This is a genomic window from Pinirhizobacter soli (assembly GCF_015905305.1).
Lineage (GTDB): Bacteria > Pseudomonadota > Gammaproteobacteria > Xanthomonadales > Rhodanobacteraceae > Pinirhizobacter > Pinirhizobacter soli.
In genome coordinates this window covers 171941-287283 of the sequence record NZ_JADZLQ010000001.1, presented here as the reverse complement: position 1 = coordinate 287283, position 115343 = coordinate 171941, and the positions used below count along the sequence as shown (strand labels likewise).

Annotated in this window: 59 protein-coding genes (2 of these 59 running past the window's edge); 35 read left to right on the top strand and 24 right to left on the bottom strand. The window is 62.9% G+C overall.

Annotated elements, in window-relative coordinates; translation table 11 throughout:
• Positions 1 to 1417, top strand: the 3' portion of a protein-coding gene (locus tag NDK18_RS00910; protein WP_250626819.1) for an MBL fold metallo-hydrolase. The gene continues 188 nt to the left of window position 1, outside the view; the window shows 1417 of its 1605 coding nt (coding positions 189-1605); the start codon falls outside the window, past its left edge; it ends in the stop codon at positions 1415 to 1417.
• Complete coding sequence (locus tag NDK18_RS00905) at positions 1407 to 2549, top strand: WD40/YVTN/BNR-like repeat-containing protein (protein ID WP_250626818.1); 1143 nt, start codon at positions 1407 to 1409, stop codon at positions 2547 to 2549. Before NDK18_RS00910 ends, NDK18_RS00905 begins: the two co-directional genes overlap by 11 nt.
• Before the next feature lie 25 nt (positions 2550 to 2574).
• Here the strand turns inward: NDK18_RS00905 and NDK18_RS00900 are convergent, their stop codons facing one another.
• Positions 2575 to 3051: a lipocalin family protein gene (locus NDK18_RS00900; protein ID WP_250626817.1), complete on the bottom strand. Its 477-nt coding sequence runs from the start codon at positions 3049 to 3051 to the stop codon at positions 2575 to 2577.
• A gap of 163 nt (positions 3052 to 3214) precedes the next feature.
• Here NDK18_RS00900 and NDK18_RS00895 point away from each other — a divergent pair, with 163 nt between their 5' ends.
• Positions 3215 to 3820, top strand: coding sequence for a flavodoxin family protein (locus tag NDK18_RS00895; protein ID WP_250622949.1), 606 nt, complete (start codon positions 3215 to 3217; stop codon positions 3818 to 3820).
• Positions 3821 to 3836: 16 nt separating this feature from the next.
• On the opposite strand, the gene NDK18_RS00890 is transcribed toward NDK18_RS00895, so the two are convergent.
• Positions 3837 to 4727 carry a LysR family transcriptional regulator gene (locus NDK18_RS00890; protein WP_250626816.1) on the bottom strand — a complete coding sequence of 297 codons (891 nt, stop codon included), beginning with the start codon at positions 4725 to 4727 and terminating at the stop codon, positions 3837 to 3839.
• Between the two features lie 158 nt (positions 4728 to 4885).
• On the opposite strand from NDK18_RS00890, the gene NDK18_RS00885 reads away from it, so the two are divergent.
• The gene (locus NDK18_RS00885; protein WP_250622951.1) at positions 4886 to 5185 is read left to right on the top strand and encodes an antibiotic biosynthesis monooxygenase family protein; all 300 of its coding nucleotides are present in this window, start codon (positions 4886 to 4888) and stop codon (positions 5183 to 5185) included.
• Between the two features lie 6 nt (positions 5186 to 5191).
• Here the strand turns inward: NDK18_RS00885 and NDK18_RS00880 are convergent, their stop codons facing one another.
• From NDK18_RS00880 to NDK18_RS00830, 11 genes are all read right to left on the bottom strand, one after another.
• A complete protein-coding gene (locus tag NDK18_RS00880; protein WP_250626815.1) occupies positions 5192 to 5734 on the bottom strand; it encodes a lipocalin family protein in 543 nt (180 codons plus the stop codon).
• On the bottom strand, positions 5722 to 6828 hold the full coding sequence (locus tag NDK18_RS00875) for an SAM-dependent methyltransferase (RefSeq protein WP_250626814.1): 1107 nt from the start codon (positions 6826 to 6828) through the stop codon (positions 5722 to 5724). Before NDK18_RS00875 ends, NDK18_RS00880 begins: the two co-directional genes overlap by 13 nt.
• Positions 6825 to 7607 (bottom strand): DUF1295 domain-containing protein, encoded by a 783-nt coding sequence (locus tag NDK18_RS00870; protein WP_250626813.1) that lies wholly within the window; start codon positions 7605 to 7607, stop codon positions 6825 to 6827. The genes NDK18_RS00875 and NDK18_RS00870 overlap by 4 nt, the downstream gene beginning before the upstream one ends.
• Positions 7604 to 8158 (bottom strand): DUF2878 domain-containing protein, encoded by a 555-nt coding sequence (locus NDK18_RS00865; RefSeq protein ID WP_250626812.1) that lies wholly within the window; start codon positions 8156 to 8158, stop codon positions 7604 to 7606. The genes NDK18_RS00870 and NDK18_RS00865 overlap by 4 nt, the downstream gene beginning before the upstream one ends.
• Positions 8155 to 9408, bottom strand: a complete 1254-nt coding sequence (locus NDK18_RS00860) for an SAM-dependent methyltransferase (protein WP_250622956.1) — start codon at positions 9406 to 9408, stop codon at positions 8155 to 8157. Before NDK18_RS00860 ends, NDK18_RS00865 begins: the two co-directional genes overlap by 4 nt.
• A 17-nt stretch (positions 9409 to 9425) precedes the next feature.
• Positions 9426 to 10202, bottom strand: coding sequence for a DUF1365 domain-containing protein (locus tag NDK18_RS00855; protein ID WP_250626811.1), 777 nt, complete (start codon positions 10200 to 10202; stop codon positions 9426 to 9428).
• Entirely contained in the window at positions 10199 to 11497 is a 1299-nt protein-coding gene (locus NDK18_RS00850; protein ID WP_250626810.1) for an NAD(P)/FAD-dependent oxidoreductase, read from the bottom strand. Before NDK18_RS00850 ends, NDK18_RS00855 begins: the two co-directional genes overlap by 4 nt.
• Before the next feature lie 3 nt (positions 11498 to 11500).
• Positions 11501 to 12484: an acyl-CoA desaturase gene (locus tag NDK18_RS00845; RefSeq protein WP_425600622.1), complete on the bottom strand. Its 984-nt coding sequence runs from the start codon at positions 12482 to 12484 to the stop codon at positions 11501 to 11503.
• 79 nt (positions 12485 to 12563) lie between these two features.
• Positions 12564 to 13343 carry an anti-sigma factor gene (locus NDK18_RS00840; protein ID WP_250622959.1) on the bottom strand — a complete coding sequence of 260 codons (780 nt, stop codon included), beginning with the start codon at positions 13341 to 13343 and terminating at the stop codon, positions 12564 to 12566.
• Complete coding sequence (locus tag NDK18_RS00835) at positions 13340 to 13900, bottom strand: sigma-70 family RNA polymerase sigma factor (protein ID WP_250622960.1); 561 nt, start codon at positions 13898 to 13900, stop codon at positions 13340 to 13342. The genes NDK18_RS00840 and NDK18_RS00835 overlap by 4 nt, the downstream gene beginning before the upstream one ends.
• A 258-nt stretch (positions 13901 to 14158) precedes the next feature.
• Positions 14159 to 15181, bottom strand: coding sequence for a zinc-dependent alcohol dehydrogenase family protein (locus NDK18_RS00830; RefSeq protein WP_250626809.1), 1023 nt, complete (start codon positions 15179 to 15181; stop codon positions 14159 to 14161).
• Between the two features lie 140 nt (positions 15182 to 15321).
• Between NDK18_RS00830 and NDK18_RS00825 the strand changes: the two genes are divergently transcribed.
• Complete coding sequence (locus NDK18_RS00825; protein ID WP_250626808.1) at positions 15322 to 16239, top strand: AraC family transcriptional regulator; 918 nt, start codon at positions 15322 to 15324, stop codon at positions 16237 to 16239.
• Positions 16240 to 16241: 2 nt separating this feature from the next.
• Here NDK18_RS00825 and NDK18_RS00820 read toward each other — a convergent pair whose 3' ends face one another.
• Complete coding sequence (locus NDK18_RS00820; RefSeq protein WP_250626807.1) at positions 16242 to 17147, bottom strand: LysR family transcriptional regulator; 906 nt, start codon at positions 17145 to 17147, stop codon at positions 16242 to 16244.
• Positions 17148 to 17149: 2 nt separating this feature from the next.
• On the opposite strand from NDK18_RS00820, the gene NDK18_RS00815 reads away from it, so the two are divergent.
• From NDK18_RS00815 to NDK18_RS00805, 3 genes are all read left to right on the top strand, one after another.
• Positions 17150 to 17821, top strand: a complete 672-nt coding sequence (locus NDK18_RS00815) for a carboxymuconolactone decarboxylase family protein (RefSeq protein ID WP_250626806.1) — start codon at positions 17150 to 17152, stop codon at positions 17819 to 17821.
• 249 nt (positions 17822 to 18070) lie between these two features.
• Positions 18071 to 18505, top strand: a complete 435-nt coding sequence (locus tag NDK18_RS00810; protein WP_250626805.1) for a DUF4288 domain-containing protein — start codon at positions 18071 to 18073, stop codon at positions 18503 to 18505.
• A gap of 132 nt (positions 18506 to 18637) precedes the next feature.
• Positions 18638 to 19033, top strand: a complete 396-nt coding sequence (locus tag NDK18_RS00805) for a hypothetical protein (protein ID WP_250626804.1) — start codon at positions 18638 to 18640, stop codon at positions 19031 to 19033.
• A 117-nt stretch (positions 19034 to 19150) separates the two neighbouring features.
• On the opposite strand, the gene NDK18_RS00800 is transcribed toward NDK18_RS00805, so the two are convergent.
• A complete protein-coding gene (locus NDK18_RS00800; RefSeq protein WP_250626803.1) occupies positions 19151 to 19681 on the bottom strand; it encodes a hypothetical protein in 531 nt (176 codons plus the stop codon).
• Positions 19682 to 19746: 65 nt separating this feature from the next.
• Between NDK18_RS00800 and NDK18_RS00795 the strand changes: the two genes are divergently transcribed.
• From NDK18_RS00795 to NDK18_RS00755, 9 genes are all read left to right on the top strand, one after another.
• Positions 19747 to 20802: a GlxA family transcriptional regulator gene (locus NDK18_RS00795; protein WP_250626802.1), complete on the top strand. Its 1056-nt coding sequence runs from the start codon at positions 19747 to 19749 to the stop codon at positions 20800 to 20802.
• Between the two features lie 245 nt (positions 20803 to 21047).
• Positions 21048 to 21251, top strand: coding sequence for an MbtH family protein (locus tag NDK18_RS00790; protein WP_284691316.1), 204 nt, complete (start codon positions 21048 to 21050; stop codon positions 21249 to 21251).
• A 243-nt stretch (positions 21252 to 21494) separates the two neighbouring features.
• Positions 21495 to 47582: a non-ribosomal peptide synthetase gene (locus NDK18_RS00785; RefSeq protein WP_250626801.1), complete on the top strand. Its 26088-nt coding sequence runs from the start codon at positions 21495 to 21497 to the stop codon at positions 47580 to 47582.
• 69 nt (positions 47583 to 47651) lie between these two features.
• Positions 47652 to 49088: a cytochrome P450 gene (locus tag NDK18_RS00780; RefSeq protein ID WP_250626800.1), complete on the top strand. Its 1437-nt coding sequence runs from the start codon at positions 47652 to 47654 to the stop codon at positions 49086 to 49088.
• A gap of 61 nt (positions 49089 to 49149) precedes the next feature.
• Positions 49150 to 50475: an MATE family efflux transporter gene (locus tag NDK18_RS00775; protein ID WP_284691796.1), complete on the top strand. Its 1326-nt coding sequence runs from the start codon at positions 49150 to 49152 to the stop codon at positions 50473 to 50475.
• 91 nt (positions 50476 to 50566) lie between these two features.
• A complete protein-coding gene (locus NDK18_RS00770) occupies positions 50567 to 51160 on the top strand; it encodes a cysteine hydrolase family protein (RefSeq protein WP_250626798.1) in 594 nt (197 codons plus the stop codon).
• A gap of 102 nt (positions 51161 to 51262) precedes the next feature.
• A complete protein-coding gene (locus tag NDK18_RS00765) occupies positions 51263 to 52258 on the top strand; it encodes an alpha/beta hydrolase (protein WP_250626797.1) in 996 nt (331 codons plus the stop codon).
• Positions 52255 to 52845, top strand: coding sequence for an antibiotic biosynthesis monooxygenase family protein (locus NDK18_RS00760; RefSeq protein WP_250626796.1), 591 nt, complete (start codon positions 52255 to 52257; stop codon positions 52843 to 52845). Before NDK18_RS00765 ends, NDK18_RS00760 begins: the two co-directional genes overlap by 4 nt.
• A gap of 18 nt (positions 52846 to 52863) precedes the next feature.
• Entirely contained in the window at positions 52864 to 53568 is a 705-nt protein-coding gene (locus NDK18_RS00755; RefSeq protein ID WP_250626795.1) for an ArsR/SmtB family transcription factor, read from the top strand.
• Here the strand turns inward: NDK18_RS00755 and NDK18_RS00750 are convergent.
• On the bottom strand, positions 53563 to 54048 hold the full coding sequence (locus NDK18_RS00750; RefSeq protein ID WP_250622972.1) for a GNAT family N-acetyltransferase: 486 nt from the start codon (positions 54046 to 54048) through the stop codon (positions 53563 to 53565). The two genes, NDK18_RS00755 and NDK18_RS00750, sit on opposite strands and share 6 nt — an antisense overlap.
• A complete protein-coding gene (locus NDK18_RS00745; protein WP_250626794.1) occupies positions 54048 to 54455 on the bottom strand; it encodes a rhodanese-like domain-containing protein in 408 nt (135 codons plus the stop codon). Before NDK18_RS00745 ends, NDK18_RS00750 begins: the two co-directional genes overlap by 1 nt.
• A gap of 88 nt (positions 54456 to 54543) precedes the next feature.
• Here NDK18_RS00745 and ftrA point away from each other — a divergent pair, with 88 nt between their 5' ends.
• The 6 genes from ftrA to NDK18_RS00715 all read left to right on the top strand — a co-directional run bounded on the left by ftrA (position 54544) and on the right by NDK18_RS00715 (position 61509).
• The gene (gene ftrA, locus NDK18_RS00740) at positions 54544 to 55518 is read left to right on the top strand and encodes a transcriptional regulator FtrA (RefSeq protein WP_250622974.1); all 975 of its coding nucleotides are present in this window, start codon (positions 54544 to 54546) and stop codon (positions 55516 to 55518) included.
• 12 nt (positions 55519 to 55530) lie between these two features.
• Positions 55531 to 56394 carry a DUF72 domain-containing protein gene (locus tag NDK18_RS00735; RefSeq protein WP_250622975.1) on the top strand — a complete coding sequence of 288 codons (864 nt, stop codon included), beginning with the start codon at positions 55531 to 55533 and terminating at the stop codon, positions 56392 to 56394.
• Positions 56381 to 56662 (top strand): hypothetical protein, encoded by a 282-nt coding sequence (locus tag NDK18_RS00730; RefSeq protein WP_250622976.1) that lies wholly within the window; start codon positions 56381 to 56383, stop codon positions 56660 to 56662. Before NDK18_RS00735 ends, NDK18_RS00730 begins: the two co-directional genes overlap by 14 nt.
• A 549-nt stretch (positions 56663 to 57211) precedes the next feature.
• Entirely contained in the window at positions 57212 to 59110 is a 1899-nt protein-coding gene (locus tag NDK18_RS00725; RefSeq protein WP_250626793.1) for a S53 family peptidase, read from the top strand.
• 467 nt (positions 59111 to 59577) lie between these two features.
• The gene (locus NDK18_RS00720) at positions 59578 to 60000 is read left to right on the top strand and encodes an SRPBCC family protein (RefSeq protein WP_250626792.1); all 423 of its coding nucleotides are present in this window, start codon (positions 59578 to 59580) and stop codon (positions 59998 to 60000) included.
• Between the two features lie 132 nt (positions 60001 to 60132).
• Complete coding sequence (locus NDK18_RS00715) at positions 60133 to 61509, top strand: serine hydrolase domain-containing protein (RefSeq protein WP_250622979.1); 1377 nt, start codon at positions 60133 to 60135, stop codon at positions 61507 to 61509.
• On the opposite strand, the gene NDK18_RS00710 is transcribed toward NDK18_RS00715, so the two are convergent.
• Both NDK18_RS00710 and NDK18_RS00705 read right to left on the bottom strand, forming a co-directional pair.
• The gene (locus tag NDK18_RS00710) at positions 61457 to 62335 is read right to left on the bottom strand and encodes an alpha/beta fold hydrolase (RefSeq protein WP_250622980.1); all 879 of its coding nucleotides are present in this window, start codon (positions 62333 to 62335) and stop codon (positions 61457 to 61459) included. The genes NDK18_RS00715 and NDK18_RS00710 overlap by 53 nt on opposite strands.
• A 90-nt stretch (positions 62336 to 62425) precedes the next feature.
• On the bottom strand, positions 62426 to 63061 hold the full coding sequence (locus NDK18_RS00705) for a 4'-phosphopantetheinyl transferase family protein (protein WP_250626791.1): 636 nt from the start codon (positions 63059 to 63061) through the stop codon (positions 62426 to 62428).
• A gap of 560 nt (positions 63062 to 63621) precedes the next feature.
• Here NDK18_RS00705 and fabD point away from each other — a divergent pair.
• The 10 genes from fabD to NDK18_RS00655 all read left to right on the top strand — a co-directional run bounded on the left by fabD (position 63622) and on the right by NDK18_RS00655 (position 109094).
• Positions 63622 to 66945 (top strand): ACP S-malonyltransferase, encoded by a 3324-nt coding sequence (fabD, locus tag NDK18_RS00700; RefSeq protein ID WP_250626790.1) that lies wholly within the window; start codon positions 63622 to 63624, stop codon positions 66943 to 66945.
• 31 nt (positions 66946 to 66976) lie between these two features.
• Positions 66977 to 98992 (top strand): non-ribosomal peptide synthetase, encoded by a 32016-nt coding sequence (locus NDK18_RS00695; protein ID WP_250626789.1) that lies wholly within the window; start codon positions 66977 to 66979, stop codon positions 98990 to 98992.
• Complete coding sequence (locus tag NDK18_RS00690) at positions 98989 to 100476, top strand: cytochrome P450 (RefSeq protein WP_250626788.1); 1488 nt, start codon at positions 98989 to 98991, stop codon at positions 100474 to 100476. The genes NDK18_RS00695 and NDK18_RS00690 overlap by 4 nt, the downstream gene beginning before the upstream one ends.
• Positions 100473 to 101864, top strand: a complete 1392-nt coding sequence (locus tag NDK18_RS00685; RefSeq protein ID WP_250626787.1) for an MATE family efflux transporter — start codon at positions 100473 to 100475, stop codon at positions 101862 to 101864. Before NDK18_RS00690 ends, NDK18_RS00685 begins: the two co-directional genes overlap by 4 nt.
• Before the next feature lie 218 nt (positions 101865 to 102082).
• Entirely contained in the window at positions 102083 to 106000 is a 3918-nt protein-coding gene (locus NDK18_RS00680) for an autotransporter domain-containing protein (protein ID WP_345777063.1), read from the top strand.
• Between the two features lie 220 nt (positions 106001 to 106220).
• A complete protein-coding gene (locus NDK18_RS00675; RefSeq protein WP_250626786.1) occupies positions 106221 to 106628 on the top strand; it encodes a GlcG/HbpS family heme-binding protein in 408 nt (135 codons plus the stop codon).
• Positions 106629 to 106651: 23 nt separating this feature from the next.
• The gene (locus NDK18_RS00670; protein WP_250626785.1) at positions 106652 to 107458 is read left to right on the top strand and encodes an SDR family oxidoreductase; all 807 of its coding nucleotides are present in this window, start codon (positions 106652 to 106654) and stop codon (positions 107456 to 107458) included.
• A gap of 117 nt (positions 107459 to 107575) precedes the next feature.
• Positions 107576 to 108337: a YkgJ family cysteine cluster protein gene (locus tag NDK18_RS00665; RefSeq protein ID WP_250626784.1), complete on the top strand. Its 762-nt coding sequence runs from the start codon at positions 107576 to 107578 to the stop codon at positions 108335 to 108337.
• A complete protein-coding gene (locus tag NDK18_RS00660) occupies positions 108337 to 108657 on the top strand; it encodes a hypothetical protein (RefSeq protein ID WP_250626783.1) in 321 nt (106 codons plus the stop codon). The genes NDK18_RS00665 and NDK18_RS00660 overlap by 1 nt, the downstream gene beginning before the upstream one ends.
• A 14-nt stretch (positions 108658 to 108671) precedes the next feature.
• Positions 108672 to 109094 carry a hypothetical protein gene (locus NDK18_RS00655; RefSeq protein ID WP_250626782.1) on the top strand — a complete coding sequence of 141 codons (423 nt, stop codon included), beginning with the start codon at positions 108672 to 108674 and terminating at the stop codon, positions 109092 to 109094.
• Between the two features lie 11 nt (positions 109095 to 109105).
• On the opposite strand, the gene yghU is transcribed toward NDK18_RS00655, so the two are convergent.
• The 4 genes from yghU to NDK18_RS00635 all read right to left on the bottom strand — a co-directional run bounded on the left by yghU (position 109106) and on the right by NDK18_RS00635 (position 113729).
• The gene (gene yghU, locus NDK18_RS00650) at positions 109106 to 109975 is read right to left on the bottom strand and encodes a glutathione-dependent disulfide-bond oxidoreductase (protein WP_250626781.1); all 870 of its coding nucleotides are present in this window, start codon (positions 109973 to 109975) and stop codon (positions 109106 to 109108) included.
• Between the two features lie 45 nt (positions 109976 to 110020).
• On the bottom strand, positions 110021 to 110497 hold the full coding sequence (locus NDK18_RS00645) for a DUF2269 family protein (RefSeq protein WP_250622990.1): 477 nt from the start codon (positions 110495 to 110497) through the stop codon (positions 110021 to 110023).
• Entirely contained in the window at positions 110494 to 111786 is a 1293-nt protein-coding gene (locus tag NDK18_RS00640; protein ID WP_250626780.1) for a complex I NDUFA9 subunit family protein, read from the bottom strand. The genes NDK18_RS00645 and NDK18_RS00640 overlap by 4 nt, the downstream gene beginning before the upstream one ends.
• A 62-nt stretch (positions 111787 to 111848) precedes the next feature.
• Positions 111849 to 113729, bottom strand: a complete 1881-nt coding sequence (locus NDK18_RS00635; protein WP_250626779.1) for an aspartyl protease family protein — start codon at positions 113727 to 113729, stop codon at positions 111849 to 111851.
• 85 nt (positions 113730 to 113814) lie between these two features.
• Between NDK18_RS00635 and NDK18_RS00630 the strand changes: the two genes are divergently transcribed.
• Complete coding sequence (locus NDK18_RS00630) at positions 113815 to 114342, top strand: DUF2975 domain-containing protein (RefSeq protein ID WP_250622993.1); 528 nt, start codon at positions 113815 to 113817, stop codon at positions 114340 to 114342.
• Positions 114343 to 114344: 2 nt separating this feature from the next.
• The gene (locus NDK18_RS00625; RefSeq protein WP_250622994.1) at positions 114345 to 114572 is read left to right on the top strand and encodes a helix-turn-helix domain-containing protein; all 228 of its coding nucleotides are present in this window, start codon (positions 114345 to 114347) and stop codon (positions 114570 to 114572) included.
• Between the two features lie 9 nt (positions 114573 to 114581).
• Here the strand turns inward: NDK18_RS00625 and NDK18_RS00620 are convergent, their stop codons facing one another.
• Positions 114582 to 115343, bottom strand: partial view of a glycosyltransferase family 2 protein gene (locus NDK18_RS00620; RefSeq protein WP_250626778.1) — the 3' portion only. Its footprint extends 702 nt past the window's final position; the window shows 762 of its 1464 coding nt (coding positions 703-1464); its start codon lies off the right edge, out of view; it ends in the stop codon at positions 114582 to 114584.

Sequence of the window (115343 nt, the reverse complement as noted above, 5' to 3'; positions counted from 1 at the left end):
CGGAGAGCAACGACTTCGGGGCATCCATAGCGAGAGTTATGAAACCATTGGGCACACCGTCCTGTCCGAGCAGTCGTATCGACAACAGCCGTTCATCACATCTTATGAGCGCGACAAGGTCAGCGTGGATTTGGACCAGCAGCGCGAACTGCGCGATGCCCATGTGACGTGGCCGGAGTCGGATCCCCATGGATCGGATATCGACGTCACCCTGGTTGCGACGGCACAAGGCGGCGTCTATCGCAGCAAGCAGGGCCAATCACCGGTTTCCCTTGCCGACCTCGACGATGCGAAGGACGTCTTTGGCCTGGGGCCGGAGCGGCTTCTGCTAAACGCCCTGGCCGCACGGGATCTGCAGTATGCGCCATCGAAATGGCTGCGCTCGACGCCTCATGCCGTGGTGCAATTTACCTATCTTGGCACGCAGGTAAGCGTGCTGCTCAACGCGCACAACCACCTGCCGGATGCACTTGAACGTACACGCACCTTCAACGACTTCTGGTATGCCTTCGGTGACATCAGGCAGCGCATCTACTTCGATAACTGGAACGTGGTGCAGGGCGTGGTTTTCCCGACCAATCGCATCGATTGGCGCAACGGTATCTGGTACTCCTCCACCCAGATCCTGAACCCGGCATTCAACGGCGCCGTGGATCCGGCGCAGTTCGCGATGGACCCCGCAGTGGCGGCCAAGAGCCTCGAATCGAAGGGCTGGAAGCGTGAATTCAGCGACAAGAAGCGCGTGGAGCTGGCGCCGGGCATCGAGCTTTTCCAGGGATCCTGGAACACCACGCTGATCAAGCAAGACGACGGCGTTCTCGTCCTGGAGGCGCCCATTTCCAGTAGCTACGTCCATGGCATCCTGGACAAGGTGCGCAGCGAATATCCGGGCGTGCCGATCAAGGGTGTCCTGAGCACTTCCGATTCATGGCCGCATATGGCGGGCGTGAGGCAGGCTGTTGCCGAAGGCGTTCCCGTGTACATCCTCGATCTGAACAAGCCGTTGCTCGATCGCCTTGTCAGTTCACCGCATAGCCTGAAACCCGATGACTTGCAGTCCCATCCCAAGAAGCCGCAGTGGACTGTGGTGGCGGGCCGCCTGGAGATAGGCCACGGTGCCAATCAGGTGGTGGTGTATCCGCTGCGCGGTGCGGCTACGGAGCGGCAGTACATGGTGTACTTCCCGAAGCAGAAGCTGCTTTATGCCAGCGACACGCTGGTCTTGAACGCCGACAACACGCTCTACGATCCGGAATTGATGGTTGAGGTCTCGCAGGCGGTGACGCGCGAGCATCTGGATGTCAACTCCGTGTACGCCATGCATCAGGGGCCAACGCCGTGGGCTCAGGTACGCCAACTTGTTGAACAGGCGATGTCGCCAGCCGCTGCGCACAAGGATGCTTCCCATGCTTCATGATCTTCGTCGCGCCGTACTGGCGAGCGCGCTTTTGTTGGCCGGTAGCCAGGCCATGGCCGCCGATGTGGTGCTGTCGCCTAGCCCCGGAAGCCATTGGCAGAAGTTATCGGCGGAGCCTTATAAGGGAAAGCAGGACGACATCTATTTCGTCGACGACAACCTTGGGTTCTATGTCAACGGCAAGGGCAACATCTTCCGTAGCGCCGATGGCGGAAAAACCTGGCAGAACATGCTCAAGCAGCCTGGCACGTACTTTCGCGCGATCGGCATGGTGGACTCGCAGAACGGCATTGCCGGCAATATCGGCACCGATTATTTCCCCGGGGTCACCGACAGCACGCCACTGTATGAGACCCACGACGGCGGCGATCACTGGAAGGCCGTGGCCAATCTGCCCGGTCCGCCGGTAAAAGGCATTTGCGCCATCGATGTGTTGCACGAAGGCCGTGATCTCTCCGGGACGATTATCGATGCCGCCGGACGCGTGGGTGGCCCGGCGCGCTTGCTGCGCTCGACCGATGGCGGCAAGACATGGAAGAACATCGACATGACACCCTGGCTGGCCATGATCACGGACGTCAAGTTCTTCGACGCCAAGCATGGTTTCATCTTTGGCGGCACGGACGCCGATACGGACAAGTCGCACGGCGTGATCGTAGCCACGCAGGATGGCGGTGCGCATTGGACCCGGGTGTACGAGTCGTCGCGCGGGTCGGAACTCATCTGGAAAGGCTTCTTCGGCTCCCGCCTTGTGGGCTACGCCACCCTTCAGAACTACGACACCAACCCCAAGGTGACGCAACGCCTGGTGATCAAGACCACGGACGGCGGGAAAACCTGGAAGGAAATTCCCCTGGTCGACGACAAGGAAGTGATGGAATTCGGCGCGGGCTTCGCCAACGCCGATGTCGGCTGGATCGGTACCAACAAGGGTGGCTTCGAAACCCATGATGGCGGTGCGCACTGGGAGCCGGTGGACATTGGCCGCTACGTGAACAAGTTCCGTATCCTGCCCGACAATCGACAGCACTTTGTCGCTTTCGCCATTGGATCTGACGTATACAAATACACCAGCGAAGCGATGCCTGCTTCGCCGGCTTCCTCGGGCGCCGTACACATTGACAAGCCTTGAGGCGCAGCAACAAGGGCAGCGCCGCTCAGTCGAGTGGCGCTGCCATCACCAGCTTATGTACGGGGTAACCTCGCTGGGCGGCGCGTTCGCGGATGGCCCCGAATAGGTCCTTCGACATCGTTGGTGCCCGGGAAAGGACCCATAGATACTTGCGGAAGGGGCTGCCCGCCACGGCCCATTGGTAGTCTGGGTCGACCTCCAACACCCAATAGTCCGCCCATACCCAAGGCAGCCAACCCAGCCAGCCTGGAGCGAAGCGCACCTTCAGTGCTCCAGCTGTCCCGCTGCTGGCGGGGCGCGCTACACCTTCGGCTGATTCCACGTTGCCATCGTGCATGCGACAGGCATTGACCACGCGGATTTGTCCGTTCGCCAGGCGACTATAGGTGGCGGTGATGTGATCCTTGCATTTGCGCTGGAAGAACATCGGCAAGTGCGCAATCTCGTGCCAATGTCCTAAATAGCGCTCGAGGTCGAGTTCGGCCACAGGAAGGTTGGGCATGGACGTTGCGCTCATAGTGAGCAGCAGGATTTCACGAAGGTCGTGAAGCTGGGGTCCGTGGCAACGCTGCCGTTCCGTTCACACCGACGGCGGGAGATATTCACTTGGGCATGGCGAGCGCGCATGCAAACTGCGCCTTGCTGCCACGCATGAGGCTTTATTGATGTCCCTGAAAGCCGTCGGATTGAACTGCACGCTCAAGGCGTCTCCTTCACCTTCGTCCACCCAGAAGCTGCTCGACGAAGTGCTTGATGCCTTAAAAGGCCGTGGCGTAGAGACCACATCCATACGGCTGGCCGATCATGACATCAAGCCCGGTGTGACCGCCGACGAAGGGGAGGGCGATGCATGGCCCGACATTCGTCGGCAGATCTATGATGCGCATATCCTGATTGTCGGTACGCCGATATGGATGGGCCAGCCCAGCAGCGTGGTCAAGCGCGCGATGGAGCGCCTGGATGCGGTGTTCGATGAAGCGCAGGACGATGGCCGCTATCCGACCTATGGCAAGGTGGCAGGGGTGGTCGTCGTGGGCAACGAAGACGGCGCACATCATGTCAGCGCCGAGCTTTACCAGGCCCTGGCCGATGTGGGTTTCACCATTCCCGCCGGGAGCTCCGCGTACTGGGTGGGCGAGGCGATGGGCAGCAAGAACTATATCGACCTGCCGAAGACGCCTGAGAAGGTGAACGAGACCGTGCAGACACTGGCACGGCACTGCTTCCATTTGGCGGGCTTATTGGATCGGCATCCCTATCCGGCCCCATAGCGCAAGTTAGACGGCATCATCGGGATTTGGCAGCTCGTGAGCCCTGCACCGCGGTCTCGACGATTTCACGGAAGACCCGCATCAGCGGGTCGTGCTCCGTGCGTTCGTGCCACGCGAGCTTGATGGCAATGTTCAATTGCGGAGCTGAGACTGTGAGCTTTGCAATGCCGAAGGCTTTACTGAAGCGTGCAACGAACCTTTCCGGTAGCGTGGCGACGAAGTCTGTTTCAGCGACGATGGCGGCAGCGGCGGTAAAGCTTGGCACGATCAGTGCCACATCACGGTCGATTCCCCGCTGGGCGTAGGCGGACGCCAACCCGCGGTAACCACGGCCAGGCGCAACCTGGACATCGACATGGCGCAGTTCGCCGAGCGACCGCTTGGAGATGGTGGTGCCGGCAAGTGGATGCCCAAGGCGTGCGACGAGCGTCGCGCGCTCCTTGTAGAGCGCCTTCATCTGGATGCCCGGCGTGTTGTCGTCGAGCGCCGCGATCGCCAGATCGATCTCTGTGCCTGAAAGGCCGCCGGAGGATAATAACGTGTCGATCCCGACCACCTGCAGGCGCGCCAGCGGCATCTTGCTGGCGAAATCCGATGCCAGGCGCGGACCCTGGACGAGTTGGCCAGCATCCGCAATAGCCAGTGTGAACTGTCGCGTGGTGGAAGACGGATCCGGGGTTTCGCCCTGGATCGCATGGCCGAGGTCTTCCAGGATGCGATGAAGCTCTGCCGCCAGGGCCGCGGCACGTGGCGTTGGGACGATTCCCCTTCCGCTTCGGACGACCAGCGGATCGTTCAGGGTGACGCGCAGCCGCGCCAGCGCGTTGCTGACGGCAGATGGTGTCACGTGAAGCCGGCGCGCGGCTTTCGCCACGCTGCGCTCGGCAAGCACCGTTTCCAGCACCACGAGCAGGTTCAGATCGAGCTTCGATAACCTCATGATTGGTGAGTATACAGGTCACGAATCATCACTTGTGAAGATGAAACGGTCACCCTACGATCCGGTGCACGAACCTGATGCAGGTTCCACCCCGTACGACGTGACATCAAACCAGGAGTCAAGCAATGAAGCCCGTGACCGTGATCAACCACCTTGCGATCAAACCCGGAAATATGGACGAATTCATCGACGCACAGCAGAGGTTTGTCACGGCGTTACCGTCGTGTGGGCTTATCGGGGGTCGCATGTACAGGAGTGTCGACGGGCAGTCTGCCGTATTGGTCAGCACGTTTGAGTCGAAGGAGGCGCAGGAAGAGCTTTTGCAGCGCGCCGAGTTCAAGGAGCACATCCGGAACCTGCAGGCTTTTGTCGAGTCGTCGAGCCCGGTTTTCTACGACGAGGCTTATACGACTGGAGCTTTCTAAGCCCGCTTACGTTTCCGGCCCCTGCTGCGGAACCTTGCGTACGTCCTTGAGCGAGTAACCCAGCTGTTTCACACGCTCCATCAGTGCGTCGTAGTCGGCCTGGGAAATCGTCGGCGTGCGCGCCATGATCCAGGTGTAATCACGGGCGTCGCGGGCGACGATGACCTGGCTGTAGTCTTCCTTAAGGTAGGCCACGACGTACTGTGCCTTGACGGGCCAGAAGACTTGCACGCCCCACACGGCATTGCCGCTGCCCGTTTTTACGAAGGCCGTGGAATGGATAGCCTTCACGGGGCTGTTGAACGAACCATTGTTGAAGCGGAACGCGGTGTAGATGTTGCCGTCCGGCTGCATCGTGTAGGTTTCTACCGCGTTATAGGCATTCTTCTCGAAGCGGGTAGGGATGGTGGCGATCACATACCAGGCGCCCATGAAGCGCGGCAGGTCCACATGCGCGACCGGCTTGATCGGCGGCAGGCTGCCGGCGTGGACGCAAGCACTGACGATGATCAGGCCGCAAGTCATCAGTAATTTCTTTAGCGAGTGCATGCGATAGCTCCCTCGGGCCGCACGAACCGGTAGTGCGCAACCAGCCATTCCTGGCCGTCGGCGTACCCGAAGAGTTCCGCGCAGGACATCCAGAACATGCGCCAGCGCTGGAACCATAGTGGTGCGGCTTTGTTGCCGTAGGCCTCGGTGAGCGCTGCCATCACCTGATCTTTGTGCTTGTCCTGGTTGGCCAGCCAGTGATTGGCGCTGCGCTGGTAATGCGTGCCGTCGACTTGCCAGCGCTGCTCGATCTTCAGCCCGCGCTGGAACCACAGCAGGGTGTCCGACGCAGGCATCAGGCCGCCGGTGAAGAAATGCCGGCCCATCCAGTTGTCTTCACCGGTAGTCTCGAACGGATACATCAAGGTTTTGTGGGCGAAGATGTGCACGAACAACTTGCCGCCCGGCCGCAGCCAGGTGGCGATACGGCCCATCAGGATATCGTAGTTGCGCATGTGCTCGAACATCTCGATCGAGACGCAGCGATCGAACTGCGCAGCATCCATCTCAAGCTGGTTGACGTCCTGGGTGATTACGCACACGTTGGACAGGCCACGCCGGCGGCATTGCGCTTCAATATGCTGGCGTTGCTGGTTGGAGTTGGAAACGGCGACGATCTTCGCACCGGGATACCGTTCGGCCATCCACAGCGTAAGCGATCCCCAGCCACAGCCAAGTTCAAGGATCTTCTGCCCATTGGCAAGTTCCGCGCGTTCGCCATACAAGGCCAGCATGGCCTCTTCGGCCTGATCAAGTGATTCATCGCCGCGGGGATAGTAGCAACCGGAGTACTTCAAGCGCTTGCCCAGGCACAGCTCGAAGAACGCCGGCGGCAGCTCATAGTGCTGCGCGTTGGCAGCATCGGTGTGGATCGCCACGGGGCTACGCCGCAGCATCTCGATGCGGTCGGCATAGCGCGCCGCCTGCTGATCCAGGCCGCCGGCCGCCTCGTCGCGCAGACGCTGCGCGCACAGGCGGCGAATGCCTTGCCGCAACAACGCATCGGGCAGATGGCCTCGCTCGGCCAGGCCCAGCAGGCCGGTGGCGGGGTGCTCCTGCGGCCGTTCGTCGAAAGCCGTAGCGGCGATGTTCATGGCGAGCTCCTTTTCGGAAACCAGGGAATAAGCATGGATGTGCTTCGTTGATAGGCGCGGTAGTCGTCTCCACGGCTGCGCAGCGCCTGCGCCTCGGTATACGGGATGCCGCTGATCCAGCGCAGGAAGACGTACATCACCAGCGGCCCGGCCCAGGCCAGCCACGCGATAGGGGAGCCGATCGCGATGCAGATGTAAGCAAACCAGTGGACCCATTCGAAGAAATAGTTGGGGTGACGCGAATAGCGCCACAGGCCGTCCCGGCACGTGCGGCCGCGGTTTGCCGGATCGGCCCGGAAACGGGCCAGCTGCCGGTCGGCGATCGATTCACCGATCACGCTGACCAGCCAGATCGCCACGCCCGCCAGCAGCCATGGACCGAACCCGCGTGGGTTGCGTGCCACCGCCAGGAACGGCAGCGCAAACAATACGATCAGCAAGGCCTGGAACTGGAAGAACGCGAAGAACTTCAGCTGGCTGCCATGCCAGTGCGCACGCAGGCTCTGGTAGCGGCCATCCTCCGGCTCGCCACGAACCCGTGTCCACAGATGCACGGCAAGTCGCGCTCCCCACAGGCCGCCAAGTACGGCCAGGATCACCCTTAGCAACAAACTGCCGTCGCCGAGCAGGGCAAACAGCACCGCGCTACCACCCAGGCCACCGGCCCAAAGTGCATCGACAATGCCGGCGTTGGCGTGCGAGCGTTGCCACAGCCAGCCCAGGGTCATCATCAAGGCCACAAGCAGCCACAGCACGGCAAGCTCAATCCAGGGGTTCATGGCGTATCCCCCTGCAGGGAAATCGGCTGCGGCGCCCTGTCGATCGACCAGCGCCTGGCCAGCCACGCCAGCGTCGGTGTCACCAGAGCCCAGCCGAAGCCAAGCCATAACAAGCCGCGCCACGCGGGATCGGCAAAGCTCACCACCTGCCAACCGCGCGATGCCCCTAGATACGCCAGTGGTCCGCCGATAGCGCCGAGCATGGCGGCCACCCATAGACGTGTCTGCAGCCAGCGCAGTGATTGCGTGAGGGTCAACGCGAAGGTGGCCCACAGTGCCAGGATCCATGCCGGAACCCACATGGCAGATGGCCACGGTGCGGCATAGATGGCCAGCCCTGAACGGATCAACCCGCCATCCACCACCAGCCCCAGTACGATCGCCGTCGCCATCAGCGACAGGTCGGCCTTGTAGTGACGCGCAGCCACCAGCTGACACGCTGCATAGAGCAGCATGCCGACGATCCCCGGCCACGCCAGTCCATGCCCGGCGCCAATCACGGCGGCAAACCAGACCAGCTGATAGCCGATGAGACTGGCCCAGAATTTCATGCAGGCACCACCTTGCGGCTACCCGGCTTGGCCAGCAGCAGGTGTGCTACGCCGATCGAGCGCTCGCGGAAGCCCCCTTCGCAATACGCCAGGTAGAACTCCCACATACGGATGAAGCGTTCGTCGAAACCCTGCGCGCGCACCTGCGGCAGGTGCGCCATGAAGCGTTCGCGCCAAGCCTTCAGGGTCAGCGCATAGGAGTGGCCGAAGTCTTCCATCTGGGTCAATGCCAGGTCGCTGCTGCGGGTCTTTGCTGCCAGGAGTGCGTTGATCGACGGGATGAAGCTGCCGGGAAACACATGGCGCTTGATGAAGTCCACCGACGCCAGGGCCTGCGCGTAACGGTGATCCTCGATGGTGATCGCCTGCAGCAGCGCCAGGCCGCCGGGCTGCAGCAGGCTACCGAGCTTCTCGAAATAAACATCCAGGTACGGCGCACCGATCGCCTCGACCATCTCGATCGAAACTAGCTTGTCATACTGGCCTTCAAGGTCTCGGTAGTCCTTGAGCAACAGGCTGACACGGTCGCCAACACCCGCCGCTGCCACGCGTTCGCTGGCCAGCGCATGCTGCTCACCCGAGATCGTGGTGGTGGTGACATGGCAGCCGTAGTGTTGTGCGGCGTACAGCGCGAAACCTCCCCATCCAGTGCCGATCTCGATCACCCGATCGGTGGGTTTGAGATCGAGCTTCTGGCAGATGCGTTCGAGCTTGCGTGTGGAGGCGACATCGAGCGTGTCGGATTCGTCCGTCCAGATCGCCGATGAGTACATCAGGTCCGGCGACAGGAACAGGCTGAAGAAATCGTTGCCCAGGTCGTAGTGCGCGGCGATGTTGCGGCGGCTGCCGTCCCGCGTGTTGCGGCGTAATGCATGCCAGGCGCGCATCGCCATACCACCGAGGCGAGCCAGGCCGCTTTCCATGCCGTCGAGCATGTCGCGGTTGCGAACCAGCAGTTGCACCAGGCCGACCAGGTTGTCGCAGCGCCACAAGCCGTCCATGAAGGCTTCGCCGGCGCCCACGCTGCCGTTGGTGGCGACAGCTCTGTAGAAGGCGGGGTCGCGGATGTCCATGCGAACCTGCAGGTCGGCAGTGGCATCACCGAACTGAAGTTGCTCGCCGTCGTCAGTCAGCAGTAATCCACCGTGCCGCAACTGGCTCATTTGCCCGAGCAACTGCCGGCGCAGGAAGCGATCTAAGCTGCCCGTGCTCGTGGTTTCGTAATCGGCCGTCTTGGCGATGTCGTTCATGGAAACCTCGATGGTAGTCAGGAAACGGCGGGGTGATCGTGGACAGGATTGCGCTTGAGCCACAGCCGCAGTGCCTGCCAGTGGATGGCTCCGACCACTTGCGCGGTCATCAGCGGATAGCGCCAAAGCACGCGAGCGAGGGAAGCGCCGGTCAGGGGTTTGCGTTGCAGGACTAACGTGGCATCGAACTCGCGCTCACCCTCGCGCAGTACATCCATATGGACGCGCAACTGGTCGCCAGGCGTGGTGAAGCTCCAGTCGTACTGGCGCGCCATCGGCATGAAAGGCGACACGTGGAAGGTCTTGGGGAAGGTCCAATGCAATGCCGATCCTTGGGCCTGCGCGGTCTCGATCGGCAGCACATAGGCGTGGCGTTCCTTCCACGGCGTATTGGTGATCTCCGCCACGATGCAGACCAGGGTCACCCCGTCCTCGGCATAGCAGTAGTAGAAGCTGACCGGATTGAAGACCAGTCCGAAGTAGCGCAGGTGGGTCAACAGGCGGATTGGGCCGACCGGGCGATGGCCCGTAGCTTCTTCGACGCGCTGACGCACGGCCTCGGCCAGCGGCAGTTCGAGTGGGCCGAGATAATCCTTGCGGCGGAACTGCGCGATGTTGCCGTGATCCTTCGACCACAGCCAACGATGCTTGAACACGCGGTCGACTTCGTCCAGGTCCAGGTAGAGCTGGGCCATCGGGTAGTCGAAGGCATGTGGGTGCGGTGCTAGTCGACGATGGCGTACCACGCCTTCGTACACCGCGCTCGCCAGGGGTGCGGTCGCTTCGGCCTTCACGCAGCGATCCCCTCGACGGTTGACTCGAACACTGGGGCAGGTGCCGCACCCAGCGGCCAGCAAACGCCGAGCGCCGTCGCGACCTCGACGGCGCTGCGCATGCCATCCTCATGGAAACCCCAGCCCCAGTACGCGCCGGCAAACCAGGTGTGGCGCTTGCCCTGGATCTCGGCTTTGCGCGTCTGTGCCGATACCGACGAGTGACTGTAGACCGGGTGGTGGTATTGCATGCGCGCCAGAACCTTGGCGGGGTCGATCGCTGCGCTTCGATTGAGCGTGACCACGAAGGGTTCGGATGACTCGATACCCTGCAGAAGGTTCATGCAGTAGCTCACCGTGCACGCCTCATCAGGGTCGCGTGGCAGCCACGCGTTCCACGCAGCCCACGCCTTGCGTCGCTTTGGCAGCACGCTGGCGTCGGTATGCAAGACGGTATCGTTGGCCTGGTACGACATGGCGCCGAGAATGGACTTCTCGCGGTCGTCGGCATCATCGAGCAAGGCGAGTGCCTGGTCGCTGTGGCAGGCGAGCACTACGTGATCGAAATGCTCGATGCCGGCCGGGCTGGTGATCTCCACCCCCGCGGCGTGGCGGCGAATCGAGCGCACCGCACACTGCAGGCGCTCGCACACCGACCAGCGCTCGCGCAGCGCCTGTACGTAGGTGGATGAGCCGCCGCCCACCACGCGCCACTGCGGGCGCTCGCTGATCTGCAGCATCTGGTGATTGGCCATGAATTGCACCAGATACCGTGCCGGAAAGCCAAGGATATGTGCGGCCGGCGACGACCACAGTGCCGATGCCATCGGCACCAGGTGCTCGTCGCGGAAGGCGGCGCCGTAGCCGTGTTCAAGAAGATAGTCACCTAGCGTGGGACCTTCCCCCGGAAAATCGAGCAGGGCAGGTGCCTCCCGATAGAACCGCATCAAGTCGCGCACCATGCCGATGAACCTTGGCGAGAACAGGTTGCGCCGCTGGCAGAACAACGTATCGAGCGTGGTCGCGTTGTACTCCAGCCCGCTAGCCTCGCTGTGCACCGAAAAACTCATCATGGTGGGCTGCGACGCCACGCCCAGCTGCTCGAACATCCGGGTGAGCAGGGGGTAGTGACTGGGGTTGTGGACGATGAAGCCACTGTCGATGCGATAGCGGCGACCTTGTTGCTCCACGTCATGGGTATGCGTGTGACCGCCGAAGTAACTGCCGGCCTCGAACAGTGTGACCTCGTACTGGCGCGACAGGAGCCACGCCGATGCCAACCCCGCAATACCCGATCCGACGACGGCGATGCGCATGGCTCAGCTCCGCGCCCGGGTCAGCACCCAGGCGGGTACCGGCTTCAACCCGCGCACCAGGCCAAGCGCCGACATCAGTTTCAATCCGTACCAGGTGAGGTCCACTTCCCACCAGTGGAAACCCTGCCGGCTGGAACCGGGGAAGAAGTGATGGTTGTTATGCCAGCCTTCGCCAAACGTGAGCAACGCCAGCCACACATTATTGCGACTATCGTCTTTCGTATCGAAGCGACGCTTGCCGAAGCGGTGCGCCAGCGAGTTGATCGTCACGGTGGCATGGAAGAGCACGATGGTGGAGACGAAGAACCCCCAGGTCAGCATCTGGCCGCCGCTGGTGCCGAGCGACGGCGCAACGTGATGTAGCAGCACGCCCAGCGCATACAGCACGACGGCCAGCACCACCGGAATGGCGATGTCGTAGCGATCGAGCCAGCGCAGCTCCGGGTATTTCGCCAGGTCCGGCACACGCGACAGGTCGGTGCGGAAATTACGCGGTGTCAGGAACCAGCCGATATGGCTCCACAGGAAGCCATGCACGTGCGGCGAATGCGGATCGGCCGTCGTGTCGGTCACGCGATGGTGATGCCGATGATGCGCCGCCCACCACAGCGGCCCGCGCTGCACGCAGGAGGCGCCGATCAGTGCGAAGGCAAACTGTACGGCGCGCGAGGTCTGGAACGTGCGATGCGAAAAGTAGCGGTGGTAGAAAGCCGTCAGCGCAAACATGCGCACGATGTACAGCGACCCCGCCACGATCAGCGCGATGGGCGACACGCCGACCCAGATCACGCCCAGGCAGGCCAGGTGCATCGCCACGAATGGCGCGGCGCGCAGCCAGTCGATGCGATCCTCGCGGCTCTCGTCCACCTCCACCGTCACGCCGGTATCGAACCAGCGGCGTACGGTGCGAACCAGCCAGGAGCTGCGCACCGCCGGCGGTTCTATCTCGCCGGACAGCGATATTGGGATGGGTCTGGAACTTGCCATGGAAACGTACCTGTCTGCGTGTCATAGACAGATACGGTCCAAGTGGCGGCCCGGATGCATGGCATCCGGGCGCAGTGGATTAAACCCGGGTGCGATCCGCCTGGCCGTGGCCGGTCAGGGCCACCCTGCCGCCGGCATTGGGCGCGGCGCCAATCGCACCCTTGCCGATCACGGCACCTGTGGGTTGACCGGTCGGCGAGCCGCCGATCGGCTCGACCGACACGGCAAGCACGGCCGTGGGGCCAAGCTGCGCCAGCAGTGCCGGATCAAGCGCCAGCGTGGTGGGCTTGTCGCGGTCGATCATGCCCACCGAGATCGGTTTGCCTCCGGCGGGAATAAGCCAAAGCTCGGGCGCGCGGCCCTGCTCGAAGGACACCGGCGTTGCCGGCACCACCACCATCCGGGCGTGCTCCAGGTCCATCGTGGCAGTCCAGCCGGCCGAGCCGTTGTCCTGCTGGATGGTCGAAGCCATGTAGCCGGCATTGACCACCGCAGGCGCGGGCGTCGGCCGAGGCAGCGACACCACCACAAGCAGGGCGGCAGCCAGCGCAGTGGCGCCGATACCAAGCCAGCGCCACAGTTCCAGGCTGTCCCACAGGCCCTTGCGTGGCGTGACCCTGGCCGGCGCCTCCAGTTGCAGGGCGTCCTGGATTCGCGCCCACACATAGGGCGCCGGCGCAACCTCGCCGATCGTGTCGGCCAGCGGTATCAACCGGCGCTGCCACAGGGCAACCGCGGTAGCCGCTTCGTCGGAACCTGCCACTTCACGCGCCACTTCGGCACGCGTGTCGGCATCGAGCACGCCCAGCACGTACTCGGCGTAACGCAGGTTGTTGCCGTCTTCGAAGGGCGTATTCATGGGTCCAGGCACGTGCGAAGTTGCATCAGGCTGCGGCGGATCCAGCTTTTCATGGTTCCCAGCGGCACCTTGCAGCGTGCCGCCAATTCGTTATACGTAGCTCCGGTGAAGAAGGCTTCACGCACCGAACTTTGCTGTTGGGGCTCCAGTTCCTCCAGGCATTGCTGGAGCCGCTGGTATTCCTGGCTGGTTTCAGCCCCGGCCGCCGGGGTGGGCTGGTCATCGACGGTTTCGTTCAGTTTCGAGGGATCATCGAGCAATTCCTCGCGATGCTGGCGCAGCCGGTCGATCGCCTTGTTGCGTGAAAGCGTAACCAGCCAGGTGATCGCACTGGCCTTGGCCGAGTCGAAACTGGCGGCCCGCCGCCACACCGTGGTGTAGGTTTCCTGCAGCACTTCTTCCGCCTCGCCGCGGTCGTGCAGCATGCGCAGGCACACACCGAACAGCTTGGAAGAGGTGCGTTTGTAGAGTTCGGCAAACGCCTTCTGGTCGTTGCGGCCGGCCTGCTGCAGCAACCGGTTCAGCTCGTCGCGCTCGGCGGGGCTGGTGACACTCATGGGCAGACCGTCCCCTGGTTGTGAGTGGTCCGACGGGCGTTTCCATCGGTTTACCTGGCCAAGATAACAGGGGAAGGTCTACGGAGCGTCGTCGTGGGTCGATGAGCGACTGCCCGTCAGTTCGATTCAAGGAACTGATAGTCGAGTCGAATACGCCCGGCGTCGTCCAATCGCGTCTTCGGCCCAAAGCGTTGCCAGGGCAACGCGCCGGTGTTGTGTAGAGGGCGACGTAGCTTTCAGCGAGTGCTGTTAATGCGCTCATGAGCTCGCCCCCGCAATCACGACCTTGCCCATATGGTGGCTGGCCTGAAAATACACATATGCCTGCTTCGCATCGTCGAAATCGAATACGCGGTCGATCACCGGTTGTAGGCGATGGTGGGTGATGGCGCGATTCATTGCCTCAAAGCCGGCCCGGCTGCCAACGGCTACGCGGTGGATCGAAATCAACCGCCCGCCGAAGAGGCGAGGGTCCAGCGTGATGCCGGGACTGCTGAATGCGCCGACCAGCGCCAGCTGCGCGTCGAAGGCGGCGGATTTGATCGAGCGTTCCAGCGTATCCGGGCCGATGGATTCAAGTACGTGGTCGACGCCTCGGCCTTCGGTGGCTGCACGTACGGCGACATCCCAATCCGGCGTGGCTTTCGAATCGATCACCGTATAGGCACCAAGCGCGCGCAGTTGTTCGCCGCGCTCGATGCGCGAGGTCACGGCGATAACGCGGGCGCCGAACAGCTTGGCAAACTGCAAGCCGAATAACGCTACGCCGCCAGTACCCAGCACCAGGACCGTCTCGCCGGCCAGCACCGGGCGAGCTCCCCCCGTCAGCGCCGACCAAGCCGTGAGCGCGGCGCATGGCAACGTTGCACCCTCTTCGAACGAAAGATGGCGGGGCAGTGTTACCCACGATGATTCGTCGGCCACCGCATATTCAGCGAGCATGCCCTCATGAGTACAGCCGAATTGCTCGCGCGCCAGCTCAGGCGTCAGGCGGCCATCGATCCAACGCTGGAAATAGACACCGGCAACGCGGTCGCCCGGGGCGAAACGCGTCACCCCGGCGCCCACCGCGATCACTTCGCCCGCTCCGTCGCTAAGTGGGGTGATACCCGCTGGCGCGGCAAAGGCGTAGCGGCCTTCAAGGATCATCACGTCCCGGTAGTTCAACGATGCCGCCCGCACCCGAACCCGGATGTCGTGGCGGCCAAGCCCAGGCAAGTCGCGTTCGCCGAGGCTGAGACCTTCCATGCCGCCGAACGCATTCAGGCGATAAGCGCGCATACGGGGTTTCTGGTGCGGGAACATAGGAGTTTCCTGTGTCGATAGTTGGCTGGACAGCGCGCCAATGTAAGGTAAGAATGTAGGAGCATTAATGCTTGAAGCTCTGCATTTATTGTCCAATCGTCCATATCGGATAACCCATGGATCCGCTTGATGAGATTTTCGCCACGATGCGCGTGCAGAGCGCGGTCTATGCCCGCCTGGAAGCGGGCGCCCCATGGGGTTTGAGTTTCGCCGCCGGCGTGCAGGCGCGTTTCGGCTTGGTGGTGCGGGGCGGTGGCTGGTTGAGCGTAGAGGGCTCCACGCCCATTGCCCTGGCCACGGGCGATTGCTTCCTGCTGGCAAGCGGACTGTCCTATGTCCTGCGCGATGAAATGCATTCGTCAACGCAAAACTGCGTGGATGTGGTCAAGGAAAACATCGGCGGCGTGGTGGAATTTGGCGCAGATGGCGCCCGAACCACCATCATCAATGGCTGGTTCGCTTTCGATCGATTAAGCGCGCAACCCCTCATCGAAGCATTGCCGCCCGTTCTGCATGTGCGCATGGATCAGGACCGCACGCACTTGCTGCAAGCGGCGCTGCAACTGTTCGCGATGGAAACCGCCGAGAAAAACCTCGGGTCCGGCATCGTGATCAGCCGGCTTGCCGATATCATTTTCGTGCAGGCCGTCAGGGCCTATGTCGCCTCGCTGCAAGGGCAGGGCGCTGCCGGATGGCTGGCCGCCCTGTCCGACCGAAAACTGGCCCCGGCGCTGCGGGCGATCCACGGTGACCCGGCACGGACGTGGACAGTGCAGGCGCTGGCGGCGGCGGCCGGGCAATCGCGCTCGAGTTTCGCCGCGCATTTCAGGGACCGTGTCGGTGAATCCCCGATGGAATATCTCACGCGCTGGCGTATGTTTCGGGCCGGCTGCCTGTTGCGGCAGAGCGACAAATCGTTGGGCGAAATCGCTGCCATGATTGGCTACGAATCAGAGCCGGCGTTTAGCAAGGCCTTCAAGAAAGCCGTGGGCGCTCCACCGGGCGCATATCGGCGTGGGGAAGCATCCAGCTGACCCTATGGACGATTCTGGCCAATCGCCATCTGAAGCAAGGGTAGAACGAAGTCGATGAAGGCCCTCACCTTGACCGGCAGCTTTCCGTGCGCAGGGAATACAAGGTTGATCGGGAAGGAAGGGAGCTCGAATGGCACAAGCACCTTTTCCAGGGTTCCTTCCTGCAGCAATGAGGCCACTTGGTAAGCCACGACACGCGTGATCCCCAGGCCCGCTACTGCCGCATCAATCGCCGCTTCCGCTGTGGTCACCGTCAAACGTGACCGCACGGGAACCTCTACTGGATGTTTTCCCTGGGCAAACCCCCACTGCTCGCCACCGGGCAACCCGTCAAACAGGACGCAGTCATGGGACACAAGATCCCCTGGCTTTTGAGGCCGGCCGCGAACTTCCAGGTAACGTGGGCTGGCGCAGCTGACGATACGTGTTTCCCCAATGCATCGGGCTACCAGCGAGCTGTCGGGAAGCGTGCCAATGCGTAGCGCAACATCAATGTGTTGCTCCACCAGATTCATCCAGCGATCCCCCAGCAACAGCTGGACCGTGATGTTGGGATAGGCCGAGAGAAATGCCGTGATGGCGGGCAAGAGGTGCATGCGGCCAAACACGATGGGGGCAGTGACCACCAACTCGCCCTTGGGCTCGACATACTCGCCGCTGGCCAGGCGCTCGGCAGCTTCCACTTCCTCCAGGATGCGTCGGCAAGCGTCGACGTAGGCGCTGCCGGCGTCGGTCAGCGCCAGCCGCCGCGGCGATCGCACGAGGAGTTGGGAACCCAAAGCCGCTTCCAGGTCCGACACCTTCCGGCTGACGGTGGCCAACGGCATCGAAAGCCGACGGGCAGCGGCGCTCAGGCTGCCGCCATCGACGATCGCTACCAGTACGCGCATGGCTTCCAGACGGTCCATCAATGATTCCAGAAAATGGAAGATTGGTTCTTGATTTGACCATCTATTTGACAGAAGTGGAAGGCTCTAATGTTCACCCATCGCCGGCCAAGACCGGCATTTCCCTGGAGTTCGTCATGTCCCGCATTCCCACGCCCGCAAGCATCGCAGATGCCCCAGAGGCCTCCCGTCCGATGCTGGAAGCGGTCAAGAAGCAACTGGGCGTCGTCCCGAATCTGTTCCGGCTGATCGCCACCAGCCCGGCTGCGCTTGAAGGCTACCTCGGGATGTCCGGAGCCCTGGCCAAGGGCACTTTGCCCGCGGCTACACGTGAGCGCATCGCGCTGGCGATCGCCGAAGTCAATGCGTGTACCTATTGCCTGTCGGCGCATACCTACCTGGGTAAGCACGTGGCCAAGCTTACCGAGGCCGAAATGGAAGCGAACCGCCGTGGGACGTCCACCGACAACAAGGCCGATGCCGCAGTGGCCTTTGCCGCTCAGGTGGCGCGTGAGCGTGGGCATGTTGGCGCCGATGCCGTGGAGAAGGTGCGGGCGGCGGGTTATTCAGACGCGCAGATTGTCGAAATCGTCCAGCACGTGGCACTGAACACCTGGACGAACTATCTCAACGAAGCGATGGGCACGGAAGTTGATTTTCCCGTCGTTGCGCCGTTTGCCGCGGCCGGTAATTAAGGAGAACCGACAAGGTCTTGGCCTTGGTCATCTGACGAAGCTCGCCTGATCGGCCGGTTGGCTCGGCGGCAGTGTTGCCGAGCCTAACTTCTTCTTGTGCGGATATTTGACATGTCTGTGATTTATCGAGGAGTGGATCGCGCCGCGGAGCGAGCTATGATCGATGGGCATGTCGTTCCATCAGAGCTGGACCTCTGCCGGAGCGTCCAGCTCTGATGGGGACAATCAAGGAACAGGGGAGTGGCTTGGATGGGCAATGACAGCGACCAGCAGTTTTCCAGCGAAATCTCGCCCGTAGGATGGTACGTAGGCTCGTATCAATTGCGCTTTATCGAGCTCAATGAGGCAGGAAACGACGACCTTGAGGCCAGCTTCTTGGTTTGGGAAAATACAGTGATTGTTCGGGCTGAAGATCTGGAAGAGGCATTTCAAAAGGTGGAGGCTGTAGGGCTGCAGCAAACCGAGCCTTACCAGGGTGGCTCGGAAGGCGTGCCCGTCCAATGGATCTTCGAAGGCATTACTAGTCTCTTGCCCATTTACGAAGCACTGGAGGACGGCTCCGAAATCATGTGGGAGAAGCATGACTCGGTCAAGCTGAGCGAGCTCCGAGGTCAATCGGTGTCTCTGGAGAAAATTCGGGAACGCTTTCGAAGCGACAGAGCCGAGCGGGAGCAGTGGGACTGAATGACCGCACCTATATTTCCAATTATCGTTCCGCGATCATACTTTTCCTCTGGCAAATGGCCAGGTAATCACCTATTGCTGAACCATCCAGAGCTGGCGGTTACGTGGGTTGAACTCACGAGTGATGACGCGATGCTTTACGTTAACAAGGATCGTCACAAGGAACTGGAAGCGGAGCATGGCGACTTGCACCATCACTCGATGACCGTCCTGCGTCGGCAATCACAGAATCTGCTCGCCACACATGCGAAAGAAGACGGTGACCGGACTATTCTTCTCTGCATGATGCACGCGGACGGACTGGGATCTTCACGGCTCTTGCTTCTACCCGAATTGCAAGCCCGCTTTCCAGGCGGCTTTGAGCTCGCCATCCCGGACAGAAGTTGTGGCATGGTCATGCCGCTCGGCTTACCAACAGAAGACGTATTGACGTTTTCCACTATGGTGAGTAGTTGCTATGGGAGTGCTACTACGCCCATGCTGGACGGATTCTACCGGCCGAAAGATTTCGAGATCGCTCAGGATTGAGGCGCGACATGGCTAAAGCGCAGAATCTCAAAGGTATGGATGATGATCGATCGCGACGAAGACAGGCAGTGACGGTCGTCTTCCTGTCTTGCGATATCGAAGCGGCGCCTTCTGGCGTCACGCTTGTTTGATACCTTCCCCCTGCGCCACCACCGTCCAATGCGCATTGTCGCTGGATACCTCGACACGGACCGTTGCCTTGGTCGGCGTGCTGTAGTGATAGGTGACACGGTAAGTTTTATTGTCCGACTTACCATAGGCAATCCACGTATTTCCTTCAACGGTCATGCGTGCAATGAAGGGTTCGGCACCGCTTCCATCGGAGTCAAACATTTCATAGTGCCAGTAGCTTTTGTCGCTGTAGTTATATGTGCTGACGGCGTGTGACTTTACTGTTTTGCCGGGGTTGTTCATGGTAAAGCTGCACGCCATGAATGCCTTGTTGGGCGCCCATGTGCACTCTTCCAGCCATGTCCATTTGCCGCCTTTCTGATCGCCCACGGCCAGATCTTCTCCGTGGTACAGCCATGTACCTGCGGTAATGCCAAGTGGTTGAAGTTCTGGAGCAAGGGACGGTGCATCAGCGCACCATGCCGACGATGCCAGGGTCAACGTGGCGAGGGTGGCAAATGTTGACAAGCGGCGCATGGTCATTCTCTCAAAGCTAAATAGGTGGACCGTCTTGAACGGGCGTATTCGATCTGGATTGGATCTTGACGACTCGGTCCCCGCCGGACAACGCTAATCAGACCTCGTTTTCTGCCAATCCGATGCCTGCCACAAGAATCATTGCATTTGTTCTTTTCGACGACGCACTGGCCCTCAATATCGCCGGACCCGCCGAAGTATTTGGTAGCGCCAATCGATTGTCGGATTTAAACGTCCCGCTCTACGCGTTTGTGTATCTGTCCACCGAGGGCGGGCTGGTAAGGACTGGCACTGGCATGCCGATTCACACCGAATCCATCGCAACCGTGGATGTGCATAGGCTCGATACGATTATCGTGGTCGGCGGCGCCACGGTTGCCGTAGCGATGCGCGATACTGCGTTGATCGATTGGATAGCACATGCATCCACCATCGTGCGGCGCACTTGCAGCGTGTGCACGGGTGCTTTTCTCCTGGCTGCTGCGCGTCTACTGGATGGACGCCGCGCCGTCACCCATTGGGCATCCGTGGGTGACCTTCTGGCGCAGTTCCCTGCGGTGGACGTGCAGCTGGATCCCATCTATGTCAACGACGGCAACATCTGGACGTCTGCAGGCATATCGGCGGGGATCGATCTGGCGCTAACCCTGGTGACCGCCGATCATGACCGTCGCCTAAGCCTTGCAGTCGCGAGGGATCTTGTCGTTTTCCTGCATCGCCCAGGAGGGCAGGCGCAGTTCAGCCTGACACTCGCAGCCCAGACGGACACGAATACACGCAGCGTTCAATCCCAGCTCGCCGCCTTGCATACCTGGCTCGTCGAGCATCTGGATGAGGATCTGACTGTTGAACGTCTTGCCGCGCGCGTGAAAATGACGCCGCGCACCTTCGCGCGCAAGTTCGTCGAGGATTATGGCCGCACATCGACCAAGCTGGTCGAGGATCTGCGTCTTGAAACTGCACGCCGGCATCTTGAGGAAAGCCATGCTTCCATCAAGCAGATCGCCAGCCTTTGTGGCTTCGGGGATGAGGAGCGAATGAGAAGAGTGTTCGTGCGGCGCCTGCATGTATCTCCTTCAGGCTATCGGGGACAGTTTGCCATCCGGCTACTTCGAAATTGACGAAACAATGTGCCGGAAATGTGCACTGGTTTCGGGCGACGTGCTGAAATATTCGTACACAATCGGACGATTGCCGACGAGAAGATGCCTCTCGAGAACATGCGTATTTTCTTGCGAATGTTCGAAACATCATGTTCGTTGACAACCGGGGCCATACTCCACGAACTATAAAAAGCCGTCTCGACGGCATAAGGGTATTCGGCAACTTCGCGTCACCTTGATATCCAGATCAGGTCACTCTGTGCATGTCCACCAGCTCAAGTCAGCCAGCAGCGATGTTTAAAGTGGTTGTCAATCAAGACGGACAATATTCGATCTGGCCGGTGGAAAAGGCCGTGCCTCCGGGGTGGACGGATGGAGGCAATCAAGGCTCGAAAGAATCTTGCCTTGAATTCATCAGCGGGCAATGGACCGATATGCGTCCCCTTTCGCTCCGCAGAATGAAATAAAGCAACGGCATCCTGCCCTGGGTAACTGACCAGCCATAAGAGTGCCGGCAGCTTTCTTGTGCGCGCTTATGGCCCGGAATTCGCCCATTTTTCCGGCGAGCCATTTGTCGTTGTGCGTGCGTGGCCCATCCGATCGCGCACCGCTTCCAGGGCTGCTGAACGTAAGCGGCCGTCCCACCGTGGTTCGCCCATCAGTTTGGCGAAGCAGCATCCTAAAGAACACACCACAGGATATGCATGATCATGAATGCCAGTCAGATGCCTTCCCAGGAAAACCCATCGCAATCGATCGGCGGGGAAAGGACAGGGGATATGGCCATCATCGGCATGGCTTGCCGCTTTCCCGGTGCCGGTAATTACGACCAGTACTGGGAGAACCTGTGCAACGGCTTGTCCAGCATTAGTGAGGTTCCGGAGAACCGCTGGGACAAGGATGCTTTTTATTCGACAGACGTTCGGGACAAGAACAAATCAGTCAGCAAGTGGGGCGGATTTGTCGACGGCGTCGAGTTTTTCGATGCTGATTTTTTCGGTGTCTCGGCACGCGAAGCAGAGGTGATGGACCCGCAACAACGGATCATGCTGGAGCAGGCGTGGGCATGCATCGAGGATGCGGGCTACGACCCCAAGGCATTCAGCGGCAGCAACACTGGTGTCTATGTCGGGGTATTTAATTTCGATTACCAGGACCACCTGAGAAAAGCACTCGATACGATCGAAGGGCATGTTTCCACGGGGACGCATACCGCACTTATCCCTAATCGAATCTCGTACTTCCTGAATCTGCATGGCCCGAGCCTGCCGATCGATACTGCATGTTCAAGCTCGTTGGTTGCGCTGCACAAGGCGGCGCATGCGATCCGTCGCGGCGAATGCGACTACGCCCTGGTTGGCGGGGTGAGCGTGCTGTGCAGCCCCACCCATTTCATTTCATTCTCCAAGACCGGCATGCTGTCGCCCGACGGCAGTTGCAAGACCTTTGACGAGCGTGCCAATGGCTACGTGCGCGGTGAAGGCGCGGCGATGATCCTGATCAAGCCGCTTGAAAAAGCCATTCGAGACAAGGACCGGATCGCTGCGGTACTGCGTGGCACGGCGGTGAATCATGGCGGTCATGCGCGTACGGTGACCTATCCAGGATCTACCGCACAATCGAACGTGATCGCCGAGGCCTTGCGTCAGGCGAACGTACCGGTCGGTAGCATCGGCTATGTCGAAGCGCACGGCACCGGCACGCCCAAGGGCGATCCGATCGAAGTGGAAGGCCTGAAGATGGCATTTTCCCGAGTCGCCGCCGATCGCGGGGAAGTATTGAACGAGCAGTCCTGCGGTATCGGCAGCGTCAAGACCAATATTGGTCACCTGGAATCGGTCGCCGGCCTGGCCGGCTTGATCAAGACGATTCTGTGCATGAAGCACCGCGCCTTTCCGCCGCTGGTGCACTACCAGAAGCTCAATCCACGTATCGCGCTCGATGGCAGTCCGTTCTTCATTGTAGATACGGCGCGGTCTTGGCCGGCCCCGGCCGACGATGGCGGGAAGGCTATTCCTCGCCGCGCCGGCATCAGCTCTTTTGGCTTTGGCGGCGTGAACTCCCATGTCGTGATCGAGGAGTATGTCGAGCCGCAAGGCGATACATCGACCGAGCACCATGGCACAACGGCTGGATCCTCATCCAATCCACCTGCGCTCATCGTTCTATCGGCCAAGAGCGAGCCGGCATTACGCCAGCGCGCGCGGCAACTGCTTGCTGCCCTGGCATCACCCGACTTCAGCCACGCCGGTTTGGCGGACCTGGCTTACACGCTGCAAGTAGGGCGGCAGGCCATGGCGGCGCGCCTCGCGCTGGTGGTCGACTCATTCGAAGCACTACAGACTCGGCTGGAGAACTGGCTGGCGCAATCGCTCCCGTCTGATGAGGTCTTTCACAATCAGATTTCACCCGAAGTCATGGCGGGCGCTGGAGAAGCGGTTGAGCGCGACGATTCGCAGACCGCGCTGTTGGCCAGCGGGAACCTTGAAGCTGTGGCGGGTAAGTGGATCGAAGGACACCCGTTTGATTGGACGGTTTTGCATGAAGCCGGCAAACGCCGACGCCTCGCCCTCCCGACTTATCCATTCGCCAAGGAAAAACATTGGATCGAGGCGAAGCCATCGATGACGTCGGCGTCATCGATGGAGTTCATCCATCCACTGGTACATCGCAATACATCGAATTCCGCCGGGCTTCGTTTCAGTAGCATCTTTACCGGGCAGGAATTCTTTCTTGCCGACCATGTCGTGCAGGGTGAGCGCACGCTGCCGGGCGCAGCGCAACTGGAAATGGTCCGTTGCGTCGCAAGCCATGCGATTGCCCACGGCAGTCCACACCGCTTGAAGGACGTCGTATGGCTACGGCCTGTCGTGGTCGGGCCTGAACCAAAAGATTTGCACATTGCGCTGTTTCCGGAAGGAAGCGGCAAGTTCAGTTTTGAAATTTACGACGGTGCCGAAGGCGACGAGGGGGTGGTGTACAGCCAGGGCTCGGTGCTTGCGGACGCGGAGTCGCGCGAAGCGCTGCTGCACGACCTGGCGGCGATGCGCCTGCAGTGCACGCCATCGCCGATCAGTGCAGAGGCATGTTATGCCGCGTTCGACCGGATGGGCTTGAGTTATGGGCCAGGTCATCGCGGCCTGGGCGAGCTGTTCGTTGGGTCGGGGCTGGCCCTGGCACGCATCACGCTGCCCGATACGCTCAAAGCATCGCAGGAGAGCTATGTCCTTCATCCCAGTTTGGTCGATGCCGCGCTGCAGGCGGCGATTGCTTTTCAAGCCGACAGTGCTGGCGGATTGGACAACGCACTGACGCTGCCCTTCGCGCTGGGATCGCTTCAGGTATTGGCTCCGCTCCAGAACCAAATGTGGGCGGTGATCCGCCGTAGCGCCGGCCATAGGGCGGGTGATGCGCTGCTGAAATTCGATATCGATCTGTGCAACGACGATGGACTGGTCTGCGCACGCCTGGGCGAGTTCTGTGCGCGTGCAACGACACACGCCGGCTCAGACGAGCCGCCACGGACGGCGCTAATGCGCCTGGATTGGACAGCACAACCGGTTGTCAACGCCGGTGCGTCGCGCTATTCGAAACATCTGGTGTTGCTGTGTGGCGATGCGGAAAACCTTCGCCTGGCCTCGCCTCGGCTTCGGTCCGGATTGCCTGACGCGGCGTGCTTTGAAATCGAAGTGTACGATCCGCTGGCGACATGCTATGAATCGGCGGCCGCGACACTGCTGGAACTCATCCAGTCATTGAGCGGTCATCCAGGCCAGCACCTGGTCCAGTTGGTCGTGCCGAGCCCGGGCATCGCCCAGGCCATGGCCGGACTGGGCGGCATGCTGCGCACGGCACAGCTGGAAAATCCGCGCATCGTCGGCCAGGTCATCAGCGTTGAGCCCGGGCAGGATGTGGCGCAAGCGCTGGCGGAAAACCGCGATAGCCTTGCGACGCAAATCCGTTACGTCGCGGGTGTGCGCCAAGTTGGCGGCTGGGTCGAGCAGCCGCCTTTGCCCGACGCCATATGGCCGTGGAAAGCACAGGGCGTATATCTGATCACCGGCGGCGCTGGCGGTCTCGGCCTGATCATCGCCCGGGACATCGCCCGCCAGGCCAGGGGCGCAAGGCTGGTCCTGACCGGGCGCTCGCCGCTGACAGCTACGATACAGGCCAAGCTGGTTGAACTCGAGGCGCTGGGCGCAACGGCGCAGTACCGCCAACTCGATGTGGGTAATCGCGATGCCGTCATGCAATGCGTGCAAGGCATGGCCGAAACCTTCGGTAGCCTGCACGGCATCGTTCACAGTGCAGGCGTCTTGCGTGACAGCTTCATCATCAAGAAAACCCACGGAGAATTACGCGAGGTGCTGCATGCCAAGGTGGCAGGCACGCTCCATCTCGACGAAGCCAGCCAGGACCTTGCGCTCGATTGCTTCATATGTTTCTCGTCGACCTCGGGCGCACTTGGCAATGTCGGTCAGGCCGACTACGCGGCGGCGAATGCCTTCATGGACGCGTTTGCTCATCACCGCGCGGAACAGGTGGTGCAGGGGCAGCGTCATGGGCGTACGCTGTCGATAAATTGGCCGCTATGGGAAGAGGGCGGCATGCAGGTTGATGCTGTCACGCGCCAGAGCATGACCGAGCAGACCGGGCTGATTCCCCTGCGCAGTGCTAGTGGCTGCGTGGCTTTGTCGCAGGCTCTGTTGAGCGGCCTGCCGCAGGTGCTGGTCGCTGAAGGCGCTATACGACGTTTCAAGTCCAGCTTGTCCCCGCTCGCCAAACCGGCCACCGTGACGCTCAAGACCGAAGATGCGGCAGCGAATGCGCCATCGGACGAGCTGCAGGAAAAAGCCATCCGCTATTTCGTTCGGCTGTTGTCGAGCACGCTAAATCGACCTGCCCACAGCATCGATGCGCGGGTGCAGATGGAGGCCTACGGTATCGACTCCATCCTGGTGATGGAGTTGACCCGTGCCCTGGAACAAGTCTTCGGCCCGCTTTCCAAGACCCTGCTGTTCGAGTACCAGACGATAGCCGCGCTGGCTGTCCACTTTCTGCAAAATCACCGCGTCCGCCTGAGTGAAGTGCTGGGTGAATCGCTGCACGAAGCGCCGGTAGCAGCCTCGCCACGCGAGGAAGCAGCGCCGGTTACCGCCGCCATGACAAGCCGTCGCCCTCGCTTTGGCATGCAGCAGGAAAGTTTCCAGGGCGCCAATCCAATCGCAGCTTCGAGGGACGTCGGCGATATCGCCATTATCGGCGTGGCCGGACGCTATCCCCAGGCCGGCAATCTCGAGCAGTTCTGGGCGAATCTAAGCCAGGGCAAGGACAGCATCACCGAAATTCCCTCCGAACGCTGGGACTACAAGCTTTACTACGACGAAGACCGCAACAAACCCGGCAAGACCTATGGAAAATGGGGAGGATTCATCGACGGCATCGACCTGTTCGACCCATTGTTCTTCAACATCTCGCCGCGGGAAGCCGAGCGGATGGACCCACAGGAACGGCTGTTCCTGGAATGCGTGCACGCTACGCTGGAAGACGCCGGCTACACCCGGGAGAGCGTCACTCAACACGCAAGTCCCGGGCAGGAGGGCAGTGTCGGTGTCTTTGTCGGCGTGATGTACGAGGAGTACCAACTGTACGGCGCGCAAGAGCAGGCAAGGGGAAACAACCTTGCCATGCTCAATAGTGCTGCTTCGGTCGCGAACCGCATTTCGTACTTCTGCAACTTCAACGGCCCGAGCCTGGCATTGGACACCATGTGCTCGTCGTCGCTGACGGCGATCCACCTGGCCTGCCAAAGCCTGCAGCGCGGTGGTTGCGCGGTGGCAATTGCCGGTGGCGTGAACGTGTCTGTGCATCCGAACAAGTACCTGATGCTGGCACAAGGCAAGTTCATTTCCGGCAAGGGTCGCTGCGAGAGTTTTGGTGAAGGCGGCGAAGGCTACGTGCCGGGCGAAGGCGTCGGCGCCGTGCTGCTCAAGCCGCTGGCCCAGGCGAAAGCCGATGGCGACCATATCTACGGCGTGATCAAGGCCACCGCGATCAATCACGGCGGCAAGACCAATGGTTTCACGGTCCCCAATCCCAATGCACAGGCGAAGGTGATTGAACGAGCGTTGCGTGAGGGTGGGATCGATGCGCGCGCGGTGAGCTATATCGAAGCGCACGGCACCGGCACCAGCCTGGGCGACCCCATCGAGATCGCCGGGCTGTCCAAGGCGTTCCGTAGCTGGACGCAGGACACGCAGTTCTGCGCTATCGGCTCGGCCAAGTCGAACATCGGCCATTGCGAGAGCGCGGCCGGCATTGCCGGGGTAACCAAGGTGCTGCTGCAGTTGAAGCACCGGCAACTGGCGCCCAGCCTGCATTCGAGCGTCCTGAACCCAAATATCGACTTTGGCGGCACGCCGTTCGTGGTGCAACAGGAGCTCGCCCCCTGGCCGAAGCAGGGAGGGCCGCGGATCGCCGGCATCTCCTCCTTCGGGGCAGGTGGAGCGAACGCGCACGTGGTGATCGAGGAATACGAGGTGCCGCCCCAAACCGTTGTTTCCAACGAAGGCCCTGCGCTGGTGGTGCTGTCGGCTCGCAGCGAGGAGCAGTTGTTGGAGCAGGTGAAGCAGCTGGCTGCGTTCCTTGAGCTGCAAAAGGAAGACGCGACGCTACGGCTGGACAACCTGGCCTATACGTTGCAGGTAGGTCGCGAGGCCATGGACGAACGCCTGGGGATAGTGGCGAACACACTGAGTGAGCTGCAGGCGAAGCTGGCGGCGCACCTGGATGGTGAAACGGGGCTGGAGGAGCTGTATCGCGGCCAGGCGAAGCGGACCAAAGATGCGCTCACTGCCTTGGCTGGCGACGATGGGATCGACACTTTGCTGGCCAGCTGGATCGCCCAGGGCAAGCACGGAAAGTTGCTGGATCTATGGGTGAAGGGTCTATCGATTTCGTGGGACAAGCTATACGGCGAAGCGAGGCCGCGCCGGATCAGCCTGCCAACGTATCCGTTCGCGCGCGAACGGTACTGGATCGACACCACCGCGTCGAAGGGGAAGGAAAGTGCGACCACGGGTGTGGTGCTGCATCCGCTCGTGCATCGCAATACCTCAAGTTTTTCGACGCAACGTTTCAGTTCGCACTTCAACGGCGAGGAATTCTTCCTGGCCGATCACGTCGTACGGGGATCTCGAATCCTGCCGGGCGTGGCACAGTTGGAGATGGTGCGCCGGGCAGTGAGCGAGGCCATCGACGAGAATAGCTCTCTGCAGTTGCAGGACGTCGCTTGGATGCGCCCCGTGGTCGTGGGTACGGATGGGATCGATCTGCATGTCGCGCTGGAGCTTCAAGACGATGGCAGCATCGGCTTCGAGCTCTATGGCGATATCGAAGATGGCGATATCGTGCGTTATAGCCATGGCTCGGCGACCGCGGTCGCCAATGCTTCGTCCCCCTTGGGGCCAGCCCATGATCTGGCTACGTTGCGCGCGCAAAGCACCTCTTCCCTGAGCGCGGCACAGTGCTATGCCGAACTCGAGCAATCTGGCCTGCAGTATGGTCCAAGCTTCCAGGGCTTGGGCGAATTGTTCATAGGCTCGCAACAGGTGTTGGCGCAAATCGCGTTACCCGCGGCCGTGCAGGCAACGTGGGAGGACTACGTCCTGCACCCCAGCCTGCTGGATGCGGCGCTCCAGGCCTCCATCGGATGGACGCCGGCAACCGATGGCGCAAATACACCCTCTTTGTGGTTGCCTGTCGCCCTGGGCTCGCTGGAGATGATGGCGCCCTGCGTTACTTCGATGTGGGCGGTCGTTCGACGCAGCGCCGGCTCCGCCTTGGGCGATGCGTCGAAGATGTTCGACATCGACCTTTGCGATGAGTCTGGTTCGGTATGCATTCGCATCAACCGGCTTGAATTGCGGTTGGCGAAGGCCATCGCCGAGCCGGGCCAGGCTGTGCAGACCTTGTTGATGATCCCGTCATGGGAAGCGCGGCCTGTCACCCATCATCCAGCCGTGAGCCCTGCGTTCGCGCATCACCGGGTACTGCTGTGCGGTGTGAATGATGCCGATGGAGCTCGCCTGCAAAGGCATATGCCGGGCGCGGTTCGTCTCGCTGCCACTATCGGCGGCGATCTGTCGCTGGGCTATGAAGCTGCGGCCGTGGCGCTGCTGGAACAGCTCAAGGAGTTGAGCGGCCAGCCCGGGCAGCATTTGATCCAGGTGGTAGCGCCATGCGACGGCGAAGGCTCTCTGCTGGCCGGACTGGGCGGAATGTTGCGCACGGTGCAACTGGAGAACCCGCGGCTGGCCGGCCAGATCATCCAGGTCCAGACAGGTCAGGATATCGCGCAGGCGCTGGCCGAGAACCAGGGCAGCCTTGCTACGCATATACGGTATGCAGGCGGGGCGCGCCATGTCGCAAGTTGGGTCGAGTACACCGATGCGATCCAGGCGCACTCACCGTGGAAATCACGGGGCGTTTACCTGATCACCGGCGGCGCCGGCGGCTTGGGTCTGATCTTCGCACGCGAGATCGCGCGGCAGGCGAAAGGCGCCACGCTGATCCTTACCGGTCGCTCGTCGCTGGATGAACGCATCCAGGCCCACGTACGCGAGCTGGAAGCCCAGGGCGCGGTGGTGCGCTATGAAGCGGTCGATGTCGCCGACAAAGCGGCCGTGACGCAGTTGGTACGCAGCATTCCAGAAGACCACGAAAGCCTCGACGGAATCATCCACAGTGCAGGCGTGGTGCGTGACAGCTTCCTGATCAAGAAGACGCGTGGGCAGTTGCGTGAGGTTTTCAGCGCGAAGGTGGCGGGCACGTTGAACCTGGACGAGGCTAGCGCGGATATGGAGCTGGACTGCTTCATCGTCTTCTCATCGATTACCGGCGCGATCGGAAACGTGGGTCAGGCCGATTACGCAGCAGCCAACGCCTTCATGGATGCGTTTGCGAAGTATCGCAGCGACTTGGCAACCCTGGGCCAACGCCGCGGCCGCACGCTGTCGGTCAATTGGCCGCTGTGGGCTGAGGGCGGCATGCAGGTCGACGATGCAACACGGCAGCACCTGTTGCGGGAAATCGGCATGACGCCACTGCGTACCGCTGAGGGCTGCACGGCATTGGCTCGCGCTTTGTCGAGCGGCGCCCCGCAGGTCCTGGTCGTCGAAGGTTTACCGCACCGGCTGAAGGCCACCCTGTCGACGAAGGATGCTCCGGCAGAAGCGCTCGCTCCGCCCGAGGCGGACAGCGCAGGACTTGCGGCTGAAGACCTGGATGAAAAGACCATACGCCATTTGGTACGCACGTTGTCGTCGACGCTCAAATTGCCGGCGCACAAGGTCGATTCCAGCGCACCGCTGGAGGCGTACGGTATTGATTCGGTCATGGTGATGGATCTGACCGCCAAGCTGGAAAAGGACTTTGGTCCGTTACCGAAGACGCTGTTCTTCGAATACCAGTCCATAGCGGCGCTGTCCGGCTATTTCCTGAAGCAGCATCGCAGCAAGCTGGTCGAGTTGTTCGGCGAGAAAGCAGCCGTTGCCGCTTCAGCTGCCGTAGCAAAACCCCTCCAGGGTGTGCGTGCCGCATCGATCCTCGGTAACCGCTCACGTTTTAAGTCGCGTCGTGTGCCAGCAGAGAACGAAGCGGTTGCAATCATAGGTCTGTCCGGACGCTATCCGCAGGCCGGCGATATGGAGGCATTCTGGGCCAACTTGAGCTGCGGCAGGGACAGCATCACGGAGATCCCGCTGGAGCGCTGGGACTGGCAACGTTACTACGACGAAGATCGTAGCAAGATTGGCACGACGTATAGCAAGTGGGGCGGGTTTCTGGACGATGTGGACAAGTTCGACCCCCTGTTCTTCAACATCTCTCCGCGGGAAGCGGAACTGATGGACCCGCAGGAGCGACTGTTCCTGGAGTGTGTGCACGGGGCGCTGGAAGACGCCGGGTATACGCGCGACAGCGTGGCGAAGACAGGAGCGGTCAGCCAGGATCGCAGTGTAGGTGTGTTCGTTGGCGTGATGTACGAGGAATATCAACTCTACGGAGCGCAGGCGCAGGCCCGCGGCCAGAACGTGTCGGTGTCCAACAGCGCCGCTTCGATCGCCAATCGCATTTCATATTTCTGCAATTTCAACGGACCCAGCCTGGCGCTGGACACGATGTGCTCGTCGTCGCTGACGGCGATCCACCTGGCATGCCAGAGCCTGCAACGCGGTAGCTGCGCCGTGGCGATCGCCGGCGGGGTAAACGTTTCGATCCACCCCAATAAATACCTGATGCTGGCCCAGGGCAAGTTCATCTCCGGCAAGGGACGCTGCGAGAGTTTCGGCCAGGGCGGTGAAGGCTATGTCCCGGGCGAGGGTGTCGGCGCGGTATTGCTCAAGCCGCTGACGCAGGCCATCGCCGATGGCGACCACATCTACGGAATCATCAAGGCCACCGCGATCAATCACGGCGGCAAGACCAACGGCTATACCGTGCCCAATCCGAATGCGCAGGCGCAGGTGATCGAGCAGGCGCTGCGCGAAGGCGGGGTGGATGCGCGCCAGATAAGCTACATCGAGGCGCACGGTACCGGGACCAGCCTGGGCGATCCGATCGAGATCGCCGGGCTAAGCAAGGCGTTCGGTCAATGGACGCAGGACACGCAGTATTGCGCCATCGGATCGGCCAAATCGAACATCGGGCACTGCGAGAGCGCGGCGGGAATCGCTGGCGTAACCAAGGTGCTTCTACAGATGAAGCATCGGCAGCTCGTGCCTAGCCTGCACTCGAGCGTACTGAACCCGAACATCGACTTTGCCGGCACCCCTTTCGTGGTGCAGCAAGCGCTCTCGCCGTGGGAGCGGCCCACGCTGGAGAAGGACGGGGTGACGCGGACGTATCCGCGCATGGCTGGCGTCTCCTCGTTCGGTGCAGGCGGGGCGAACGCGCATGTGGTGATCGAGGAATACGAAGCGCCGCCGCATGCGGATGTTCCGCATGAAGGGCCGGCGCTGGTGGTGCTGTCGGCGCGTAGCGAGGTGCAATTGCAGTTGCAGGTGGCGCGGTTGGCGGCGTTCCTCGAGGTTCGGCGGGAAGACGCCACGCTGCGATTGGACGAACTGGCGTACACGTTGCAGGTTGGTCGTGAGGCCCTGGACGAGCGGTTCGCGCTGGTAGCGGGCTCGATGGAGGAATTACGCGAGAAGTTGAGTTTGTATACCGCGGGCGAAGCGGCGATCGAGGACCTGTACCGCGGACAGGTAAAGCGGGCAAAAGAAGTACTCAGTGCACTGGTTGGGGATGAGGACATCGCCGGTGCCGTCGAAACCTGGATCGCGAAAGGTAAGTTCGGCAAGCTGCTTGAGCTGTGGGTGAGGGGGTTGTCGGTCGAGTGGACGAAGCTGTACGGCGAGGTGAAGCCGCGTCGTATCAGCCTGCCGACGTACCCCTTTGCGCGCGAACGCTACTGGATACAAACCGGCGGTGATGGCGCGGTGACCACGACGGGCAACGGAGCGGTGCTACATCCGCTGTTGCATCGGAATACATCGGACGTCACGGGACTGCGCTTTAGTACCCACCTGTCGGGTGAAGAATTCTTTTTGGCCGACCACGTGGTGCAGGGCGCGAGAATCCTGCCTGGAGCAGCGCAATTGGAGATGGCGCGTTGCGCTGCGCGCGAAGCACTGGGCGAAGACGAAGGCCTGCAGTTGCGGGACATCGCCTGGATACGGCCCGTGGTCGTTGGCACCGGCGGCCTTGACCTGCATATCGCTCTCTATCCTGAAGAGACCGGTGAGCTGCCTTTCGAAGTTTATGGCGAAGGCGAAGAGGGCGAGTCCGTTCTTTATAGCCGGGGCGCGATCGCCCTTGTCGAACCGATGGCATCGGTAAAGAACGATCTGTCGGTTCTTCATGAACAATGCAATCTTTTTCAACTAGATACATCACAATGCTATGCGATATTCGAGAAGATGGGCCTGCACTACGGCCCGTCCTTCCAGGGCCTGGGTGATGTGTTCGTCGGGCATGGGCAGGTTCTCGCACGCATCACGTTGCCCGCCCAGGCCCCGAACAAGGGGTACGGACTTCATCCCAGCCTGCTCGATGCGGCGCTGCAAGCCACGTTGGGCCTGCAAGTGGGTGTGGTCTCCGAAATGGCTGGCGTGACACTGATGCTGCCTTTCGCACTGGGCGCACTGGAGGTGCTACGTCCATGCCCGTCGTCGATGTGGGCGGTGGTGCGTCATAGCCCCGATAGCAAGGCCGGCGCCGTGGTGCAGCAGCTCGATGTGGATCTATGCGACGAACATGGTGTCGTGTGCGTGCGTTTCAGGCGATTCAGCCTGCGGCCGATGACGAACGTCGCGGTTCCCGCCTTGCCAAGGCCGGCAGTCCCGCCGGTCAAGGTGGAGGCATCGATCCGGACGCTTTTGTTCCAGCCGACATGGCATTCGCGCCCGGCGGTAGAAACCGCCGACCCCGGCTATGCACGGCAGGTTGTGCTGCTCGGCGTGGAAGCCGCCGACGTGGAGCGTCATTTGCCGGGCGTGGCCTGTATCCGGCTGACGGCTGATGAAGCCGATCCTTCCAAAAGCTTCGATGCGGCAGCCAGTATCTTGCTGGAACAGCTCCAGACAATGAATCGCCAGCCCGGGAAGCACCTGCTTCAGGTCGTTATTCCCGATCACGGTACGCACCGGACCCTGCAGGGCCTGGGTGGCATGTTGCGCACCGCACAGCTCGAAAACCCGCGTCTTGTCGGTCAACTCATCTGCGTCGAGCCGGGCCAGGATATCGCCAAGGCACTGCTGGAAAGCCGCGCTGACGATGCGCACCATGTGCGCTATATCCATGGCGAACGCCAAGTTGCAGGCTGGGCCGAGTACATCGGCCGGGCTCAAGCGCGCTCGCCATGGAAGTCGCGAGGCGTTTACCTGATCACCGGTGGCGCGGGTGGATTGGGGTTGATCTTCGCACGCGAGATTGCGACCCAGGTACGGAACCCGGTGCTGATCCTGACCGGTCGTTCTCAGCTGAACAAGGATATCCAGGCGCACATCCGCCAGCTTGAGATGTTGGGCGCCGTGGTGCGCTACCACGCCGTTGACGTTGCCGATGCCGCCGCCTTGACGGACCTGGTGCACGGCATTCCTGAAGAATTCGAAAGCTTCGATGGCATCATCCACAGCGCTGGCGTGATCCGTGACGGCTTCATCGCCGGGAAAACGCAGCAGCAGCTACGCGAAGTGCTAAGCGCCAAGGTGACCGGCACGCGCAATCTGGACCAGGCCAGCCGGGACATGCCGCTGGACTGCTTTATCTGCTTCTCGTCCATGGCCGGGGCCATGGGCAATGCGGGGCAGGCCGACTATGCCGCGGCGAATGCCTTCATGGATGCCTTCGCGCATGAACGCGGCGACCTGGTCGCCCAGGACCTCCGCCACGGGCGCACATTGTCGGTGAACTGGCCGCTGTGGGACGAGGGCGGCATGCAGGTGGATGCGGCCACGCGCGCCATGCTGATCCAGCAACTGGGCATGCACGCCCTGAGCAGCGATGGGGGTGTGCAGGCATTGCATCAGGCGATGGCGAGCGGCTCAAGCCAGGTGCTGGTGATGGCGGGTGACGCAACCCGCATCCGGGAAGTGTTGCTGGGAAAGTCGAAGGAAGCTGTAGCGGCACAGCCAACGGCGGCGATCAAGCGCCACGATTCGACAGCAAGCCAGGGCACCCACGCGCCCTCCGAGCCAATTAAACGCGCGCTGGTGGAGAAAGCGGCAGCGCTGATCAAGGTCAAGCCGGAAGACATCGACGACCAGACATCGTTGAGCGAGTACGGCTTCGATTCAATCACGTTTACCGAGCTGGCCAACGTCCTGAACCAGCAGTATCGGCTCGAACTCAAGCCAACGATCTTCTTTGAATATCCGACCCTGGCGGAGCTGGCCGGCTATCTGGTGCGCGAGCATCAGGGGACGCTGTTTCCATCATTGGGCGACACGAACCGCACGGTACACGCTGCAGTCCCCGGGGCTGTGATGTCCACGCCAGAGCCGGTGCCATTGTCCGTGCCGGTGCTGAAGCGCCGGGTTACGCGCGGATGGAGGCGGTCAAGTGCGGCGGCAGCGAGCGCGCCCGCCATCGCGCCACGGTTCGACGTGGCGATCATCGGTCTTTCCGGCCGCTATCCGGGAGCGGCCGACGTCAACCGGTTCTGGGACAACCTGGTCGCAGCGCGCAATAGCATCGTGGAGGTGCCGCCGGAGCGCTGGGACAACAACAGGTTCTACGACGCGAAGAAGCAACAGCCAGGTAGGACCTATAGCAAATGGGCGGGGCTGCTGGATGATGCCGATTGCTTCGACCGGCTGTTCTTCAACATTACGCCGCGCGAAGCACAGCTGATCAGCCCGCAGGAGCGGCTGTTCATGCAGGAGGTTTATGCAAGCATCGAGGATGCCGGCTATACGCCGGACAGCCTGTGCCAAACCCGTAAGATCGGAGCGTTTGTCGGTGTATTGAATGAGAGCTACGCGACCGGCGTGCGCTTTTGGTCGATCGCCAATCGCATTTCTTACCTGCTTAACTTCCAGGGCCCAAGCATGGCGGTCGATACCGCCTGTTCGTCCTCGTTGACCGCGGTGCATCTGGCGATCGAAAGCCTGCGAAGTGGCGACAGCGAAGTGGCAATCGCTGGCGGGGTGAACCTGCTCGTCACGCCGGATCACATGATTGGCCTGTCGGCGCTGGATATGCTTTCGGGCGGTGACCAGTGCAAGCCCTTCGCAGCCGATTGCGACGGGTTCGTGGATAGCGAGGCGGTGGGTGCCCTGGTGCTCAAGCCGCTGCACCGCGCGGTTGCCGATGGTGACCATATCTATGGCGTGATCAAGGGCAGCGCCATCAATTCGGGCGGCAAATCGCATAGTTATATGACGCCCAACCCGAACATGCAGGCGAAGCTGGTGAGCGATGCGCTGCAACGTGCCGGTGTCGAGGCGCGCGCCGTCAGCTATGTCGAGGCGCAAGGCACCGGCAGCCACATGGGCGATCCGATCGAGATTGCCGGACTATCGAAGGCGTTCCGGAACGGGACACAGGATAAGCAGTTCTGTGCCATCGGATCGGTGAAGTCGAACGTTGGCCACAGCGAAAGCGCTAGCGGCTTCGTGGCGATCAGCAAGGTATTGATGCAGATGAAGCACCAGACCCTGGTGCCAAGCCTGCATGCAGAGACCCTCAATCCGAACATCAATTTCGCCGACAGTCCCTTTGTCGTGCAGCGGACCCTGGCAGATTGGCCGCGTCCGATGTTGGATATCGATGGCCACAGGCGTGAGTTTCCAAGGGTCGCGGGCATTTCATCATTTGGTGCGGGCGGAGCGAATGCCCACCTGGTTATCGAGGAATATCTCGTACTGCCCGACAAGGGTCAGGCGCCGAAGCAGGAAAATGATGGCCCGGCCATGGTCGTACTGTCGGCTCACGATCCAGAGCGTCTGCAAGAGCAAGTGCAGCGGCTGCTGGTTGCCGTGGCGCCGGCGCCTGCCGCTGACCTCTCGCTCGCCAATGTGGCCTATACCTTGCAGATCGGCCGTGAAGCGATGGAAGAGCGGCTGGCATTCCTGGTGGATTCGTTCGACGACCTGCGGCTGAAGTTGACGGCCTACGCCGCCGGCAAAGTCCACGGTGATGGCGTCTATCGCGGCCACGCCAAACGCCATGCCATGTCGATACTTTCAGGCGACGAGGTCATGGATCAGGCGGTTCAGGCATGGGTCGCCAGAGGCATGTTCGGCAAGTTGCTGGAACTTTGGGTCAAGGGTTTCACTTTTGACTGGAACGTTTTGTACGAAGCCAGTAGCGGCCGCCCCAGCCGTGTGAGCTTGCCGACCTATCCGTTCGCGCGGGAACGCTATTGGACTGATGTCCCCTATCCGGATATGGCGGAGGTGCCTACAGACGCGCGCCAACTGCGGACACCGCCTGCTGTTGAGCCCTCGATCAAGCAAGACCCGGCGCCGGAACTTGGCCACGAGCAGGCGATGATCAGGATCTGGCAGGAATTGTTCGGACGCCCGTCGATTGAGGTAGACGACCACTTCTTTGAACTGGGTGGTGATTCGCTGCTGGCGACGCAGCTGGTATCGAGGGTTCACGGCACGTTCGGCATCGAAATGCCGGTGAGTGCGATTTTCGAAACGCCGATTCTGACGGCGCTTGTCCAGCGGATAGAGGAGCTCGATGCAGCCACAGCGGAAACGGAATCGCTGGAGGCTTCATCTGGGATACGGCCCATCCTGCGGAATACGCCGTTATCCTTGTCGTTCGCCCAGCAGCGCCTGTGGTTCCTCGACCAATACGAAGCGCGGCGCGAGATATACAACATTCCGGCCACCGTTCACCTGGTCGGCCGCCTTGATGTGGACGTGCTGTCCTACACGCTCAACGAGATCGTGCGTCGCCATGAGGCGCTTCGCACTTCGTTTGCCATCGCGGGCGACGAGCCGGTACAGCGCGTTGAGCCAGCGCTTCCATTGGCACTGGAAACCGTCGATCTAAGCGATCTGTCGCCTGCGGAACGTGAAGTACAGGCGCATCTTCGTGTGCAAAAGGAGGTCACTACGCCATTTGACCTGGTGGCCGGCCCCTTGATTCGCTTCAGCCTGATGCGGTTGGCGGAGGAAGACCACACGTTGCTTCTGACGATGCACCACATCGTGTCGGATGGTTGGTCGATGGGTGTGGTGGCGCGGGAAATGGTGGCCCTGTACGGGGCCTTCATCGAAGGCCGGCCATCGCCACTGCCAGAGCTTCCGATCCAGTACGCGGACTTCGCGCACTGGCAGCGGGAGTGGCTGAAGGGCGAGGTGCTGGAGCGACAGCTGGGCTACTGGAAACGACAGCTGGCCCAGAGCCCCAACCTGCTGGCCTTGCCCACGGACCGGCCGCGGCCTGCGCAGTCGAGCCATGTGGGTGCGACGCTGCCCTTCACGGTGCCGGCGGCGCTCGTGTCGAACCTGCAGGCGCTCGGTCGGGGGACGAACAGCACGCTGTTCATGACCCTGTGCGCGGCCTTCAACGTGCTGCTTGCCCGCTATTCGGGGCAAAGCGATATCTGCATCGGCACGCCGATCGCCAATCGCAACCGCGCCGACATCGAGGACCTGATCGGCTTCTTCGTCAACACCCTGGTGCTGCGCACCCAGGTGGACCTGAAGCTGGACTTCGCCGGCCTGTTGCAGCAGGTACGGCAGCACACGCTCGATGCCTATGCGCATCAGGACGTGCCCTTCGAGCAACTGGTCGAAGCATTGCAGCCGGAACGGCACACCAGCTACACGCCGCTGTTCCAGGTGATGCTGGTGTTGCAGAACATGCCGATGGGCGAGATGGCCCTGCCAGAGCTGTCGATGAGCTTGCTGGAAAGCAAGGGCGCCACCGCCAAGTTCGACCTCACGCTGACTTTGACCGAGGGCAGGGAGGGTCTGCAGGGTTGTTTCGAGTACAGCACGGAGCTGTTCGACGCGCGCACCATTGAACGCATGGCCGCCCACTTCAGCCGGCTGCTGCAGGCGATCGTAGCCGAGCCTGGGCGCCCGGTGGGCGAACTGGCGATGCTGGACGAGGCCGAACGCCACCAGCTGCTGTATGGGTTCAATGACACCGCCGCGGTCTATCCAGATCTTGCGCCTGGTACGCAGACGCTGCACGAAGTGTTCGAAGCGCAAGCGGCACGGACGCCCGACCACGTCGCCGTGGTGTACGAGGGTATGTCGTTGAGTTATGCCGAACTCAATGCCCAGGCCAACCGCCTGGCGCGCCACTTGCGCAAGCTGGGCGTCGGTCCTGACGTCCTGGTGGGGCTGTGCGTGGAGCGCTCGCTGGCGATGATCGTAGGCCTGCTGGGCGTGTTGAAGGCAGGCGGTGCCTATGTGCCGCTCGACCCGACGTACCCGGCAGAGCGCTTGAGCTACGCATTGACCGACAGCGCACCGGTGGCAGTGATTGTCGACGGCAAGGAAAACTTGCAGCAGGCCGTGCAGGACATCCTGCAAGCGTCGACAGCGCCGGTATTGGATCTGCGCAACGACGCTGACGCATGGAAGCATGCGGATCCGGGCAACCTTGATATCGCGTCCATCGGGCTGCAGTCGCATCACCTGGCCTACATCATCTACACCTCGGGTTCGACCGGCAAACCCAAGGGCGTCATGGTGGCGCATGGCAACGTGTTGCGGCTGATGGCTGCTACGGACCATTGGTACGGCTTCGGCAGCGATGACGTCTGGACCTTGTTCCATTCCTATGCTTTCGATTTCTCGGTCTGGGAAATTTGGGGCGCGCTGGCCTATGGAGGAAAGCTGGTTGTTGTTCCGCAGGAAGTAACGCGTTCGCCATCGGACTTCCATGAGTTGATCTGCGCGCAGGGTGTGACGGTGCTCAACCAGACCCCCAGCGCATTCCGCCAACTGATTGCCGCACAAGGCGACAGTGCCCAGGCACATCGCCTGCGTTATGTCATCTTCGGCGGCGAAGCGCTTGAGCTGAGCGCGCTCAAGCCCTGGTACGAGCGGCCGGGCAACGCCGCGGCGCGCCTGGTCAATATGTACGGGATCACCGAAACGACGGTACACGTGACCTATCTGGCGCTCGATCCGGCGGACGCCCACCGCGTCGGCCCCAGTCCGATCGGCCGCCAGATTCCCGATCTGCAGATATATGTGCTGGATGCCCACCGCGAGCCGGCGCCGATCGGCGTGGCCGGCGAACTGTATGTGGGTGGCGCAGGGGTCGCGCGCGGTTACCTCAATCGACCGGAACTGACCGCCGAACGCTTCATGGCCAATCCGTTCCTCCACGATCCGCAGGCGCGGCTCTACAAGACCGGCGACGTCGGCCGCTGGCTCGCGGACGGCAGCATCGAGTACCTCGGACGCAATGACGAGCAGGTCAAGATTCGCGGCTTCCGCATTGAACTTGGCGAAATCGAAGCTCGCATCTCCGAACACCCGGCAGTACGCGAGGCCCTGGTACTGGCGCGTGAAGACCAGCCTGGCGACAAACGGATCGTGGCCTACCTCCTGGCAAAGGCCGGGCACGCGATGCCGGACGAGGCGGAGCTGCGTGCATCGCTTGCCAAGACGCTACCCGAGTACATGGTGCCGAACCACTTCATCACGCTCGAACAATTGCCTTTGACCGCGAACGGCAAGCTCGACCGCAAAGCGCTTCCGGCTCCCGACACGACGCGCAGCGACGAGAAATACGTCGCGCCGCGCACTCCCGTGGAGGAAGTGATCGCGGGCATCTGGGCGGACGTACTGAAAGTGGACAAGGTCGGTGTCCACGATGATTTCTTCGCGCTGGGAGGTCATTCGCTGCTAGCCATTGCCCTCATCGAAAGGATGCGCCGCGTAGAGCTGTCGGTCGATATCAGGAAGTTCTTCGCCGAGCCGACCGTGGCGGCGCTGGCGCTGGCGGCGCGACAAGGTGGCGGCGAGATCGTGGTACCCGCCAACGGCATTCCCGCCGGATGCACACAGGTCACGCCGGATATGGTGACCCTGGCAAAGCTCAGCGCCGACGATATCGCCATCATCGTCGATGGTGTGCCGGGCGGTGCTGCCAACATCCAGGACATCTATCCGCTGTCGCCGGCGCAGGAAGGCATTCTCTTTCATCACTTGCTGGCGGAAGAGCGCGACGCATACCTGATGGAAATGCTTTGGGCGTTCGAGACGCGCGACCACGTCGACCGGTTCGTGGCGGCCCTCGAGACCGTCATTGCGCGGCATGATGTGTTCCGCACCGCGATGCACTGGGAGGGATTAGCCGAGCCGGTGCAGGTGGTATGGCGACAGGCGCCATTGACGCTCGAGGAAGTGGAGCTGGTGCAGGACGACGACGTGGCCGGGCAGCTGAGGTCGCGCTACAACCCGCTGAACTATCGCCTGGATGTGCGGCAAGCTCCCTTGATCAGGTGCTTCGCCGCCGAGGATGCGGTGCAAGGACGGTGGCTGATGCAGATCATGCTGCACCACCTGATCGACGACAACACATCGCTGAAGATGGTGATGGAGGAGCTCAGGGCCATTCTCGAGGGGCGCGAAGACACGCTGCCTGAACCGCTGCCTTTCCGCAATTTCGTGGCTCAGGCCCGGCTGGGAGTGAGCCAGGCTGAGCATGAGGCGTTCTTCAGTCCGATGCTGTCTCATGTGGATGAGCCCACCGCGCCCTACGGCATGTTGGATGTACAGGGGGACGGGGCGGATATCGACGAAGCGCAGCTTCCCTTGGACCCCGCGCTGGCGGGGCGTTTGCGGCAGCAGGCGCGCAAGCTCGGGGTCAGTGCCGCCAGCTTGATGCACCTGGCCTGGGCGCAGGTACTGTCCCGGCTCTCTGGGCGCAAGGACGTGGTGTTCGGCACCGTGTTGTTTGGACGCATGCAAAGCGGCGAGGGTGCGGATCGGGTCCTTGGCATATTCATCAATACCTTGCCGGTATGCATTCCGACGGGCGGGAAGTCGGTTCTCGAGGGTGTGCGTGACACGCACATGCTCCTGACAAAGCTTCTGCGTCATGAGCATGCATCGCTGGCACTGGCCCAGCGCGCAAGTGGCGTCGTAGCACCCACGCCGTTGTTCTCCTCACTACTGAACTATCGCCACAACGTCGGCGCGGATTCGGTGAGCATTCACCAGATGGAGGGCATCGGGCCGATCAGCGTAAAGGAGCGCACCAACTATCCGTGCCTGCTTTCGGTCGACGACTCTGGTGACGGTTTCAGCCTGGCCGTCCAGATCCAGGGCGCGGACCGGGCGCAGCGGGTATGCCAGCACATGTCCTCGGTGCTGGAGCAACTGGCCGATGCACTGGAGAACCATCCGGATGCGCGTATCGATAGCCTGGAGGTCATATCGGCTGTCGAACGGCATCAGCTATTGCACGAATGGAGTGGTGAGGCTGTCGCGCTACCGGGCGAGGCGATGCAGATGCAGACCATCCAGGCGCTGTTCGAGGCGCAGGTGGCACGCACTCCGGACAACGTGGCCGTGATGCACGAAGGGACCGCGCTGAAGTACGCCGAACTGAACAGGCGAGCCAATCAGTTGGCGCACCGATTGAGAAATCTTGGTGTGGGGCCGGATATGCTGGTGGGCGTCTGCATGACGCGTACGCCTGACATGATCGTGTCCCTGCTTGGCGTATTGAAGGCAGGTGGTGCTTACGTTCCACTGGATCCCGCCTACCCGTCGGGTCGAATCGCAACGATGTTGATCGATGCCCAACCGCGCGTGCTGTTGACCCAACAGCATCTGCTGCCAGACCTGCCGACAGTGGAAGGGATGACGGTGTTGTGTATCGACGCCGAAGACTCGGCGTTGCCGGGAGGTCGCGACGATAATCCCGAGCCTTCTGCCCTCGACGACCACCTTGCCTATGTGATCTACACGTCCGGGTCTACCGGCAAGCCGAAGGGAGTGGGTATCCAGCAGAAGAATGCGGCCGCCTTCATTCAATGGTCCTTGGCCACGTTCGACCGCGAGAGCCTCGACAAAGTGCTGGCATCGACGTCGATCTGCTTCGACCTTTCCATCTTCGAGATCTTCGTTCCGTTGAGCCAGGGCGGCTCGTCATGGCTGGTCAAGAATATTCTCGATTTCTCCGAGCACGCGGACCAGTTGCCGGTCACCCTGATCAACACGGTGCCCTCGGCCATGGCCGAAGTGCATCGGAGCAGGGCGCTTCCGGAGTCGGTGAAGGTGATCAACCTGGCCGGCGAAGCCCTGGCCAACACGTTGGTCCAGTCGCTCTATCAGCAGGCATCGATCAAGAAGATCTACAACCTGTATGGCCCCTCGGAGGATACGACGTACTCGACCTTCACCCTGGTGGAGAGGGGTTCGGTTGAGGCCGTGTCCATCGGCCGTCCCATCGCCGGCACCCAGACCTATATCCTTGATGCTCAGTGGAATCTTGTTCCGATGGGTGTCTCCGGCGAGCTATACATAGCCGGCGACGGGCTTTCGCGCGGCTATCTGAAGCGGCCGGAGCTCACCGCGGAGAAGTTCGTCCCCCATCCTTTCAGCACCACGCCGGGCGCACGTATGTACCGCACCGGTGACCTGGCACGCTATCGCGCCGACGGCGATATTGAGTATCTGGGGCGAATCGATCACCAGGTGAAGATCCGCGGATTTCGCATTGAACTAGGTGAGATCGAGGCCGCCCTGCAGGTTCTGGCCAGCGAGGTAGTGGTACTGGCGCGCGAGGACAATGTCGGCGACAAGCGCCTTGTCGCCTATCTGGTGGCCCACGAAGGGCAGGCTTTGCCAGATGAAGCACACCTGCGCGCGATCCTGTCGCGGACACTTCCCGAATACATGGTGCCGGGCCATTTCATTACGCTTGATCATATGCCGCTCACGCCGAACGGCAAGATCAACAGGAGCGCCTTGCCGGCCCCCGACATGACGCGCAGCGAGGCGGGTTACATCGCACCGCGCACGCCCGCCGAAGAAATCATGGCGGACATCTGGGCGGAAGTCCTGAAGCTGGACAAGGTCGGCGTCCATGATGATTTCTTCGCACTGGGCGGACACTCGCTACTGGCTACGCAGCTGATGTCGCGGATGCATCGCGCGTTGCAGGTGCAGTTGCCGCTGCGCGCCTTGTTTGAGGCGCCATCGATCGCCGCGCTGATTGGAAAAATCGCAGTATCCGATACCGGCGTCATCAGTCCGCCACTGCAGCCGGTGGGCCGCGATGTGCCGCTGTCCCTGTCGTTCGCCCAGATGCGGCTGTGGTTCCTTGATCAACTGGATCGCCAGAGTACGTTATACAACATCCCGGCAGCGATCCGACTGACCGGCGACCTTGACGTGGGTACGCTGTCGCGCGCACTTAACGAGATTCTGCGTCGCCATGAGGCGCTGCGCACTTGTTTCGCTGACGGGGACGGATCGCCCGTGCAAGTCATCATGTCTTGCACGGAGCTGCCACTGGTCATCAGCGACTTGTCCGGTTTGCCCATGAAGGAGAGGGAAGTCGAGGCCGATCGGCTGATGTTGGAGGAGGCACAGACCTCATTTGACCTGCAAGCCGATCTGCTGATTCGAGGCGCGCTGTTGCGGCTCGATGCGCAGGAACACATCCTGCTTCTGACGATGCACCACATCGTGTCGGATGGTTGGTCGATGGGTGTGGTGGCGCGGGAAATGGTGGCCCTGTACGGGGCCTTCATCGAAGGCCGGCCATCGCCACTGCCAGAGCTTCCGATCCAGTACGCGGACTTCGCGCACTGGCAGCGGGAGTGGCTGAAGGGCGAGGTGCTGGAGCGACAGCTGGGCTACTGGAAACGACAGCTGGCCCAGAGCCCCAACCTGCTGGCCTTGCCCACGGACCGGCCGCGGCCTGCGCAGTCGAGCCATGTGGGTGCGACGCTGCCCTTCACGGTGCCGGCGGCGCTCGTGTCGAACCTGCAGGCGCTCGGTCGGGGGACGAACAGCACGCTGTTCATGACCCTGTGCGCGGCCTTCAACGTGCTGCTTGCCCGCTATTCGGGGCAAAGCGATATCTGCATCGGCACGCCGATCGCCAATCGCAACCGCGCCGACATCGAGGACCTGATCGGCTTCTTCGTCAACACCCTGGTGCTGCGCACCCAGGTGGACCTGAAGCTGGACTTCGCCGGCCTGTTGCAGCAGGTACGGCAGCACACGCTCGATGCCTATGCGCATCAGGACGTGCCCTTCGAGCAACTGGTCGAAGCATTGCAGCCGGAACGGCACACCAGCTACACGCCGCTGTTCCAGGTGATGCTGGTGTTGCAGAACATGCCGATGGGCGAGATGGCCCTGCCAGAGCTGTCGATGAGCTTGCTGGAAAGCAAGGGCGCCACCGCCAAGTTCGACCTCACGCTGACTTTGACCGAGGGCAGGGAGGGTCTGCAGGGTTGTTTCGAGTACAGCACGGAGCTGTTCGACGCGCGCACCATTGAACGCATGGCCGCCCACTTCAGCCGGCTGCTGCAGGCGATCGTAGCCGAGCCTGGGCGCCCGGTGGGCGAACTGGCGATGCTGGACGAGGCCGAACGCCACCAGCTGCTGTATGGGTTCAATGACACCGCCGCGGTCTATCCAGATCTTGCGCCTGGTACGCAGACGCTGCACGAAGTGTTCGAAGCGCAAGCGGCACGGACGCCCGACCACGTCGCCGTGGTGTACGAGGGTATGTCGTTGAGTTATGCCGAACTCAATGCCCAGGCCAACCGCCTGGCGCGCCACTTGCGCAAGCTGGGCGTCGGTCCTGACGTCCTGGTGGGGCTGTGCGTGGAGCGCTCGCTGGCGATGATCGTGGGCCTGCTGGGCGTGTTGAAGGCAGGCGGTGCCTATGTGCCGCTCGACCCGAGCCACCCTTCCGATCGCCTGGCAACCATCGTGGCTGATGCGAAGCCGGTGGTGATGTTGACGCAACAGCATGTGCATGATGCCGTACCAGCGGTATCGGACGTGCCGGTGTTCTGCCTGGATAGCGGTGCGGATGTGCTGGCTGCCTACAGCGACGGCGTCCTGGATCACCATGCCCAGCCGAACAACCTGGCCTATGTGATCTTTACCTCGGGCTCTACCGGCGAACCCAAGGGCGTGATGGTGGAGCATCGTTCCGTGCTGAACCTTTGGGCGAGCCTGGAAAGTGAGGCCTTTGCCGAATGCGAACAAACGGCAAGGGTAGGGCTCAACGCCTCGGTGACGTTCGATGCGTCCGTGCAATCGCTGACGCAATTACTATCGGGGCGGACGCTGGTCGTCTTTCCGCAGTCCTTGCGCTCGGAGAGCACGGCACTTCTGGCTTATATCAGGCAGCAGCGACTGGCCGCTTTCGACTGTACGCCGGTACAGCTGGAGATGCTGCTGGACGCGGGATTGCTGGCATCGCCCAGCGGCGAAACGGTGCTGAAAACGGTATTGGTGGGTGGAGAGGCGTTGTCGGTACCGCTTTGGCAGCGCTTGCGGCAGGCGAACGGAGTGGATTTCCACAACGTCTATGGTCCGACCGAGTGCACGGTGGATGCGACTGCTTGTGCGTTGCGTGGTGCCGGCGACTGGCCAAGCATTGGCAAGCCGCTCGGTAACGTGCGTGCGTACATTCTCGATGAGCACGGGGAGCCTGTGCCGGCGGGGGTGGCAGGTGAGATCTACATCGGTGGCGCCGGTGTGGCGCGTGGTTATCTGAACCGCCCTGAGCTGACAGCGGAGCGCTTCCTGCCGGATCCCTTCCTCGCCGACCAGCATGCGCGGATTTACAAGACAGGCGATCTGGGGCGCCGGCAGCCCGATGGAACCATTGAGTATCTTGGCCGCAACGACTTCCAGGTAAAGATCCGAGGCTTCCGCATCGAGCTGGGCGAAATCGAGGCGAAGTTGGCAGCGTGCGATGGAGTACGCCAGGCGGTGGTGCTGGCACGCGAGGATAAGCCGGGTGATAAGCGGCTGGTGGCCTATCTGCTGACTGAAGCGGATGCCGGGCCGTCGGTGGCCGAACTGCGTGCCCGGCTTGCCTTGCAGCTTCCGGACTACATGCTGCCGAGCGCCTTCATGATGCTCGATGCGTTTCCGTTGACTTCCAACGGCAAGATGGATCGCAACGCACTCCCGGCGCCGGACCCGACGCGAAGCGACGCGGTGTATGTCGCGCCGCGTACGCCGACCGAGAAGATCATCGCGAACATCTGGGCCGATGTGCTGAAGGTGGAGCAGGTGAGCGTGTTTGATGACTTCTTCAGGCTGGGTGGCCACTCCCTGTTGGCAGTACAGCTTGTTACGCAGTTGCGCAAGCGCGCTGCCATTGAAGTGGAGATACGCGATCTATTTGCGCACCCGACCCTCGATGCACTGGCTACCTTTGTTGGTTCAAGCAAGACATCCACTGGGCATCCAAACCTGGTACCCATTCGGACCCGCGGCCATTTGACGCCGCTGTTCCTGATCCACCCCATTGGCGGGGAGGTCCAGTACGCGTTCGACCTGGCAAGGTATCTGGAAGGGGGCCGGCCTGTTTATGCATTGGCGGCCACTGGGATCGCCATCGGCGAAACGCCGCGCGACAGGATTGTCGACATGGCAAGCGTCTACCTCGATGCGATCCGTCAGGTTCAAGTCGTTGGTCCGTACTTGCTGGGCGGGTGGTCGCTTGGAGGCATGATTGCCTATGAAATCGCCCACCAGCTGCTTGCGGCAGGCGAGGCAGTCGACTTCGTAGGGATGATCGATACGGGAAGCAGCCCGCATCTGCACGCTCAACTACGTGCGGAAGATGCCTCCGAGCTCGACGAATGCAGGGCGCTGATGAACTGGATCGCCGATCTGCACAGGGGCGTCGCCGATCTGCGCCAGCATCCCGCCTACGATGAGTTGATGGGACTGGCGGACAGCAAGGATGTTGATGCCTTGATCGTCGTATGCCAACGGGAAGCGTTGCTGCCAGCGCATCTGGATATGGCGATGGTGAGGCGGGTGCTGGCTGTCTACCAGGCGGGTGCCAAGGCCGCCGCAGACTACGAAGCGCCGCCTGCGGGCGTAACGGTGACGTTCTTTGCTGCCGACCGCGCCGCGGGCGAAGACGTGACGTTCGGTTGGGCCGACTTGCTGGGCGAGCGCCTGGAAGTGACCAGAATCGGCGGCAGCCACCTGTCGATCGTGAAACCGCCCCGGATCGATAAATTGGCGCGTGAAATCTCCGGCAGGATCAAACGCCACTTTCCAAGCACCGAGTTGTCGTCTGCGTAGCAGTTCTTGATATATCTCCCCTATAAAAAATGGTCAGGAATTTCGCGCTTTCCCTTAAGGAAATCCATCATGAATTCAAACACCGAAACCGCGCCTACCTTCTCGCGTAACGTCGCCGACTTGCCGGGCCCCAAGGGCCTGCCGATCTTCGGCAACCAGCTGCAGATGCGTGGAAGTCAGTGGCACGTGACGTTGGCTGGGCATATTCGCCAGTTCGGGCCGATCTTCCGCCTGGAAGCGTTCGGTATCCCGATCGTGGTCGTCTCCGATCGCGCGGCCGTCGGCAACCTGCTGCGTGAGCGTCCTGAGGGATTCGAGCGAAGTGGGGGACTCAGGGCACGGATGAACGAATTGAAAGTTGGCGGCGTATTCACCGCGGAAGGAGACGACTGGCGTAAGCAACGCAAGATGGTTACTGGCGGACTGAGCGTTGATGTCATACGAAACTTCTTCCCCACCATGGGGTTCATGACCGAGCGCATGCTAAATCGCTGGAAGGCTGCATTAGCAGAGGGCAAGCCCATCGACCTGCGCCGCGACCTCAAAGCCCTGGCGCTGGATATCATCGTCGGTATCTCGATGGGGTATGACCTGGATGTCGTCAACGACGACAGCAACCCGTTGCAGCATGATCTAGACAACCTGATGCGTCGGCTGGCCAGCCGTGGCACCTCGCTTTATCCGTACTGGCGCCGCTTCAAGTTGCCTGCTGATCGCGTTGCCGACAAGTCAGCTAACGACGTCGAGCAGACCGTCCTGGAGTTCATCAAGAGCACGCGCGAACGCATGAAGCAGCAACCGCAAGTGCGCGAGAAGCCTTCCAACATGCTCGAAGCCATGATCGCCGCCAGCGAAGACCCCGATTCGGACTTTACCGACCAGGAACTGATCAGCAACGCCATTTCAAGCGTGGTGGGCGGCGTGGATACCACGGCCAACACCATCGGGTGGATGATCAACCTGCTGGCGCAGAACCCCGCCGCCGCGGCCAGCCTGGCTGGCGAGGTCGACGAGGTACTGGGCGATGCCCGCCTGTCCCGCGATTGGGACCAGATGAAGCAGTTTCCCTATCTGGATGCGGCCCACAACGAGACCCAGCGCCTGAGATCGGCCACGCCCTTCCTGGGCCTTATCAGCAAAGCCGATAGCGTCATCGTCGATACGTTCGTCCCGAAGGGCATGGTGATCTTCGTGCCGACGAACTGCGGAGACGGGATGGATGAGGCGCATTTCCCCCAGCATCAGTTGTTCCAGCCCGAACGCTGGATCTCCGAACAGAAACTGCATAAGGACGATGACCCTTCACGCAAGGTCTTTCCGTTCGGCGGCGGCCCGCGGCTATGCCCTGGCCGCTTCCTGGCCCTGGTCGAAATCAAGGTGGTCGTGTCGATGATCATGCGCAATTTCGACCTGGAGTTCGATACCCGTGCGCCGCCGGTTACGCAGGTCATGAATTTCTTCATGAGCCCCAGTGCCGTGCCAGTGAGACTGAAACTCCGTGCCTAATTCACAAGCGCGTCCATATTTCCACGTGGCCAGGAAAGTCCTGAACGTCTCTGCGCCGTTGATGGGGGCCATGCTCGGGAATCTGGTCATGATGCTTGTCGACCGGATCTGCCTGGCGAGATATTCAAGCGATACGTTGGTGGCTTCCGGGCCGGCCATCCATACCGCGATGGCTATCGTCAGCTTCTTTACGGCATTTGTCGGGTTTTCACGGTCGTGCGTCGCGCAGGCGTTTGGCAAGTCAGGCCGCGGCGAGTCGGCCTATCAGGCCGCGGTAGGCATCCTGGTCGGTACCGCGTTCGCGGTTCTGCTGTTGCTCTTGGCCCCGCTGATCGAGCAAATTCCCTTTCTGAGCAACCGCCCCCCGGCAAGCACGCATCTGGAGTCGCAATTCCTGTATTGGTCAGCCTATTTTGGCAGCGTCATGACGCTGAACATGGCGCTTTCGTCCTACTTCAGCGGGATCGGCCAGACCAGGGTTACGTTGATCGTCGGGCTGATTGGCCAGGTGGTGGTCATCTTCATGACCATCGGACTGGTGTTCGGCAAGTTTGGCCTGCCGGAGCTCGGCATGCGAGGGTCGGCGATCGGGACCTTGATCGGCACGCTGGCGATGCTAATTTGTTATGTGTTTTATATGCCCACTGAGGTCTGGGGCAATCTGAGTCGGCTGGTATTCAAGCGTAGCGGCAGGCTGTGGAACGAGTTGCTCCCTCGTATCGGCAAGGGCTTCGCCGTAGGCAGTTCCGCCGGGATCACCAACCTGGGGAGCGCGGCATTCGTCTGGATCGTTGCAGGCCTGGGCGCCATTGCGCTTGCAGCCAACAATGTCAATCTGACCGTGAACTACATCGGTGGCGTTCCCCTCATCGGCCTGGCTGTCGGGTGCGGCGTGTTGTGCGGCAATGCCCTGGGTGAGGGGGACTACTCGCAGATACTGAAGATCGTCCTGGTGACGATGACGATTGAATTGATGTACATCGTCGTCATCGCGTTCTTCCAGATCGTGACGCCATTGCTGTTGTTGAATCCATTTGGCCTGCATGACAAGGCGCCTGCGATCCAGGCAGTGTCCATCGCGACTTCGCGAATACTGTGGATCTACGCACTCGCGTTTGGGATCTCCATGACCGGGAGTGCGGTACTGGAGAGCTTTGGCCTGACGAAATTTCTGTTCATCACCCGCGTGGTTCTGATGTGGGTTTTGAGCATTCCGGTCACATATGCGATCGTCCTGGCCCACGCTGGCGATGCCAGCTTCCTCCCGATGTGCTGGGTTATTGGCTCGCTGTTTGAGGGAGCCATCGGCGCCATGTATTTCTGGCGAATCTGGATGGCGGTAAGGAATCGCCAGAATTCGATCGTGCTTGCACATGCGGAGAGTTGATGCCTTGGCAGTGACTTTCGGCAGATGTTGTATCGCTTAAGTCGAACCTAGGCTTGCTGGCAACAGTAACTTGAATGACGAAAGGGCCGCCGTGGCAACAGAATCCGATGCACCCGAGTACGGCGGTCCGATCATGGCTGCTTCCACGGCTCTGCTGGTGATGCACTATCAGACCGACATCCTGGGCCTTTTCCCATCGGTCAGTGCACAACTAATCGCCAATACTTGTGCGCTGACCCGTGCGGCCCGCACAAAGGGAGTCGCGGTCTACTTCTGTCGAATCGCATTCTCTGCAAACTATGCCCAGATCAGCAAGAAGAACAAGAATGGCAGCGGCCTCGCAGCCTCTGGCATGTTCGTGAACAACCAGATCATTCCCGAGCTCGGCCGGCGGCCTGAAGAACCCGAGATCGTCGCCCATCGCGCCAGTGTCTTCTACGGTACGGACCTTCAAGTCCGCCTCTCGGCGAAAGGGATCGATACGCTGATTCTGGCTGGTGTCGCATCCACTGGCGTCGTTCTCTCAACCATCGCCCATGCCAGCGATGCCGACTATCGCATCTACACAGTCAAGGACTGTTGCTACGACCCTGACATGGTCGTGCACGAGCACCTCTTCGAGACAGCATTCGCATCGCGCAGTGTCGTGCTATCACTCGCGGACGCGCTGGTTGCGCTGGCCTGACCGGTAGGCGGGGCGCGTACAACGACACTTCGGCCTCGAACGAAACGTGGTGTCCCTCATCCTTCTACGCTGGGTTCACCCTAACGTAGGAGCGAGATCCGGATGGTGATGTTGTTGATCGGTGCCATGGCCTCGGCGGCCCTTGGCGCCATGCCAATCGAGACCACGAATATTCCCTTGCCGGGAGGCCCCGCGCATGTGGCGCTCCATTGCATAGCGCCGCACGGTGCCACGAGCAAGGCCGTGCTGTTCGTCCACGGAGCCACTTTCCCAACGAAACTCGCGGCCGGCTTCCAGTTCAATCCGGAGGATTCGTGGATGCATGACATGGCCCGGCGGGGATACCTGGCCTGCGGCCTGGACTTCCTGGGCTATGGCGGATCCAGCACGCCCGCGGCCATGAAGGGGAAAGCGTCGGCGGCGCCACCGGTGACGCGCGCGCCCGAGGCGTCGGAACAGATCGCCACGGCCGTGGACTATATGCGGCAGAGGAAAGGCGCCGTCGACATCCACGTCGTGGCGCATTCGTGGGGCACGATCCCGGCAGCGACGTACGCGGCGCGCCATCCCCATGGACTCGCCTCGTTGACGCTCTTCGGGCCGATCGTGCAGAAGGAGAAGGCGGACACTGATAAGTCGCCGAAAGATGCGTGGTTTCACCTGATGGCCCAGCAACGCCTGGAACAACTTCGTTTCGAGAAAGTTCTTCCAGCCGGGAAAGTGCTGCTGGAATCTGCAGTGGCGACGCGATGGGCGGGAGAGTACAGGGCCTCGATGCCGGTCGTCGGCAATGACGCACCCGACCAAATGCGCATTCCCAACGGGCCTATCATCGACAGCGAGGAAGGTGCAGCCGGAAACTTCCCGTACGTCGCGGCCCAGGTGAGGGTTCCCGTGTTCGTCGTCTTTGGCAACTACGACGTGATCGTGAACGACGCGGAGGCTTCGAAGTTCCTCGACAGGTTCACGTCCTCGCCCATGAAGTGGCAATTGCGCATCGACGATGGTACTCACGTGATGCACCTGGAGCGGCAACGCTGGTCGCTGTACGAGAGCGTCGCCGCCTTCATCCGAACCACATCCGAGGTGGCGCCGTGAGCGATCTTGCCGGCCGTATTCCCGTTGCCGTGATTTTCCAGGTGGAACCCGATCCGGAGCGGATCGATACCTACCTGGGGTTGGCCGCAAGCCTGGCGCCTCAATTGGCCGCCATGCCGGGCTTCATCGAGAACGAGCGGTTTCGCAGCCAACAGCATCCCGGCCGCCTGGTCTCCCTGTCGCTGTGGGAAGACGAAGCCGCTGCTATCGGCTGGCGCGAGCACGGCCCCCATCGTGCAGTCCAGCAAAAGGGCCGTAGCGGCCTCCTCAAGGGGTATCGCATCCGCGTCGGCGAGATCGCCAGCGGCCCGTTGTTCGCCCCGGGAAGCGCGAGCGACCTCATCCTCCTACAATCGCTGGGGAGCGGTACCCCTGGCGAACCGGTGGCGGGGATCATCGACGAGCTTGCCGCGGATGGGCTTGAGACGTTCGTCAATATCCGCGATCAGGGACATGCGCTCGTGTTGATCGAAAGAAGCCATCCGTTGCGCGACGATGGCAGTCTGCCGGCAGGTATCAGCCTGTTACGCGTGAGAGTGTTGCGCGACTACGGCTTAACGGAGCGTGCCGAGGCACCACACGCATGAAGGGCGGGGAGTATCACCATGTGCGACGAGGATAGTGGCTTCAAACTGTCGAAGGTGGCCTCCGCCATCGCCGAACCCGCGCGAGGGCGGATGCTGTGCCACCTCATGGACGGTACGGCGCGAACGGCGACGGAACTGGCCGCAGTCGCTGGCGTTGCCGCTTCGACAGCGAGCGCGCACCTGGCGCGTCTGGTGAGCGCGGGCCTGCTGGAAGTGGTGTCACAGTCGCGCCACCGCTACTACCGGCTGAGCGGCGAAGACGTGGCCCGTTCTCTGGAGACGCTGATGGTAGTGGCCGAACCGACAGGGCGCTTGAAGTCCAGCACGCCTGAGTCGCTGCGGTTGGCGCGTACCTGCTACGACCATGCCGCGGGCGAACTGGGCGTGCAGTGGCATGACCGGTTGTTCGAACGGGGCTGGCTCCGGAAGGGTTCCGGGAAGGGTTCCGGGAAGGGGGAATACGACCTGAGCGCAACGGGCAAGGAGGCCCTGGCCGGTTACGGCATCGATATCGCACTGCAGGGCCGGCGGAAACTGGCTTATCCGTGCATCGACTGGAGCGAGCGCCGACCGCATCTGGCCGGCGCCCTGGGTTCGGCGCTGCTGAAACTGGGCATGGACCGCCAATGGCTCCGCCGCAGCCTGGAGGATCGTGCCCTTATCGTCACGCCGAAGGGACGGTGCGAACTGCACGACGCCTTCGGCATCGCGTTGGAACTATAGGTTCAACGTAAAGCGAACCTTGTGCTTCTCCGCAGCACCTTCACGCCGGTAGAACTTACGGGCGCGCTCGTTCCATTCGGGCGTCTGCCATTGCACCTGGTCGTAACCCTGCTCGCGAGCGAATTGAACGATCGTGGCCAGCAGGGCGGCCCCCACGCCGTTCCCTCGGTATTCCTCGACTACGAATAAACAGTCCATGTGCCAAAACTCCCGCGCGGACCATGTCGAAAATTCGCTCGCAGCTGAAGTGTAGCCAGCCAGTCTCCCGTCAATTTTTGCAACCCATGCCAGAAGCCGCGTCGGCTGGGTGAAGAGAGCTTGCTTGAGCAGATCAGCCTTACCCTCGGGCTTGTACTCGGCCCGTTCATAGCGAGCATGATCCACGCACAGCAACACCAACGCCTCGATGTCACACGGTTCGATCCGACGGATGGTGCAGCTTCCCGGTTTCATGGAGGCGTCGTCGTTCGTTGCATGCATCAGTCAATACCGGTGCCTGACTCGAGGGAAAAGCCCTCGTCCAGCCAGCCGGTGACGCCCCCCGCCATGAGCTTTACCGGAAAGCCCAGCTGCGCGAGTTTCGCCGCGGCACGAGCCGCTCCGTTGCAGTGGGGACCTGCGCAATACGTCACGAACAATGACGACTTCTCGTAGACGCTCATCCGTGACTGGATGATCTTCCCGTGCGGGATGTTGATGGCGCCGGGTACATGGCCTTTGGCGAACATCGCCGGGCTGCGCGCATCCAGCAAAATGAAACCAGGGTCGGCCTTGCTCATTGCATCGTGAGTATCCCAGCAGTCGGTCTCGAAGGCGAACTGTGACTGGAAATGCTGGAGGGCCAGATCCGGATTGGCGGCTGGCACCAGGGTAACTGCGTTTGGCATGGCGAGTCTCCACGAGGAAAGTGGAGGCTATTGTTCTGCCGGCCGCGTTGCCGGACAATTGGCAAGATTGCCATTAGTCGATCAAATCATGCCAAAGCCGAAAAGCGTTAAAAGAAACATCAATCCTCTCGTCGTTGCGCTTGTGTACGATGGCTTTTGCATGTTCGAGTTTGCGTGCGCCGCCGAAGTTTTCGGTCTTCCACGACCCGAACTGGGCGCAAACTGGTATCGCTTTGAAACGTGCTCGGTGGGTGGACGCAGCGTGCACGGGCAGTACGGGCTCAAAGTCATCCCCGATGGAGGCCTGGATCGTCTGGCGGCTGCCGATACCATCATCATTCCCGGCTGGTCGGGAGTCGACGTATCGGTTCCTGCCGCGATCATCAAGGCGTTACGCGCGGCGCATTCAAGGGGCGCGCGTCTGCTGTCGATCTGCTCCGGGTCATTCGTGCTGGCAGCTGCGGGCCTTCTGGAAGGCAAAACCGCGACGACCCATTGGCGCTACGCCGATGCCCTCCAGCGTGGCTATCCCGGCATTCGTGTGGATCCCGATGTCCTTTATGTGGATGAGGGCCAGGTGCTCACTTCTGCAGGAAGTGCCGCAGGGCTCGATCTATGCCTTCATCTGGTGCGTCGGGATCACGGCTCCGAGACGGCCAACAACGTCGCGCGACGCCTGGTCATCCCTCCCCACCGCGATGGTGGGCAAGCGCAGTTCGTGCAGCACCCGGTGCAAAAGCGCGAACGAAGTTCCCTGTCACCACTGATGGACTTCATGCGCAGCCGACTCGACCAGACCTTTACCCTTGCAGAGCTCGCCCGCATGGCCGCCATGAGCGAGCGCACCTTCATTCGACGTTTCAAGCAGGCTACCGCTGCCACGCCAGCGGATTGGCTGACGGGGGTCAGGGTGGAACGGGCACGCGAACTTCTTGAAAATTCGCTGCACTCGATCGATTCGATCGCCGAACAGACCGGCTTGGGCACTGCGGCAACGTTACGCCATCATTTCCGGCGCAGACTGGGAACATCCCCGACCGCGTACCGCAGTCGGTTTGCATAGGCATCCGCTGGCATGAAAAAGCCCAAGGTGATCGCACCAGCAGACCCGAGCTTTCGCATCGGTTGTGCTGGCTGGTCGATCCCTTCCGGGGAAGCGGGTCTCTTTCCCACGGATGGCAGCCACCTGGAGCGCTATGCGCAGGTTTTCTCCTGCGTGGAGATCAACACGTCTTTCTATCGTTCGCACCAGCCGAAGACGTATCTGCGTTGGGCGAACAGCGTGCCCGATACATTCCGCTTCAGCGTAAAAATGCCGCGCACCGTTACGCACGAACTGCGGTTGCGGAGATGCGAAGTTCCCGTACGCGGCTTTCTTGACGAGGTGGCTTCGCTCGGGAGCAAACTGGGTTGTATCCTCGTCCAGCTGCCGCCCAGCCTTGAGCTCGATGAAAACGACGCTGTGGTCTTTTTTTCCCTGCTGCGTAAGTGCACTCCGGTATCCATCGCCTGCGAGCCACGTCATGCCAGCTGGTTCACGCCGCGCGGCAGCTCGGTGTTGAGCAACGCAGGTATCGCCTGCGTACAGGCGGATCCGCCGCCGGTCGCCGGCGGCGAATGCGCAGGCGACGAGAGCCTGCTCTATATTCGGCTGCACGGCTCGCCCCACATGTATTACTCCGCTTACGACGAAGCATTCCTCCAGGGCGTGGCGGCGCAGATGCGCGTGGCCCGGAAGGAGCAACGGGATGCATGGTGCATCTTTGACAATACGGCCCGCGGTGAAGCCATGCCCAACGCGTTGACCCTGCTGAAGCGGCTCGGGCATGCAGACGGCCATGGCCAAGGGCCAGGACTTCTTCATCGATGCGCACGAACCCACTGCGCCCACACCCGCGCCGCCGAAGACCAAGGTGCGCATCTTCATGGTGACCGATAGTGGCTGTGCGTCGGCCTGCCTGGACGCATCGGATCTCTTCCTCGCGCTGGGGGCCATCCACGTAGGGCAGGAGACCAGCGCCGATACGGTGTACATGGACATACGCCAGCCGACGCTGCCAAGCGGTCATGGAACGCTGCACGTCGCAATGAAGGTGTACCGAGGGCGCCAGCGCGGAAACAACGTGCCGTTGCTGCCGCGTTACCCCTACCAGGGCGACCTGGCCGATACGGATGCGCTTGAGCACTGGATCGCAAGATTGCCATGACACTCGCCCGCGACATGGCGCGGGCGTCACTACGAAACTGCGCATAAACTGCAACTTGTGGCCAATGTATCTCGGGCATTTATGAGGCATGGGTCACAAATACCGATAGTACCCATCTCCGATCTCGTCCGAGAAAGGTGTTCGTAAGCGAACACAAACGGAAGTAATGACGCTGCATGAAAGCGCCATTCCGGGCATTCGCGACGAGCAGCAGCTTTGAGTTCTTACGCTTGCGATCAGGTGATCGGCCGCTCGATCCCTGTTACGCACACACTCAATCAGCCAGCAAGACGGGGAGACACTACAGTGAGATCAAACACGATTGGCGGTCGGTTGGCCGCGAAAGCGTTATTGACGATGCTAGCCGCCGGGATTGGCGCCACGTTCGCGATGCATGCTGACGCGGCAACCGTCGGGTTATTGTCGGCGCCACAGATCAAGCAAATACCCGATGACAACGACCGCGTCGCGTTGCCGGGGAACATTTCGCCCTTTGCCACCGCGGAAAATGATCGCGGCCTGACAGCAGACAGCCTATCGCTTGAGCACATGCAACTGCTCCTGAAGCGTCCCGATGATCGCGAAGCTGCACTGCAGCAGTTCATGCAGGAACAACAGACCAAGGGATCGGCCAACTATCGTAAATGGCTTACCGCTGACGAGTTTGGCCAGCAGTACGGTGTATCGCAGGCCGATATCGATGTGGTCACGAACTGGCTGAAGGCGCATGGCTTCACTATCAACAACGTGTATCGAAGTGGCACTTTGGTCGATTTCTCGGGCACGGCAGGTCAGGTGCGCCGCGCGTTCAATACCGAGATTCATCACCTCAGCGTGGGGAATGTCGATCACATCGCCAATATGAGCGATCCGCAGATACCCTCTGCACTCGCTCCCGTGGTAGCCGGCGTGGTGTCGCTCAATGACTTCCGTCCGCATACCAACTTCAAGCCGCACGGCAACTACACTTTCACGAGCAGCGGGAGTACATACCAGGCCGTTGTGCCAGCGGACCTTGCGAAAATCTACAACTTCAATCCGGTGTTCACTTCCGGTATTACCGGCACGGGCCAAACCATCGTGCTGATCGAGGACACCAACGTGTACTCGACCGCCGATATCACGACCTTCCGTTCAACCTTCGGGTTACCTGCAGCGACGTTCACCCAGGTACATCCTGGAAGCTGCAGCAATCCCGGGGTCATCACCGGAAACGACGGCGAGGCGGAACTGGACGTTGAATGGGCCGGTGCCGCGGCTCCGGGTGCTGCGCTTGAGCTTGCCTCCTGCGCGGATACCTCCACTACCTTCGGTGGCCTGATTGCGATCCAGAACCTGATCAACGCAACGGGTACTCCGCCAGCCATCATGAGCGTGAGCTACGGTGAGTGCGAAGCGGAGAATGGCGCCACTGCCAACGCAGCGTATGTTTCCACGTACCAGCAGGCGGCCGCGGAGGGCGTGTCGGTTTTCGTTTCTTCCGGTGACGAAGGCGCGGCCAGTTGCGATGCCAATGCAACGCATGCCACGCATGGCATCGGCGTCAGCGGTTTCGCATCGACACCGTACAACGTAGCGGTGGGCGGTACGGACTTCGGTGACACCTATGCCGGTACCAACAGCTCGTACTGGAGTTCGACCAATAGCTCCACCTACGGCTCGGCGCTGTCCTACGTTCCTGAGATTCCGTGGAACGATTCTTGCGCAAGCGTGTTGATCAGCAGCAAGAGTGGTTACAGCACGCCATACGGCACCAGCGGCTTCTGCAACAGTGCGACCGGCAAGGCGGACTACCTCACAACGGCGTCGGGCAGTGGCGGCCCCAGCGGCTGCGCCAGTGGGACGGCCTCAACGAGCGGGGTGGTAAGTGGCACCTGCCATGGCACTGCCAAGCCTTCGTGGCAAGCGGGCTTCCTTGGCAATCCGGTCGATGGCGTGCGTGACATTCCGGACGTGTCCTTGTTTGCAGCCAACGGCGTGTGGGGCCACTACTACGTCTATTGCTACAGCCACACCGCTGGCGGTGGCGCGGCTTGCACGGGTGCGCCGAGTGGCTGGGCTGGCGCGGGCGGCACGTCGTTCGCTTCGCCCATCATGGCCGGCATCCAGGCGCTGGTGAACCAGAAGATCGGCGCGAGCGTGGGCAATCCAAACCCGACCCTGTACTCACTTGCCGCCACCGAGTATGGCAGCAGCGGCAGCACGTCGTGCAACTCGAGCAATGGCAGTGGCGTCGGAAGCAGCTGCGTCTTCTATGACGTCACCCAGGGCGACATGGACGTGAACTGCACGGGCACGCACAGCTGTTATCGCCCCTCCGGGACCAACGGCGTGCTGTCGACGTCCACGACAAGCTACGCGAAGGCGTATGGCACAAGCACGGGTTGGGATTTTTCCACCGGCATCGGCACGGTCAATGCGGCGAATCTGGTAAACGCTTGGCCATGATGTGAGTTTTGGTACTCGAAGAATGGCGCCTTCCGGAACTCCCGGAGGCGCTTTCTTCCCCGCACAAGATCAACTGCCCGAGGACACGGCGATATCGCCGTCGACATTCGCCTGGTCTGATCAGACTCGACCTTGCGATAGCCCCTTCGGCCTGGAACAGGAGGGAGCGCTGGACATGCGGAAGTCCCACGCGGATACCCCACCCGATAACCTGCCAGGGCGACCGTAGCGGCCCCATGACCAATGGAACTGGCTGGAAACGCCAAACGACGAAACAATGACTATTCGTTGTTGAAAAGCGGAGCCAGCATCGCAGCCGAGCGGCTTGGCCATACGCACGTCGTCTTGCTCGGCACCAAGCCATTGGGCTTCATCATCGTCCACGATGACGAGGTGGAGCGCCTCGCGCTACGAGAAACAACTGCGATAGAACTGCCCGGACACCCGGCGTATCAAGGATCGACTCCATGCCGAGCTATCAGACCTCCATCACCATCGACGCCTCGCCGGAATCCATCTGGCAGATCCTAACCACGGTTGTCGCGTGGCCGCGATGGCTGCCCACCGTCAACTCGATCGAGCCACTGGATGGTGACACGTTGGCGATTGGCCACCGATTCCGGATACGCCAACCCAAGCTGCAGCCGGCCACCTGGGTCGTTTCGAAAGTCGAGCCGAATCGACGCTTCGAGTGGCGAGCCAGTAGCCCCGGTGTCCTGATGGTGGCGGACCACGTAATAGAGAGTTTGGCGCCCGGTAAGACCTCGGCGTTTCTTCGTTTCGAGTTTAGAGGCGTAGTTGGAAGCCTGCTGGGCCTCCTTTTTTCTTCGACCACCCAACGCTATATCCAGCAGGAAGCGGCTTCCCTGAAGGCAGCGGCCGAACGGTGACTTAAGGCCAGGACATTCCCTCGTGTCCCGGCAGCCACCTTTCGTCCCCAATTCCCCCTCATCCGCCCCTTTTCCCTGGCGCCGGGCAGGCGTTGGGGTGAAGGTGCTGCCTCGACCGAAGGGGAGGGGAGCATGGTTTCTCGGGGTAGCAAGATCGTTGTCGGGACGATGGTGGTGCTTGGCGCCGCGGTGATGGGCTTCCAGGCGCTGTCCGGGGGAGACCTCTTCCGGACGGCCACGAATTCGGTCAGTCGATCGCTTTGCGGGGCGGCCTTTATCTCCCAAGTGGACCCCGACCGCATCTTCAGGGAGGAGCAGCTGCCCAACATGCGCAGCATCGGCTGGGCTGTCCATTACCACGTGGACCGGGAGCAGCGCGAAGTGCGGACCACGGTGCTGGGGGCGTTCGGCGCGCGGGCTGTCTACCGGCCGGGGTTGGGCTGCCTGCTGGTGCATGGCGGCGATGCGGTGCCTGATGTCGCCGGACTCGGTGATGGCAGCGACACTGATGGCACCAGCGTGGCCGACCCGATGGGCCCGAATGTGGTCGAGCCCAACGACCCCGCGATTCGCCAGGCATTCGACATCGCTTTCTCCGAGCCTGACGTCAAGAATCCGCGGCTGACCAAGGGCATCGTCGTGCTTCACGACGGCAAGCTTATCGGCGAGCGCTATGCCCCCGGGTATGGCCCGCAGACACCGATCTGGGGGCATTCGCTGACCAAATCGGTCACCAATGCGCTGGTCGGGATCCTGGTGCGCCAGGGAAAACTCCACATGGACCCGCGGATCGACCAATTGCTGCGCATGGACAGCGGGTTGCCTTTCGATGAAACCGGCGGTCCGCTCAACCCTATGTCGCGCATGTTCTTCCTCGAGAACGACATGGCAAGGTTTGCGGCAGGGCAGCCTCTGGCTCATCCGGCTGGCAGCACCTGGGCGTACAGCAACCTTGGCTACGTGCTGCTGTCGCGCATGGCGATGGACGCCGCCGGCGCCCGCGATGCGGTAGCCGCCGAGCGCTTCGTACGGAGCGAGCTTTTCGCACCGCTGGGCATGCGGCATGCGGTCATCGAGACCGACGTCGCGGGCACGCCCGTGGGCTCAAGCCACGTTTATGCCTCGACCCGGGATTTCGCCCGGTTCGGGCAGCTCTATCTTGACGATGGCGTGGTCGATGGCCAGAGGATCCTGCCCGAAGGCTGGGTGGGCTACAGCCATTCGCAGACGCTTGATACCGGTTACGGCGCGGGCTTCTGGACCAACCTGGTCGACAAGGGCAGCGTTCCGGTGTGGGACGCTCCCTGGGAACTGCCAGGGCTACCCAGGGACACCTATTTCGCGCGAGGCGCGTTCGGCCAGTACATCGTGATCGTTCCGTCGGAAAGGCTCGTGGTGGCGCGCCTTGGGATCAGTGTCAACGGCGGCACGGGCATCGCCGAAGTGGTCGCGAAGATCATCGCGGCACTGCATTCGCCCCAAGAAAGCCGTTCACAAGCTCGCTTATAAGAGGATTGCCCGCGAGGTTGTAGTGGGTCGCATTGGGCACGATCGCCAACTGGTTTACTGAGCGAAGCGAGCCGTCGATCCCCGCATCGCGCTGGCCGCCGCCAAGCAGCCTGTAGAACTGGACGATGTGCTCGAAGCGCACCCCATCGGCATCGGCAAACACGAGCAGGGTGCGAGCCTTGATCTGGCGCACCCCGGAGCTCCAGTCGAACGGCTGCCTGGCCATCTCGCCGATCTTCCGGAACAGCTTCGTCCAGTCGACGTCGGGATACATCTGGCCCATGGGCGAGGCCTTCAGATGCTCGCCAATCATCGGAGCATTGGCTTCCAATTGGGCGAAAGCGGCTTGCCCTTCCGGATACCAGCCATCGTTGCTGATGACCGTCGACAACACGATCAGACGATCGACCACGTCCGGGTGACGAATGGCAGTCTGCAGGGCGACGCCACCACCCAGTGAATAGCCAGCGACATCGGCCTTGCCGATACCCAGGTGTCGGATAAGCGCAGCGATGTCATCGGCGAGGAATTCGCATCGCAATGGGCGTTCGGTATCGGGCGTCCGCCCGTGGCCCTGAAGATGCGGGGCGATAACTTGTCGGTCCTTGGCGATGCCTGCGACATTCCCTGCGAAAGCCTCGGTGTCCGCGCCGCCGTGCAGCAGGATCAGCGGCTTGCCGCTGCCATGCACCTGGTAGAAGAGGTGCTGGCCGTTGACGTCGGCGAAATGGGCGTTGGGCATGGCAACCGGCTCCTTGGCTTGCAGGTAAAGCGGTGCCATCGATACGCCGGCCGCAAGGGCCTGGACAAATGTGCGCCTGAGCATGGGGTCCCCCCCTATCGCGAACTCAGCCTAGTTTACCCCAGCATCAACGGCATGCAAGAACTTGCGGTTACCGTAACGGGATGTCCTAAATCACCACACGAAGTATGTCAGCACGGCATTCGGGTCAATGAAACAGAATCCTATATGGCAAACCCGCCGCAGGAAGAAGGTATCGCTCAGCGCCTCGGTCAGCTCCAGCGACAGCATGCCGCGCTCCATATCCAGGTGAACCACACGAGCCGCTCTGAAATCAAAATAACGGCCGACTTCACTGAACGCACTCTTGAACAAACTCTCTTTCGCAGAGAATGCGATCGTGAGTAATGCGTTCAGGGACAGCACGCCGGTTTGTGTTTGCAGATAGAAAAGCTCTTCGGAGCTGATCACCGTTGCCTTCAAGGCAACGCTTGCGTCTTCGCCTACGACTTGCTCGATGTCGATGCCCACGCCGGAGCATTCGCCGGCAGGCACGACCGCCGCGGCCGCCAGGGTACGCGTATGCGAAATGCTGCCAACGATACCTGGCGGCCAAACAGGCTCGCGCGAAGCACCCACGCGCACCTCGGTTTCGACGACGCCTAGCTCCCGTAAAGCGTGACGAGCCACCAACCTGCCGAAATAGAACTCTGCCTGGCGCTTATGGACACTACGCGCAACATTGGCCGGGCAGGCAATGCCGTTGATCGCAAAGAACTCGGCATTGAACGATGCCATGTCGAAGCTCATCAGATGGATCGGAAGATTTATTCCACGGGACGTCGACACCGACACGTAATCGAATACATCGCAAGAACTTACTAATTGCAAAGTGCGATACATAGATTGAAGAACCGTAAAGAGAAATCGATCACGTATTACGCGGACATTGTTGGGCGCAAAAACGGCAAATTCGTCTTGTTCGCGACATTAGTGCCTCATGATAGCGTTCTTCGTCCTACACGCTGTCCGCACTTTCTCGAAAGAAGCGTCCTTCGTTTTTTACAGGAGTAAGTATGCCTACTGGTTTTCGTCCATCGGAAACGCCATGCGAAGTGGTGCCCAACCAGGAAGGTATGTATTCGACAAAGCGATGTGGACTGACATGTGCCCGACATCGCTGGACGCTAGCTTACGTCGTTAGCGACGACGCACATTTGCCTTTGCGTCCCGGATAGCCCGTAGAGGGTTGTCCTTGTGCCTCTGAGGGGAGGGGATTGGCTGCTTAGGTCAGCCATGGAGTCCGGATCTACCTAGCCGTATATACGGCCGGGCGGGCGGAGCCATGGGCCAGTATGGATACGTTGCTCGTGAAAACCGTAATTTCATTCGCAGGGCAGGGGTGCCATCACGCAGGGATGGCGCGGGAATTATTCGAGGGCGACGCATGCTTCCGCTCAAGCATGCGGCACGCCGATATAGTCGTGCGCGAGCGTTGCGGCGAGTCCGTGCTGGCGGTGCTGTTCGCCGAAGGCGGTGCCGGGAGCGCTTCGTCGTGGCGTCTGCTGCATAGCCATGCCGCCATCTTCATGGTGGAGTACGCACTGGCGATGTCGCTGGCCGAGCGCGGCCTGCATTTTGACCTGGTGCTTGGTGCGAGCCTGGGAACCTACGCTGCTGCCGCCATGGCCGGATACATCGACGCGGACGATGCACTGCTCGCCGTGGTAGAACAGGCGCTCGCCGTCGAGCAGCATGCCGAGCCGGGACGCATGATCGCGGTGGTGGGCGAACCGCTGCGTTACCTCGACGACGAACTTCTCGCCCTGTGCGAAGTCGGCGCGCGCCACTTCGCTACGCACACTGTCCTCTCGCTGCCGGAAGCCAACGGTGCGCAGGTGGAATCCCTGCTGCAGCGTCGCGGTGTGGCATTCCAGCGGCTTCCCGTCGCGTTTCCCTTTCACTCCCGCTGGGTCGACGCGGCGCGGGCGCCGTATGAGGCATTCCTGCGGACCCTGGCAACGAAAGCCGGCCGTGTGCCGCTTGCCTGTTGCGCTGCCGGCGACGTCTTGCATGCGGTGCCCCCTGACCATTTCTGGTCCGTGGTGCGCGACCGGATCCGCCTGCCGGAAACGCTGACGGCCATCGGCACGCCGGAAGGCTGTCGCTACATCGACTTAAGTCCTGCATCCACGATGGCCACGCTCCTGAAGTACGCATTGCCGGAAGGAACGCAGATCCATTCGATCATGTCGCCCGCTGGCGGCGACCTCGCACGACTCGATGCACTGGCGCCGCGCTCATCGCGAAGCGGACAGGTACGTAACGGACAGCTACCGGAGTCACCCAGCATGAAGGCAGTCATCTTTCCAGGGCAGGGCTCCCAGTTCAGGGGCATGGGCAAGGACCTCTTTCCGCTCTTTCCCGAGCAGGTGAAGAGCGCTTCGGAGATCCTCGGGTATTCGGTGGAAGATCTCTGCCTCAACGACCCTGAGGGCCTGCTTTCAAAGACCCAGTACACACAGCCCGCCCTGTACGTTGTCAACGCGCTGCACTACTACCGGGCACAGGCAACTGATGGGGAAGGCGGGACCACGAAGGCTCCGGCGTTCTTCGCCGGCCACAGCCTGGGCGAATACAACGCCCTGCACGCGGCGGGCGTGTTCTCCTTCGAAACCGGGCTTCGCCTGGTCAAGAAGCGCGGCGAACTCATGGGCGGTGCCAGTGGCGGCGGCATGGCCGCGGTGCTGGGTGCTTCGGTGAAGGAAATCCGCGGCGTGCTGGACGAGCATCGCCTGGACGGCATCGACATCGCCAACCTCAACACGCCCACGCAAACGGTGATCGCGGGTGACCACGAGGCGCTCGCCGCGGCGGCCGAACTGTTCTCGCGGATGAACCTGCGCTACGTGCAGCTCAATGTCAGCGCGCCCTTCCATTCGCGGCATATGCAACCGGTGCAGGCGGAGTTCGCCGAGTTCCTTCGCGGGTTTTCCTTTGAGGCCCCCAAGGCAACCGTGATCGCCAACGCAACCGCGAGGCCGTACGACGGCGCCCGCATCGCCGACACGCTTGCCCGGCAGATCGCCACCCCCGTGCACTGGGTGGATTCCATCCGCTACGTGATGGGCAAGGGCGAGGTCGAATTCCAGGAGATAGGCGCCACGATCCTGTCGAAGATGGTGAACGAGATACGCAGCACCCAGACGCCAATCTTTGATGACGTTGGGTTCGACGACGCGGAAGGCGACGCAATCGTCGTGCCCGCGGACCTGCTAGCGGGTGATGCTGGAATCGACGCGCGGATCATCGGCGAGGAACACGGCGAAACATCCTTGATCGAGGCGACATCGCTGGGCAGCGCCGCATTCAGGCGCCGCCACGGCGTGCGCTACGCCTATATGACCGGCGCGATGTACCGCGGCGTCGCCTCGGCCGAGCTCGTGGTGCGGATGGGCAAGGCTGGGTTCTTGAGTTTTTTTGGCGCCGGCGGTCTGTCGCCGGCCAGGATCGAGCAGGCCATCGTGCGCATCCAGGCGGAGCTTGCCGCGGGGCAGCCCTATGGCATGAACCTGCTGGCGAACTATGAGCACCCGGCGCTGGAAGAAGCGGTGGTCGATCTCTACCTGCGCTACGGCATTCGCAACGTGGAGGCGGCCGCGTTCATGCAGATCACGCCCGCCCTGGTGCGCTTCCGTCTGCAGGGGCTGCGCCCGAATGCGCAAGGCGAGCCCATCTGCGGGCACCGGGTGATCGCCAAGGTGTCGCGTCCGGAAGTCGCGCGGGCCTTCATGAGCCCGCCTCCACGTGCGATCGTCGACCGCCTGCTCGAACGCGGCCAGATAACAGCCGAGCAGGCGGCACAGTCGCAATGGATCCCGATGAGCCACGACGTTTGCGTCGAGGCCGATTCTGGCGGCCATACGGACGGCGGCATCGTGGCGGTGATGCTGCCGCCGCTGATGCGCTTGCGCGATGAGATGCAGGCGGCCCACGCCTATGCCGAGCCAATCTGCATGGGCCTGGCCGGCGGTATCGGCGGCCCCGAGGCCGCCGCCGCGGCCTTTCTCCTCGGTGCCGACTTCATCGTCACCGGCTCGATCAACCAGTGCACGGTGGAATCGGGCATGAGCGCCGATGGCAAGGCGCTGCTGCAGGCCATGGACATCCAGGACACCGAGTACGCGCCCGCGGGCGACATGTTCGAGATCGGCGCGCAGGTGCAGGTACTGAAGAAGTCGGTGTTCTTCCCGGCACGGGCGAACAAGCTGCTTTCGCTCTATCGCCACCACGAGAGCCTGGACGACATTCCCGAGCGCACACGGCGGCAGCTGGAGACGACGTTCTTCAGGAAAACGTTCGACCAGATATGGGATGAGACCCGCGCCTTCTTCCGCTCATCGGGCATGGAGCACGAGATCGCCAAGGCCGAGGCAAACGCAAAGCACAAGATGGCCCTGGTGTTCCGCTGGTACTTCGCCTACTCAACGCGCATCGCCATGGAAGGGAAGGGCGAGGACCGCGTCAATTACCAGATACAGACGGGCCCCGCCCTGGGCTCGTTCAACCAGTGGGTGAAAGGAACGGCGTTGGAGCCGTGGACCGCGCGCCACGTGGACGACATCGCCGCCCGGTTGATGGAAGCCACGGCGGACCATCTCAACCGTTCCTTCGCGCGGTTACGCCGTGGCTGATAACGAAACGAAACACCTGGAAGGCACGAGCATGAACGTCGGTCAGATCGAGCCGGAGAACAACCAGCCTTCCTCCTCCCGGGAGGATATGGCCATCGTCGGCATGTCGTGCCGCTTCCCCGGCGCTGAGAATTACAAGCAGTACTGGCGCAACTTAAGCGAGGGGCGGTCCAGCGTGGGCGAGGTACCGGCCAATCGCTGGGACAGGGAGGCCTTTTACTCGGCGGACGTTCGCGAACCGAACAAGTCCACCAGCAAGTGGGGTGGCTTCATCGACGGCGTGGAGTACTTCGACGCTGATTTCTTTGGGGTATCGGCGCGTGAGGCGGCGGTGATGGACCCGCAGCAGCGCATCATGCTCGAACAGGCATGGCACTGCCTGGAAGACGCAGGCTACGATCCGCGCGCATTCAGCGGCACCCGTACCGGCGTGTACATCGGCGTCTTCACCTTCGATTACCGCGATCATTTAAGCCGCGCGCTCGACGCCATCGAGGCCCATGTCTCCACTGGCACGCATACCGCGCTGATCCCCAACCGCATCTCCTATTTCCTCAACCTGCACGGCCCGAGCCTGCCGGTCGACACGGCGTGCTCGAGTTCGCTGGTAGCGCTGCACAAGGCCGCCCACGCCATTCGCCGCGGCGAATGCGAGCAAGCGCTGGTGGGTGGGGTGAGCGTGCTGTGCAGCCCCACGCATTTCATCTCGTTCTCCAAGACCGGCATGCTCTCGCCCGATGGCAGCTGCAAGACCTTCGACGAGCGTGCGAACGGCTACGTGCGCGGCGAGGGCGCCGCCATGGTGCTGGTCAAGCCCTTGGCGAAGGCCATCGCGGACAACGACCGGATCCTGGCCGTGCTGCGGGGCACAGCCATGAACCACGGTGGTCATGCGCGCACGGTCACGTACCCGGGCTCGCTCGCGCAGTCGAATGTCGTCGCCCACGCCCTGCGTGAAGCCGACGTGCCAGTGACCACGTTGAGCTATGTGGAAGCGCACGGCACCGGTACGCCCAAGGGCGACCCGATCGAGATCGAGGGCCTGAAGATGGCCTTCGCCCGCGTCGCTGCCGAGCGCGGCGAGGTGCTCGGCGAACACTCGTGCGGCATCGGCAGCGTCAAGACCAATGTTGGCCATCTCGAATCGGTGGCCGGCATGGCGGGGTTGATCAAGACCATCCTGTGCATGCAGAACGGAATGTTCCCGCCGCTGGTGCACTACCAGAAGCTCAACCCACGTATTGCGCTTGGGGATGGCCCTTTCTTCATCGTCGACCAGGCGCAGCCGTGGGTTGTCCAAACCGACGAGGACGGCCAGCTTGTTCCGCGTCGAGCGGGTATCAGTTCGTTCGGCTTCGGCGGCGTGAATTCCCATGTCGTTGTCGAGGAATACCTTGGTGGCGAGGTGACGCCTGAGCAGGCATCGCCGTCGCAAGAGCCCGTGCTGATCGTGCTTTCCGCAAAGACCACTCCGGTATTGCACGAGAACGTGCGGCAGTTGATGGGTGTGCTGGCCTCCGACGAGATCGACAACAGGCAGTTGGCCGACCTGGCGTACACGCTGCAGGTTGGGCGAGCGCCGATGGCGGCGCGCCTGGCTACCGTGGTGGACTCGATCGCGACGCTAGGTGACAGGCTGCAGGCATGGCTTGATGGCGGCGCGAGCGAGGTCTTTGCCGGCGAGCTTTCGGTTGAAGCGATCGCGTCGGCCACCGATGCGCCGCAGGCTCCGCCTGTGGTGGATGCCGCGGAGATGGCACGGCGCTGGGTGGCGGGCGAATCCTTCGACTGGGCAGCGCTATACGCGTCGACCAGGCGCCGGCGCCTGGCCTTGCCGACTTATTCCTTTGTCCGGGAAAAACACTGGGTCGAGATGAAGGCAGCGACCGGCACGCAGGCGGCGATCCATCCGCTGGCGCATCGCAATACCTCGACGGTCGCAGGGCTTCGCTTTACCAGCCGCTTCACGGGAAGGGAGGGCTTCCTTGCCGACCACGTTGTCCAGGCGCGCCGCACCCTGCCGGCCGCGGCGCAGCTGGAGATGGTTCGTTGCGCGGCGGAGCTTGCATTGGCCCAAGACGGCGCATGCCGCCTGGAGGACGTGGTGTGGTTGCGCCCGTTCGTGACGGACGACGAGCCCACTGAATGCCATGTGGCGCTGTTTCCCGAAGCCGAAGGGCGGTTCGGTTTTGAGATCTATGACGACCTGGGTAGGGGCACCGTCTATAGCCAGGGAGTGGTGGCAAGGCAGGCGTCCAGTGAAGGCGCCGTGGCCCACGACCTGGCATCCTTGCGCGAGCGCTGCGGACGCTCCCGCCACGATGCCGAGGCGTGCTACGAGCTGTTCGACCGTATCGGCCTTGCCTACGGGCCCGCTCATCGGTCGCTGGGCGAAGTCTTCGTCGGTGGATCAGAAGCCCTGGCGCGCATCATCCTGCCCGGCACGGCGAAATCGTCGCAGGGCGATTACACCCTGCATCCGAGCGTGCTCGACGCGGCGCTGCAGGCGACGATCGCCTTCCTCGCCGACGGACAATGGTCTGAAGCCAGGCTCGCGCTGCCCTTCGCGCTCGCCTCGCTCGAAGTGATGGCGCCCTGCCGCGCGGACATGTGGGCAGTGATCCGCCGCGAACCCGGCCATCGCCCAGGCGACGCGGTCAGCCGGTTCGATATCGATCTATGCGACGACAGCGGCGCTGTCTGCGCACGCCTTGGCGGCTTCTGCCTGCGCGCCGTGAGCCAGGTGGACGAAGAAGCTCCGCGGACGGCGCTACTGGTACCCGCATGGACTCCACGGTCGGCCGAGGCAGGCGCGGGTACCCATGCGCAGCATTTGGTCATGCTTTGCGTGCCGTCGCCCGACTTGGGTGCGCGCATGTCTGGCGTCACCATCATCGAGGTCGCCGAGGACGCAGACACGGCACGACGCTACGAATCCGCCGCCACGTCGCTGCTGGAAAACATCCAGGCGATGACGCGGCAACCTGGGCGGCACTTGGTGCAGCTGGTCGTACCCCAGGATGGCGAGGGGCAACTTGTGGGTGGGCTCGGCGGCTTGCTGCGTACGGCGCAGCGTGAGAACCCGCGCATCGTCGGCCAGGTGATCGAGGTGGAGACAGGGCAGGACATCGCACGTGCCATCGCCGAGAACCGCGGCAGTACCGCCTCGCGCATTCGTTACCTGAAAGGCATGCGCCATGAAGGGGGCTGGACGGAAGCCGCACCGCCCTCCATCGCCGGCTCACCCTGGAAGTCGGGCGGAACCTATCTCATCACGGGCGGCGCGGGTGGCCTTGGCAGGATCCTTGCCCGCCACATCGCTGCCGCCGCGAAGGGCGTAACGCTGATCCTTACCGGTCGCTCGCCAGTGACCGATGCATTGGCGGCGAGCTTTGCCGACATCACGGCGATGGGCGCCACCGTGCGCTACCGCCGGCTCGACGTGGGCGATCGCGAAGCGGTGCTTGCCTGCGTGCGTGAACTGCCCGAACTCAACGGCGTCATCCATGCGGCGGGCATCCTGCGCGACAGCCTGCTGCTGCGCAAGACCCGCGACGAACTGCACGAGGTGCTGCGCGCGAAGGTTTCGGGCACGCTGCATCTGGACGAGGCCAGCCGCGAGCTCAATCTCGACGTCTTCCTCTGCTTCGCCTCCACCTCCGGCGCGCTGGGCAATGTGGGCCAGGCCGATTACGCGGCGGCGAACGCCTTCATGGATGCCTTCGCTCGCCATCGTTCCGAACTCGTCGCGCGAGGATCGCGCCGCGGCCGCACGCTGTCGGTGGACTGGCCGCTGTGGGAAGAGGGTGGCATGCGCGTCGACGACGCGACCCGTGCAGATCTGGCCCGGCAAACCGGGCTGATTCCCCTGCGCACTGCCAGCGCCCTGGCCGCGCTGGAGCAGGCCCTGGCGATGGATGCCCCACAGGTGCTGGTGGCCGAGGGCGCGATAAGCCGCTTCATGACCTGGCTTGCGCAGGTACCCGCCGTACCTTCTACAACGGCGAGGGAGCCGGGCACGCCATCGACTGAGCTGCACGACAAGGCTGTGAGCTATTTCGTCCGCCTGCTGGCCGGCACGCTCAAGCGGCCGGCGGAGAGCATCGATGCACGGGCGCGCATGGAAGCCTACGGAATCGATTCGATCCTGGTGATGGAACTAACCCGTTCACTGGAACAGGTGTTCGGTCCGCTGTCCAAGACACTGCTTTTTGAATACCAGACCATCGCGGACCTCGCTGGGCATTTCCTTGGCGAACACCGTGAACGCCTGACGGAACTCCTGGGCGGCACATCGCCGGAGCCATCGGCGGCGGTCGCGCTGCCGAACGACGGCGCGACCGTGCAGGCGTTGGCGCCGCGCCGTCCCCGATTCGGCTCCTTGCAAGGCGCTGGCGATGACGCAGCACGAGCGATACCCGGCGCGCCCGCCAATGCCGTCGGCGAGATCGCCATCGTCGGCGTGGCCGGACGCTACCCGCAGGCCGCCGATCTCGAGGCGTTCTGGGCAAACTTAAGCCAGGGCAAAGACAGCATCACCGAGATTCCACCCGAGCGCTGGGACTACCGCGACTACTACGACCCGGACCGCGACGCCTTGGGCAAGACCTACGGCAAGTGGGGTGGCTTCATCGACGGCGTCGACCGCTTCGATCCGCTGTTCTTCAACATCTCCCCACGCGAGGCCGAACGGATGGACCCGCAGGAGCGCCTGTTCCTCGAATGCGTGCACGCCACGCTCGAGGACGCTGGCTACACGCGGGACAACGTGGCCGAGGATGGCAATGTCGGCGTATTCGCTGGCGTCATGTACGAGGAATACCAGCTTTATGGCGCACAGGAGCAGGCGCGCGGCAACAACCTGGCGCTTCTCAACAGCCCAGCCTCGGTTGCCAATCGCGTGTCGTATTTCTGCAACTTCAACGGCCCGAGCATGGCGCTGGACACCATGTGCTCATCGTCCCTGACAGCAATCCACCTGGCCTGCCAGGCGATCGCGCGTGGCGACTGCGCGGTAGCCCTGGCTGGCGGCGTGAATGTCTCGATCCACCCGAACAAATATCTGATGCTGGCCCAGGGCCGGTTTATCTCGGGCAAGGGTCGTTGCGAGAGTTTCGGCGAGGGTGGCGAAGGGTACGTGCCCGGCGAGGGCGTGGGCGCGGTGCTGCTGAAACCCTTGGCACAGGCCAAGGCCGATGGCGACCACATCTACGGCGTAATCCGCGCCACCGCGGTCAACCACGGCGGCAAGACCAACGGCTACACGGTGCCGAACCCGAACGCGCAGGCGAAGGTGATCGAGCGAGCACTGCGCCGCGGCGGCGTCGATGCGCGCGAGATCAGCTATATCGAGGCGCACGGCACAGGCACCAGCCTGGGTGACCCCATCGAGATCGCCGGGTTGGCCAAGGCATTCCGTCACTGGACACGCGACACGCGCTACTGCGCGATCGGCTCGGCCAAATCGAATATCGGCCATTGCGAAAGCGCGGCGGGCATCGCCGGTGTCACCAAGGTGCTGCTGCAGCTGAAGCACCGGCAGCTTGCGCCAAGCCTGCATTCGGCCGTGCTGAATCCGAATATTGATTTCGACGCCACGCCATTCGTGGTGCAGCAGGAACTAGCTCCCTGGCAGCGGCCGGTGATCGACGGTCGCGAGCGCCCACGCATCGCTGGTATCTCCTCCTTCGGCGCGGGCGGCGCGAACGCCCATGTGGTGATCGAGGAATACGTAGCGTCCGTGCCTGCGACGCAGGCGACGGGCCCGGCCCTGGTGGTGCTCTCGGCCAGGAACGAGGAGGCCCTGCGCAAGCAGGTCGAGCGCCTGCTCTGTGCCATCGAGGCGGACCCACAACTGCCACTGCACGACCTCGCGTACACGCTGCAGGTCGGCCGCGAGGCAATGGACGAGCGCCTAGGCGTGCTGGTCCACACGCTGGACGAACTACGCGCGAAACTCGCCGCCCACGTTGCCGGAGAAACGGCGGTCGAAGGTCTCTACCGCGGACAGGTACGCCGCAATAAAGAAGCGCTGTCGGCCTTCATCGGTGACGATGATGTGGATGTCGTCGTCCAGGCGTGGATCGCCCGCGGCAAGTTCGGCAAGCTGCTGGACGCATGGGCGAAGGGCCTGCCGATCGATTGGCGACGCCTGTCCGGGGATAAGCCGCTACGACGCGTCAGCCTGCCTAGCTATCCGTTCGCCGGCGAGCGGTACTGGGTCCAGACCAGCAAGGCCCGGCCCGCTGGTTCAACTCTGCACCCGCTCTTGCACCGGAACACTTCGGACCTGGAAGGGCCGCGCTTCAGCTCGCGCTTCGGCGGTGAGGAATTCTTCTTCGCCGACCATGTGGTGCGCGGTGCGCGCATGCTTCCGGGTGTCGCCCAGTTGGAACTGGCGCGACGTGCGGTTGCCGAGGTGGCGGCCGAAGGCTTCGAGCCACGCCTGAAGAACGTGTCGTGGATGCGTCCCATCGTCGCCGGACCCGATGGTGTGGCATTGCACGTCTCGCTGTATCCGGAAGCCGATGCTGCCATCGGTTTTGAGATCCATGGCGACGAAGGCGTCGCTTACGCGCAGGGTACGGCCTTCGATGGACGCGATGCAGGGGCAGCCGCCGGTCACGACCTCGCGCACCTTCGGCAGTCGTGCACATCCACCTATACCGCGGCCGAATGCTACGCGGCATTCGCGCGCATGGGCCTGCAATACGGTCCATCCTTCCAAGGGATACGCGAGCTCTTCGCTGGCACCGGGCAAGTCCTTGCACGCATCGCCGTGCCCGAAGCCGCACCGGCCGACGGCTACGAGCTGCATCCGAGCCTGCTCGATGCCGCATTCCAGGCCACACTAGGCCTGCAATTCCCGGTGGCCGCGGCGGCAGCCCCGCTGATACCGTTCGCCCTTGGCGGTTTGCGCGTCCTGCGCCCGTGCGTTGATGTTGCGTGGGCGGTGGTTCGCTACAGCGCCGGCAGCGGTGCGGATCAGGCCGTGCCGCGACTCGATGTCGATCTTTGCGACGAACAAGGCGTTGTCTGCGTGCGCCTTACCGAAGTGGCCCTGCGCCTGCTAGAGCAGGGGATCGAAAATCCCCGTGCCGGCGCAATGACCCGCACCCTGATGCTGGAACCGGCATGGACCGTGAAAGCGGCCGAAGGCCTTAGCGAGCAGCCCTTCGCCAGCCACCTGGTGATGGCGTGCGGTATCGACGCCAACGACGCGATGCGCGCGCTGCCCGGCGCGACGCTCGTCACGCCTTCCACGGAAGGCGACCTGGCGATGCGTTTCGAAGCCGCGGCCGCCATGTTGCTCGAGCGGCTCCAGGCACTGTCCAAGCAAGCTGGAACACATCGCGTGCAGGTGGTGGTGCCATCGCAGGGCCAGGACCGCACGATGGCCGGCCTCCTGGGCATGCTGCGCACGGCGCGGCTGGAAACCCCTCGCCTGGTCGGCCAACTGATTGCCCTGGAACCTGGGCAAGACGTGGCCAGGGCCCTGATCGACAACCGCGACGACGATGCGCGCCACGTGCGCTACATCGGCGGCGAGCGCCAGGTGGCGGCCTGGACCGAACGCCAGGTGTCGATGGCCGCGTCGCCTTGGAAAGACCATGGCGTCTACCTCATCACCGGCGGTGCAGGCGGCCTGGGTTCGATCTTCGCCGAGGCGATCGCTCGTGAAGTCCGCAACCCGGTGCTGGTGCTGACCGGCCGCTCGGCGCCTGACGAACGCATCCTGGCAACCATCCACAGTCTGGAAGCGCTCGGCGCGATAGTGCGCTATCACGCCATCGATGTCGCCGATGCGGCTGCGCTAACCGCGCTGGTGAAGGACATCCCGGAGGAGTTCGAAAGCCTCGATGGCGTCGTCCATGCCGCCGGCGTGCTGCGCGACGGCTACCTGGCCGGGAAGACCCGCCAACACCTGCGCGAGGTATTCGCCGCCAAGGTGGCAGGTACCGTGAACCTCGACGAAGCCACCGGCGATATGCCGCTGGATTGCTTCGTCTGCTTCTCGTCGATCGCCGGCGCGGCCGGCAACGTGGGGCAGGCGGACTACGCCACGGCCAACGCCTTCATGGACGCCTTCGCGCACGAGCGCGCCGCACGCGTGGTGCGAGGCGAGCGCCATGGCCGCTCGCTGTCGGTGAACTGGCCGCTGTGGGAAGACGGCGGCATGCACGCCGACGAGGCCACGCGCGCCATGCTGGCCCGGCAGTGGGGTATGCACGCGATGAGTAAAGCCAGCGGCCTGGACGCCCTGGGCCGCGCGCTGGCGACCGATCTGAGCCAGGCGTTGGTGATCGAAGGCGATCCCGCGCGCATCCGCGAAGTGTTCCTGGATGGATCGCGCGCCGCAGCTCTATCGGAACCACGTCCCGTGGAATCGCGCGCTGTGGCGGCGGTATCCAGCCAAGCCGTTTCGTCCACGCATGATCTGCGCGAAACACTCAAGCGTGCGCTGATGACCCTGGTCTCCTCACTGATCAAGGTGAAGCCGGAAGACCTCGATGGCGATACCTCGCTCAACGAGTACGGTTTCGATTCGATCTCATTGACCGGCTTTGCCAATGCACTGAACCGGCAGTACGCCCTCGACCTGATGCCGACGCTATTCTTCGAATACCCGACGCTGGATGGGCTTGCCGGGTACCTGGAGCGAGAGCATCGCGACGTATTGGCGCCGCACTTCGCCGCGCCGGCGGCCGCTGTGGTGGTGCCCGTCCCGACGGTGGTGGTGGGAGCACCCATCCGTGACACCAACCCCAGCCGCGCGCGCCGCGGTTTCGCTGCCACGGTCGCGGCGGCGCCGCAGGCGGTAAAGACCCCGGTGGCGATCATCGGCATCAGTGGCCGCTTCCCGATGGCCCAGGACATCGACGCGTTCTGGCGCAACCTCGCCGAGGGGCGCGACTGCATCCGCGAGATGCCAGAGGCCCGCGCGGACTGGCTAGCCTGGCATGGCGAACGCGCGCCGGAAAGCAGCGCTGGCAACGCGGTGCGTGGCGGCTTCATCGATGGCGTGGACGAGTTCGATCCGGCCTTCTTCGGCATCTCGCCGAGGGAAGCTGAGCTCATGGATCCGCAGCAGCGGCTGATGATGATCCACGTGTGGAAGGCGTTGGAAGACGCCGGCTACGCCGCTTCGTCACTGGCGGGCAGCGACCTGGGCCTCTACGTGGGCACCATGCCCAGCGGCTACGCCACGCTGGCCAGCCGCGTCGGCGCCGCGATCGAAGGGTATTCATCCACCGGTACGGTGGCCTCGGTCGGCCCCAACCGGATGAGCTATTTCCTGGGCGTGCACGGGCCGAGCGAGCCTGTGGAAACCGCGTGTTCCAGTTCGCTCGTCGCGCTGCGCCGCGCGGTGCTCGCCATCGAGCGCGGCGATTGCGCCATGGCCATCGCTGGCGGCGTGAACACGATCGTCAATCCCGAATTGCACATCAGCTTCGAGCGAGCTGGGATGCTCAGCGAGGATGCGCGCTGCAAGACCTTCTCCGCCGCCGCCAACGGCTACGTGCGCGGCGAAGGCGTGGCGATGCTCGTGCTAAAGAAGCTCAGCGATGCCGAGCGCGACGGCGACCATATCTACGGCCTGGTGCTCGGCACCGCGGAGAACCACGGCGGGCGCGCCAACTCCCTCACGGCGCCCAATCCGGCGGCGCAGGCGGCCGTGATCCGGCGGGCGCACCAGGAGGCTGGCATCGATCCGCGCACGGTGACCTACATCGAGGCACACGGCACCGGCACGCCACTGGGCGATCCGGTGGAGGTGAACGGGTTGAGGGCCGCGTTTGCGGATCTTTACGCCGCGACCGAAGGCGGCGATGTCGCCGGCGCGCACTGCGCGCTCGGTTCGGTGAAGACCAATATCGGCCATCTAGAACTTGCGGCCGGTGTGGCGGGCGTGGTGAAGGTACTGTTGCAGATGAAGCACCGCACGCTGGCCAAGAGCCTGCATGCGGAGGTACTCAATCCCTATATCGATCTCACGGGTAGTCCCTTCCGGGTAGCGAGTGAAGCCTCCGATTGGACGGCGCTGCGCGATGCGCAAGGGCGTCCGGTGCCGCGGCGCGCGGGTGTGAGCTCGTTCGGCTTCGGCGGCGTCAACGCGCACGTCGTGCTGGAAGAGTACGTTGCACCGATGTCGGACATGATGGCCGCGGACGCTCCGGTGGCCGTGCTGTTATCCGCCCGCGATAGCGAACGGCTGCGCGAGCAGGTACGGCAGCTCGCCGATTTCGCCGCCTCGTCGGAGTCCCGGGCCAACGTCGCACTGGCGGATCTGGGTTACACCTTGCAAAGCGGCCGCGAGCCGATGGAGGAGCGCCTCGGCCTCGTCGTCACCTCGCTGGACGACCTGCACGACAAGCTGACGCACTTCCTGGACGGCAGCGGCGACGCGCATCGCGGCCGGGCCGATAAAACGTTAGGCGGCATGGATGAAGCCATCCAGACGTTGATCGCGCAGGGCAAGCTGGATGCACTGGTGGAGCTATGGGTACAGGGCCACGCGATCGAGTGGCACAGCCTGCATGCAGGCCGCGCACCGCGCCGCATCAGCCTGCCGACGTATCCGTTCGCCACGGAGCGGTACTGGATATCGGCAGCCGCGGTGCCGAAGGCAAGCCTGGCCATGCTGCATCCGCTAGTTCAGCGCAATACCTCCACGCTGGCCGGGCCGCGCTTCAGCAGCCACTTCGATGGGAACGAAAGGGTGCTTGCCGATCATCGCGTCGGTGGGCGTGCGGTGCTGCCTGGTGTCGCGCAGCTGGAAATGGCTCGTGCTGCAGTGGCCATGGCACTGGAATCCGACGATGTCCTGCACTTCAAGGACATCGCATGGATGCGGCCGGTGATCGCCGGCGAAGAAGGCGTGGCACTGCAGATTTCGCTCTATCCGCAGGACAACGGCGATGTCGCCTATGAACTGCATGCCGATGACGGCCCGGCCCATGGTCAGGGCACGGTTACTTCGGTGGCCAGCGGCGGGGCGCCATCTCCCTGGGACATCGCTGCCCTGCAAGGGCAATGTGTTTTATATCAACTAGATATCGCAGACTTCTACACCATATTCGAGGCTATGGGTCTTGGCTATGGCGAAGGCTTCCGGGGCCTGGTCGAGGTATTCACCGGTGATGGCGTCGTGCTTGCCCGCGTGACGCTGCCCGAACCCTGGCGGGTCAACGGGACTACCTATGCACTGCCGCCGGGCCTGCTCGATGCAGCCTTGCAGGCCTCCATCGGTCTGTTTATCGGCGCCGATGGTGCTACGCCGCCGTTGATGCTGCCGGTATCGCTGGACGCACTCGATGTGCTGGGCCCCTGCGCGGACGCGACGTGGGCCGTGGTGCGCCAGGGCGATGCGCCTGGTGTGGTGGATATCGATCTGTGCGACGAACATGGCACGCCGTGCCTGCGCTTCCGCAAGCTGAAGTTCCACAGGGCAGAGCTGGCGTCCGGGGAAAACGTGGTGGTTGCCGCACCGGCAGCGATTGCGCTGGCGAACGTGGCGCCTATCGTGGCCATGGCGGGTGCAGATGAAGACGACGACGCTTTCCTGGAGAGAGCTGCTCGCCACTTCGAACGCTTCCTGTCGTCGGCGCTGAAGCTGCCACTGCACCGGATCGACCGCAAGGCCCGCATGGAGACCTACGGCATCGACTCGCTGATGGTGCTGGACCTCACGCGCTCCCTGGAAAAGACTTTCGGCCCGCTGCCGAAGACGTTGTTCTTCGAATACCAGACGCTGGCGGCGCTGGCCGGGTACTTCGTCCGACAGCATCGCGAAGCACTGGCGGGCCTGCTGGGCGAGCGGCGGAGCGTGGCTTCGGTGGTATCCGCACCGATGGCAACCAAATCGATCACGCCGGCACCAGTGCGCCGGGCAGGTTACGGCCTGCGCCACCATGCGGAGAGGGCAGGCGACGAAGAAGTCGGTGCCATCGCCATCGTCGGCGTGGCCGGGCGCTACCCTCAGGCCGCGGACCTCGAAGCGTTCTGGGCAAACTTAAGCCAGGGCAGGGACAGCATCACCGAGATCCCCGCGGACCGCTGGGATCATGCGCTTTACTTCGACGAGGACCGCAACGCCCCGGGCAAGACCTACGGCAAGTGGGGCGGCTTCATCGACGGCGTCGATCGCTTCGATCCGCTGTTCTTCAATATCTCCCCGCGCGAAGCGGAGCTGATGGACCCGCAGGAGCGCCTGTTCCTCGAATGCGTGCACGCCACGCTCGAGGACGCAGGCTATACGCGCGACAACGTGGCCGAGCGCGGCAACGTCGGCGTATTCGCCGGCGTCATGTACGAGGAATACCAGCTCTACGGCGCGCAGGAGCAGGTGCGCGGCAAGCCGCTGGCGGTGTCGGGCCATCCAGCATCCATCGCCAACCGCGTCTCGTATTTCTGCAACTTCAACGGCCCGAGCATGGCCTTGGACACCATGTGCTCGTCGTCGCTGACGGCGATCCACCTGGCCTGCCAGGCCATCGCGCGTGGCGACTGTGCCGTAGCCCTGGCCGGTGGCGTGAATGTCTCGATCCACCCGAACAAATACCTCACGCTGGGGCAGGGCCGGTTTATCTCGGGTAAGGGTCGCTGCGAGAGCTTCGGTGAGGGTGGCGAAGGCTACGTGCCCGGCGAGGGCGTGGGCGCGGTGCTGCTGAAGCCCCTGGCGCAGGCCAAGGCCGATGGCGACCACATCTACGGCGTGATCCGCGCTACCTCGGTCAACCACGGCGGCAAGACCAATGGCTACACGGTGCCCAATCCCAACGCGCAGGCGGAGGTGATCGAGCGAGCGCTGCGCCGCGGTGGTGTCGATGCGCGCGAGATCAGCTACATCGAGGCGCACGGCACAGGCACCAGCCTGGGCGATCCCATCGAGATCGCCGGCCTGTCGAAAGCCTTCGCGCATTGGACGGCCGACACCGGCTATTGCGCCATCGGCTCGGCGAAATCAAATATCGGCCATTGCGAAAGCGCTGCGGGCATCGCCGGTGTCACCAAGGTGCTGCTGCAGCTGAAGCACCGGCAGTTGGCTCCCAGCCTGCATTCGGCCGTATTGAACCCGAATATCGATTTCGACGCCACGCCATTCGTGGTGCAGCAGGAACTCACCCCGTGGTCGCGGCCAGTGATCGACGGTCGCGAGCGGCCGCGCATCGCCGGCATCTCCTCCTTCGGCGCGGGTGGCGCGAATGCCCATGTAGTGATCGAGGAATACGCAGAAGACGCCTCGGTCGATGCGCACGACGGCAAACCCGAGATCGTACCGCTGTCGGCACGCGACGAAGAGCGCCTGCGCGAACAGGCGCAGCGTCTACTCGCCGCCATCGACGCCGATCCGCGGTTTCCGCTGCACGACCTGGCCTACACACTGCAGGTCGGCCGCGAGGCCATGGACGAACGCCTGGTGCTGCTGGTGCATTCGCTGGACGAGTTGCAGGAGAAGCTCGCGGCCTGGCTCGCCGGCGAGAACACCATCGACGAGCTCTACCAGGGGCAGGCCAAGCGCAACCGCGACGCCCTGGCCGAACTGACCGACGATGACGACATGGACGGCGCAATACGCGCGTGGCTGGCCAAGGGCAAGCACGGCAAGCTGCTCGCTCTGTGGGCGAAGGGGCTGGCATTCGATTGGCGGAGTCTTCATGCCGACCGGCATCCGCGCCGCGTGAGCCTGCCAACCTATCCGTTCGCCCGCGAGCGCTACTGGCTGCCGCTGGAGGCGGCACCGTTGGCGCAAGGACTGCCCGCCACGCTGCATCCGTTGCTGCACCGGAATACCTCGACGTTCGCCTTGCAGCGCTTCAGCTCGCACTTCACCGGTCGCGAGTCCTTCCTCGCCGACCATGTGGTGCGCGGCAGCCGCGTGCTACCTGGCGTCGCACAGCTTGAGATGATTCACCAGGCTGTCCGCGAAGCGCTCGGTGGCGAGGAACGCTTGCGGTTGGTGGACGTGGTCTGGCAGCGGCCGATGGTCGTGGCTGCGGAGGGCCTGGACGTGCAGGCCGGCCTGCTGCCGCAGGACGATGGCGTGATCCGCTTCGAGATCTCCGGTGACGATGTGGTCTGCACCGTGGGGGCGGTTGCCATGGTCGCGGAAGGTGGGCCGATCGCAGCCCATGACATCGGTGGCTTGCGGCAGGCATGCGCGGTGTCGCATCTGGATGCCATGCAATGCCGCGAATCGTTCGAGCGCATGGGGCTGGCCTATGGTCCTTCCTTCCATGGCCTGGCGGAAATTTTCGTGGGAGCAGGGCAGGCCCTGGCCCGCATCGCGTTGCCTGCCGGCGTAAGCCTGGAAGGTTTCGCCTTGCATCCGAGCCTGCTGGACGCTGCGCTGCAGGCGACCGTCGGCCTGGCCTCTCCCGATGGCGGAACGCTGTGGTTACCTGCGTCGCTTGTCTCAATGGACATCCACGCCGCATGTGCCGAGCGCATGTGGGCAGTGGTGACGCGGCGTGACGACAGCGATGCGGACCGCCAGACGTTCGATATCGACCTGTGCGACGAGGCGGGCAGCCTCTGCCTCCGCTTCGGCGGATTGGTCCTGCGTCCGGCACCCTCGATGCAGGCAGCGACGCATGTGCTGTTGGCGACACCCGCATGGACCGCGCAGAAAGCGGCTCCCAGCACGACGGCCAGCACCTTCGTCAATCACGCCGTGCTTCTAGCCGGCCTCTCTCCAGCGGAAGTCGCCAGCGTCCGCGCCACCTTCACCGGCGCGACAACCATCGACGTCGCAGACGATCTGGCGCAAGCGTACGAAGCGGCCGCTGCCGCCCTGCTGGACACGCTGCGTTCGTGGGCCACGGAAGCCGCGCCCTGCCTGGTGCAGGTGGTGGTGCCGGCGCAAGGCGCATCCCAGGTATTGGCAGGATTGGAAGGTATGCTGCGTACGGCACAGCTGGAGAACCCGGCCATCCATGGCCAGGTGATCCGCATCGGGCAGGGGCAGGACGCGGCGCAAGCGCTGGCGGAGAATATCGGCGACGACGCCACGTCGATTCGCCATGTGGATGGCGTGCGCGAAACGGCCGGCTGGCTGGAAGCGCCACCGGTGGCATATGCCGCATCGCCCTGGAAGGCGGGCGGCACCTACCTCATCACCGGCGGCGCTGGCGGCCTCGGGCTGGTGTTCGCCCGCGATATCGCACGGCAGGCCACGGGTGCCACCCTGGTGCTGACAGGCCGCTCACCGCTGAACGGCCAGATACAAGCCGCCCTCGACGAACTTGCCGCGCTGGGCGCGACAGCGCGCTATCGCCAGCTCGACGTCGGCGATCGCGAAGCCGTGCTTGCCTGTGTGAGCGAGACCGCCGACGCTAATGGCCTGGATGGCATCGTGCACAGCGCCGGCGTGCTGCGCGACGGCTTTATCCTGCGCAAGACGCGCGAGGATCTGCGCGACGTGCTTCGCGCGAAGGTCGCCGGCACCCTGTACCTCGACGAGGCCAGCCGCGATCTCGCGCTCGACGCCTTTATCGTGTTCTCGTCCCTCGCCGGCGCCATCGGCAATGTGGGCCAGGCCGACTACGCGGCGGCGAACGCCTTCATGGATGCGTTCGCCCATCAACGCGATGCGCTGGTCGCTCAGGGGCAGCGCCAGGGCCGCACACTGGCCGTGAACTGGCCCCTGTGGGATCACGGCGGCATGCGCGTGGATGCTGCCACGCGGCAGCGCCTGCTGCGGGACCGGGGCATGGCGCCCCTGGGGACCATCGAGGGTTGCGATGCGTTGACGCGCGCATGGTCGCTGGGCTCGCCACAGGTGCTCGTTGCCGCGGGCGATCTGGTGCGGTTGCGCAAGGACATCCTGGGCGAGCCGGCCGACCGCATGGAACACGCTGGGCTTCGTGCCGCTACGCCTGTGCCGGAACGCACGGCGGCCCCTGTTGAAACGGCGGCGGACGATCTGCGCGAACGTACCGTGCGCCATCTGGTGCGCATGCTGTCGACCACGCTGAAACTCCCGCCGCAACGCATCGACGCCGAGGCCAGGCTTGAGACCTACGGCATCGACTCGGTGATGACGCTGGATATGACCGCGAGGCTGGAGCAAGCCTTTGGCCCGCTACCGAAGACGCTGTTCTTCGAATACCAGTCGATCGCCGCGCTGGCGGAATACTTCCTGCAACATCACCACGCGGCGCTGGCTGGCCTGGTCGGCCAGGGCGCCGACCTGAGGAAACGGGGTCAGAGTAATAACCCTGACCCCATATCGGCTGACCCTCAACCGGCGTCCGTGCCTAGTGCGACGAGCCACCTCCGCTCGCGCTTCGCCACCCGTGCCCAGGCACACGAAGACGGCATCGCCATCATCGGCGTCGCCGGCCGTTATCCGCAGGCGCGCAACCTCGAAGAGTTCTGGGCCAACCTCAGCCAGGGCCGGGACAGCATCACCGAGATCCCGAGCGACCGCTGGGATCACAGCCTCTACTTCGATGCCGACCGCAACGCGCCGGGCAAGACCTACGGCAAATGGGGCGGCTTTATCGATGGCGTCGACCGCTTCGATGCGCGTTTCTTCAATATCTCGCCGCGCGAAGCCGAGTTGATGGACCCGCAGGAGCGCCTGTTCCTTGAGTGTGTGCACGCCACGCTTGAAGACGCGGGCTACACACGACAGAACGTGACCGAGGACGGCGATGTCGGCGTGTTCGCCGGCGTGATGTACGAGGAGTACCAGCTCTACGGCGCGCAGGAACAGGCGCACGGCCGCTTCGTCGCCGCGCCGGGAAGCCCGGCATCGATAGCGAACCGGATATCCTATTACTGCGACTTCCATGGCCCCAGCCTTGCGCTGGACACCATGTGCTCGTCGTCGCTCACGGCGATCCACCTGGCCTGCGAGAGCCTGGCCCGCGGCGGTTGCGCCGTGGCGATCGCCGGTGGCGTGAACGTGTCGATCCACCCGAACAAGTACCTCGTGCTCGCCCAGGGCAAGTTCATTTCCGCCAAGGGTCGCTGCGAGAGCTTCGGCGAGGGTGGCGAAGGCTACGTGCCGGGCGAGGGCGTGGGTGCGGTGCTGCTGAAGCCGCTGGCACAAGCCAAGGCCGATGGCGACCATATCTACGGTGTGATCCGCGCCACGGCGGTCAATCACGGTGGCAAGACCAACGGTTACACCGTGCCGAATCCGAATGCGCAAGCGAAGGTGATCGAACGCGCACTGCGTGCGGGTGGTGTCGATGCCCGCAAGATCAGCTATATCGAGGCCCACGGCACGGGTACCAGTTTGGGAGATCCGATCGAGATCGCAGGCCTGTCGAAGGCCTTTGGCCAATGGACCCAGGACACCGCCTACTGCGCTATCGGATCGGCGAAGTCGAATATCGGCCATTGCGAAAGCGCCGCCGGCATCGCTGGACTCACCAAAGTGCTGCTGCAGCTGACGCACCGTCAGTTGGCGCCAAGCCTGCATTCGACTGTGTTGAATCCGAATATAGATTTCGCCGCCACGCCGTTCGTGGTGCAGCAGCAGCTCGCTCCTTGGCAGCGGCCGGTGATCGACGGACGCGAATATCCGCGTATCGCGGGTATTTCGTCCTTCGGCGCGGGCGGGGCGAATGCCCACGTGGTGGTCGAGGAATATGCCGCGCCCGCCATGGCACGCCCGGCGGCTGGTCCAACGATGGTGCTGCTGTCCGCCCGCGACGAAGAGCGTCTGCGCGAAAGGGGTCACGAATTGCTCGCCGTTCTCGCGACGCCGGAGCTCGAACTGGCGGATCTGGCTTACACCCTGCAGGTCGGCCGCGAAGCCATGGACGAACGCCTGGGATTGCTCGTGCATTCGCTGGAGGACCTCCGCGACAAGCTCGCTGCATGGCTTGCCGGCGACACGGCCATCGAAGGCCTGTACCTGGGACAGGCACGGCGCGGCGCTGGCGTTCTCGCCGCCCTGGCGGGCGACGACGACATGGATGCCACGGTGGTGAACTGGTTCGCGCGGAGCAAGTACGATCGCCTGCTGGACTTGTGGACGAAGGGGTTCAACCTCGACTGGAGGCGCCTGCATGGCGACGGCGTGCGTCCACACCGCATCAGCCTGCCGACGTATCCTTTTGCCCGCGAACGCCACTGGTTCCCGACGGGAACGGCGCCAACGCCCTCGCGCGTCGAGCCAGCCTTGGCCGCTTCTGCCGGCTCGATCCAGACGCTCGCTGGCCCGCTACAGACGCTGATGTTCCATCCCGTGTGGACGACCGATGCGGCCGTCGAGGTCGAAGCTGGCGACTTCACGTCACACGTGGTCATGTTGTGCGGCCTGGATGACAAGCACGCGGTAGCGATTCGGGAACGCTTCGCGCAAGCAACCTGCCTTGTCCCGCCAACCGGCGCGGACCTTGCCGCTTCGTTCGAAGCGGCAGCGACGATGTTGCTGGAAACCCTGCAGAGCCTCACCGCCCAGCCCGGTCGCCACCTGATCCAGGTGGTAGTGCCGTGCGAGGGCGAAGGGCAGTCACTTGCAGGCCTGGACGGCATGCTGCGTACAGCGCGCCTGGAGAGCCCGCGTCTGGTCGGCCAGCTGATCGCCGTGGATACGGGACAGGACGTGGTCGCCGCACTAGGAGGCGACGGCTCCGCACCACGCGTCCGCTATGTATGTGGCGAACGTCAGGCGGCCGGATGGATCGAAGAGACGTCCGCGACGCCGGATGCATCGCCCTGGAAAGACCATGGCGTCTACCTGATCACCGGCGGTGCCGGCGGCCTGGGCCTGATCTTCGCCCGCGCGATCGCCAGCGAAGTGCGCAACCCCGTGCTGCTGCTTACCGGACGTTCCGCGGCGGATGAAACCATCAAGGGCCACGTGAGGGAACTGGAGGCCATCGGCGCCGTGGTGCGCTACCACGCGGTGGATGTCGCCGATGCAGAGGCGGTCGATGCGCTGGTGCGCGGCATTCCAGAGGAATTCGAAAGCCTCGACGGCATCGTGCACAGCGCGGGCGTAGTGCGCGACAGCTTCCTGGTGACCAAGACGCGCGACGAATTGCGCCAGGTATTGCGCGCCAAGGTAGCGGGCACGCTGAACCTGGATCGCGCCAGCCGTGGCATCGCGCTGGATGCGTTCATCTGCTTCGCCTCCATTGCCGGTGCGGTGGGCAGCGCAGGCCAGGCCGATTACGCGGCGGCAAATGCATTTATGGATGCCTTCGCGCACGAGCGCGCAGAGCGGGTGGCTCGCGGTGAGCGCCATGGACGCACGCTGTCGATCGACTGGCCACTGTGGGCCGAAGGCGGCATGCGGGTGGATGCCGCCACGCAAACGATGATGCGGCAGCAGCTGGGCATGCATCCGCTGTCGACGGAGGAGGGCGTGCGAGTGCTGCGCCAGGCCTGGGCGAGCGATGCCAGCCAATGGCTGGTGGTGGCGGGCGAACCGGAGCGCATTCGCGAGAGCGTGCTGGGTACGTCGTCGCCAGTGGCCGTCGGGCAGCCCATGGCGGCGACCGCGCGTGAAGACATCGCCGAGACCGCCGTGTCCTCGCGCGAGGCGGTATGGAACGCGCTGGCGGATCTTGTATCCACGCTCATCAAGGTAAAACCCGAGGACCTGGATGGCGAAAGCACGTTCAGCGAATACGGCTTCGATTCGGTTTCCCTGACCGAGTTCGGCAACGCCGTGAACCAGCGCTATCGGCTCCGGCTGACGCCGGCCGTGTTCTTCGAGCACTCCACGCTCGATGGCCTGGTCGATCACCTTGTTCGTGAGCATGGCGTCGTGGTGGCAGAGCCTGCGCGTCCCCGCGCCGTGCAGAACGCTTCCGCCGACCCGACGATCACCGCGCCCCTGGCCGTAGCGACAGGGGTCAGAGTGAATACTCTGACCCCTAATGGCGCGGCACTAGCAGCAACGCCGTCGCCAATCAAGGCACCAGCTTTCGGCGAACCGATCGCCATCATCGGCATGAGCGGCCGTTTCCCCCACGCAGCGGATATCGATGCCTTCTGGCAGAACCTCCGCGATGGCCGCGATTGCATCGACGAAATCCCACCCGCGCGCTGGGACTGGCGTAGCTTCCATGGCGATCAAGGCCGCGAAGCGCATCGCACCCGGATCATCTGGGGCGGTTTTATCGACGGCATCGACGAGTTCGATCCCATGTTCTTCGGCATCTCGCCGAAGGAAGCTGAGCTCATGGATCCGCAGCAGCGGCTGGCGATGATCCATGCGTGGAAGGCGCTGGAAGACGCAGGCTATGCCGCGTCCGAGCTGGCGGGCACCGATACGGCCATCTATGTCGGCACCGGCGCCACCGGCTACGGCCGGCTGGTCGACCGCGCCGGGCTGGGCGGCGAGGCCTATGCCTCCACCGGTGGCGTGCCCTCGGTCGGACCGAATCGGATCAGCTTCCTGTTTGACTGGCATGGACCGAGCGAGCCGGTGGAAACGGCGTGTTCCAGTTCGCTGGTGGCTTTGGCCCGTGGTGTCGCCGCGATTCGCAGCGGACAGGCCTCCATGGCGGTGGTCGGCGGGGTGAACACCATCGTGACCCCCGAAGCGCATATCAGCTTCAGCAAGGCGGGCATGCTGAGCCCCGATGGCCGCTGCAAAACCTTCGCCGCCGAAGCCAACGGCTATGTGCGCGGCGAAGGCGTGGCAATGCTGGTGCTCAAGAAGCTGTCCGACGCCGAGCGCGACGGCAATCCGATCCATGGCCTGGTGCGCGGTGTCGCCGAGAACCATGGCGGCCATGCCAATTCGTTGACTGCTCCCAATCCCGTGGCACAGGCCAAGGTGATCGGCAAGGCGCTGCAGCAGGCAGGCATCGATCCGCGTACGGTGGGTTATATCGAGGCGCACGGCACCGGCACAAGGCTGGGCGACCCGGTGGAAGTGCAGGGATTGAAGGCGGCGTTTGGCGGCCAGGCCGTAGCTGCGCCTTACTGCGGCCTGGGCTCGGTCAAGACCAACATCGGCCATCTCGAGCTCGCCGCGGGTGTCGCTGGCGTGGTGAAGGTTCTGCTGCAGATGAAGCACCGCACCCTGGTCAAGACCCTGCACAGCGACCAGCTCAATCCGTATCTCGAACTCGATGGCAGCCCGTTTTATGTGGTGCGCGAGGCGCGGGAATGGACGGCGCTCCGCGATACACATGGCCAGGCGTTGCCTCGCCGCGCAGGCGTGAGTTCGTTCGGCTTCGGCGGCGTGAATGCGCATGTCGTGCTGGAGGAATACCTCGCGCCAGCGGCGGTGGGATCGCCACTGGATGGCCCGGTCCCGGTGCTTCTTTCGGCACGCAACCAGGAGCAGTTGCGGGAGCAGGTTGGCCTGCTGCTGGAATTCGTCACGCGTTCGGATGCCCACTTGAGTGACCTTGCCTACACGACGCAGGTGGGACGCGAGGCGATGGAGACGCGGTTGGCGCTGGTGGTGGCATCCATGGACGAACTGGGCGAGCGGCTGCGCTCGCTCGCGTCCGGCGAGGAGCCCGCCGGAGGCGTCCATCGCGGCGTGGTGCCGCGTGGACGCCGGGATACCGGGCCCGACGCGCAGGCGATCACGGCCTTGATCGAAGCCCGCGAGCTCGACAAGCTCCTTGAGGCTTGGGTGAAAGGGGCGGTCGTCGACTGGCGCGGGCTCTACGGTACCCGCCTGCCGCGTCGCATCAACCTGCCCACGTACCCCTTCGCACGCGGCCGTTACTGGGTGCCGGACTTCGCCGCTCAAGCCCGCAGCGAAGCAGCAGAGCCCGTGGCGAGCGGCTACGAATGGCTGCTTATGCCGACTTGGGAAGTCATCGAACCGAAACTAGAGCCTTCCGCACCGGGCAGTCGAAGCCTGATCGTCGGTGGCTCGCCAGAGCAGCAGGTCGCGCTGCTCGACGCGCTGCCGGATGCAGGGGTATTCGAATGGCCGGCCGTCGCCGATGTGGCAGAGATCGAAGAACGCCTGCGCGCGTCCGGCTCCTTCGACAGGCTGATCTGGTTGGTGGATGAGGAAGCCGACACGTCTGATGACGACGAGGCGCTCGTCGCCGCACAAGACCACGGCATCATCGCCGGCTTCCGACTGGTCAAGGCGCTCCTCGCCCTCGGCTTCGATCGGCGCGTGCTCGACTGGACCGTGGTGACCGTACAGGCGCAGGCCGTGCACGGCTCCGACGCAATTTCGCCACGGCACGCCGGCGTCCACGGTTTCATGGGCGCGGTGGCGAAAGAATCCACGCAGTGGCATCTGCGCCTGCTCGATATGCCACGACAGGGCGCATGGCCCATCGACACGATGTGGAGGCTTACCCAGAACGACCGCGGCGCCACGCTGGCTTATCGTGGCGGCCAGTGGTTCGGCCAGGTGTTGTCCCCGGTGGACGGGGCGACTGCCGGGCAGGGCGCCTCGCCGTATCGAGAGGGCGGCGTCTACGTTGTCATCGGTGGTGCAGGAGGGATTGGCCAGGCCTGGAGCGAGCAAATGATCCGTGCGCACCGCGCGCGCATCGTGTGGATCGGGCGCCGGCCCGAGGACGAGGCAATCACCCAGGCCCGGACGCGGCTGGGCACGCTCGGCTCCACGCCACTCTATATCGCGGCCGATGCGGCCGACCGCACAGCGCTGGAACGCGCGCGCGCGGAAATACTCGCGCGCCATGGAGCGATCCACGGCGTGGTGCACGCGGCAATCGACCTGCTCGACAAGAGCGTGGCGCAGATGGACGAGGCGCGATTGCGAGGAGGATTGTCTGCCAAAGTCGCCGCGAGCGTGCGGATCGGGCAGGTATTCGGCGAACTGCCGCTCGATTTCATGCTGTTCCTCTCCTCGTTGGCCGGCTTCGTCCGCGCGGCCGGCCAGGGCGGCTACGCGGCGGGCTGCACCTTCAAGGATGCCTACGCACGGCATCTTGCCGCCCGCCTGCCGTATCCAGTGAAGGTGATGAACTGGGGCTACTGGGGCAGCGTCGGCGTGGTGGCTTCCAACGACTACCGCGAGCGCATGGCGCGGCAGGGTATCGGCTCGATCGAACCTGTCGAGGGCATGCGGGCCCTGGACCGGTTGTTGCGTTCGCCGATGCCCCAGCTCGGCTTCATGAAGTCGACGCGGGAGGATGTGCACGGCGGCTTGTTCGACCTGGTCGGCAAGGCGCGGGTGCGCCTGTATGAGGCCCGTTTTACATCGCTTGCGAACATGCCGAGCGTGATGCCTGCATTCCGGGGTGACGCCGCGCTCCTTGCCGCGGAGGGCAGGGAGATCGACCACCTGGCTCTGGCGATCGTGCAAGGCGAACTGCAAGCGCTGGGTTGGACCCATCCGGCCACCATCCCATCGCGGTATGCGCGTTGGCTGCACCACAGCCTGCGCATGATCGCCGAAGCCGGTTTCACCACGGCCCCCTCGCTCGAACGCGCCTGGTCCCAGTGGAACCAGCGCAAGATGGCTTGGCTCACCACAGGCCACGTGCGCCAGGCCCAGGTGCACCTGGTGGACACCATGCTGCACGCCTTGCCGGCGGTCCTGCGGGGCCAGGTCGAAGCCACGGCGGTGATGTTCCCGGATTCGTCCATGCGGCTGGTCGAGGGCGTGTACCAGGGCAATGCGGTGGCGGATCATTTCAACGACGTGCTGTGCGAGGCGGTGCTCGCCTTCGTCGCCGCGCGCGTCATGCGCGACCCCGAGGCGCGGATCCGCATCGTGGAGATCGGCGCCGGCACCGGCGGCACCAGTGCGCGGCTGATGGCGCGACTGGCGCCTTATGCCAAGCACATCGGCGAGTACTGCTATACCGATTTGTCGCGGGCGTTCCTGCTGCACGCGGAAAGCAAGTACGGACCACTGTACCCCTACCTGTCCTACCGGTTGCTCGATATCGGCAGCCCGCTGGAAGGCCAGGACATCGAAGCCGGCAGCTACGACCTGGCCATCGCCACCAATGTGCTGCATGCCACCCGTGACATCCGCGAGAGCCTGCGCAACACCAAGGCCCTGCTCGGCGCCAACGGCCTGTTGGTGCTCAACGAGCTCGCCAGCTGCGAGGTGTGGTCGCACCTGACCTTCGGCCTGCTCGACGGCTGGTGGCTGTGCCAGGACGAGGCGTTGCGGATCCCGGGCTGCCCGAGCCTGTCACCAAGTCGCTGGGATGCAGTACTGCACGAGGAAGGCTATCGCCACGTGCGTTTTCCGGCCGAGCCGGCACACGCCCTCGGCCAACAAGTGATCGTGGCCGAGAGCGACGGCATCACCTTGCAGAAGCAGCCGGTGAAGAAGACCAGCACGCCTGCACGGGTGGAGACCGCCACCCTCTCGCGTCCGGTCGAAGTGGTAGGGAAGGCGGGTTCGAATGCCGACGCATCATCGCTACGCGAGCGCTGCCGTGTGCGATTGGCAAGGCTGGTCGGCAAGGCGCTGAAGAAACCGGCGACCGAGATCGACACGACGACCGGGCTGGAGCAGTACGGCGTGGATTCGATCCTGGTGCTGGAACTGACCAACGCGTTGCGTGCGGCGTTCGAAGAACTTGGCATCGAAGACCGGGTTTCTTCGACGCTGTTCTTCGAGCATTCGACCATCGATGCGCTGGTCGATCACTTCATAGCCTGCGAACCGGAGGCAATGGCGCGCTGGACGGGGGCGGAGGTGCACGTTGCACAGCGGGTCCCTCGGCATCCGCTGCTGCACGCTTCCGATGTACCGGCAGGGCGCTTTGCCAGCCGTTTCGACGGCACGGAGTTTTTCCTCGCCGACCATCGCGTGCAAGGACGCCACGTGCTGCCAGGCGTGGCGCAGCTGGAAATGATGCGTGCCGCCGTGCAGGAAACCATACCCGGCGCGGCAAGCATTCGCCTAGGCCATGTCGCATGGGTTCGGCCGGCGGTGGCGCACGAATGCGGCCTGTCGCTTGAACTCACGCTGATGGCGGAGCCGGACGGCGCTTTCCGCTTTGAGCTTCGCGGCGATGGCGGCGCCCTCCATAGCCAGGGCGTCGCGTCGGCGGCCACGTCGGCGGCGGACCGGCACGATCTGGCCGGGCTGCGCGCCCGCTGTATCGCGGCGCACATCAGCCACCAGCGCTGCTACGCGATCTTCGAGAGCAAGGGACTGCAGTACGGCCCGGCGTTCCGTGGCATCGACGAGCTGTTCGTGGGCCAGGGCGAAGTGCTGGCGAAGCTCTCGCTGCCACCCTCGGTAGCCTCGTCTCTGCACGATTACCTGCTGCATCCCAGCCTGCTCGATGCTGCCTTGCAGTCTTCGCTTGGCCTGCATCTGGCGGAGCGCGGTGAGGATGGCGTTGAGCTGGCCCTGCCGTTCGCTGTCGACGCCGTGCAGGCGTTCGCGCCGTGTACGGCAAGCATGTGGGCCTTCGTCCGTCATGCCCAGGCCTCACCAGCCAACAGCGACATCCGCCGGCTCGATATCGATCTGTGCGATGCGGACGGCATCGTCTGCGTCCGCCTGCAAAAGCTCAGCCTGCGCACCCTCCACTCCAAGCCATCACGTGAAGCCACCAAAGAACGGAACTCATCCGATATGAACGATTCCATGGGCATCACCGCACACCACAGCCACACCGCCGACGCACAGCCGGCCGACGCCGTCCTGCGCGAAAGAAGCATCCTCAAGTTCCGCAAACTGATCAGCCAGCGCCTGTCGCTGCCGCTGGATGCGGTCGGGGCAGGAGTGGGCTTCGACGAATACGGCCTCGATTCGATCCTGGTGATGGAGCTGACCGAAGCGCTACGCCTGGTATTCGGCACGGAGAATATCGGCGCTACCCTGTTCTTCGAGCATCACGATATCGAAGGCCTGGTCGAGCACTTCGAGCGCACCCAACCGGCGGCACTGGCCCAATGGGCCGGTCTAGTAGCCACGGCGTCAGTGGTGTCACCGGCCGAACCGGTCAAGGTGGCCCACGCGGACAGCGTCGTGACACGCGAAGTCCAGCCGGTTGAAGCCACGATACCCACCGTGCCCGCCGCGGTCGCCCCGTTCGACGTGGCGATCGTCGGCCTGTCGGGCCGCTACCCCGGCGCGAACGATGTGCACCAGTTCTGGGACAACCTCGCCGCTGGGCGCCACAGCGTGACGGAGGTACCGCCGGAGCGTTGGGAGCACGGCCGCTTCTTCGACGAGCGCAAGGGCCAGGCCGGCAAGACCTATACGCGCTGGGCGGGGCTGCTTGACGACGTGCAGGGCTTCGACCGCGTGTTCTTCAACATCGCTCCAAGCGAGGCGCGCCTGATGAGTCCGCAGGAGCGGCTGTTCATGCAGGAGGTCCACGCGAGCATCGAGGATGCGGGCTACACCGCCGCGGCCTTGAGCGCCAATCGCAAGGTCGGCCTGTTCGTCGGTGTCACCAACGAGCACTACGCCACCGGCGCGCGATTCTGGTCGATCGCCAACCGCATCTCGCACCTGTGCAACTTCCAGGGACCAAGCCTGGCGATCGATACCGCTTGCTCGTCGTCGCTGACTGCCATTCATCTCGCATTGGAAAGCCTGCGCAGCGGCGACAGCGAAGTAGCGATTGCCGGCGGAGTGAACCTGATCGTCGCGCCCACCCAGCTGATTGACCTCGCCTCGATGACCATGCTGTCGGTCGATGACAAGTGCAAATCCTTCGCCGCCGGCGCCGATGGTTTCGTCGATGCCGAGGCGGTGGGCGCGCTGGTTCTCAAGCCCCTGCATCGCGCGGTGGCCGATGGCGACCATATCTACGGCGTGATCAAGGGCAGCGCGATCAATTCAGGCGGCAAGACCCATGCCTACCTGGTGCCGAATCCGAACATGCAAGCGCAGCTGGTGACCGATGCATTGCGCCGTGCTGGCGTGGACGCACGCACCGTTAGTTACGTGGAAGCGCAGGGCACCGGCAGCCATCTGGGCGACCCCATCGAGGTGGCGGGCCTGGCCAAGGCGTTCCGTCATTTCACGCAGGACCGGCAGTTCTGTGCGCTGGGCTCGGTGAAGTCGAACCTGGGCCACAGCGAGAGCGCGAGCGGCTTTGTTGCGGTGAGCAAGGTGCTGATGCAGATGAAGCACGGCATGTTAGCGCCGAGCCTGCATGCGGCCACCCCCAACCCGGAGATCCGTTTCGCCGATACACCGTTCTTCGTGCAGCAGGCGCTGGCGCCGTGGTCGCGTCCGCAGCTGGACATCGATGGCCGCCGTCGCGAGTTCCCTCGGCGTGCGGGCATTTCTTCGTTTGGCGCAGGCGGCGCGAACGCGCACCTGGTGATCGAGGAATACATCGAGCCGGCGGCGCCGTTCCGCGGTGGCTTGCACGGCCCCGCCATGATCGTTCTGTCGGCGCGCGATCCTGAGCGCCTGAAGGCCCGCGCCGAACGATTGCTGGCGGCACTGGCACCCGAGCGGCACGCCACCGACCTCACTCTGGCCGATATCGCGTACACCTTGCAGGTGGGCCGCGAGGCAATGGAAGAGCGGCTGGCCCTGCTTGTGGAATCACTGGACGACCTGCGCGACAGGCTTGCAGCGTTCGTCGGCGGCAGCACGAATATCGATGACCTCTACCTGGGCCAGGCCAAACGCGGCGCGTTCTCGGCGCTCGCCGACGACGAAGACATGCAGGTGGCCGTGCAGTCCTGGGTGGCCAAGGGCAAGTACGGCAAGCTGCTGGACCTGTGGGTGAAGGGCTTCGCATTCGACTGGAACGCGCTCTACGCGGGTGCGGCACGGCCCCGCCGTGTCAGCCTGCCGAGCTATCCGTTCGCGCGCGAGGTTTGCTGGACGGACGTTCGCTATCCCGATGCCGCCCAAGCGCTGCCTGCCGTGGACGCCGTGCGGACGGACGGCCCGAACGACACCACCAGCACGATGATGCGCATCTGGCGCGAGCTGCTGGGCCGCCCGTCGATCGAGCTCGACGACGATTTCTTCGAGCTCGGCGGCCAGTCCTTGCTGGCGACGCAATTGGCCGTTCGTATCCGCGATGAGTTCGGGGTGGACGTTCCGGTGGGCGCGATGCTCGAGGCACCCACGGTGTCCGCACTGGTGGCGCGGATCGAGTCGACGACGCCATCGACCGGCTTAGTCGAGGTTCCGTCGAGCACGCCGGAAACGCCAGTCGCAGTGCAGGAAGAGGGCTATCCACTGTCGTTCGCACAACAGCGGCTGTGGTTCCTCGACCAGCTCGAAGGACACAACCCCACCTACAACATCCCCGCCGCCGTTCGCCTGAAGGGTCAGCTGGATGCCGATGCACTGGAAGGCGCACTCAACGACGTGGTGGCGCGCCACGACGCCCTGCGTGCCCGTTTCGGCGCCGTCGACGGCCTGCCTGTGCAGTTCATCGCCGCGCACGTGGATCTTGTACTGAGGCAGCACGACCTGCGCAACCTCAAGCCCAAGGAACAGGACACGCAGACGCACCAGCTGATGCTGGAGGAGGCAAGCACGCCGTTCGACCTGCATGCCGGCCCGCTGATACGCGGTTGCCTGGTGCGGTTGGCCGACGAGGAGCACCTGCTGCTGTTGACCATGCACCACATCGTTTCGGACGGGTGGTCGATGGGCATCCTGGTGCGCGAGCTGGGTACGCTGTACGCCAACCGCAGTTTCGCCGCGGGTGCGAACCTGCCTGATCTGCCGATGCGCTACGTCGATTTCGCCCGCTGGCAGCGCGAATGGCTAAGCGGCGACGTGCTGGAACGGCAGCTGGGTTACTGGAAGAAGCAGCTGGCCGGCAGCCCGGCCCTGCTGACCCTGCCAACCGATCGCCCGCGTCCCTCCACCCAGGGCAAGGACGGTGCAGCGCTGGCCTATGCGCTGCCGGCGGACCTCAGCGCGAAGCTGCAGGCGCTTAGCCGCAAGTCCCAGGGCACCTTGTTCATGACCCTGTGCGCTGCCTTCAACGTGCTTCTGGCGCGTTATTCCCGCCAGAGCGATATCTGCATAGGCACGCCGATCGCCAACCGCAACCGCAGTGAGATCGAGGACCTGATCGGCTTCTTCGTCAACACCTTAGTGCTTCGCACCCAGGTAGACCTGCGTGCCAGCTTCACGGACCTCTTGAAGCAGGTGCGAGCCAATACGCTCGATGCCTATGCCCACCAGGACGTGCAGTTCGAGCAGCTCGTGGGCGCGGTGCAGCCGGAGCGCCATACCAGCTATTCGCCGCTGTTCCAGGTGATGCTGGTGCTGCAGAACTCGCCGATGAACCTGACCCTGCCGGGGCTGGAGCTGGAACTGGTGCCGCATGAAACGGTTACCGCCAAGTTCGATATCACGCTGACCTTCGCCGAGAGCCCGCAGGGCCTCCAGGGCAGCTTCGAGTACAACACCGACCTCTTCGATCGGGCCACGATCGAACGCATGGGCGTTCACCTGGCCAACTTGCTGCAGGCGATCGTGGCGGAGCCGGAGCGGCCCGTGGGCGAGTTGTCGATGGTGGACGAGGCCGAGTTAAGCCACCTGATCTACGGCTTGAACGACACCGCGAAGGTCTATCCGCGGGTAACCCCAGATACGCATACGCTGCATCAGCTGTTCGAGGCGCAGGTGGCGCGTACTCCTGATAACACCGCTGTGGTGTACGAGGACGCATCGCTGACCTATAGCGAACTCAATGCGCGGGCGAATCGCCTGGCGCGCCATCTGCGTCGCCTGGGCGTGGGCCCGGATGTGCTCGTTGGCCTGTGCACGGAGCGCTCGATCGAGATGATCGTGGGCCTGTATGCGATCGAGAAGGCCGGCGGTGCCTATGTGCCGCTGGATCCTACCTATCCCGCCGACCGCCTGGCCACCATCGTGGAGGATGCGGCGCCCGCCGCGATCCTTACCCAGAGCCACCTTCGCCATGCCGCACCCGTGGTGCCCGGCTTGCCGGTGCTGTGCATCGATGGCGATGCCGCCACCTGGGCCGGTGAGGATGCGGGCAACCTGGTCAATGCCACCGGGCCGGATCACCTTTCTTACGTGATCTACACCTCCGGCTCCACCGGCAAGCCGAAGGGCGTGGGCGTGGAACATCGCGGCATCGTCAACCGACTGGAATGGATGCAGGAGGCCTATCCGCTCACCGCCGCCGACCGCGTCTTGCAGAAGACACCCTTCAGCTTCGACGTTTCTGTGTGGGAGTTCTTCTGGCCCCTGCTGGAAGGCGCCACGCTGGTCGTGGCCAAGCCCGGCGGCCATCAGGACGTGGCGTACCTCGCCGGCCTGATCGATGCCGAACGCATCACCACCACGCACTTCGTGCCGCCGATGCTCGAGGTATTCCTCAACGAGGTGGAGCCCGGCAGCGGACGTTCGCTGCGCCAGGTGATGTGCAGCGGGCAGGCGCTGCCGATGGACCTGCAGCAGCGTTTCTTTGCCACCTGGAGCCACGTGGAACTGCATAACCTGTATGGCCCGACCGAAGCTTCGGTGGACGTTACCTACTGGCAGTGCCTGAAGGACAGTCCACTCGCCTGTGTGCCCATCGGCAAGCCCATCGCCAACATACAGATCCATATTCTCGACGATTTCCGGAACCCGGTGCCGATGGGCGTGGTGGGCCATCTGTACATCGCCGGCGTGGGCCTGGCGCGTGGCTACGTCAACCGCCCGGACCTCACCTCGGCGGCCTTCGTGCCCAATCCTTTCAGTGCCACACCCGGCGCGCGCATGTACCTGTCGGGCGACCTGGCGCGTTACCTGCCGGACGGCAATATCGAGTACCTGGGCCGCAGCGACCACCAGGTGAAGATCCGCGGCTTGCGCATCGAGCTGGGCGAGATCGAATCGTCCCTGGCGGTGCTGGACGCGGTGCGCGACGTGGTGGTGCTGGCGCGGCCGGACGAGCGCGGTGTCCAACGCTTGGTGGCTTATCTCGTGGCACACGACGGCCAGGCGCTACCCGACCCGGCCGTGCTGCGGCGCACCCTGGCGCAGACGCTGCCCGACTACATGGTGCCGGAGTACTTCGTGTCGCTTGCGGTGATGCCGCTCACCTCCAACGGCAAGGTCGATCGCAAAGCGCTGCCAGCGCCGGAGATCACCCAGGACGAAGGCGGCTACGTCGCGCCGTGCACGGCGACGGAAAAGGCGATCGCGGCGGTGTGGTCGGAACTGTTGAAGGTGGAGAAGGTTGGGCTTAGCGATGACTTCTTCGAACTGGGCGGCCACTCGCTGCTGGCCACGCAGCTGGTTTCCCAGTTGCGCAAGCGCCACGTCGCCGAGATCGAACTGCGCGACCTGTTCTCGCATGCCACGCTGGGTGCGCTGGCTGCGTTCGTCGACACACGCAAGCAGGATGGCCAACACCCCAACCTGGTGCCGATCCGCGCGAAAGGCTCGGCCACGCCGTTGTTCCTGATCCATCCCATCGGCGGCGGCGTGCAATATGCCTTCGACCTGGCGCAGCACCTGGATGCCAACCGGCCCGTTTACGGCCTGGCGGTTGGCGAGACAGTGCATGCCAGCATCGACGGCATGGCCACGGCGTACCTGGATGCCATCCGCGAGATACGACCGTCTGGTCCGTACCTGCTGGCCGGCTATTCGCTGGGCGGCATGGTGGCCTACGAGATCGCCCACCGGCTGCTGGCGGCGGACGAGGACGTGCAGTTCGTGGGCATGATCGATACCAGCGCCCCGTCGCTGCGTATCAGGCAGCGCGACAGTCACCCCGTCAAACACGATGCCTGCCGGGCGATGCTGAACTGGCTGCTGGACCTTAACCTCGCCGGCGACTGGCGCCGACACCCCGCTTACCCGGAACTGATGTCATGCGCCCAGCGCGGCGACCTCGACGGCATGATCGCGCTGAGCGTGAACCAGGAAGTGGTGCCGCCGGGCATGGAGAAGGACGAGGTGCGGCGCACCGTGGCCCAGTACGACGTGCTGGCCCGCGCCGCCGATGACTATCGACCGCCCGCGGCGCAGCTGCCGGTGACGTTTTTCGCTGCCGACCGCCGCGAAGGCGAGGACCTCACGCTGGGCTGGCGCGACGTGCTGGGCCGGCATCTGGACGTGTCGCGGATCGGTGGTACGCACCTGTCGATCGTGAAGACGCCCCGGGTGGAAAAGCTCGCGCGCGACATCTCCGAGCGGATCGTCCACTACACCCCGAACCTCAACCTCACCGACGCCAACCCATGAACGAGACCATCGCCGCGGACGAAGTGGGCCTGGCACCGGAAGCACCAGCAGAACTGCGCTACGGACGCCGCATCGAGGACCTTCCCAGCCCCAAGGGCCAGCCCTTCGTCGGCAACGCGCTGCAGCTGAGCGGTCGGCAGATGCACCAGAAATTCACCGCCTGGGTGCGCGAGTTCGGGCCGATGTTCCGGCTACAGGTATTTGGCCACACCATCGTGATCGTCTCCGACTCGGCCACCGCCCATGGGGTGATGCGCGAGCGGCCGGACGGATTCCGGCGCAACGGCGGCCTGAAGACGATCATGAACGAGTTGAACATCGGCGGCGTGTTCACCGCCGAGGGCGCCGAGTGGCGCAAGCAGCGAAAGCTGGTGATGAGCGGGCTGAACGCGGAGGTGATCCGCAACTTCTTCCCTCGGATGGTCACCCTGACCGAGCACATGCTGGAACGCTGGAACAAGGCACTGGACGAAGGTCGCGCCATTGACCTCCGTCGCGACCTGAAGGCCATGGCGCTAGATACCATTGTCGGCATCGCCATGGGCCACGACATCGACGCGGTGAACCAGGACGGCGACCCGTTGCAGCGCGACATCGACAACATGTTCCAGCGCCTTGGCCATCGCACCACCGCCTCGTTTCCGTACTGGCGCTACTTCAAGCTGCCGGTGGATCGTGCGGCCGAACGCTCGTTCACCGACATCGACAGGCGGGTGGCGGAGTTCATCCGCAACACCCGCGAGCGCATGGAGCAACAGCGGGACTTGCAGAAGAAACCCGCCAACATGCTCGAAGCCATGATCACGGCCAGCGAGGATCCGGAGTCGGGGTTCACCGATGAGGAACTGGTGGCCAATGCGATCCTGAGCGTGATCGGCGGCGAAGACACCACCGCCAACTCGATCGGCTGGATGCTCTGCCAGCTGTCGCAGAACCCGGCTGCCGCCGCGGCGCTCACCGCCGAGGTGGACTATGTGCTCCGCGATGCGCCGCTGCCGCGCGAGTGGGAGCAGATGAAAGCATTCCCATACCTGGAGGCGGCACACAGCGAGACGCAAAGGCTCAAAGCGGTGGCGCCGTACCTCGGCCTTACCGCTAATGCCGACTGCGTCGTTGCCGACACCTTCATTCCCAAGAACACGGCGATCATCGTGGCGACGGCGGGGGAGGGAGGCGACGAGGCGCATTTTCCCGCACCCGAGCAATTCAAGCCCGAGCGCTGGATCGACGAGCTGCGGGAGGCGGGGCAGGAGGATCCCAGCCGCAAGCTGTTCCCGTTCGGTGGCGGTGCGCGGCTATGCCCGGGGCGTTTCCTGGCGCTGACGGAGATCAAGGTGGTGGTGGCGATGATCATGCGCAACTTCGAACTGGAACCGGATCCCAAGGCGCCGCCGGCGAAGGAGCTACTTAACTTCTTCATGGCGCCGAGTTCCGTGCCGGTGCGCCTGAAGAAGCGGGTTCCGTCGGCGGGGAATTCCCGTTGAACGCCATCGCACGCGCGTCGAACGCCGAGATCGCCAGGCGGGTGCTGAAGGTCTCGCTGCCGCTGATGGGTTCCATGGTCGGCAACCTGATCATGATGCTGGTGGACCGGATCTGCCTTGCCCGGTATTCCAGCGACACGCTGGCGGCCTCGGGCCCCGCGGTGTACACGGCCATGGCGATCGTGGGTTTCTTCGTGGCGGTGGTGGGGTTCTCGCGATCGTGCGTGGCGCAAGCCTTCGGCCGTTCCGGCCATGAGGACGCTGCCTGGCAGGCCTCTACCGGCATCGTCGTCGGTGTCGTCTTCGCCGTGCTGTTGTTGCTCCTGGCGCCGCTGATGGCTTGGATTCCCTCGTTGAGCGACCGGCCCCCGGCGCTTACTCACCTGGAATCGCAGTTCCTGTACTGGGCGGCGTACTTCGGCGCCGCGATGACGTTCAACATGGCGTTGTCGTCCTACTTCAACGGCATCGGCAAGACCCGCATCACGCTGGTCGCCGGGCTGGTAGGGCAGGCCGTGGGCATCGTGGCGACCATTGGACTGGTGTTCGGTAAGTTCGGCCTGCCGGAACTTGGCATGCGCGGCTCGGCGCTGGGCACGCTGGCCGGCACCCTGGCCATCACGGTGATCTATGTGGCGTACATGCCCAGGAATATCTGGAGCGGCGTATGGCGGCTGGTGGCCACGCGCGGCATCCATCGCGGCGACCTGATGCCCAGGATCAGGAAAGGCTTCGCGCTGGGAGTGACCGCGGGCCTTGGGAATTTCGGCAACGCCGCCTTTATCTGGATCATCGCCGGGCTGGGGGTGATCGCGCTGGCCGCCAACAACGTGAACCTTACGGTGAGCTATATCGGCGTGATTCCGCTGCTGGGCTTAGGCATAGGCTGCAGCGTGCTGTGCGGCAATGCGCTGGGGCAGGGCGAGTTCGATCAAGTGCCGAGGATCCTGGCGGTCACTTTAGTGATCGAGCTGGCTTACGTGGCGGTCACCGCCTTCCTGCAGATCGTCACCCCCAGCGTGCTGCTGGATCCCTTCGGCCTTGCCGACAAGCCCGAGGAAATTCGCCATGCGGCGGTCGCGACCTCGAAGGTACTGTGGACGTATTCCCTGGCCTTTGCCTTTTCGATGACCGGCCAGGCAGTGCTGGAAGCCTTCGGCCTCACCCGGTTCCTGTTCGTCGTGCGTCTGGTGATGATGTGGGTGCTGAGCATCCCCACGATCTACTTCATCACCCTGGGCCATGTCGGCGACCCCGAATACCTCCCTACGGCCTGGGTGATCGGCTCGTCGTTCGAGGCCTGCATCGGGTTGTTGTATTTCTGGAGGATATGGGTGGCGGTAGCACGCAAACAGAACGAGATCGTTCTGACGAATGTGGCGGGTTGAGCGTCGAAAGAGCCCTATCGACCGTGTTGGGACTTCCCGTAGAATCGGCGGCCAACATGCCGGGCCTGCACGCGGTTGGCAGCAAGGTGACGCCGCACGAACTTACGCCAGTGCTGCCGCCGGATGTTTTCCGGCGCTTCGAGAACTATATAGGTTCATTTTTTACCGCGGCTGCGTCCCATGCGTAGCGGCACGACGGTTTAGAAGGGGAAATTCGCGTGAACCGTATCTACCGACTCGTCTGGAATCGGTCGCTGGCCGTGGTGCAGGTGACCTGCGAACTCGCGCGCGCGCAAGGTTGCTCCTCCGGGACCGCATCAACGCGCACGCCGCGCCGTCGTCCATTTGCCCTAGCGATCGCGGCCATGGTGCTGGCATGTGCGAGTGTGCCGACATGGAGCCAGGCCTGCACACCCACCAGCCCCCTGAATTGTGGCGCGGCAGGTGGTGTTGGCCTGCGGCCCACGCGCAGCCCGAATGGTGGCGCGGGCAACGGGACCGGGGGCGACGCGACTGTCTGGATCACCAACACCAGTGAAGGCACTGGCAACACGGCCACTGCCGGCACCGGCGGCACCGGCGCGAATGGGATCTTCAACCCCGACGGTTCGATCAACGTCACCGCCACTGGCGGGAGCGGCGGTGGCGTGGGCGCGACAGACAATGTCAGCAGCTCTGTCACCGGCGGTGCAGGTGGCGCTGGCGAGGCTGCATCCACGGCGGACCCGCAAAGCATTGTTGGCGCCGGTGGTGGTGGCGGTGGCGCGGGTGTTTTCATCAGCCAATCCAGTTCGACGTCGATCTTGGGGAGTACGACAACCGTCGCTGGCGGTGCGGGCGGTAAGGGTGGCGATGCACTAGCCACGGCATCGAATGGCAATGCCACGAACGGCGACCCCGGCGCTGGCGGCGGCGGTGGCGCGGGTGCGGTCATCGGAGCGGGCGCAGGCAGTGTCTCTCTTACGAATAACGGTCAGTTGCTGGGAGGCGTTGGCGGCGCGGGCGGCAATGGCGGCTATGCCGGCGGTGGTGGCGGCGGCGGCGATGGCCTGCTGGTACTCGGCGCAGGTGCCGCTGTCGTCAATAACGCGACGGGCTCGATTGTCGGCGGCCGCGGCGGCAATGCAGGTACATTCCAGGATAGTAGTAACGAGCCCGGTGGCTATGGCGGCGGCGGAGCCGGCGTCAACCTGGTCGGTGCAGGCTCATCGCTGCAGAACGCCGGCACGATCACTGGCGGCAACGCCGGCACCGTTTCCCCTGTTCCGAGCGCACAGGATGGCACCCCGGGTGTCGGCATACGCGCTTGGGGCGGAGCTTCCATCACCACCAGCGGCGTGATTGCCGGCGGCAACAGCGGCACTGTGCAGGCCGATTCGGTGCTGTTTTCCGGTGGCGACAATGAGCTGGTAGTGATATCGGGTGCCACGTTTACCGGCAATATCGAGAGCACCAGCGTCGCGGCCAACGGCGGCGACACACTGGCACTTGGCGGCGACACCAACGGCTCCATCAATACGGGGCTGTTCCTCAACTTCCTCAACAATATCAAGACCGGCAACAGCACCTGGACGCTGACTGGCCTCCCCAACGCAGGCACCAACTGGACCATTGAGCAAGGCCAGCTGGTCGGCGATACCAACTCGATCCAGGGCAGCTTGACGTTCTCTCCATCGGGCGTGGGAACGCCACCCTCCGTGGACTTCAATCAAGGCAGCAGCGGCGTCTTTCTCAATGTGATCAGCGGCGCGGGCCAGGTATTGAAGGATGGCGCAGGCACGCTCACGCTCGTCGGTGCCAACACCTATACCGGTGGCACGGTGATCAACGCCGGCACGCTGCAGGGCAATGCCACCAGCCTACAGGGCAACATGGTCGACAATGGCACGCTGTTTTTCGTACAGCAGACGGATGGAGACTTTGCAGGGGAGATTTCCGGCACAGGCCGGCTGCAAAAGGTCGGTGCGGGCACGTTGAGCCTGTCTGGTGCCAATACCTATAGTGGCGGCACGACCGTGTTGCAGGGCATCTTGAAGGGCAACACCACAAGCTTGCAAGGCGACATCACCCTCAACGATGCTGCAGTGGACTTCGATCAACCAACTGACGGCGATTTCACCGGCAGTATTGGCGGCATCGGTCAACTGATCAAGGACGGTGCAGGCACGCTGACCTTGAAGGGCGTCATGGGATACAACCTCGGCACGGTCGTCAACGCGGGCAACCTTCAGGGCGATACCACCACACTGCGTGGCGCTATCTTCGATAACGCCACCGTGACCTTCGCTCAGGACAATGATGCCGTTTTCGACGGCGTGATCACTGGAAGCGGCCAAGTCGTCAAGACTGGCAACGGCATGCTCACGCTGAGCACCATTAACCCTTACAGCGGTGGCACTGTCATCAGCGGAGGCGGTTTGCAGGGCGATAGCTACAGCCTGCAGGGCGCCATTGCCGACAATGCCATGCTGGTATTCACACAGCAGCGGGATGGCATCTTTGACGGCACGATTTCCGGCACAGGGCAGCTGGTGAAGAACGGTAGCGGCACGCTGGTCTTAAACGATGCCAACACGTTCACCGGCAACACCGAGGTCACTACCGGCAAGCTGGTCGTCGGCGACGACGCCCATGCCGGTGCCACGCTCGATGGCATGGTCACCGTCGACAGCGGCGCCGCCTTGGGCGGTATCGGTAGCATCGGCGGCCTGGATCTCTCTGGTATGCTGACGCCGGGCAACTCCATCGGCACGCTTAACGTCAACGGCAATGCCACGTTCCATCCGGGATCGAGCTATCAGTTCGAAGTCTCTCCAGACGGAACCGGCGACCATGTCGCGGTGACGGGCCACGTTTCCATCCTAGGCGGTTCGGCCCTTGCGTTGGCGAACGACGGCAATTGGGCACCGCAGACACAGTTCCCGATCATCACGGCTGGCGGCGGCGTCACCGGTCAGTTCGACAGCGTCACGTCCAACCTGGCATTCCTGACGCCAAGCCTGAGCTACAGCGCAAACGCAGTAAGGTTGCAGCTCGCACGCAATGACATCCCCTTCGACGAGGTGGCCCAAACGCGCAACCAGCGTTCCGTCGCTGGTGCCATCGATCCGCTAGGCATGGCCAGCCCGATCTACAAGGCCGTGGTCGGCCTGGATGCGTCGACGGCACGACAAGGTTTCGACGCACTATCGGGCGAGCAGTTCGCCAGCACGAACAGCGCCCTGATCGACGACAGCCGCTATGTACGCGATGCCATCAATCGACACCTGCTTGGCCAGCAGGACGAAGGAGCGCAAGCGACCGACGCTCGTGGGGTAACAGCTTGGACTAGTGCCTGGGGTCATTGGGGCGCTATCGATGGCGAAGGCAATGCGGCTCGCATGCAGGCCAACGGCAGCGGGTTGCTCGTCGGCGCCGACCTTGGCATCGGAAACGACGCGCGCCTGGGCGCAGTGGCCGGCCATCGCCAGGAGAGCATGCGAGTGGACGATCGCGATTCCAACGCCCACGCCACCACCACGGACCTGGGTCTCTACGGTGACGTGACCTTTGGCGCATTCGCACTGCGCGGCGGCGTGGCCTATGCGTGGCAGCGAATCGACGGCACCCGCGAGGTCGCGTTCGGCACCTTCGCCGATCGATTGGGCGACCGCTACGACGCGCATGTGGCTCACGGCTTCATCGAAGGCGGATATCGCTTCGACGTCAGCGCAGGCCAGCAGATCGAACCGTTCCTCAATCTCGCACGCGTGCAGTTGCATACCGACAGTACGCGTGAAAGGGGCAGCCCCGCGGCGCTGGCCGTGACCGGCGGGAGCGACAGCGTCAACATCGGTACCCTGGGCCTGCGCGACCGGTGGTCGCTGGCTGCGCAAGGCGGCATGGACGCGCACGTCTCCATTGGCTGGCAGCAGGCCTGGGGCGACGTGACGCCGACCACCAGCATGCGCTTCGCCAGCGGTAGCGACAGCTTCGACATCTCCGGCACGCCCATTGGCCGCCACGCCGGGGTCGCCGACGCTGGCCTGTCCTTTGCGTTAGCACGTAACGTGTCGGTAGACGCCAGCTACATCGGCCGCTTCGGCGACGGTGCCAAAGACCAGGGCGTGCACATGGGATTAGCCGTGCGCTGGTAGTCGTCGAGCATGAGGATTACATCGGCACCCTGATGCAGGGTGGGTGCCCTCAACGCCGTGTTGCAATGATTTCCCGAATTTTTCACGGGTGCTAAGCGCGCGTCGGCGCAAAATCTTTCGGGTTATTCAGCATGCCCAGTGGCTCAGGCGCCCTCGTTCTGGCGACGGGCGGCGATAGCTTTTGTCCCATGGAAGCGACCACGGCACAGGAACAACGGCAATGGCGCAACTTTCGGCGGAATCGGCGGAGCGGGTTATCGCAGCCGCGAGGAGGAAGGCAGGGGATTTGGGGGCGCCGGTGAATATAGCGGTGCTGGATTCAGGTGGGCATTTGAAGGCCTTCCTTCGGATGGACGGTGCCGTGCTCGGCTCGATCGAACTTGCGCTGGGAAAGGCAAAAACGACGGTGCTCTTCGGTCTGAACAGCGAAGCAGTTTTCGAGTACTGCAAGCCCGGTGCACCCGCCTATGGGCTCGAGAACAGCAATGGCGGCCTAGTCGTATTTGCGGGCGGCTGCCCGCTCCGAAGCGCGCAAGCTGAGCTCATTGGCGCGATCGGAGTATCGGGCGGGACCGTGCCACAGGACGGTAGCATCGCCGAGGCCGGTGCAGCGGCCTTGCTCACTTAGAACAGCTAATCGGGAGGACAGCCATGGGCAAGAAAAGAATTCTCATCACGGGTGCCGGATCCGGTTTTGGCGAGGGTGCCGCTATCGGTCTGGCGCAAGCCGGTCACGACGTAGTCGCTACCGTGCAGATATCGCCGCAAGTGACGCCTTTGCGACAGAAGGCGCAAGCCATGGGACTTGAGAATCTTCGCGTCGAAAAGCTGGATATCCTCAGTCCGCATGACGTGGCCAATGCGTTGCATTGGGATATCGATGTTCTGTTCAGCAATGCCGGCCGTGGGGAGTGCGGGCCGGTCAGCGAAATTCCCCTGGATCTTGTCCGCCAGAATTTCGAAACCAACGTCTTTGCGCCGTTGGATCTGGCTCAACGGTTCATCCGCAAATTCATCGACGAGAAGCGTCCCGGAAAGATCGTATTCACCTCGTCGATGGGTGGCCTGTTTACGCCCGCCGGCTTCGGCATTTATGTTTCGACCAAGCACGCGCTGGAATCGATCGCCGAAGCGTTGCAGGGCGAATTGAAGCCGTACAACATCAAGGTTCAGACCATCAATCCCGGGGCCTATCTCACGGGCTTCAACGAGACGATGGCCGAAACCGCATTCAAGTGGCTCGATGACAGCAGGAACTTCACGAAGCGAGCCGAACTCAGGAAAACCTTCGATGCCCTCTTGGGTAACGACGAAGGGCGACTGGATCCGAAGGAGATGATTGCAGCGATGATCGCTATCGTCCCATCCGATACGGGAAAGTTCCGCAATGTCGTGCCCAAGGCCGTTGAGGATTTCTTGAAGGAAAGCCAAAAGGCCGCCTGGGAAAATCAAATCTGATCGGCGGCAGCGTTCCATCTTCATTGAATCGAGGACCCTGACGAAAAAAGGCGGCTAGCGGCTGCTTGGCAGCTGGCAGGGGTTATCCTTGCGCCAAGGGCAGCACGGATAACCAGGATGAGTAAGCAGATCAACTTCAACTGCGTAGGCTGTGGCGCATGCTGTAGGGGTCGCTATGTCCCCTTGACGCTGGATGAGGCCGAAGCCTGGCTTCGCCGCGGTCATCGTGTCTCCATCCTGCTGGAAGCCTTCGCCATTGACGAGGATCAGGGGGACCTAGCCCGTTACCGACACAATGCGAGCCGTGGCACTCGTGTCAGGTCTGGAAGTATCGACATCTGCGTCATTGCCATATTTGCCGCTAATGTGATTTCTGGCTGCCCCAACCTCGGCGAAGGCAATGCCTGCCAGATCTATGACCAGAGGCCTCTGGTATGCCGAATCTATCCCATGGAGGTGAATCCTTTCGTCGCTTTCCGGACCGATCAAAAGGATTGTCCCCCTGAGGCGTGGGATACATCGCAAGAAAACGAAGTTATACAGCCCAACGGTCAGCTAATTCCTTCCATCAAACAACTGGTAGAGGCCTCTCGTCGTGCCGACCAGGCAGATACTTTGGCAAAGGTGCTGATCTGTGAGGAGCTGGATCTGATAGTCACGGCATGGAAGGGCAGCGGCTATGTCGTCCACACGCCGGGCACGGACGATCTGATGGCGGCTATCAGACGTGTATCGGCACAACAGCGATCGCCAGGGAAACAGTGGTTCGTAAGAGTTCACGAACAAGGCCTTACCGACAAGCTTCGCGACATGCAGGCTCAGCTATATCCAGCACGTAGTGACGATCGACATTTGTACATTCCCTTAGGGGCGGGTTGATGAAGCAGCCGATTCCCCCTCGAATCCACGTTCTGCTGGCTCGCGACGCTTCCGCCGCGGTAGTCATCCGTCGTGGCCCGACGCGCCACACCGCACTCATCGGATGGGACAGGAAGACGGACAAGTTCAAGGTGGGGCAGTGGTTTTACTGCCGCATCTATGAGCGTCGTTGCGATCTCTCTCCCAACGGCATGCACCTGATCTACTTTGCAATGAATGCGCGCTGGGAATCCAGCGTCAAGGGTATGTACAGCGAAGAGTTGTTGCATGTCTTTTCGCCAATGCAATTCGAAAGGCTCGAAGCTCCGTACCAGGCATAAGCTGAAAGAACGACATGTCCATAGCCCTGCTACTTCTTTACGCTGCGAGTCAGAACACGCCAGCTGTTCTGGAGCTTCCGACCTCCGAGGAGATGCGCTTGACGGGCCTCGTGGCAAAACATTTTGACATTCCTCGTAAGTTTGGCAGGCCCTACTACTACGATCTGAAAGGCGCCCCCGATGGTTACAAATCGGTGGGTGTATATATGGGCAATTGGGCGAACGTCGTGGATTTCATGATCAACGAGCAGACAGGGCAGATCATTAACCCAGACACGTGCGATGTCTACGACTTCCCCAACGTGAGACCATTCAAGAAGGAACTTCAGGCGCAGTACTTAACGCACGACCTGACTCCGAACGAGTTGGCAGACGGCGTTGGATGCGAAAATCCAAAGGTCGTGCACGGAATCAAGGACGGAGCCGGAGTGAAGTAACGAACCTCTCGTCAGGCCCGGAACCGTCTCAGGTCCTCGGGAAAATCAGCGTCGCTGTGGCGCTCGAGAACTTGGCGAGCAGTATCTGCATTGGTTTGGTTGACGATGTGCCCCCTGGCTACGGCCGGGCGCTCCGCGATCGCAGCCGACCAGCGCTGGACATGCTCGTACTCCTGGACCTGGAGGAACTCGGCAGAAGCACCGTAGTATTTCCCGCGAACGAATTGGCCATACCATGGCCATGCTGCGATGTCGGCGATCGTGTATTCGTCGCCGGCAAGGAACGGATGCTCGGCTAGCCGGCGGTCAAGCACGTCCAACTGGCGTTTCACTTCCATGGCAAAACGATCGATGGCGTAAGCGATCTTGACCGGCGCATAGGCGTAGAAATGTCCGAAACCACCGCCAAGATAAGGCGCGCTTCCCATCTGCCAGAAAAGCCAGGACAGGCATTCAGCACGCGCGCCACCATGTTCAGGAAGGAACGCGGAAAACTTCTCGGCAAGATGCAGCAGGATCGCGCCTGATTCGAAAACGCGCACCGGCTCGGGGCCGCTGCAGTCCATCAGTGCTGGAATCTTCGAGTTTGGGTTTACCTCGACGAAACCCGTGCTGAACTGGTCTCCCTCTGATATGCGTATCAGCCACGCGTCGTACTCCGCGCCGTCAAATCCTTGCTCCAATAATTCCTCGAGCAGGATGGTGACCTTTTGACCGTTGGGCGTTCCCAGGGAGTAGAGCTGGAACGGATGCGCCCCGACGGGAAGATCCTTTTCGTGGGTCGCACCGGCCATGGGCCGGTTTATGGAGGCGAATGGGCCACCGTTATCCTTGTTCCATGTCCAGATCTTCGGTGGTTCATACACTGGGGTTTCGGTCATGGTTCGGTTTCTTGATGTGCCCAAGCGCTGATATTACGAGCTTTCTCAACCCCACAGCGTGGGTTTGCCCACCATCAACCAGAAGATGGCCAATGTCGCAAGAAAAGCCGGCCATCCCAGCGCGAACCACACACGCATGCAGCGATAGTAAGCAGAAGGCAGCGGCTTGTTGTCCCGCAGGGCAGCAAGGGCGAGGTTGCGTGCACGCCATTGCAGCCATACCACAGGCAACCAGCACGCCCCTATGAACAGATAAAGCGCAATGCTGAGCTGCAGCCACGATGTGTGCAGATCGAAACCCATCAGCCGCATCAGCAAAAAGCCTGAAATGGGCTGCACGATCACCGCTGGCGTCGTGAACAGGAAGTCCGCAAGCACAGTCAACCGCGCCGCCGTGGCGATCGCGGCAACCTGACCGGTACGATGGGTGAACCACATGAAGAACGCGGTGCCCAATCCGGTGCCGAACAGTAGGGTGGAACTCAGGATGTGCACGGTCTTCAGCAGCACATAAGCGTTCATCGGCGTTCGTCCGTAGCCAGCAGGACCGCCAATGCAGCGATCAGTGGCAGGTTCTTCAGAAGGCCGCCTGGCGGATCCAGCCAATGCACAGGCCACATGCTGCCTATACCCAGCGTGTAGCCGAGCAGCATCAACAGCATCAACGTGAGAACCAGGCGTGGCCGCCACCGCATCAGGCACAGCACGCCAAGCAGCAGGTCTAGCGTGCCGGTGACTCTCGCCAACACCAACAGCGATCCGGCTGGCAAAACGTCGCCGGGTGCCCATGCCGCCAGGCTGGCTGGCGATGTCAGCCAGCCGACTACGCCAGAACCGATCCACAGAAGCGCGATCGACACGCGCAGCGCGGGCAGCAAAAAGTAGAGTCGCGCATGCCAGCGATCCTGCACCTGGCTAGGCTCTTCATCGAGTGCGCGCTGCAGTGATCTCGGTGTGAGTCCGAGACATTCACGCAAATGCATGGTGGCGTGCGCTGCGCCGACGTTGCCACGTTCGAGCATGCTCGTCATGGTCAGGCCGAGCGGACCGTTGCCAAGGCGTTCGCCGAGTGCCGCGGTTGCGCGTACCAGCGGCGCTGGCATGGGAACCAGGAGAGCCGACCCGAAGCCCATCCAGCGTCGCCAGCTCAGTAGATAGGCGCGCAACGTCAATACTTCGGGGCCGACCAGTTCGATCACTTCGCCAGTGCATGTCGGCCGCATCAGTGCGGCCACGACCGCCGCGCCAACATCCTCGGCCGCGATCGGCTGCACCTGTTGTTCGCCGTGGCCGGGCAGGGGCAGGAAACAAGGCAATGCAGCCATCCCGCGCAAGAGCGAGCTGCCACCGTAGGAGCCGCGGGCACTGTAGACGAGCGAAGGACGCAGCACTAGCCAGTCCAGATCGAGTGCGGCCAGCGCCTTATCGCCGCGGTGCTTGGAAGCGACAAATTCACCATCGGCAGCATTGCCGAGAGCGGAAATCTGGATCACCCGGCGTATGCCCGCCTGGCGGCTCGCATGAAACAGCGCGAGCGGTGCGAGTTCGTGCACGGCGGTGAACGACTCGGCACCGCGCTCGCGCAGGATCCCCGCACAATTGACCACGGCATCGACTCCGACAAGGCGGGGAAGCCAATCCTCGGCGTGGACATCGCTTGCCATGTCGCAGGCAACGGCATCCATTCCGGCGAAGCGCGAATCGACACGCGCACCACGTACGGCGCAGACAACCTTGTGGTCGGCGGCGATCAGTGCCGCAACGATATGGGCGCCGATGAAGCCGTAGGCGCCGGTGACCAGTACGCGCATGATCGGTCCTTAGTATCGCGAGCCCCTCGGGCCCGCGAATGTAGCAGAGCCGATACAGGTCTTTATAGCGCCGCTTCGATGTGAAGCTCCTGCGCCTTGCCTTTGCGCAACACGGTAACGGTCAGACCGTGGCTGCCGCCGTGGCGCATGCTTTGGCGCAGTTCGTCCAGGTCGAGTCGACTGGCCGGCACGCCATCCAGCGCAACGACGATGTCGCCGGGCGCCAGGCCGACACGCCGGGCAGGCGAGGAGGGCGTGACCGCCAGCACCTGGTATTGCCCATGGCTGATGCGGTCCAGCCCGAAACCCAGGCTCGGGCCGTCCTCGAACGGTTGCGCCCAGCCGTTGCCGGGTTGCAACTGCATGCGACGGCTTTCGTAATCCAGGGTGATGGCGTAGCGCGAAAGAACGCCTTGGCCGATATTGCCGGCGAGCAGTTCCGAAGCGAACACACCAGACTTGGGCGCGGAGAGGGTGGCCGGGGGATCGAGCAAGGCGTGCTGGTCCAGGGCGAAGCTGGCCACATGTCCGCTGCGATTTTCGATGATGCCGCCGACCCCGCCGCTGTGGCTGGCGCTGACCTTGCCATCCAGCGCGATGCCGTGTGCCTTGGCGAATGGCTCGAACACAGTGAGGTCGCTGCTATCGCCGGTGTCCATCATGAAGACGCCGTCGATGCCATTCACGCGGGCGTGCACCATCGGGGTACGCTCGGCGAAGCTAAGGGGCAGCACGTCCGTGCCGGCGTTATTGCGCAGGCTGCCGGCAGCGGAGAACGTCAGCTGTTGCCGGTCGTAGTCGATCCGGGTAGTGAAACGGCGCAGCAATTCGTAGCCGATTAGCCCGGCGATGGCGGGACGGTCGCCGCGGTCGGTCAGCAGCAAGGGCAAATCGATGATGAGGAATCGCTGCTGCTCCATCTGCACCGGGCCAAGCCGGTAAGAACCGACATCAGCGACCTGCAGCGACTGGGTCTGCGTGCCGACGCCCTGCACGGCCTGGTTGCCCTTACCCTGGATACCTAGCTCGCGTGCGGCGTCGGGAGTGAGCAGGTTGAGGCCGCCGCTGTCCAGGATAAAGGGCATGGGCGCATGCCCGTCGATCGACAGTTGGACCAGGATCAGGCCGCCATAGCGCTCGAACGGAACCTGGGCGCTGGCGGCTCCCCCGACGATGCGGGCGTCGCGGATGAGCGACTCCGGCTGCACGAAATCCGTATCCGCAGCCTGCTCCAGCACGTCGACGTGGCGGGTCACCCGTGTGCTGTCGTAGGACGCGTCGCCATTGCTCTCGCGCTCGGAGAAGGGCAGGTGCAACCCGTCCACGGGGCGGTAATCGGCGTAATAGGTGGTGTCGGTATGGCCGTCGTCGCCGCGGCGCGAAAGGCGGGCGAGCAGATGGGTGTTTGCGTCGATCCATGCCTCGACGGGATCGCCGTGGGCGGGTGTGACGCGTACCCGCTGGAACAGGCGCCCGTCTTCGCGGCTCTCACCCAGGTACGCCATCGTGGCGGTGTCCTGCGATGCGGGAGAGAACCAGCCGTTGCGTGCCAGGTAGGCATCGGTGGCGCTTTGGCGGCGCGCCGTGGCGGCATCGAGCACGGTGACCAGGCCTTTTTCGTCCTGCATCCAGCTTTGCTTGCCGTCGAAACCCGTGCTGCCCTGGTTCACGCCCACGTCCGATTGCGTGACGTAACGGCCGCTATGGGTATCGCGGTTGCTTTGCCAGGTGCCGTGAAGACCGCCCTCGGTGAATGTGGCCTGCACCCGGATTTCGCCGACGTGGCTCCAGCGCTCGCCGCCACTGGCTTCGCGCATGGCGGCAAACAGGGCGCGCGGATCGGTGGGGGGAGTGGCGGAGGCAGCCGCGCTGGCAAGCGCTAGCCACGACTGCATGGCAAGCAACAGTACGCGCAGGTGGAGGCGTGAGGCATGACCCGGCATGAGATCGCTTCCCGGTGATAAAGTATTCACATAGTACAATCAAACTTTATCGTAAAACAATAAGTATCGACCTGAGGTGATTGCGATGGAATCCGACATAGTGGTTCGCCGCGCACGTGTGCTGCGGTATGTACTGGTGCTGGCCATGCTGGCCGTGGTGGTGGCCAATGCGTGGCTGTGGTGGCGCGGCGCGGGGAGCTACGGCACAGGCTGGGTATCCATCTACAGCGAATGGCCGACGGATTTGCATGGCCACGCGTGGGTGCAGCTTCTAGCGGCCTCGCTGGCTTCTGCGCTTCTGCTGGGTGGCCTGTACCGGCTGTGCCGGCTGATGCGTTTGTTCGAGGCCGGCGAGTTCTTCAGCATGGCCAGCACGCGCCACCTGCGCGGGTTCGCGCTGTCGCTGATCGGTGCGGTGACGGTGAACACGCTGGTGCCTCCGTTGCTGATGCTGGGACTGCGTTTGGCGGGCAAGACGGATGTTCAGGCGATTTCGTTGCAGATGGACTCGTCGGACCTGTGGACGTTGCTGGTCGGTGCGCTGTTCTTCCTGATCACCTCGCTCATGGTCGAGGCGCGCCGGCTGGCCGACGACAGCGCGCAGATCATCTGATCATGGCCATCCTCGTCCATCTCGATGTAGTGCTGGCGCAACGCAAGGTGAAGTCGCGCGAACTGGCCGCGCATGTCGGTATCACCGAACAAAACCTGTCCCTGCTGAAATCGGGCAAGGTGCGCGGCATCCGCTTTGCCACGCTGGAGCGCATCTGCGAATACCTGCAGTGCCAGCCGGGCGACTTGCTGGAATTCCGTGCCGGCGGCGATCCGGAAGATAGTGAATAGTGATGATCGTCATTTGCACATTCCCTTGGAGGCGATCGCATTGAGCCCTTGCCGATGCTGAGTGCCCCACTCGTTACGCCTGAGCAAGAAGTACAACCAGCCGAGTGCCGCGCCACCGTGACGCATCAACTGGAATGAAAATGGTTCCAGGATCGACGCCAGCAACGCCATGCCAAAACTCGAGGTTGTACTGTCGCCACTCCAGCGTCGGTACAAATGCACGGACCAGAACTGAAACGCCAGATCGATGGCGATCTTGCCCAGGATGATGATCAACACCGGCAGCACGATCGCGACATGGCCGCCAAAGAGAAAGGCGAGCAGCAGGAAGAAGGCAGTCAATCCATAGAGCGGCTGCACTGTATCGAAAGCCTTGACCGGCAGCATCAGCGTGCCGAGCAGGCCGTAACGCCGGTTGCCGATCATGCTGCGATACCAGTACTGCGTCTGCAGAAAGCCGGCGAACCAGCGTCGCCGCTGACGCAGAAAGCTGGGCAACGTGCTTGGCGCATCAGTGCGCGCCCTGGCACTGCCGATCACGCGTACATCCCAGTCCAGGCCGCGATCGAGGGCATAGCGACGCAGCCGGTGAATCAGCTCATAGTCCTCAACCAGGCAATCCGGATCGAAGCCGCCGACGGTCAACAGGGCGTCGCGTCGAAAGCACGCGAACGCACCTGACACCAGCAGAAGACTATGCGCCCGCATCCACGCATAGCGGGAAATGAAGTTGCGGATGTATTCATAGGTCTGGAACCACTGAAAGAAGCG

Coding starts and splice junctions, on each gene's coding strand:
- NDK18_RS00905 (WP_250626818.1), top strand. CDS start 1,407: ATGCTTCATGATCTTCGTCGCGCCGTACTGGCGAGCGCGCTTTTGTTG.
- NDK18_RS00900 (WP_250626817.1), bottom strand. CDS start 3,051: ATGCCCAACCTTCCTGTGGCCGAACTCGACCTCGAGCGCTATTTAGGA.
- NDK18_RS00895 (WP_250622949.1), top strand. CDS start 3,215: ATGTCCCTGAAAGCCGTCGGATTGAACTGCACGCTCAAGGCGTCTCCT.
- NDK18_RS00885 (WP_250622951.1), top strand. CDS start 4,886: ATGAAGCCCGTGACCGTGATCAACCACCTTGCGATCAAACCCGGAAAT.
- NDK18_RS00880 (WP_250626815.1), bottom strand. CDS start 5,734: ATGCACTCGCTAAAGAAATTACTGATGACTTGCGGCCTGATCATCGTC.
- NDK18_RS00875 (WP_250626814.1), bottom strand. CDS start 6,828: ATGAACATCGCCGCTACGGCTTTCGACGAACGGCCGCAGGAGCACCCC.
- NDK18_RS00870 (WP_250626813.1), bottom strand. CDS start 7,607: ATGAACCCCTGGATTGAGCTTGCCGTGCTGTGGCTGCTTGTGGCCTTG.
- NDK18_RS00865 (WP_250626812.1), bottom strand. CDS start 8,158: ATGAAATTCTGGGCCAGTCTCATCGGCTATCAGCTGGTCTGGTTTGCC.
- NDK18_RS00860 (WP_250622956.1), bottom strand. CDS start 9,408: ATGAACGACATCGCCAAGACGGCCGATTACGAAACCACGAGCACGGGC.
- NDK18_RS00850 (WP_250626810.1), bottom strand. CDS start 11,497: ATGCGCATCGCCGTCGTCGGATCGGGTATTGCGGGGTTGGCATCGGCG.
- NDK18_RS00845 (WP_425600622.1), bottom strand. CDS start 12,484: ATGGCAAGTTCCAGACCCATCCCAATATCGCTGTCCGGCGAGATAGAA.
- NDK18_RS00840 (WP_250622959.1), bottom strand. CDS start 13,343: ATGAATACGCCCTTCGAAGACGGCAACAACCTGCGTTACGCCGAGTAC.
- NDK18_RS00835 (WP_250622960.1), bottom strand. CDS start 13,900: ATGAGTGTCACCAGCCCCGCCGAGCGCGACGAGCTGAACCGGTTGCTG.
- NDK18_RS00830 (WP_250626809.1), bottom strand. CDS start 15,181: ATGCGCGCTTATCGCCTGAATGCGTTCGGCGGCATGGAAGGTCTCAGC.
- NDK18_RS00825 (WP_250626808.1), top strand. CDS start 15,322: ATGGATCCGCTTGATGAGATTTTCGCCACGATGCGCGTGCAGAGCGCG.
- NDK18_RS00820 (WP_250626807.1), bottom strand. CDS start 17,147: ATGGACCGTCTGGAAGCCATGCGCGTACTGGTAGCGATCGTCGATGGC.
- NDK18_RS00815 (WP_250626806.1), top strand. CDS start 17,150: ATGATTCCAGAAAATGGAAGATTGGTTCTTGATTTGACCATCTATTTG.
- NDK18_RS00810 (WP_250626805.1), top strand. CDS start 18,071: ATGGGCAATGACAGCGACCAGCAGTTTTCCAGCGAAATCTCGCCCGTA.
- NDK18_RS00805 (WP_250626804.1), top strand. CDS start 18,638: ATGCTTTACGTTAACAAGGATCGTCACAAGGAACTGGAAGCGGAGCAT.
- NDK18_RS00800 (WP_250626803.1), bottom strand. CDS start 19,681: ATGCGCCGCTTGTCAACATTTGCCACCCTCGCCACGTTGACCCTGGCA.
- NDK18_RS00790 (WP_284691316.1), top strand. CDS start 21,048: ATGTCCACCAGCTCAAGTCAGCCAGCAGCGATGTTTAAAGTGGTTGTC.
- NDK18_RS00785 (WP_250626801.1), top strand. CDS start 21,495: ATGAATGCCAGTCAGATGCCTTCCCAGGAAAACCCATCGCAATCGATC.
- NDK18_RS00780 (WP_250626800.1), top strand. CDS start 47,652: ATGAATTCAAACACCGAAACCGCGCCTACCTTCTCGCGTAACGTCGCC.
- NDK18_RS00775 (WP_284691796.1), top strand. CDS start 49,150: ATGGGGGCCATGCTCGGGAATCTGGTCATGATGCTTGTCGACCGGATC.
- NDK18_RS00765 (WP_250626797.1), top strand. CDS start 51,263: ATGGTGATGTTGTTGATCGGTGCCATGGCCTCGGCGGCCCTTGGCGCC.
- NDK18_RS00755 (WP_250626795.1), top strand. CDS start 52,864: ATGTGCGACGAGGATAGTGGCTTCAAACTGTCGAAGGTGGCCTCCGCC.
- NDK18_RS00750 (WP_250622972.1), bottom strand. CDS start 54,048: ATGCATGCAACGAACGACGACGCCTCCATGAAACCGGGAAGCTGCACC.
- NDK18_RS00745 (WP_250626794.1), bottom strand. CDS start 54,455: ATGCCAAACGCAGTTACCCTGGTGCCAGCCGCCAATCCGGATCTGGCC.
- ftrA (WP_250622974.1), top strand. CDS start 54,544: ATGCCAAAGCCGAAAAGCGTTAAAAGAAACATCAATCCTCTCGTCGTT.
- NDK18_RS00735 (WP_250622975.1), top strand. CDS start 55,531: ATGAAAAAGCCCAAGGTGATCGCACCAGCAGACCCGAGCTTTCGCATC.
- NDK18_RS00730 (WP_250622976.1), top strand. CDS start 56,381: ATGGTGACCGATAGTGGCTGTGCGTCGGCCTGCCTGGACGCATCGGAT.
- NDK18_RS00725 (WP_250626793.1), top strand. CDS start 57,212: ATGCAACTGCTCCTGAAGCGTCCCGATGATCGCGAAGCTGCACTGCAG.
- NDK18_RS00720 (WP_250626792.1), top strand. CDS start 59,578: ATGCCGAGCTATCAGACCTCCATCACCATCGACGCCTCGCCGGAATCC.
- NDK18_RS00715 (WP_250622979.1), top strand. CDS start 60,133: ATGGTTTCTCGGGGTAGCAAGATCGTTGTCGGGACGATGGTGGTGCTT.
- NDK18_RS00710 (WP_250622980.1), bottom strand. CDS start 62,335: ATGCTCAGGCGCACATTTGTCCAGGCCCTTGCGGCCGGCGTATCGATG.
- NDK18_RS00705 (WP_250626791.1), bottom strand. CDS start 63,061: ATGAGCTTCGACATGGCATCGTTCAATGCCGAGTTCTTTGCGATCAAC.
- NDK18_RS00695 (WP_250626789.1), top strand. CDS start 66,977: ATGAACGTCGGTCAGATCGAGCCGGAGAACAACCAGCCTTCCTCCTCC.
- NDK18_RS00690 (WP_250626788.1), top strand. CDS start 98,989: ATGAACGAGACCATCGCCGCGGACGAAGTGGGCCTGGCACCGGAAGCA.
- NDK18_RS00675 (WP_250626786.1), top strand. CDS start 106,221: ATGGCGCAACTTTCGGCGGAATCGGCGGAGCGGGTTATCGCAGCCGCG.
- NDK18_RS00670 (WP_250626785.1), top strand. CDS start 106,652: ATGGGCAAGAAAAGAATTCTCATCACGGGTGCCGGATCCGGTTTTGGC.
- NDK18_RS00665 (WP_250626784.1), top strand. CDS start 107,576: ATGAGTAAGCAGATCAACTTCAACTGCGTAGGCTGTGGCGCATGCTGT.
- NDK18_RS00660 (WP_250626783.1), top strand. CDS start 108,337: ATGAAGCAGCCGATTCCCCCTCGAATCCACGTTCTGCTGGCTCGCGAC.
- NDK18_RS00655 (WP_250626782.1), top strand. CDS start 108,672: ATGTCCATAGCCCTGCTACTTCTTTACGCTGCGAGTCAGAACACGCCA.
- yghU (WP_250626781.1), bottom strand. CDS start 109,975: ATGACCGAAACCCCAGTGTATGAACCACCGAAGATCTGGACATGGAAC.
- NDK18_RS00645 (WP_250622990.1), bottom strand. CDS start 110,497: ATGAACGCTTATGTGCTGCTGAAGACCGTGCACATCCTGAGTTCCACC.
- NDK18_RS00640 (WP_250626780.1), bottom strand. CDS start 111,786: ATGCGCGTACTGGTCACCGGCGCCTACGGCTTCATCGGCGCCCATATC.
- NDK18_RS00635 (WP_250626779.1), bottom strand. CDS start 113,729: ATGCCGGGTCATGCCTCACGCCTCCACCTGCGCGTACTGTTGCTTGCC.
- NDK18_RS00630 (WP_250622993.1), top strand. CDS start 113,815: ATGGAATCCGACATAGTGGTTCGCCGCGCACGTGTGCTGCGGTATGTA.
- NDK18_RS00625 (WP_250622994.1), top strand. CDS start 114,345: ATGGCCATCCTCGTCCATCTCGATGTAGTGCTGGCGCAACGCAAGGTG.